This is a genomic window from Corynebacterium pyruviciproducens ATCC BAA-1742 (assembly GCF_000411375.1).
GTDB classification, from domain to species: domain Bacteria; phylum Actinomycetota; class Actinomycetes; order Mycobacteriales; family Mycobacteriaceae; genus Corynebacterium; species Corynebacterium pyruviciproducens.
The window spans coordinates 1131744-1246313 of record NZ_KE150446.1 but is presented as its reverse complement, the minus strand read 5'-3'; the positions used below and the strand labels follow the sequence as shown (position 1 = coordinate 1246313).

99 protein-coding genes, 3 tRNA genes and 1 other RNA gene (1 of these 103 cut by a window edge) are annotated in these 114570 nt (G+C 62.8%); 52 read left to right on the top strand and 51 right to left on the bottom strand.

The genetic code is table 11. The features are described from left to right. Together HMPREF1219_RS05345 and HMPREF1219_RS05340 are read right to left on the bottom strand one after the other, a co-directional pair. Nucleotides 1–593, bottom strand: partial view of an ABC transporter permease gene (locus HMPREF1219_RS05345; protein ID WP_016457872.1) — the 5' portion only. 358 nt of this gene lie to the left of the window's left edge; the window shows 593 of its 951 coding nt (coding positions 1–593); the start codon lies at nt 591–593; its stop codon lies off the left edge, out of view. Beyond that, entirely contained in the window at nt 590–2107 is a 1518-nt protein-coding gene (locus HMPREF1219_RS05340; RefSeq protein WP_040427307.1) for an ABC transporter substrate-binding protein, read from the bottom strand. Before HMPREF1219_RS05340 ends, HMPREF1219_RS05345 begins: the two co-directional genes overlap by 4 nt. Nucleotides 2108–2174: 67 nt before the next feature. On the opposite strand from HMPREF1219_RS05340, the gene HMPREF1219_RS05335 reads away from it, so the two are divergent. Next, nucleotides 2175–3083: an AEC family transporter gene (locus HMPREF1219_RS05335; RefSeq protein ID WP_016457870.1), complete on the top strand. Its 909-nt coding sequence runs from the start codon at nt 2175–2177 to the stop codon at nt 3081–3083. Between the two features lie 152 nt (nt 3084–3235). On the opposite strand, the gene brnQ is transcribed toward HMPREF1219_RS05335, so the two are convergent. From brnQ to HMPREF1219_RS05320, 3 genes are all read right to left on the bottom strand, one after another. Then, nucleotides 3236–4642 carry a branched-chain amino acid transport system II carrier protein gene (gene brnQ, locus HMPREF1219_RS05330; RefSeq protein ID WP_040426937.1) on the bottom strand — a complete coding sequence of 469 codons (1407 nt, stop codon included), beginning with the start codon at nt 4640–4642 and terminating at the stop codon, nt 3236–3238. Between the two features lie 196 nt (nt 4643–4838). Continuing rightward, entirely contained in the window at nt 4839–5966 is a 1128-nt protein-coding gene (locus tag HMPREF1219_RS05325; RefSeq protein WP_016457868.1) for a MalY/PatB family protein, read from the bottom strand. A 17-nt stretch (nt 5967–5983) separates the two neighbouring features. Next, nucleotides 5984–7828 (bottom strand): ABC transporter ATP-binding protein, encoded by a 1845-nt coding sequence (locus tag HMPREF1219_RS05320; RefSeq protein ID WP_016457867.1) that lies wholly within the window; start codon nt 7826–7828, stop codon nt 5984–5986. Nucleotides 7829–7978: 150 nt separating this feature from the next. On the opposite strand from HMPREF1219_RS05320, the gene HMPREF1219_RS05315 reads away from it, so the two are divergent. The 3 genes from HMPREF1219_RS05315 (at nt 7979) to HMPREF1219_RS05305 (ending at nt 11253) form a co-directional block, all read left to right on the top strand. Further along, entirely contained in the window at nt 7979–8530 is a 552-nt protein-coding gene (locus tag HMPREF1219_RS05315) for a hypothetical protein (RefSeq protein WP_051120483.1), read from the top strand. A 607-nt stretch (nt 8531–9137) separates the two neighbouring features. Beyond that, nucleotides 9138–9683 (top strand): DUF3558 family protein, encoded by a 546-nt coding sequence (locus HMPREF1219_RS05310; protein WP_245554397.1) that lies wholly within the window; start codon nt 9138–9140, stop codon nt 9681–9683. Between the two features lie 109 nt (nt 9684–9792). Continuing rightward, the gene (locus tag HMPREF1219_RS05305) at nt 9793–11253 is read left to right on the top strand and encodes a hypothetical protein (RefSeq protein ID WP_245554396.1); all 1461 of its coding nucleotides are present in this window, start codon (nt 9793–9795) and stop codon (nt 11251–11253) included. Here the strand turns inward: HMPREF1219_RS05305 and crtI are convergent. Both crtI and HMPREF1219_RS05295 read right to left on the bottom strand, forming a co-directional pair. After that, a complete protein-coding gene (crtI, locus tag HMPREF1219_RS05300) occupies nt 11204–12754 on the bottom strand; it encodes a phytoene desaturase family protein (protein ID WP_016457863.1) in 1551 nt (516 codons plus the stop codon). The two genes, HMPREF1219_RS05305 and crtI, sit on opposite strands and share 50 nt — an antisense overlap. Nucleotides 12755–12778: 24 nt before the next feature. Then, nucleotides 12779–13840 carry a polyprenyl synthetase family protein gene (locus HMPREF1219_RS05295; RefSeq protein WP_016457862.1) on the bottom strand — a complete coding sequence of 354 codons (1062 nt, stop codon included), beginning with the start codon at nt 13838–13840 and terminating at the stop codon, nt 12779–12781. Nucleotides 13841–13903: 63 nt separating this feature from the next. Here HMPREF1219_RS05295 and idi point away from each other — a divergent pair, with 63 nt between their 5' ends. Continuing rightward, nucleotides 13904–14470 (top strand): isopentenyl-diphosphate Delta-isomerase, encoded by a 567-nt coding sequence (idi, locus tag HMPREF1219_RS05290; RefSeq protein ID WP_016457861.1) that lies wholly within the window; start codon nt 13904–13906, stop codon nt 14468–14470. On the opposite strand, the gene HMPREF1219_RS05285 is transcribed toward idi, so the two are convergent. Then, nucleotides 14471–15631, bottom strand: coding sequence for a phosphotransferase (locus HMPREF1219_RS05285; RefSeq protein WP_016457860.1), 1161 nt, complete (start codon nt 15629–15631; stop codon nt 14471–14473). After that, complete coding sequence (treS, locus tag HMPREF1219_RS05280) at nt 15628–17364, bottom strand: maltose alpha-D-glucosyltransferase (protein WP_016457859.1); 1737 nt, start codon at nt 17362–17364, stop codon at nt 15628–15630. The genes HMPREF1219_RS05285 and treS overlap by 4 nt, the downstream gene beginning before the upstream one ends. A 283-nt stretch (nt 17365–17647) precedes the next feature. Between treS and HMPREF1219_RS05275 the strand changes: the two genes are divergently transcribed. Beyond that, entirely contained in the window at nt 17648–17947 is a 300-nt protein-coding gene (locus tag HMPREF1219_RS05275; RefSeq protein ID WP_016457858.1) for a hypothetical protein, read from the top strand. A gap of 48 nt (nt 17948–17995) precedes the next feature. Here HMPREF1219_RS05275 and HMPREF1219_RS05270 read toward each other — a convergent pair whose 3' ends face one another. Next, nucleotides 17996–19339, bottom strand: coding sequence for a carboxylesterase family protein (locus tag HMPREF1219_RS05270; RefSeq protein ID WP_245554422.1), 1344 nt, complete (start codon nt 19337–19339; stop codon nt 17996–17998). 33 nt (nt 19340–19372) lie between these two features. On the opposite strand from HMPREF1219_RS05270, the gene HMPREF1219_RS05265 reads away from it, so the two are divergent. Both HMPREF1219_RS05265 and HMPREF1219_RS05260 read left to right on the top strand, forming a co-directional pair. Continuing rightward, a complete protein-coding gene (locus HMPREF1219_RS05265; RefSeq protein ID WP_016457856.1) occupies nt 19373–21403 on the top strand; it encodes a M3 family metallopeptidase in 2031 nt (676 codons plus the stop codon). Next, nucleotides 21404–21592 carry a hypothetical protein gene (locus HMPREF1219_RS05260; protein WP_016457855.1) on the top strand — a complete coding sequence of 63 codons (189 nt, stop codon included), beginning with the start codon at nt 21404–21406 and terminating at the stop codon, nt 21590–21592. Nucleotides 21593–21686: 94 nt separating this feature from the next. Here HMPREF1219_RS05260 and malQ read toward each other — a convergent pair whose 3' ends face one another. Further along, entirely contained in the window at nt 21687–23789 is a 2103-nt protein-coding gene (gene malQ / locus HMPREF1219_RS05255) for a 4-alpha-glucanotransferase (RefSeq protein ID WP_016457853.1), read from the bottom strand. Nucleotides 23790–23891: 102 nt separating this feature from the next. On the opposite strand from malQ, the gene HMPREF1219_RS05250 reads away from it, so the two are divergent. The 3 genes from HMPREF1219_RS05250 to hemW all read left to right on the top strand — a co-directional run bounded on the left by HMPREF1219_RS05250 (nt 23892) and on the right by hemW (nt 27668). Continuing rightward, complete coding sequence (locus HMPREF1219_RS05250) at nt 23892–25730, top strand: AMP-dependent synthetase/ligase (RefSeq protein ID WP_040427301.1); 1839 nt, start codon at nt 23892–23894, stop codon at nt 25728–25730. 124 nt (nt 25731–25854) lie between these two features. Further along, on the top strand, nt 25855–26532 hold the full coding sequence (locus tag HMPREF1219_RS05245) for a hypothetical protein (RefSeq protein WP_016457851.1): 678 nt from the start codon (nt 25855–25857) through the stop codon (nt 26530–26532). After that, a complete protein-coding gene (hemW, locus tag HMPREF1219_RS05240) occupies nt 26532–27668 on the top strand; it encodes a radical SAM family heme chaperone HemW (RefSeq protein WP_016457850.1) in 1137 nt (378 codons plus the stop codon). The genes HMPREF1219_RS05245 and hemW overlap by 1 nt, the downstream gene beginning before the upstream one ends. Here hemW and HMPREF1219_RS05235 read toward each other — a convergent pair. Continuing rightward, on the bottom strand, nt 27665–28903 hold the full coding sequence (locus tag HMPREF1219_RS05235) for a hypothetical protein (protein ID WP_016457849.1): 1239 nt from the start codon (nt 28901–28903) through the stop codon (nt 27665–27667). The genes hemW and HMPREF1219_RS05235 overlap by 4 nt on opposite strands. A 176-nt stretch (nt 28904–29079) precedes the next feature. On the opposite strand from HMPREF1219_RS05235, the gene hrcA reads away from it, so the two are divergent. The 10 genes from hrcA to HMPREF1219_RS05185 all read left to right on the top strand — a co-directional run bounded on the left by hrcA (nt 29080) and on the right by HMPREF1219_RS05185 (nt 38466). Then, nucleotides 29080–30108, top strand: coding sequence for a heat-inducible transcriptional repressor HrcA (gene hrcA / locus HMPREF1219_RS05230; protein WP_084594662.1), 1029 nt, complete (start codon nt 29080–29082; stop codon nt 30106–30108). 31 nt (nt 30109–30139) lie between these two features. After that, nucleotides 30140–31273, top strand: a complete 1134-nt coding sequence (gene dnaJ, locus HMPREF1219_RS05225) for a molecular chaperone DnaJ (RefSeq protein WP_016457847.1) — start codon at nt 30140–30142, stop codon at nt 31271–31273. Then, nucleotides 31274–31996 (top strand): 16S rRNA (uracil(1498)-N(3))-methyltransferase, encoded by a 723-nt coding sequence (locus HMPREF1219_RS05220; protein WP_016457846.1) that lies wholly within the window; start codon nt 31274–31276, stop codon nt 31994–31996. Between the two features lie 48 nt (nt 31997–32044). Next, entirely contained in the window at nt 32045–33025 is a 981-nt protein-coding gene (locus HMPREF1219_RS05215) for a PhoH family protein (RefSeq protein ID WP_040427297.1), read from the top strand. Nucleotides 33026–33028: 3 nt separating this feature from the next. Continuing rightward, the gene (gene ybeY, locus HMPREF1219_RS05210; protein ID WP_016457844.1) at nt 33029–33553 is read left to right on the top strand and encodes an rRNA maturation RNase YbeY; all 525 of its coding nucleotides are present in this window, start codon (nt 33029–33031) and stop codon (nt 33551–33553) included. Nucleotides 33554–33564: 11 nt separating this feature from the next. Next, complete coding sequence (locus tag HMPREF1219_RS05205; RefSeq protein ID WP_084594700.1) at nt 33565–34914, top strand: hemolysin family protein; 1350 nt, start codon at nt 33565–33567, stop codon at nt 34912–34914. Between the two features lie 14 nt (nt 34915–34928). Then, nucleotides 34929–35837, top strand: a complete 909-nt coding sequence (gene era / locus HMPREF1219_RS05200; RefSeq protein WP_016457842.1) for a GTPase Era — start codon at nt 34929–34931, stop codon at nt 35835–35837. 3 nt (nt 35838–35840) lie between these two features. After that, nucleotides 35841–36566 carry a DNA repair protein RecO gene (gene recO / locus HMPREF1219_RS05195; RefSeq protein WP_016457841.1) on the top strand — a complete coding sequence of 242 codons (726 nt, stop codon included), beginning with the start codon at nt 35841–35843 and terminating at the stop codon, nt 36564–36566. 68 nt (nt 36567–36634) lie between these two features. Next, complete coding sequence (locus HMPREF1219_RS05190; RefSeq protein ID WP_016457840.1) at nt 36635–37366, top strand: isoprenyl transferase; 732 nt, start codon at nt 36635–36637, stop codon at nt 37364–37366. Beyond that, the gene (locus HMPREF1219_RS05185; protein WP_016457839.1) at nt 37366–38466 is read left to right on the top strand and encodes a VIT1/CCC1 transporter family protein; all 1101 of its coding nucleotides are present in this window, start codon (nt 37366–37368) and stop codon (nt 38464–38466) included. The genes HMPREF1219_RS05190 and HMPREF1219_RS05185 overlap by 1 nt, the downstream gene beginning before the upstream one ends. Here the strand turns inward: HMPREF1219_RS05185 and HMPREF1219_RS05180 are convergent. Together HMPREF1219_RS05180 and HMPREF1219_RS05175 are read right to left on the bottom strand one after the other, a co-directional pair. Next, nucleotides 38450–38890 carry a Fur family transcriptional regulator gene (locus HMPREF1219_RS05180; protein WP_016457838.1) on the bottom strand — a complete coding sequence of 147 codons (441 nt, stop codon included), beginning with the start codon at nt 38888–38890 and terminating at the stop codon, nt 38450–38452. The two genes, HMPREF1219_RS05185 and HMPREF1219_RS05180, sit on opposite strands and share 17 nt — an antisense overlap. A gap of 50 nt (nt 38891–38940) precedes the next feature. Further along, on the bottom strand, nt 38941–39321 hold the full coding sequence (locus HMPREF1219_RS05175) for an ArsR/SmtB family transcription factor (protein WP_016457837.1): 381 nt from the start codon (nt 39319–39321) through the stop codon (nt 38941–38943). Between the two features lie 391 nt (nt 39322–39712). On the opposite strand from HMPREF1219_RS05175, the gene HMPREF1219_RS05170 reads away from it, so the two are divergent. From HMPREF1219_RS05170 to HMPREF1219_RS05160, 3 genes are read left to right on the top strand one after another with little or no spacing between them, the layout of a single operon-like run. Next, a complete protein-coding gene (locus HMPREF1219_RS05170; RefSeq protein WP_016457836.1) occupies nt 39713–41098 on the top strand; it encodes a glycine--tRNA ligase in 1386 nt (461 codons plus the stop codon). Nucleotides 41099–41111: 13 nt separating this feature from the next. Further along, nucleotides 41112–41606 carry a hypothetical protein gene (locus HMPREF1219_RS05165; protein WP_016457835.1) on the top strand — a complete coding sequence of 165 codons (495 nt, stop codon included), beginning with the start codon at nt 41112–41114 and terminating at the stop codon, nt 41604–41606. 5 nt (nt 41607–41611) lie between these two features. After that, nucleotides 41612–42064, top strand: a complete 453-nt coding sequence (locus HMPREF1219_RS05160; RefSeq protein WP_016457834.1) for a hypothetical protein — start codon at nt 41612–41614, stop codon at nt 42062–42064. 107 nt (nt 42065–42171) lie between these two features. Here HMPREF1219_RS05160 and HMPREF1219_RS05155 read toward each other — a convergent pair whose 3' ends face one another. Continuing rightward, entirely contained in the window at nt 42172–44103 is a 1932-nt protein-coding gene (locus HMPREF1219_RS05155; protein ID WP_016457833.1) for a TPM domain-containing protein, read from the bottom strand. Between the two features lie 42 nt (nt 44104–44145). Between HMPREF1219_RS05155 and HMPREF1219_RS05150 the strand changes: the two genes are divergently transcribed. Continuing rightward, nucleotides 44146–45390, top strand: coding sequence for a deoxyguanosinetriphosphate triphosphohydrolase (locus HMPREF1219_RS05150; protein WP_016457832.1), 1245 nt, complete (start codon nt 44146–44148; stop codon nt 45388–45390). Here HMPREF1219_RS05150 and HMPREF1219_RS05145 read toward each other — a convergent pair. Together HMPREF1219_RS05145 and HMPREF1219_RS05140 are read right to left on the bottom strand one after the other, a co-directional pair. Next, complete coding sequence (locus HMPREF1219_RS05145; RefSeq protein WP_016457831.1) at nt 45383–45712, bottom strand: hypothetical protein; 330 nt, start codon at nt 45710–45712, stop codon at nt 45383–45385. The genes HMPREF1219_RS05150 and HMPREF1219_RS05145 overlap by 8 nt on opposite strands. 18 nt (nt 45713–45730) lie before the next feature. Continuing rightward, complete coding sequence (locus HMPREF1219_RS05140; protein ID WP_016457830.1) at nt 45731–46249, bottom strand: guanyl-specific ribonuclease; 519 nt, start codon at nt 46247–46249, stop codon at nt 45731–45733. 10 nt (nt 46250–46259) lie between these two features. On the opposite strand from HMPREF1219_RS05140, the gene dnaG reads away from it, so the two are divergent. Continuing rightward, the gene (gene dnaG, locus HMPREF1219_RS05135) at nt 46260–48128 is read left to right on the top strand and encodes a DNA primase (RefSeq protein ID WP_016457829.1); all 1869 of its coding nucleotides are present in this window, start codon (nt 46260–46262) and stop codon (nt 48126–48128) included. 4 nt (nt 48129–48132) lie between these two features. After that, nucleotides 48133–49374 (top strand): glutaminase, encoded by a 1242-nt coding sequence (locus HMPREF1219_RS05130; protein ID WP_016457828.1) that lies wholly within the window; start codon nt 48133–48135, stop codon nt 49372–49374. Here the strand turns inward: HMPREF1219_RS05130 and HMPREF1219_RS05125 are convergent. Together HMPREF1219_RS05125 and HMPREF1219_RS05120 are read right to left on the bottom strand one after the other, a co-directional pair. Further along, nucleotides 49371–49613, bottom strand: a complete 243-nt coding sequence (locus HMPREF1219_RS05125; protein WP_016457827.1) for a hypothetical protein — start codon at nt 49611–49613, stop codon at nt 49371–49373. The two genes, HMPREF1219_RS05130 and HMPREF1219_RS05125, sit on opposite strands and share 4 nt — an antisense overlap. 66 nt (nt 49614–49679) lie before the next feature. Continuing rightward, a tRNA-Ile gene (locus HMPREF1219_RS05120) sits at nt 49680–49753 on the bottom strand. A gap of 114 nt (nt 49754–49867) precedes the next feature. Here HMPREF1219_RS05120 and HMPREF1219_RS05115 point away from each other — a divergent pair. The 5 genes from HMPREF1219_RS05115 to HMPREF1219_RS12450 all read left to right on the top strand — a co-directional run bounded on the left by HMPREF1219_RS05115 (nt 49868) and on the right by HMPREF1219_RS12450 (nt 53485). Then, nucleotides 49868–49940, top strand: a tRNA-Asn gene (locus HMPREF1219_RS05115). Between the two features lie 74 nt (nt 49941–50014). Further along, entirely contained in the window at nt 50015–50767 is a 753-nt protein-coding gene (locus HMPREF1219_RS05110) for a trimeric intracellular cation channel family protein (RefSeq protein ID WP_016457826.1), read from the top strand. Nucleotides 50768–50867: 100 nt separating this feature from the next. Then, the gene (locus HMPREF1219_RS05105; RefSeq protein ID WP_016457825.1) at nt 50868–52187 is read left to right on the top strand and encodes a dicarboxylate/amino acid:cation symporter; all 1320 of its coding nucleotides are present in this window, start codon (nt 50868–50870) and stop codon (nt 52185–52187) included. Between the two features lie 2 nt (nt 52188–52189). Continuing rightward, entirely contained in the window at nt 52190–52978 is a 789-nt protein-coding gene (locus HMPREF1219_RS05100) for a serine hydrolase domain-containing protein (RefSeq protein WP_016457824.1), read from the top strand. Nucleotides 52979–53152: 174 nt separating this feature from the next. Then, nucleotides 53153–53485: a hypothetical protein gene (locus tag HMPREF1219_RS12450; RefSeq protein ID WP_016457823.1), complete on the top strand. Its 333-nt coding sequence runs from the start codon at nt 53153–53155 to the stop codon at nt 53483–53485. Between the two features lie 48 nt (nt 53486–53533). Here HMPREF1219_RS12450 and HMPREF1219_RS12185 read toward each other — a convergent pair whose 3' ends face one another. Both HMPREF1219_RS12185 and HMPREF1219_RS05090 read right to left on the bottom strand, forming a co-directional pair. Beyond that, nucleotides 53534–54664, bottom strand: a complete 1131-nt coding sequence (locus HMPREF1219_RS12185) for an HNH endonuclease signature motif containing protein (RefSeq protein ID WP_156823205.1) — start codon at nt 54662–54664, stop codon at nt 53534–53536. Nucleotides 54665–54763: 99 nt separating this feature from the next. After that, a complete protein-coding gene (locus HMPREF1219_RS05090; protein ID WP_016457821.1) occupies nt 54764–54994 on the bottom strand; it encodes an acyl carrier protein in 231 nt (76 codons plus the stop codon). A gap of 61 nt (nt 54995–55055) precedes the next feature. Here HMPREF1219_RS05090 and HMPREF1219_RS05085 point away from each other — a divergent pair, with 61 nt between their 5' ends. Continuing rightward, the gene (locus HMPREF1219_RS05085; RefSeq protein ID WP_016457820.1) at nt 55056–56036 is read left to right on the top strand and encodes an alpha/beta fold hydrolase; all 981 of its coding nucleotides are present in this window, start codon (nt 55056–55058) and stop codon (nt 56034–56036) included. On the opposite strand, the gene aceE is transcribed toward HMPREF1219_RS05085, so the two are convergent. Beyond that, nucleotides 56033–58783, bottom strand: a complete 2751-nt coding sequence (gene aceE / locus HMPREF1219_RS05080; protein WP_016457819.1) for a pyruvate dehydrogenase (acetyl-transferring), homodimeric type — start codon at nt 58781–58783, stop codon at nt 56033–56035. The genes HMPREF1219_RS05085 and aceE overlap by 4 nt on opposite strands. A 32-nt stretch (nt 58784–58815) precedes the next feature. Continuing rightward, nucleotides 58816–60276: an amino acid permease gene (locus HMPREF1219_RS05075; protein ID WP_016457818.1), complete on the bottom strand. Its 1461-nt coding sequence runs from the start codon at nt 60274–60276 to the stop codon at nt 58816–58818. 193 nt (nt 60277–60469) lie between these two features. Here HMPREF1219_RS05075 and HMPREF1219_RS05070 point away from each other — a divergent pair, with 193 nt between their 5' ends. The 3 genes from HMPREF1219_RS05070 (at nt 60470) to cbiB (ending at nt 61995) form a co-directional block, all read left to right on the top strand. Beyond that, a complete protein-coding gene (locus tag HMPREF1219_RS05070; protein WP_016457817.1) occupies nt 60470–60886 on the top strand; it encodes a DUF3052 domain-containing protein in 417 nt (138 codons plus the stop codon). A 47-nt stretch (nt 60887–60933) separates the two neighbouring features. Beyond that, nucleotides 60934–61006 (top strand) — tRNA-Val (locus tag HMPREF1219_RS05065). 50 nt (nt 61007–61056) lie between these two features. Further along, nucleotides 61057–61995, top strand: a complete 939-nt coding sequence (gene cbiB / locus HMPREF1219_RS05060) for an adenosylcobinamide-phosphate synthase CbiB (RefSeq protein ID WP_245554395.1) — start codon at nt 61057–61059, stop codon at nt 61993–61995. Here cbiB and HMPREF1219_RS05055 read toward each other — a convergent pair. The 3 genes from HMPREF1219_RS05055 to HMPREF1219_RS05045 are packed head-to-tail and all read right to left on the bottom strand — an operon-like array spanning nt 61956 to nt 64107. Next, nucleotides 61956–62984 carry an SURF1 family cytochrome oxidase biogenesis protein gene (locus tag HMPREF1219_RS05055; RefSeq protein ID WP_016457815.1) on the bottom strand — a complete coding sequence of 343 codons (1029 nt, stop codon included), beginning with the start codon at nt 62982–62984 and terminating at the stop codon, nt 61956–61958. The genes cbiB and HMPREF1219_RS05055 overlap by 40 nt on opposite strands. Before the next feature lie 6 nt (nt 62985–62990). Then, nucleotides 62991–63476, bottom strand: a complete 486-nt coding sequence (locus tag HMPREF1219_RS05050) for a low molecular weight protein-tyrosine-phosphatase (RefSeq protein ID WP_016457814.1) — start codon at nt 63474–63476, stop codon at nt 62991–62993. Continuing rightward, nucleotides 63454–64107, bottom strand: coding sequence for an HAD hydrolase-like protein (locus HMPREF1219_RS05045; protein ID WP_016457813.1), 654 nt, complete (start codon nt 64105–64107; stop codon nt 63454–63456). The genes HMPREF1219_RS05050 and HMPREF1219_RS05045 overlap by 23 nt, the downstream gene beginning before the upstream one ends. A gap of 29 nt (nt 64108–64136) precedes the next feature. Between HMPREF1219_RS05045 and HMPREF1219_RS05040 the strand changes: the two genes are divergently transcribed. The 4 genes from HMPREF1219_RS05040 to HMPREF1219_RS05025 are packed head-to-tail and all read left to right on the top strand — an operon-like array spanning nt 64137 to nt 68135. Beyond that, the gene (locus HMPREF1219_RS05040) at nt 64137–65138 is read left to right on the top strand and encodes an aminotransferase class I/II-fold pyridoxal phosphate-dependent enzyme (protein WP_016457812.1); all 1002 of its coding nucleotides are present in this window, start codon (nt 64137–64139) and stop codon (nt 65136–65138) included. Then, nucleotides 65126–66253, top strand: coding sequence for a Nif3-like dinuclear metal center hexameric protein (locus HMPREF1219_RS05035; protein ID WP_016457811.1), 1128 nt, complete (start codon nt 65126–65128; stop codon nt 66251–66253). Before HMPREF1219_RS05040 ends, HMPREF1219_RS05035 begins: the two co-directional genes overlap by 13 nt. Beyond that, complete coding sequence (locus tag HMPREF1219_RS05030; RefSeq protein WP_016457810.1) at nt 66253–66942, top strand: zinc ribbon domain-containing protein; 690 nt, start codon at nt 66253–66255, stop codon at nt 66940–66942. Before HMPREF1219_RS05035 ends, HMPREF1219_RS05030 begins: the two co-directional genes overlap by 1 nt. Next, a complete protein-coding gene (locus HMPREF1219_RS05025) occupies nt 66942–68135 on the top strand; it encodes a bifunctional RNase H/acid phosphatase (protein WP_016457809.1) in 1194 nt (397 codons plus the stop codon). Before HMPREF1219_RS05030 ends, HMPREF1219_RS05025 begins: the two co-directional genes overlap by 1 nt. 144 nt (nt 68136–68279) lie before the next feature. Here the strand turns inward: HMPREF1219_RS05025 and HMPREF1219_RS05020 are convergent, their stop codons facing one another. From HMPREF1219_RS05020 to HMPREF1219_RS05010, 3 genes are read right to left on the bottom strand one after another with little or no spacing between them, the layout of a single operon-like run. Next, nucleotides 68280–69560, bottom strand: coding sequence for an ABC transporter permease (locus HMPREF1219_RS05020; protein WP_016457808.1), 1281 nt, complete (start codon nt 69558–69560; stop codon nt 68280–68282). Then, nucleotides 69557–70312, bottom strand: a complete 756-nt coding sequence (locus HMPREF1219_RS05015; RefSeq protein WP_016457807.1) for an ABC transporter ATP-binding protein — start codon at nt 70310–70312, stop codon at nt 69557–69559. The genes HMPREF1219_RS05020 and HMPREF1219_RS05015 overlap by 4 nt, the downstream gene beginning before the upstream one ends. Then, the gene (locus HMPREF1219_RS05010) at nt 70313–72265 is read right to left on the bottom strand and encodes a permuted SH3 domain-containing protein (protein ID WP_016457806.1); all 1953 of its coding nucleotides are present in this window, start codon (nt 72263–72265) and stop codon (nt 70313–70315) included. Nucleotides 72266–72527: 262 nt separating this feature from the next. Here HMPREF1219_RS05010 and rnpB point away from each other — a divergent pair. The 3 genes from rnpB (at nt 72528) to HMPREF1219_RS05005 (ending at nt 74273) form a co-directional block, all read left to right on the top strand. Further along, nucleotides 72528–72930: RNase P RNA component class A (gene rnpB / locus HMPREF1219_RS12200), an RNA gene on the top strand. A 7-nt stretch (nt 72931–72937) separates the two neighbouring features. Then, on the top strand, nt 72938–73438 hold the full coding sequence (locus tag HMPREF1219_RS13390) for an RNB domain-containing ribonuclease (RefSeq protein WP_342662169.1): 501 nt from the start codon (nt 72938–72940) through the stop codon (nt 73436–73438). Then, entirely contained in the window at nt 73362–74273 is a 912-nt protein-coding gene (locus HMPREF1219_RS05005; RefSeq protein ID WP_342662168.1) for a hypothetical protein, read from the top strand. The genes HMPREF1219_RS13390 and HMPREF1219_RS05005 overlap by 77 nt, the downstream gene beginning before the upstream one ends. Here HMPREF1219_RS05005 and HMPREF1219_RS05000 read toward each other — a convergent pair. Then, the gene (locus HMPREF1219_RS05000; RefSeq protein ID WP_016457803.1) at nt 74270–75565 is read right to left on the bottom strand and encodes a GHMP family kinase ATP-binding protein; all 1296 of its coding nucleotides are present in this window, start codon (nt 75563–75565) and stop codon (nt 74270–74272) included. The genes HMPREF1219_RS05005 and HMPREF1219_RS05000 overlap by 4 nt on opposite strands. A 250-nt stretch (nt 75566–75815) precedes the next feature. Here HMPREF1219_RS05000 and HMPREF1219_RS04995 point away from each other — a divergent pair, with 250 nt between their 5' ends. Then, nucleotides 75816–76019: a hypothetical protein gene (locus tag HMPREF1219_RS04995; protein WP_016457802.1), complete on the top strand. Its 204-nt coding sequence runs from the start codon at nt 75816–75818 to the stop codon at nt 76017–76019. A gap of 56 nt (nt 76020–76075) precedes the next feature. Here HMPREF1219_RS04995 and HMPREF1219_RS04990 read toward each other — a convergent pair whose 3' ends face one another. From HMPREF1219_RS04990 to HMPREF1219_RS04980, 3 genes are read right to left on the bottom strand one after another with little or no spacing between them, the layout of a single operon-like run. Beyond that, on the bottom strand, nt 76076–77842 hold the full coding sequence (locus HMPREF1219_RS04990; RefSeq protein ID WP_016457801.1) for a CYTH and CHAD domain-containing protein: 1767 nt from the start codon (nt 77840–77842) through the stop codon (nt 76076–76078). A 42-nt stretch (nt 77843–77884) separates the two neighbouring features. After that, complete coding sequence (locus HMPREF1219_RS04985) at nt 77885–78910, bottom strand: DUF2786 domain-containing protein (RefSeq protein WP_016457800.1); 1026 nt, start codon at nt 78908–78910, stop codon at nt 77885–77887. Nucleotides 78911–78924: 14 nt separating this feature from the next. Then, a complete protein-coding gene (locus HMPREF1219_RS04980) occupies nt 78925–79158 on the bottom strand; it encodes a hypothetical protein (RefSeq protein WP_016457799.1) in 234 nt (77 codons plus the stop codon). Between the two features lie 203 nt (nt 79159–79361). Between HMPREF1219_RS04980 and HMPREF1219_RS04975 the strand changes: the two genes are divergently transcribed. Together HMPREF1219_RS04975 and HMPREF1219_RS04970 are read left to right on the top strand one after the other, a co-directional pair. Then, on the top strand, nt 79362–80702 hold the full coding sequence (locus HMPREF1219_RS04975; RefSeq protein ID WP_040426925.1) for a glutamine synthetase family protein: 1341 nt from the start codon (nt 79362–79364) through the stop codon (nt 80700–80702). Nucleotides 80703–80716: 14 nt separating this feature from the next. Beyond that, nucleotides 80717–83824, top strand: coding sequence for a bifunctional [glutamine synthetase] adenylyltransferase/[glutamine synthetase]-adenylyl-L-tyrosine phosphorylase (locus HMPREF1219_RS04970; RefSeq protein WP_084594650.1), 3108 nt, complete (start codon nt 80717–80719; stop codon nt 83822–83824). A gap of 31 nt (nt 83825–83855) precedes the next feature. Here HMPREF1219_RS04970 and HMPREF1219_RS04965 read toward each other — a convergent pair whose 3' ends face one another. Together HMPREF1219_RS04965 and HMPREF1219_RS04960 are read right to left on the bottom strand one after the other, a co-directional pair. Beyond that, nucleotides 83856–84506, bottom strand: a complete 651-nt coding sequence (locus HMPREF1219_RS04965) for an anaerobic ribonucleoside-triphosphate reductase activating protein (RefSeq protein ID WP_016457795.1) — start codon at nt 84504–84506, stop codon at nt 83856–83858. Next, nucleotides 84496–86316, bottom strand: a complete 1821-nt coding sequence (locus HMPREF1219_RS04960; protein WP_016457794.1) for a ribonucleoside triphosphate reductase — start codon at nt 86314–86316, stop codon at nt 84496–84498. Before HMPREF1219_RS04960 ends, HMPREF1219_RS04965 begins: the two co-directional genes overlap by 11 nt. Nucleotides 86317–86536: 220 nt before the next feature. Here HMPREF1219_RS04960 and HMPREF1219_RS04955 point away from each other — a divergent pair, with 220 nt between their 5' ends. Together HMPREF1219_RS04955 and HMPREF1219_RS04950 are read left to right on the top strand one after the other, a co-directional pair. Beyond that, a complete protein-coding gene (locus tag HMPREF1219_RS04955; protein WP_040427289.1) occupies nt 86537–86851 on the top strand; it encodes a hypothetical protein in 315 nt (104 codons plus the stop codon). Nucleotides 86852–86886: 35 nt separating this feature from the next. After that, a complete protein-coding gene (locus tag HMPREF1219_RS04950; RefSeq protein ID WP_016457792.1) occupies nt 86887–87618 on the top strand; it encodes an AAA family ATPase in 732 nt (243 codons plus the stop codon). Nucleotide 87619: 1 nt separating this feature from the next. Here HMPREF1219_RS04950 and HMPREF1219_RS12180 read toward each other — a convergent pair whose 3' ends face one another. The 5 genes from HMPREF1219_RS12180 to HMPREF1219_RS12175 form a co-directional block, all read right to left on the bottom strand. After that, complete coding sequence (locus tag HMPREF1219_RS12180; protein ID WP_016457791.1) at nt 87620–88189, bottom strand: PRC-barrel domain-containing protein; 570 nt, start codon at nt 88187–88189, stop codon at nt 87620–87622. Between the two features lie 63 nt (nt 88190–88252). Then, the gene (locus HMPREF1219_RS04940) at nt 88253–89011 is read right to left on the bottom strand and encodes a class F sortase (protein ID WP_245554394.1); all 759 of its coding nucleotides are present in this window, start codon (nt 89009–89011) and stop codon (nt 88253–88255) included. A gap of 100 nt (nt 89012–89111) precedes the next feature. After that, a complete protein-coding gene (locus tag HMPREF1219_RS04935; RefSeq protein WP_016457789.1) occupies nt 89112–89984 on the bottom strand; it encodes a PRC and DUF2382 domain-containing protein in 873 nt (290 codons plus the stop codon). A gap of 653 nt (nt 89985–90637) precedes the next feature. Then, nucleotides 90638–92059, bottom strand: coding sequence for a hypothetical protein (locus HMPREF1219_RS04930; protein WP_016457788.1), 1422 nt, complete (start codon nt 92057–92059; stop codon nt 90638–90640). Between the two features lie 594 nt (nt 92060–92653). After that, the gene (locus HMPREF1219_RS12175; protein WP_016457787.1) at nt 92654–94225 is read right to left on the bottom strand and encodes an MFS transporter; all 1572 of its coding nucleotides are present in this window, start codon (nt 94223–94225) and stop codon (nt 92654–92656) included. 510 nt (nt 94226–94735) lie between these two features. Between HMPREF1219_RS12175 and HMPREF1219_RS04920 the strand changes: the two genes are divergently transcribed. After that, on the top strand, nt 94736–95269 hold the full coding sequence (locus HMPREF1219_RS04920; RefSeq protein WP_016457786.1) for an NUDIX hydrolase: 534 nt from the start codon (nt 94736–94738) through the stop codon (nt 95267–95269). 145 nt (nt 95270–95414) lie between these two features. On the opposite strand, the gene HMPREF1219_RS04915 is transcribed toward HMPREF1219_RS04920, so the two are convergent. Then, nucleotides 95415–96995, bottom strand: a complete 1581-nt coding sequence (locus HMPREF1219_RS04915; RefSeq protein ID WP_016457785.1) for a catalase — start codon at nt 96993–96995, stop codon at nt 95415–95417. 270 nt (nt 96996–97265) lie between these two features. Here HMPREF1219_RS04915 and HMPREF1219_RS04910 point away from each other — a divergent pair, with 270 nt between their 5' ends. Then, entirely contained in the window at nt 97266–97931 is a 666-nt protein-coding gene (locus HMPREF1219_RS04910; protein ID WP_016457784.1) for a metal-dependent transcriptional regulator, read from the top strand. Nucleotides 97932–98105: 174 nt separating this feature from the next. Here HMPREF1219_RS04910 and HMPREF1219_RS13050 read toward each other — a convergent pair whose 3' ends face one another. Together HMPREF1219_RS13050 and glnA are read right to left on the bottom strand one after the other, a co-directional pair. Continuing rightward, on the bottom strand, nt 98106–98495 hold the full coding sequence (locus HMPREF1219_RS13050) for a chymotrypsin family serine protease (RefSeq protein WP_156823204.1): 390 nt from the start codon (nt 98493–98495) through the stop codon (nt 98106–98108). Between the two features lie 673 nt (nt 98496–99168). After that, nucleotides 99169–100605 carry a type I glutamate--ammonia ligase gene (gene glnA / locus HMPREF1219_RS04900; RefSeq protein ID WP_016457782.1) on the bottom strand — a complete coding sequence of 479 codons (1437 nt, stop codon included), beginning with the start codon at nt 100603–100605 and terminating at the stop codon, nt 99169–99171. Between the two features lie 92 nt (nt 100606–100697). Between glnA and HMPREF1219_RS04895 the strand changes: the two genes are divergently transcribed. Next, nucleotides 100698–101174: an RDD family protein gene (locus HMPREF1219_RS04895; RefSeq protein WP_016457781.1), complete on the top strand. Its 477-nt coding sequence runs from the start codon at nt 100698–100700 to the stop codon at nt 101172–101174. A gap of 57 nt (nt 101175–101231) precedes the next feature. Here HMPREF1219_RS04895 and HMPREF1219_RS04890 read toward each other — a convergent pair whose 3' ends face one another. From HMPREF1219_RS04890 to lipB, 4 genes are all read right to left on the bottom strand, one after another. Beyond that, nucleotides 101232–102833: an aspartate:alanine exchanger family transporter gene (locus HMPREF1219_RS04890; RefSeq protein WP_016457780.1), complete on the bottom strand. Its 1602-nt coding sequence runs from the start codon at nt 102831–102833 to the stop codon at nt 101232–101234. A 313-nt stretch (nt 102834–103146) separates the two neighbouring features. Beyond that, entirely contained in the window at nt 103147–103923 is a 777-nt protein-coding gene (locus tag HMPREF1219_RS04885; RefSeq protein WP_016457779.1) for a DUF4191 domain-containing protein, read from the bottom strand. Nucleotides 103924–104026: 103 nt separating this feature from the next. Beyond that, a complete protein-coding gene (lipA, locus tag HMPREF1219_RS04880; RefSeq protein WP_016457778.1) occupies nt 104027–105058 on the bottom strand; it encodes a lipoyl synthase in 1032 nt (343 codons plus the stop codon). A 26-nt stretch (nt 105059–105084) separates the two neighbouring features. Next, on the bottom strand, nt 105085–105861 hold the full coding sequence (gene lipB, locus HMPREF1219_RS04875) for a lipoyl(octanoyl) transferase LipB (RefSeq protein ID WP_040426921.1): 777 nt from the start codon (nt 105859–105861) through the stop codon (nt 105085–105087). An 804-nt stretch (nt 105862–106665) separates the two neighbouring features. Between lipB and HMPREF1219_RS04870 the strand changes: the two genes are divergently transcribed. Continuing rightward, complete coding sequence (locus tag HMPREF1219_RS04870) at nt 106666–108228, top strand: aspartate-alanine antiporter-like transporter (RefSeq protein WP_040426919.1); 1563 nt, start codon at nt 106666–106668, stop codon at nt 108226–108228. A 365-nt stretch (nt 108229–108593) separates the two neighbouring features. Here HMPREF1219_RS04870 and gcvH read toward each other — a convergent pair whose 3' ends face one another. The 4 genes from gcvH to sucB all read right to left on the bottom strand — a co-directional run. Further along, nucleotides 108594–108980 (bottom strand): glycine cleavage system protein GcvH, encoded by a 387-nt coding sequence (gene gcvH, locus HMPREF1219_RS04865; RefSeq protein WP_016457775.1) that lies wholly within the window; start codon nt 108978–108980, stop codon nt 108594–108596. Between the two features lie 73 nt (nt 108981–109053). Continuing rightward, on the bottom strand, nt 109054–110160 hold the full coding sequence (gene gcvT, locus HMPREF1219_RS04860) for a glycine cleavage system aminomethyltransferase GcvT (protein WP_016457774.1): 1107 nt from the start codon (nt 110158–110160) through the stop codon (nt 109054–109056). A gap of 99 nt (nt 110161–110259) precedes the next feature. After that, entirely contained in the window at nt 110260–113121 is a 2862-nt protein-coding gene (gene gcvP / locus HMPREF1219_RS04855; RefSeq protein ID WP_016457773.1) for an aminomethyl-transferring glycine dehydrogenase, read from the bottom strand. A gap of 357 nt (nt 113122–113478) precedes the next feature. Next, nucleotides 113479–114570 (bottom strand): 2-oxoglutarate dehydrogenase, E2 component, dihydrolipoamide succinyltransferase (gene sucB / locus HMPREF1219_RS04850; RefSeq protein WP_016457772.1); only part of this gene is annotated, 1092 nt, incomplete at its 5' end.

Sequence of the window (114570 nt, the reverse complement as noted above, 5' to 3'; positions counted from 1 at the left end):
CGGGTGATGATGGCGGCCTGGACCGCCGCGAGCGACAGGACGGGGAGGATCAACCGGGACAGGAACGATCCGAAGTCCCATCCCGGCGGGATCCACCCGTTGGCGGGCAGCCACCCCAGGTGCACGGCGAACACCGTGACCAGGAGGATTGCCGCGAGGAACGAGGGGATGGCGATGCCCACCTGGCTGCCGGCGGTGATGAGGATGCCGTCGACGTGGCGGGCGCGCAGCGCGGCCCACATGCCCAGCGGTACCGCGATGGCAACCGCCAGGATGAGCGCCGTCACCACGAGGATGAGCGAGACCTGGAAGCGGTCGGCGATGATCGGCGAGATGTTTTGCGAACTCGACATTGAAACCCCGAAATCGCCGGTGATGAGGCTGGAGAACCAGTCCCAGTACTGCACGATGAGGGGGCGGTCGGTGCCGAGCTCGGCCCGCTTCTTGGCCAGCAGCTCCGGTGTGGCGTTGACACCGAGGGCGATCTCGGCGGGGTCGCCGGGGACCACGCGCAGCGCGAGGAAGATGAGGATGGAGGACACGAACACGGTGCCCACAAACCGGGCCACGATGCGCACCAGTTGACGGATCATTTGCGGGCCTCCATGGAGTACAGCGGCAAACCTTCGGTGACCACGTTGGGGTTGATCCCGGTCACGCCGGGCGCGGTGACCACGATGTTGGGGAAGTTGAACACGGTGTCGGCGGCGGCATCGCTCATGATGGTGTCCACCGCGTCGCGCATGTACTGCACGTTCTCCTCCGGCGTCCCGGTGTCCGCCTTGGTCAGCTGATCGCGCAGCTGGGAGCTGTCGTAGCCGAGGTAGTAGTCGGGGTTGCCAAACAGATGGGGGATGTCGCGGGCCTCCACGTGGGCGATGAGCGACATTTGGTAATCGGCCTGTCCCATCACCTTGTTGAGCCACACGGCGGGGAACTCGGTGCCCACGATGTAGGCGTCGAGCCCGATGTCGCGCAGCTGGCTGACGATGATCTCGGAGGCGCTCATGGCGTAGGGGAAGCTGGGCACGTCGAACTCCACCTTGGCCCCCTCGGCGCCGGCCTCGCGGATGAGTTCGCGGGCCTTGTCCGGGTCGTAGGGGTAGTAGTTTTTGTCGGTGTACCACGGGTCGGTGGGGGGTACGGGTTGGCCGCCGGTGTCGGTGCCGTAGCCGGCCCAGGCCGTGTCGATGACGGCCTGGCGGTCGATGGCGTACATGACGGCCTGGCGCACGCGGATGTCGTCGAAGGGGGCGCGCTTGTTGTTCATGGAGAGGAGGACCTCGCCGTTGGTGGTGCCCACCTCGACGTTGTAACCGGAGTTTTGTTGCAGCCCGAGCACTACTTCCGGCTGCTGGGCGGCCCACAGGACGTCGATGTCGCCGGACATGAGGGCGTTGGTGGAGCTGGTGGCGTCGGCGAAGTAGCGGATGATGGCGTGGGCGTGGTGCGGTTTGGTGCCCCAGTAGGTGGGGTTTTCTTTCAGCGCCACGGATTGGCCCACTGCGAAGCTGTCGATGGTGTACGGCCCGGTGCCGACGGGGTCGGTGGCGAGCTTGTCCACGTGGTCGGGGTGCATCATGGCACCGATGAGGGTGCCCATGGACCACAGCCACTGGTTGGAGGGCCGGGAAAGGGTCACCTCGAGGGTAAGCGGGTCGATGACGCGCACGTGGTCGACCACGTCCATGCCTTTCTTCATGCCGTTGGTCCACGCGTCTTTGACGCGGGTGATGGAGAAGGCGGCGGTGTCGGCGGTGAAGGGTTCGCCGGTGGAGAAGGTCACCCCGTCGCGCAGGTGGAAGGTGTACACGGTGCCGTCGGGGGAGACGTCCCAGCTGGTGGCGAGCCCGGGTGTGATGTCACCGTTGTTGTCAATGCTGATGAGCGTTTCGTACACGTTGCGCATGAGCACGGAGGGGATGGCGGCCCCGCCGGTGGTGGTGAAGTCGAGGCTCGCGGGCGGCCCGGAGGTTCCCACAACGATGGAGTCTACCTGCTGGTTCGTGGCTGTTGGTGTGGCTGTGTAGCCCGCGCTGCACGCGGTTGCCGCAGTCGCGATCGTGAGCCCTGTGAGGACGCTCGCGGTCGCCCTGAGTGAAAACATAATGAACATCGTATGGCTTAGGCCCTCAAATACATAGCCGACCCCCCTGATGGGATAATCGGGCAGTGTGGGAGACGTTATTCACGGGTTTACGGTGGTCGCCCTCATCATCGCTGCGGGCTTTGGTGTGGGGCGCGCGGGTATCCTCGGCCCGCACGCCGAGAAGGTTCTGTCCGCGCTCGTCTTCAATGTGACAACCCCGGCCCTCATCATCACGCACACGGCCACAACCCGGCCCGGCGAGTTGTTCTCGCCGCTTCTTGTGGTCATCGTCGCCGCGGAGATGACGATGCTGGTGTGCGTCGCCGTGGTGTACCTGCTGGTGTTGCGCCGGGGCGTGGCCCGCGCGGTGTTTGCCGGCATGGCCGCCTCCTACGTCAACGCCGCCAACCTGGGGATCCCGTTCGCGGTCTACATCCTCGGCGATCCGTTCCCCGCTGTCCTGGCCATCGTGTTCCAAACCTCCGTCTACGCGCCCCTGGCTCTGTTGCTTGTCGACGCCTCCCGCTCGGCGTCCCACGAAATCTTGCGGCCCCTGAAAAATCCCATCGTCATCGCCGCCGCCATCGGCGTGACGCTCAGCGTGACCGGGTGGACGCTGCCATCGGTGGTGTTCGAGCCGCTGACCATTCTTTCCGACGCCGCCGTGGGGCTCGCCCTCGTCTTCTTCGGCGTCTCGCTCTACTCCACGCGCTTCCTCGAGGCGGGCACCGTCTCGCGCCGGGAGGCTGCCGGCCTTGCCGCCGCCAAGTCCGTCCTGCACCCCGCGGTGGCGATTGGCATCGCCGTGGCGCTGGGGCTCGACTCGCCGTCGGTGGTGGCGGCCGGGATCATGGGTGCGCTGCCTACGGCGCAGAACGTGTTCATCTACTCCTCGCAGTACGGCACCGCCTCGCACCTTGCCCGCGACGTCTCTGTCATCACCACGCTGGCGGCGCTGCCGACGATGCTCGTCATTTCGCTTCTTCTCATGTAGTGCGAGAGTGTGGGGCTCGTGGCCTGACGCGGTGTTCCCCCTGCTTTTCAATGCATCATGGTTACACAGGATTGAGCCTTTTACGTTTGGGCTAGGTATGAGTGATAAAAAAGCCCACTGGGCACAGCCAGTGGGCGAGTGGTGCGGTTGCACTAGGCGTTGACGGGGACCTCGTCCTCGTGGACGGTGGCTACGCCAACCTCAATGGTTTCCTTCTTGCGGGTGGTGAAGTCGAGGATCACGCCGACGACGGTGGCGGTCAGTACCGGCAGCCACCAGCCGAGGTCGTTCTCGTAGCCCGGGGCCCAGCTGATGAGCGGCTCGATGAAGGAGGAGCCCCAGCCCAGGGAGTTAAGGCTCATGAGGCCGGCCCAGATGATGGCCACGTACAGGGCGATGCGGTACGTCCAGAACAGTTTCCGGCGGAACAACGGCTCAACCAGCGTGATGAGCACGAGGGTCATGGCGGCGGGGTAGAGGAACCCGATGATCGGGGCGGCCACGGACAGCACGGCCGTCAGCCCCAGGGAGGAAATGCCCAGCGCCACGACGGAGAAGATGATGACCCACGCGTGGTAGGAGACGCCGGGGGCGATCTCGTGGAAGAACTCGGAGGTCGAACCGATGAGGCCGACGGAGGTGGTCAGGCAGGCCAGGAACACGATGGCGCCGAGGGCGTACATGCCGGGGGTGCCCATGATCTCGTGCGCGGAGGCCGACAGGAGGGCGGCGCCGTCCTTGAAGGAGCGGCCGTCGACCATGCTCTTGCCGATGATGCCCAGTCCCACGTACACGAGGGCGAGCAGGATGCCAGCGCCGATGGCGGCGCCGGAGACGGAACGAACCAGACGCGGGCCCTCGCCGACGCGCTTGTAGCGCAGGGAGGTCACAACGAGGATGCCGAAGGCCAACGCGGCCAGCGAGTCCATCGTGGCGTAGCCCTGGATCAGACCGGCGGACATCGGTGCGGAGTAATCCTCGGCAGGCGGCAGGGCCTGCGAGTCGAGCCTAAAGAAGCTCATGATGATCATGAGTGCCAGCAGGAACAGCAACGCAGGGGTGAGGAATTTACCCAGGTTATCGATGATCGAGTTCGAGTTCCACGCCAGAGCCGCGGAAATGACGAAGAAGGTGACACAGTAGATGACAAGACTTGTCTTGTTGTCCACGCCAGCAATCGGAACGAACCCGGAACCGTAGCTCACCACGGCGGTACGCGGAACGGCGTACAGAGCGCCGATGGACAGGTACACGAGGATGGGGAAGACGATGCCAAACACTTTGCCACCGCGGTTAGACATGTCGGTGATGGAATCACCGGTCACGGCGACGGCGATGACGGAAATCACGGGCAGAAGCACGCCTGCGGCGAGGAAGCCGAGGATGGCGGGCGTGAACGCCTCGCCGGAATGTGCGCCGAGCATCGGCGGGAAGATAAGGTTGCCGGCGCCGAAGTACATGGAAAACAGCATCATGGACGCCACGATGAGCGTCATGTAGTACTTTCCACCTCGGATCGTCGGCTGTTGTGCGTCGGCTGACGCTTTCGTTGCAGTCATGGTAGGAACTCCAGTCCTCTCAAAAATCTCACTCTGACGGATTACCTACCGGCCCTCTGCCGTTGTTTGTGTGGGTCGATTCGGTAGTGGCTTACCGGCGCGTCCGCCTAAGGGTGGGGCGGGCCCCGGTTCGCCATGTCCAATATTTCACTGTATGGGACGGTATCCTACACAGTGGGAGTTGTTTTGTGAAATTTTATCCCGAAAAGGTAGTCCTAATCCTCCGAATTGCCTCCTCCAGGGTGTCCCGCGAGCACCCAAAATTGAGCCGCGCGAAACCGGTGTGAGCTGTGCCAAAGCCGGCGCACGCGTTGAGGCCCACGCGGGCGGAGGCAAGGAGTGTTTGTTGGGAATCAGACCGCAACTCCTCGCGTTCACACTGTGAGAAATCAAGCCACATGAGGTAGGTGGCATCCGGGCGGGAGAGCCGGATCCCCGGCAGCGCCTTAGGCAGCGCGGCAAGGAGATAGTCGCGGTTTTCTTGCAGGTAGGCCACCTCCTGGTCGAGGAAGTCGGACTCGTCGGTGTAGCAGGCGATGGCCGCCACGTTCCCCAGGATTGATGGTGGCGGGACGGCGCTGGGCGTCAGCGCCAGCCATGTGTCGCGGTCGTGCGGGTTGGTGAAGATGATCTGGGCGCACCGCAGGCCCGCCACGTTCCATCCCTTGGACGTGGACATGAAGGTGATGGTGCGCTCGGCGGCTTCCTCGGACACGCTGGCGGTGGGGACGTGGTGGTGGCCGGGGTACACCAGGGGCGCGTGGATTTCGTCGGAGAGGATCCGCACGCCGTATTTCGCCGCGAGCCCGGCGAGACCCACGAGGTATGAGCGCTCATGGACGATGCCGAGCGGGTTGTGCGGGGAGCAGAGGATGAACGCGGCCGGGTGCTCGGTGGCGAACACCTCCTCCACCGCCTCCAGCGACAGCCCGTCGATGGTCACCACTTTTCTCCCCGCCGCCTGGCAGGCAAAGAAGAACGGCGGGTAGCTGGGCGTGGGGATCGCCACCGGCCCTGCAGGCACCACGTAGCGCAGCGCGGCGACGATCGACTGGATGACGTCGGTGGCGAGGAACACCTGGGAGGCGTCAAACTCCCAGCCGTAGCGCCGGGCGCAAAAGCCCTGCAGCGCACGGGCTACGTCGTCGCCGGCGGGCGGGTAGCCAAACTGTTCCCTATCCACCGCCTCGTGCAGCGCCTGGGGGATGCGGGGGTTGGTGAGAAAATCCGATTCGGCGATCCACAGCGGGAGTACGTCGGGGTCGAAGGCCGTCCACTTCATCGTGCGACGGTCGCGCAGAGTACTAAGGTCAGGGCATTCCATACCCCTCATTGTAGGTGCTAGTTGATGAGCCCGAACTCTTTGAGACGCTGGCGGCTTTCCTCCGTCGCCGCCGAGGTGAGGGCGAGCAGCTGCGCGTAAATACCACCGGAGGCGGCGAGCTCCGCCGGCGCACCAATCTCGTCCACGTGGCCCTTGTCTAGCGTGACGATCATGTCCACGCTGGCGATGGTGGAGAGCCGGTGGGCGATGATGAGGGTGGAGCGGTTGTGCATGAGCGCCTCGAGCCCGGCCTGGACCTGCTGCTCGGCCTTGGTGTCGAGCGCGCTGGTCGCCTCGTCGAGGACGAGGATGGGGGCGTCCTTGAGCATCGCGCGGGCGATGGCCACGCGCTGCTTCTGCCCGCCGGACAGGCGCAGGCCACGCTCGCCGATGACGGTGTCGTAGCCGTCGGGGAACTCCTCGATGAAGTCGTGGGCGAAGGCGGCCTTGGCGGCCGAAACAACTTCCTCGTCGGTGGCGTCGGGCTTGCCGTAGGCGATGTTTTCCCGCACGGTGCCGGAAAAGAGGGACGAATCTTGGAACACCACTCCCACGGACTTGCGCAGGTCTTCGGCTTGCACGGCGGTGACATCGTGCCCGTTGATGGTGAGCGCGCCCTCGGTGGGCCGGTATAGCCCGAGGATGAGGTTGACCAGCGTCGACTTGCCGCCGCCGGATTCGCCCACGAGCGCGACCTTTTCGCCGGGGTGGACGGTGAAGCTGACGTTGTGGATGACCTCGTCGCCCTCGTCGTAGCCGAAGCTGACATCGTCGAAGTCGATGGTGGTGGACCCCACGGCGGGTAGCGTGTGGGCGTCCTGGGCCTGCTCGGGCAGCGTGTGCGAGGAGCTGGTGGCCTCCACCACGACCTCGTTGGCGGTAGGCTCCGGGGCGACGTTCATGACCTCGAAGTAGTCCTTCGAGCCCGCGACGGCGCGCTGGGTGGTGTCCACGAGGTAGCTCATCATCATGACGGGCTGGCGGGCCATGGTGACCAGCTGGATGAGCATGACCATGTCGCCGAGGCTGAAGAACCCGTGCAGCGTGCGGTAGAACAGCACGCCGTAGATGAACAGGAAGATGAGGTCCATTGCCGCCCCGCGGGCGATGTCCATGACGTGCCAGTAGCGGGATTGCTCCCGGGTCAGCGAGACGGTCTTTCCGTAGCGCTTGGAAAACCCGACGAGCTCGGCCACCTCGGTGACGAAGGACTTGACCACCTTGACCTGGCCGATGACCTCGGCGAACCGGCCGCCGGCGAGGTCGATTTGCTTGTTCTTGGCCCCCTCGAGGCGCTGCCACTTCTTGCTCGTCAGGGCCGTAAGCCACATGTAGATGGGGAAGATGATGGCGAGCAGCACCGTCAGTGGCCAGTAGTACACGGCGGTGATGACGAGCACGGCCGCCACGGTGAGCAGCATGGGGAAGAAGTTGTTGGAAAATGCCTGCAGGAACTGCGTGATCGAGGCGATGGAGCGGTCGAGCCGGGCGATGATTGTGCCGGTGACTTGGGTATCAAAGTAGCGCTGCGGCAGGGAGAGGAGCTGCGCGTAGTAGCGCGTGGAGAGGATCTGCCGCATCCTGGCCGCCATCACGTCGCCGATGTAGCCGCCGATGTTGCGCACGGCGGTGTTGAGGAGTCCCACGGCGAGGATGGCGACGGTCAGCCAGATGATGCGCGTGTTGGCCTGCGCCAGCGCCTGGTTGCCGGAGACCACGGAGACGATGGTGTCTGTGGCGTCGCGCATGATGAACGGGTTGACCAGGTTCAGCGCGGCCGTGACGAGCGAGGCGATGATGACCCCCACGTAGAAGGGCCACAGGGCCGTCACGTTGCGTATGATTCCGATGACGCTTTTCACAGATTCTCCCACTTCGACTTTGTTGCCGTATCTACGAACACGCACACTACCTCAGATATTCCCATGTCGTTGGGCCGGTAGAATAAACTGGTGTGCGCGCGGTGTTGAACTGCGTGTTGGACCAACGACTTCTAGGATGGACATTTCGTGATGATGAACCGCTCCCGTTTCGCCCCCGCTGTTGCCGTGCTTGTGTCTGTTGCGCTGTGCGGCGCGGGGTGTGCAGGGGAGAAAAACAGTGCCCAGGAGTCGTCGGTAAGTGAGAAGGTGTCCACCTCCGTCCAGGAGACGGAGACCTTTACTCCCAAGGACGTTGCCCCCAAGACCGTCGAAAAGTTCTCGGAGCCGGTCGAGGACGAGGGGCTGGGGCTGACGTACAAGTTGCAGAGCGTCACCTCGGGCAACTTCGGTGGGACGACGGTCGTGGTGACCGTGGAGAACAACAATGACCAGCCGTTCCCGCCGAGCGCGCTGACGGCGAGCCTGCGGTACGAGGATTACAACGGCGACAACAAGCTCGAGGATGCCGAGCCACTGCAGATTTCGGACCCGTCCTACATCGTGGGGCTGGATCTGCCGCTGGGGGTGGGCGCGCGGGCGAACCTCAACTTCCCGTACAACGTTTCCCCGAGTGTGGCCTACGATGCCGAGTTCACCATCGGCAACGTGACGTTCAAGGGGAATCTCGCCGCGGTGAATTAACCGTTTTTCGCTTGTCGACGCCCCCTTCTCACCGTTTTCTCGAACGTCGCCCGGGGCTATGAGCCCACGCTGCCTGGGGGTTTGGACCACCCTCGAAAATAGGTACAAAATTACATTTTTCAAATTCTCGAACAAGCTTTAATGTTTGCTTCACCCCTCCGATGGGGGTAATGCACAATGTGTTGTGCGCACTAACCACTGCATGGTCAGTTTATGCACGGTAAAAAATTACTAGTGCAATGCAGAGTTGCTACCCGATAGTTGGGTTGTTCATTGTCTCTACCGTACGGACCAGGGTGCAGGCATGAGGGATTCTGCTCCTTGCCGGCAAGCCTTCCACGTTCTTCCATCTGGCTTCGCCGCGAGGGCGCCGGATCCCACAGCACCTGTTCGCACTGGCTGACAGGAGGGAAAGCGCTTCGCTTCTTTCATCTCAAAGGGCGCCACACTGTGACACATTGAGGGGCCTGAAAGAAGCCACGTCGGGGCCCCGCGTCCAGCCGCGATTGCTGTGAAGCGACCGTTGAAAGTGAGCTCCGTGTGGGAAACAATGGGGCCCCGCACGGAGCTCACAAAAGCTTTCACCGGCATGAGAAAGGACAATGACGTGAGCGGACTGCGGATGCTTTTCCCCGTGCTCGCCCTCATCGGCACGTGCAGCCTGGCCGGCTGTTCCACCTCGGGGCTTGCCGCGGAGGACGAGCCCTACCTGTTCGATACCTCCGACCCGTCCTTTCACCTCGCCACGCCGTGCGAGGACATCACGGAGGAACGTCTCGAGGAACTCGGGCTCACGCATTTGGACGAAGGCGGAGAAATCTACCGGAAACAGGGGCTGGAATCGTGCGCGTTCTGGACAGAAGACGGCGCTGCGATTGTGGTCAACGCTGCCGCGTACAAAATAGCTCGAGTAGCGGAATCCCGGGTTCCTCTTCCCTATGAGCCTTCCAGCGAGAAACAGCCTGCGTTAGCATTCTCTCCCGAAGGTAACGAGGCATGCGTAATCGGGGCAGAAACGCAGCGGGGAACAGTGGAAGTGAATTATTCTTCATCCAATTCCTACGAAGTGGAACCCGTTGATGAGTGTCCACAAGCTGAAAAATATTTTGATCTATTAATCGGGGAGAAGCTAAGTGAGTATCGTTCGCATTGACATTGACCAGCTGTTCAGAGCATCACAGATGCTCCAGCACATACGAAAAGCGCCAGATACTGGGCACTGGCGGCAGATAGCGTCTAGTGATCTGAGGGCGTTTACGCACGTGTCAGGACTCGATCAGGTGGGAGCTGAGCACGCGGCTGCTCTAGATTCTGGTCCGGCATCCGCGAGTGCCGTGACCCGAGGGCTGCTGGATGTCATCGGCGGTTTAGCCCACGGAATGGAAGAGACCGCGAAGGGATTTTCCGCCCAGGAAGAACTGTTCGCGCGCGGGCTCGACGGCCTGGGCACTGTCGGCGGTGGGGGACGGGTGTCGCTGCCGGAGGCCGTGGTACCTGTTCCCGTTGTGGTGACACCGAAGACGGTGGTGACTCCGCACAGCGTCAGTGGGCTGCTGGGGAGCTACATCACCACCCACACCTCGGCCATCGGGGAGGCGGTGGATTCCTGGCAAGACGTGTCCTCCTCCATGCGGGAGGTGACCGACCAGCTCAGGGCCGTGGCAAACGACATCATGGCCGCCAATCACGGCGAGGTGATCGATGCCATCGTGGACAAGATCCGCAAGACGAGCGAGGCCACGGAATCCTTCGCCACCAACGCGCAGGCAATGTCGCACTGGGCCGGGCGAATCTCACTGACCCACAAGCTCGGGATCGCAGAGGTGGTGCTTATTAACACCACGATCATGGCCAACCCCGTGCCCGGCGCGCGTCAGTTGCACGAACAGCTGGCGCTCCTGGCGTACGCGAAGTACGGCTTGCCACCGCTGCTGTTACTTGCCGAGCCACGGGTGGGCTCCCTGCTCGATACGGCGGTTCCGCCCTCCGAAGGCGGCGCGCTGGAAGCGGAGTTGCACGACATCGCCACCACCGCGAGAAACGATCTAGAGCACCACATTGAGGCGATCCGCTCCGGAAAGCCCGACCAAGCGCTTGTGAGGGAACTGCAGCGTGTCGACGCGCAGGCAAGCGGGCCGGGGGCGATACAGCGCGGCGGGGCGTCACCCACGGGGACGCAAAGCGTGGATCCAGTTGCCTCACCAACAGGCACAGCGCCTATGAGTGGTGTCACAGGCGCAGCCGCGGGGGCTCGCCCGAGTGCAGGTTCCTATCAGCCTGGGCCCATGGTGGCGCCGGGGCCGGGGGCCGCCGGGAGAAGGTCCTCGCGAGGCCGTTCCGCCCTACGGTCCCGCGCCACCGCACCGTCGAGCGTTGTCGCCGGTGGGCGGAGGATTGCGCGAGGCAAACAAGCGATGCGAGCCGTAACCGGAGGATCCGCCGTGACGGGACGCGGCGGTGGTAGCGTGGCTCCCGGCGGTGCGAGACCCGCGCCCGGGGCACGCGGTGCCGCAGCCGGACGCGGGTTCCTGCCCATGGGAATGGCACCTGGCCGGCGCGACACGAAATCACGCACGGTGAAGACGGTGACCACCGAGCTGGAACTAGAGGCCAACGCCCGGGCGATCGTGGGGGAGGCACCCCCCATGGTGCCCGGGACCATCGGGGCGTGGGCTAGAGACTCGTCAGCGGGGCCGACGTTGAATCCCCGCGCAGGCGCTTGATCACGTTCTCCGCGGAGATGAGGCACAGCGGCACGCCCACGCCCGGCACCGTGGTGCCGCCAGCGCACAGCAGGCCCTTGACCTTGCTTGATTCATTCTTCCCGCGGAGGAAGGCGGACTGCCATAGAGTGTGCGCCAGGCCGATGGACGAGGCCTGCCACGAGTTGTACCGGGAGGCGAAATCCGCTGGGCCGATGGTGAACCGTTTCTCCACCTTCGACGCCAGCGCCGGGGCATCGGCGCGGGTGGCAACGAGCTCAATGATCTCGTCCACAATGGCCTCCACCGTAGGGGAGGGCGTGTCGTTGTAGGCGGATCCGCAGCCAATCGAGGGGTCCGCCCTTGTGGGGATGAGGATGAAAATGTTCGAGCAACCCTGCGGCGCCAAAGTCGGGTCGGTGGCGCTCGCCTTGCACACGTACACACTGCGGGAATGCTCCCTACCCGGAAGCTCCCCGGAGATGGCAGCAAAGTCCGGCGACCAATCGTCGGAAAGCGACAACGTGTGGTGGAGGAGCGAGGGGAGAGGGTCGGCGACGCCGAGGAGCGCGACGATCGAACTGATGCCCGGGTCCTTGCGGCGCCACGAGCGGACCGAGCGCAGGCGCGGGGGCAGGAGCGCCGTCTCCGTGTGGTGGAGGTCGGCGGTGGAGACAACGATGTCGGCGGGGATCGTCTCCTCACCCGCCTCGGTGAGCACCTGCACGCCCGTGACGCGGTCGGCGGCGGTGACGATGCGGGTGACCACCGTGCCCGTGCGCAGCGTCGCCCCGTTGTCCTCGGCCAACGCGGCCATTCGCCTGATGAGCTGGTAGTAGCCACCCTGCGGGTACTTCACCCCGGCGATGAGGTCCGTGTGGCTGAGCAGCTTGTACATGCTCGGCGCGCGGTCCGGGCGGGTGGCCACAAACACCGCCGGGTACTCCAGGAGCATCCTAAGGACTGGGTGGGCAACATTTATTTCCACATCGTCTTTGAGCGAGCGGGTGAGCAGGCGAATAAGCAGTGGGATGCGGGTGGTGATCTCCTTATCCAAAAACGGCTTCACCGAGGTGAACGTGGTGTAGAGGAACGTGGACAGCGCCACCCGGTAGGTAAGTGATGCCTCGTCGAGGTAGGCGCGCAGCTTGTCGCCCGCGCCGGGCTCCAGCGAATCCGCGAGTGCCGCCACGTGATCCATGCCCGTGCGCACGTCGACGGGCGGGTAGGAATCGGTGACCACGCGGTAGGCCGGATCGAGGTCAATGAGGTCCAGCTCCCGGGCGGTCGAGGTCCCCATGAGCTCGAAGAAGTGGTCGTACGCCTCGGGCATGAGCCACCAGGACGGGCCCGTATCCCACCGGTAACCGTCGCCGGTCAGCGTCCCCACCCGGCCACCCAGCTCCGGGAGCTTTTCTACCAGAGTGACGTGGTACCCGGCGCGGGCGGCCAACCCGGCGGTGGCAAGGCCTGTTACTCCACCACCGATAACGACAACGGCTGAAGCGGAGGAATACGACATGGTGGGTGGGGATCCTTTCGGGTGTTAGTTGGCGGAGGTGGTCATGATCTCCTCAAAGCGGAAGAACAGGTAGTCAAAGGTGGCCTCCGCGGCAGCGGAGAAAATGTGGGAGCCGTGCACCTTGTCGGTGGCGGCCCGGAGCTGGGCGTGGCCAATCTCGCGGGCCTCCTCGAGGATCCCGGAATCCTCCAGGAGCGCCCGGGCCGTATCCATCTCCATGGAGCTCAGCGCCAGGTGGATCGCGGGCCAGGTGGGGTAGCTTTCGGCCAGCACCATAAGCGGGGTGGTGCGGTGGTTGCGGATGTCGCCCACGACGGCGTTGCTGGTGAGCGCCCGCAGGTCATCGGCCATGCGGAACGCCGCCCCCACGTGGCGGGCGATCACCCGCAGGGTGTCAATATCGTGTGCCGGGCGCCCGGCGAGGAGGCCGCCGCACACGAGGGGGGCTTCGAAGCTGTAGGGCGAGGTTTTCAGAACCGCCGCGTTGTCCACCTGGCGCGGGGTAGGCGTGTGGCCGGGGATGGAGTGCTCCACGTCCATGAACTCGCCGATCACCGCATCGTCGACGGCGCCGGCGAGGATGCTGGTGATGGTGCGGGCGGTGTCCGGGTCGATGGGGGCCTGGGCGATGAGGGCGGTGGCATCGTTGACGGCGTTCATGCCGATGAGGATGGCGATGGAGTTGCCGTAATGGATGGCGGCGTGGGTGCCGATCGTGGGCGAGGCGATGCCCGCCGCGGTGGCGTGGATGGTTTTCAGCCCGCGCCGGGAGTGATCCGCGTCGATGACGTCGTCGATGATGCACAGCCCCGTGTGCACGAGGTCGAACGCGGCACCGACGATGGCGTCGCCGACGGCAGCGTCGGCGGCTGTGTCCTCCGGCCGGTCTGCCCCCAGGTGCACGAGGAGGGAGCGCAGGTGGGTGCCCGTGTTGGCGATCTCCGCGGTGCGCCCGCCGTAGTCCGAGTTATCCGAGTTGTACTCGTCGAGGCGGACGGAGAAGGACGAGGCTTCGCGGGCGACGATGCGCGCGGACTCGTCGGTGCGGGCGCGGAAAAGCGGGTGTGCGTCAAGCGGGGCAGGCATGGTTTCATTGTTCCACAGCACCGCAACGAATCGTGGGATGACCGGCCAAGTAGTGTAGATACCATGACGACTGACCAGACAGCTTCCGAGCAGGTTGTGCTTCTCGACGAAACCAAGGCCCCCAGTGGCGTCGCCGATAAGGCCACGGTGCACACGAACTACACCCCCCTGCACCTCGCTTTCAGCTGCTACGTCATCGATTCTGACGGCCGCGTGCTGGTCACCCGGCGGGCGCTGACCAAGCTCACCTTCCCCGGCGTGTGGACGAACTCCATGTGCGGCCACCCGGGCCCGGGGGAGACCCCCGAGGAGGCGCTCGTGCGCCGCGGCACCGAGGAGCTGGGCATGAGCGCCACAGATTTCGTGAGCGTCGAGTGCATCCTCCCCGATTTCGAGTACCGTGCGGCGGATTCCGCCGGTGTGGTCGAGTGGGAGGTTTGCCCCGTGTTCGTCGCCCGGGTCGCGCCCGGCGCGCGCATCGAGTTCGCCCCCGACGAGGTGGATGCCTTTGAGTGGGTGTCCGCCCGCGCGCTCATCGAGGGCGTGCAGGCAACACCGTTCGCGTTCAGCCCGTGGATCGGCGAGCAGCTGTCCCACGCGCCGCTGCGCGAGGCGCTGCTTGGCTTTTAGCTACACAAGGCTCGCCAGCGCGTCGAGGGGAACGTGCACCATGTGCGGGCGGTTTTCCAGCTCGTAGACGACCTCGTAGGCGCACTTATCGGCGATGTAGGCGCGGAGAATTGCCTCGTCCGCCTCGCCGTAGCCGGCGATGAGCTCGGCGGTGCGGGCGTCGGCCCAGCTTTGGTCCTGTCCGCTGGCAGCCGCGGCGTAGCCAAAGGAGCGGATCATGCCGGCCACGTCGCGCAGCGGGGAGTCCGGCCGGCGCCGTTCTTCCAGGCTGGCCGCGGGTTCGCCCTCGAAATCGATGAGCGCCCACGAATCGCCGTCCACGAGGGTTTGCCCCAGGTGGAGGTCGCCGTGGATGCGTTGGGTGGGCACGCTCGTCTCCGCGAGCGTGGAGTAGAGGGCGCGGATCTTCTCCTCGTACTCCTTGAGCTGTGGTGCGCGCCCGACAAGCCCGGTGAGCCTGCGGTCGAGGTTTGTGGCCAGCGCGCCGGGGGCGAGCGTGCCGGTCTCACAGGTGGAGGCGAGGACGGTGTGGACGTCGCGGATCGCCTCGCCGAGGGCGGTCGCGTCGAACGCGTCGGGGGTGCCGGTGACGTAGTCGTAGCCGTCGGTTCCGGGCACGAGGTCCTGCAGCATGGCGGTGACGTACGTGTGCCCCTCGATGTCGACGGAGGTCCAGCCGCGCAGTGGCGCCGAGTGGGTGCAGCCGGCGGCGGTGAGCTCTTCTAAGAGCTCAATTTCCGGGTTGGGGGTGGGGGTGAGGCGACGGAAGTACTTGACTATGACGCGGTCGTTGTAAATCCACGAGGTGTTCGATTGCTCGCCCACGGCCCGCACGGTCTCCACCGGCGGCAGCGCCGGGTCGGTGAGCTTGTGCAGCACTCCGCTGCCCACGGCGTACCCGTTGGACAGCTGCTTTCCCGCCGCCCTCGCTGTTTCCTCCTCGCCGAGGATGTCTCTTCCTTGCTTGTCGACGACCAGTTGGTACAGGTCGCTTCCTCCCTCGCGGTGGACGCGCGCGAACGTGAGGATGCCGGGTGCGTCCTTGCCCTTGATGAGCTCGGGCCGCTCGAGTGGTGCCTCGGCGACGATGTCGACGTCGGTGATCGGCTCGGTCTTGGTGGCGTAGAAGCGGGCGTTTTTCAGTGAGTCAGTGTCAATCATGAGATATCAAACCAGAAAAATCCGTAGGGGGGCAGGGTCAGTGTCCAGGAATCCGTCAGCGGCGGGAAGTCCTCGCCGCCGGTGAGCTCCCTCCCCGTGCCGCCGGCAAACTCGGACAGATCAAGGACTGCGGGCTGCGGGCGGGCGGAGAGGTTGTTCACGCAGAGGATGGTCTCGTCCTCGTAGGTGAGGACAAAACTGAACACTGTTATATTATCGCACGTGAGTTCCCGGAACTCGCCCTTGCCAAAAGCGTCGTACTGCTTGCGGATGTGAATGAGGGAGCGGGTCCAGTTGAGGAGGGACGTGTCGCGCTTGCGCTGCGTCTCCACGTTGACGGAGCTGTACCCGTACTCGGCGTTGATGATCGCCGGGGCGTAGAGCTGCTCCGGTTCGGCGGAGGAGAACCCGCCGTTGCGGTCGGGCGACCACTGCATGGGGGTGCGCACGCCGTCGCGGTCGCCGAGCCAAATGTTGTCCCCCATGCCGATCTCATCGCCGTAATACAGCACGGGGGAGCCGGGCAGGGAGAGAAGCAGCGCGGTAAACAGTTCCTGCTGGTTGCGGTCGCCCTCCAAGAGTGGGGCGAGGCGGCGCCGGATCCCCACGTTCGATTTCATCCGCGGGTCGTAGGCGTACTGCTGGTACATGTAGGCCCGCTCATCCTCGGAGACCATCTCCAAGGTGAGCTCGTCGTGGTTGCGCAGGAAGATCCCCCACTGGGCGGAATCGGGGATGACCGGCGTGGAGCGCAGGATGGAGGAGATGGGGTCGCGCGACTGCATCCTTGAGGCCATGAAGATGCGGGGCATGACGGGGAAGTGGAAGCACATGTGGCACTCGTCGCCCTTGTCCGGCTCGCCAAAGTACTCCACCACGTCCACGGGCCACTGGTTGGCCTCCGCCAGGAGAATCCGGCCGGGGTACTCCTTGTCTATCATGGCCCGGCACCGCTTGAGAAACGCGTGCGTTTCCGGCAGGTTTTCGCAGTTGGTGCCCTCGCGCTCGAAGAGGTACGGCACGGCGTCGAGGCGGAAGCCGTCGAGCCCCAGGTCGAGCCAGAACCGCATGGCGTCGAGGATGGCCTCCTGTACCTCGGAGTTATCAAAGTTGAGATCGGGCTGGTGGTGGAAGAACCGGTGCCAGTAGTACTGGCCGCGCTGTTCGTTGTACGTCCAGTTGGAGGTCTCCGTATCCACAAAGATGATGCGGGCATCGGAGTACTTCTCGTCCGTGTCGCTCCACACGTAGAAATCCCCGTACGGCCCCTCGGGGTCCTCCACCGATTGCTTAAACCACGGGTGCTCGTCGCTTGTGTGGTTGACCACCATGTCGGTGATGACGCGCAGTCCCAGCTGGTGGGCCTTATCAACCAGCGCGACGAAATCGTCGACGGAGCCGAACTCCGGCAGGATCTTGCGGAAGTCGCGGATATCGTAGCCGCCGTCGCGAAGCGGGGAATCGTAGAACGGTGGCAGCCAGATGCAGTCGACGCCGAGCCACTTAATATAGGGAAGCTTCTCTGTGAGCCCCCTGAGATCGCCTGTGCCGTCGCCGTTGGAATCGTAGAACGCGCGCACGAGCACCTCGTAGAAGACGGCGCTCTTGTACCACTGGGGATCCGACTTCTCCCACGGCTGATCGCCGGGGGCCGGCGCCGCCTGAGGGTAGTTGAGTGCGCTGTTTTCCTTTAGAAGTCCGTCCGGGGTGAGGGCGTAGTCGTTTTCGGCCATACTCCCCACACTAAAACATTTCCGGTGGTGCCGTCGCCGGTCAGCGCAAAGCTAAGGGGCAACCCCAAGAAAATTTAGGTTTCCTCAGCCAGATACGCATTGTAACTTAGGGCTTTTAGGGAAAACTGGGGCAAAAGCGCCGCAAAAGCCCTGTTCAGGGGTAGCAGATAGGGCACTATAAAAAAAGCTTGCGTCTGTGTTTAGTCACGTCTAAGCTAGGACTTAAGAAAGTTACAGAGTAACAGTGTCGCAAGGACCAGGACACAGACTTTAAGGAGTAATCATGAAACGAGCAGCTGTAGCAATCGCAACGTCTTCGGCAGTCGCGTTCGCCTCTCTCGTCACCCCCGCCATGGCGGACGAGATCACTCCTGCAGTGCTCGGTGGCGACACCGTGACCACCGCCGATCCCGCGGATACCGGCACCCGTGCCATTGCTGATGAGACTGGTGCTGTGAACTTCGCTAACAAGTCCGGGCTCTCCCAGGAGCTTGAGGGTGTCATCGCCACTATCGCCGCCATCATGGGTCTGGTCGCCATCGCCGGCGTAGCCACCGGCCCGATCGCCGGCTTCCACTTCTAAGCTTTTAGCCTTTCACCCGCAGCGTTAGCTGCGGGTTTTTTGTTTGCCTCAGCCTGCAAACGCCGTCCTGATATGCGCGAACGGATCGGTGACAACCTCCGTCGCGCCGGTGAAGAGCCCCACGCTTAAGACTTTCTTATCCTCCCCGTACGCAGGCCAGCTGACCTTACCCGCCCGCGCAAACGAGATCACCTCTGGGTGAATGGCCTCCACCGTGGCAGAGACGTCGGCGCCGACGCGCTGGGCCTCCTCCTGCGGATTATCGCCAAACGAGTCGAAGAAAATAGGCAGGTCCGCGCAGTGCTTGGCCGCCCGGGCCGAGCCGCCCGTGCCGTGGCCGTGGAAGGAAAGGAGCCACGTGGTCGCCGGGGCATGCTCCGCCGTGGCCAGGGCGTGCTGGCGGATGGCGAAATCGCCCATGAGCTGCTGCATGCGCCTGTTTTTCGGCTCGTAGGAGAGGTAGTACTCGGGGTGGGTAAGCCCCAGCTTAGGTGAGATGGTCTCGATCGCTTTCCTGGTAAACGGTAGCCGGTCGAACGACGGCGCGGGTGGCATGTCGTAGCTTTCGTTTTCCAAGGTATCGATGACGATGGGCAGATCGACGAGCTCGCGCGGGCTGAAGGGGGCGGGGCCAAACGTGAGGTCGAGCCGACTGGAGCGGTGGAGCTTCCGTGTCAGACGGGCGATGTCGGCGTGGCTCAGTCCGTCGAAGTGGTTGGCCGTGAGCGATCCGCCGACGGCGTGGCGGATCTTCTCGTCGAGAAGCGAAATGGGGTGCCGGGGGAAAGCGGGGGACAGTGCCCACATGCGTCGGAAAGCCCCACGGTAGTGGTCGCGGCGGGCGAGCCACAGGGCGATGGCACCGCCGGCGGACTGACCGGCGAGGGTGACGTTGGTGGGGTCACCCCCGAAGCTCTCGATGGCGTCCTGCACCCACTCGAGGGCGGTGGAAACGTCGTCGATGCCGCGGTAGTGGTTTGGTTGGTCCGATTCGAAGGGGACGAACCCCTCGACGCCGAGGCGATAGTCCACCGAGACCGTGATCACCCCGTCGCGGGCGGCCGAGCTGGCGCCGTACCACGGGCCGATGTGCGTGCCCTCCTCGAAGCCGCCCCCGTGGACGAAGACGATGACGGGGAGGTGAACCGTCGTGGGCGTCGGGGCGTCGAAAGCGTCGCGAGCCGTCGTGGGCGTTGGGGCCGTGACGGAGAGGAAGAGCTCGACCGGCGGGGACTCGGGGTCAGGCTGGGGGACAGGGCCCTCGGTGGGGACGATGGTGGACGGCGAAAACGGGGTGGGGCTTGCGCCAAACCGCACCGACTCAAAAAACGCCACCTGCCCGTCGCTTTCACCAAACGCCGGGCCATGCGGGGTGGTGACCTCAATCTCCATAGTTGCCACGTGTCCTCCTTCGACTCGTCTACCATGAATCTTATGACGAATCCGCTTCTTAGCCCATCACCGCTGGAATACCACCTGCTGCCGTTTGCTACGATCACCGACGAGCACGTCATGCCTGCCTTTGAGGAGGGCCTCGCCGCTCATGATAAGGAGATCGAGGCGATCCTCGCCGAGGACACCCCCACGTGGGAAAACACAGTCGAGGCGTTCGAGCGATCCGGGGCGATCCTCGACAGGGCGTGCAATTACATCTACAACATCGTCGGCACGGATTCCACCGACAAGCGCGAGGCCATCGTCGCGGAAATCGGGCCCGCACTGTCAGCGCACGAGAACGCGATCTACCAAAACCAGGCCCTCTACGAGCGCATCCAGGCCGTCACCCCGCCGGAGGACGAGGGCGAACGGCTGAAAACGGAACTGCTGCGCCGGTTCACCCGCGCCGGCATCGAGCTTGACCAGGCCGGCAAAGCGCGCCTCGCCGAGATCGACTGGGAGCTCGCTCAGCTCGACGACCGCTTTTCTAAGACATTGAACGCCACCACCCGCGATCTCGCCGTCGAGTTCACCCGGGAGGAGCTCGAGGGGCTTTCCGACACCCAGGTGGACTCCTACCGCACCGAGGAGGGCACGTACCGTATTCCCCTCGAACTGCCCACCGTCCAGTCCCTCCAACGCGAGCTCGCCCGGCACTCCTCCCGCGAAAAGCTGTACGCGGCCTCCCAACAACGTGGCGGTGAAGACAACCTGGTAACGGCCCTCACGATGGTGAAGCTGCGTGCCGAGCGGGCCCACATGCTGGGGTATAAAACCCACGCCGACTACGTCATCGAGGTGGAAACCGCCGATGACGCAGCCGCCGCCCGCAAGCTGCTCGCCGACCTTGCCCCCAGCGCGTCGGCCAACGCCGCCGGCGAATACAAACTCCTCGTCGATACCGCCGACGAGCCCGTCACCGGCGCCGACTGGCCCTACTGGGAATCGAAGGTAAAGATGCGCGACTATGCCCTCGACGAGGCGGAGCTCAAGCAGTACTTCCCCCTCGACCGGGTGCTTCGCGACGGCGTCTTCTACGCCGCCAACAGGCTCTACGGCATCACCGTCACCCACCGCGATGACCTCCACGGCAACAACCCGGACACCGACGTGTGGGAGGTGAAAGAGGAAGATGGCACCGGCATCGGGCTCATCATCACCGATTACTTCGCCCGCCCCGAAAAACGCGGCGGCGCGTGGATGAGCAGCTTCAACGATCAGGCGCGCCTGACCGGCGAGAAGCCCGTGGTGGTCAACGTGCTGAGCATCACCAAGCCTTCCGACGGCTCCATGCCCTTGCTCACGCTCGACGAGGTCACCACCTTGTTCCACGAGTTCGGCCACGCCCTCCACGGGCTGCTCTCGGATGTCAAGTACCCGAGCTTCTCCGGCACCAACGTGCCGCGCGATTGGGTGGAGTTCCCCTCCCAGATCAACGAGAACTGGGCCCTCGACCCGGCCGTCCTGCCCCACTACGCCCGGCACGTTGAAACCGGCGAGGTCATCCCCGACAGGCTTGTCCGGGCCATCGCCGACGCTCGCCTATTCGGTCAGGGTTTTGCCACCGCCGAGTACCTCGGCGCCGCCATCATCGACCTGGCCTGGCACTCGCTCACCCCCGCCGAGGTGGAGTCGTTGTCCGCCACGCCACAGGCCGTCGAGGAGTTTGAGCACGCGGCCCTCGGGAGCTACGGGCTGTCGGTGGACAACCTCGCGCCCCGCTACCGCACCGGCTACTTCCAGCACATTTTCGCCGGCGGCTACTCCGCGGGCTACTACTCTTACCTGTGGGCCGAGGCCCTCGACGCCGACGGCTTCAGTTGGTTCACTGACACCGGTGCTGCGGGCCTTTTCGACGCATCGCCCGAGACGGTGCGCCAGGCCGGGCAGAAATTCCGCGACCTCATCCTGTCCCGCGGCGCCTCCAAGGATTACACCGCCCAGTTCCGCGCGCTGCGGGGCCGCGATAAGGATGTCACCCCGCTGCTCAAGCGCCGGGGACTCATGGGTGCCGTGTAGATGGTAGATTGGCTGACCCAAACGCTCACCACCTCCAGCATGTGGATTCAGGTTCCTATCGTGCTGGGGGTGGCGGTGCCGCTGTGTGCCGTCCTTGCAGAGTACATGCAGCGCATCCTCAACTATGTGGGCGTGAAAACGTTCCGGTGGTTTAATGGTGACGGGCTAAGGAGGAAGAAGCATGACTAAAGAGGAACACTTCAAAAAGGACAAGGGCAACCGTGGCCCCACGGTGATCACGTGGGCGCTCGTGGGGCTCCTCGCCTTTGTGGTGATCGCCTGGCTAGTGACCTCGCTCTAGCACCAGCGCTTTGTAGTAGCGCTGGTCACGCAGCGTCTCCAAGGTGACGGCCTCGCCCTTGTCGTTGGTCAGGGGCACGCACCAGTTGGGGTACTGGCTGCGCACGGTGCCCGGCTGGTTTTGGGCCCGCCGGTCACCGGTGAGGTCGACGAGCGCCGTGCACGTGAGCAGCGACGGGGTGCCGCGCACGAAACTCGCGAGCTGGCGGACGATCTCGAGGGTGTCATCGCCGGAGGGGCGGTGGCTCAAATCGAGGGAGGCGTAAAACTCGGGGTCGAGCGCAACGTTGTAAATCTGCTTCTGCCACTCGAAATCGGAGGCATCTTCCTCCTCGAAGCTGTTCTTCAACAGTCCCAGGCGGTCGCGCAGCCGGATGTGCTCACCCTCGATCATGCCCGCCGTCGGCGGCAGATCGTGGGTGGTGCCGCTCGTGAGCGCGAGCATCCGGTACTCGTCTTGGCGCCGGGGTCCTTCATGGTATGGGGAGCTTTCAAACCACAAAATCGAGGTTCCCATGAGGCCGCGCTCGGCGAGGTAATCCTGCACCCACGGCTCGAAGGTGCCCATGTCCTCGCCGATGACGACGGCACCGGCGCGGGTGGCCTCGAGTGCGAGGATCCCCACGAGGGCGTTGTAATCGTAGTTCATGTACGTGCCCGTGGCGGGCGAACTTCCGCGCGGGATCCAGAACAGCCGGAACAGGCCGAGGATGTGGTCGATGCGCAGCGCGCCGGAGTGGCGCAGCACGGTGCGGACCATGTCCCTAAACGGGGCGTAGCCGGAATCCGCAAGGGCAAACGGGTTCCACGGCGGCTGGGACCAGTCCTGCCCGAACACGTTGTAGGGGTCCGGCGGCGCGCCGACGGATACCTCGGGGGTGAGGATGTCACGCAGCGTCTCCGCGTCCGCGCCATCGGGGTGGACACCCACGGCGAGATCGTTCATGATGCCGATTTCCATGCCGGCATCTTTCACCGCCTGCTGGGCGGCGGCAAGTTGCTCGTCGCAGACGAACTGGAGCCACCGGTAGAATTCGGCATCTTCCGATAATTCACCAGGGTCGGTATGGTTGCCGGTCTCCGTGGAATCCGTGTCGCCGGTGCGCTCGCCGCACCAGCGGGCGAACTCGTCGAGCCCGTCGCCCTCCTCCTCGCAGTAACCCACGTACATATCATGACGGGGTCCCTCCTGCTCACGGTGGAAGAAAAGCTCACGCAGTGCCTGCAGTTTAATGGCGAAGATGGGGTCGCGGTCGATCGCGGCGGGGGAGGTGTTGAGTTCTCGCAGTGGCGCGGCAAGGGCGTCGATTTCGGCGCGGGTCGCGTCGTCGACAAGCGAATACTCAGGGACATCCTCGACACAGATGTACAGCGGATTGACAAACCTGCGGGAGGTAGGAAGATACGGGGAGTCCTCCACCGGGGGCACCGGCTGGGCGGCGTGCAGAGGGTTGATGAGGAGGAAATCGATCCCCGCATCCTCGGCGAGCATCGTTCCCAGGGCGGCGAGATCACGGAAATCGCCGATCCCCCACGAGCGCTCCGAACGCACCGAATACAACTGGGCCATGACACCGTGACGTTGCTTCGTCGGCTGCGGAACCTCGGTCGGAACCACGACGAGAGTCGTCTCAGCCTCGACACTTTCAGAATCCAGACGGACCGTGTGCCACCCTAGAGGTAGGTCGCGGGGCGTGGAAAACGTCGCCTCGCCCCACACCACGCCGCCGATCGTGCGCGGATCCGTCCAATTCTCTTCCTGCACGGCCTCCACCGTTTCGCCTTGCTCCGTCGCGATGGTGACGTGGGCGAATGCTCCGTGGTGGACGTGAACAGTAAAGAAGTGCGAATCCCCCTGGCGGGCCACAATGCAACGGGGCAGTGGGCGGGAGAACTCCTCTTCCTGATATGCGATGCGCTGCCTTGACAACTCCTCGACAGTATCCCCAGCTGCTACACCGACGGCGTGAAGCAAGGCCCGGAGCGTCTCAGGTGACGCCTGGACCACCTCACCGGAAGCGTCCGTGTACTGCGTCGAGATTGAGTACGCCTGGGCCAACGTGGAAAGTTCGTCGATGTAACTCACCCCTCCAATTTTGCCAGACTAGGGCCGCAACTTGGGATTTGGGGGGCGCGTCGGGTCACACAAAATGGTATGAACTTTGGGCTGCGTACTAACCTGGTGGTCATGCAGGAATACAGTACCCCCGCGAAATACGACATCGGGCCCAACGATACCGTGCTCACGGCCCTTCTCGGGCTCGTGAAAGCCCGCCCCTACGGCGTCAGCTTCACCAAGCCGCAGAACTTCGAATGGGTCAACGTCACCACGCGCGACTTCGTCGATGAGGTCTTCGAGGTAGCCAAGGGACTGATAGCCAACGGCGTGCAGCAGGGCGACAGGATCGCCCTCCTTTCCGAGACACGCTACGAATGGTCACTGCTCGACTTTGCCATCTGGGCAGCCGGTGCGGCATCCGTCCCCATCTACGGATCCTCCTCCCTCTCCCAAATCCGGTGGGCCATCGAGGACTCCGGGGCCGTCCTTGCCGTCACCGAAACCCGCGACCACACCGAGCTCATGAAACACCTCGTGCTCGGTGACGACGGCACCCCCGCCCTATCCGGCTCGCCGTCCAAGCTGCGCCGCATTTTTGAAATCACGAGCTCCGGCGTGGACACCCTAAAATTTGAGGGACGCGACGTCTCCGACGAGAAGGTGTGGGAGAGAATCCACGCGACCAAATCCGCTGACCTTGCCTCCATCGTTTACACATCAGGAACAACCGGCCGCCCCAAGGGCTGCATGCTCACCCACCACAACTGGCTCGCCCAGGTGCAGGGCTTGCTCACCCACCCGATCGGTCAGATCGCCCGGCCCGGCAACTCCATGGTCACGTTCCTGCCGCTCGCCCACGTGCTGGCGCGCGCCGTGTCGCTTGCCTTCGTCATCTCCGGGGCGACCCAGTCGCACTGGTCCAACTTCAAAACCATCTCTGTCGAGCTGCAGCGCAACCGCCCCAACCTCATCCTCGGCGTGCCACGCGTATTTGAGAAAGTACGCAACGCGGCCGCCAACAACGCCATGGATCGGGGGCCCATCCTGGCCGCGTCCTTTGCCAAAGCGGAGCAGGTGGCGATCGACTACTCCAAGGCCCTCGACGAGCCCGCCGGCCCGTCGCGCAGCCTGGAGATCCAGCATGCGCTGTTTGACAAGCTGGTGTACAAGAAGATCCGGGCCGCCATCGGTGGCGCGTGCAACTACGCCATATCAGGAGGCTCCGCGATGAGCCATGACCTGCTGCACTTCTTCCGCGGCGTGGGTGTGCCGGTGTACGAGGGCTACGGGCTGACGGAGGTAGCCGCCGCCGCGGCGGTCAACTTTGGCAAGGACAACGTCATCGGCACCGTCGGCCAGCCGGTCGGTGGCATGGCCGTGAAAATCAACGACGACGGCGAGATCTGCCTGCGTGGCGAGCAGCTGTTTGTAGGCTACTGGAACAACGAGATCGCCACCGCCGATGCCTTTGACAAGGAGGGCTACTTCAACACGGGTGACCTCGGCGAGCTGCTCGATACGGGCCACATTGTCATCACCGGCCGCAAGAAGGACCTCATTGTCACCGCCGGCGGCAAGAACGTGTCGCCCGGCCCGCTGGAGGACAAGTTGCGCGCGCACCCGCTCATCTCGCAGGCGCTTGTTGTCGGCGACGGCAAGCCGTTCGTCGCCGTGCTCATTGCCCTCGACGAGGATGCCATGCTGCGCTGGAAGCTGGCGCACAACTATTCCGAAAACAAACCCATCAAGGATTTGGTCACCGAGCCGATGCTGCGCGCCGAAATCCAGGATGCCGTCAACGCCGCCAACTCGAGTGTCTCGCACGCCGAGGCCATCAAGAAGTTCTACATCCTCGACCGCGATCTCACGGAGGAAGAAAACGAGCTCACCCCCACCATGAAGGTGAAGCGCAACGTGGTGGTCCACCGGTTCGCAGACGAAATCGACTGGATTTACAGAAAGAAATAAGGCGCACGGCCACGCCTCCAATGCGTCCGCGGATGGGAACCGTAGAGTAGAAAGCGTTACGGTCGAGCAGTCGTGCTCGGCCGTTCGCACCCGTGACACGCGACAAAAGGGAGGTATCGCAACCGTGGCTGACGCCAAGCTTTTCGACGCCAAGTTGCGGCTGCGCGAACTCACCCAAACCCTTTATGATGTGGGCGACGAAATCGCCGAGTACGTCGACCACGTCGCCCAGGCCGTCGCCGACTGGGACGAATTGCTCGTCAACGACTGCCTCAGCGAACTTGAGGAGATCATTCAGGAGGGGCGTACCGATTCCCGACGCGCCTCCGCTGAACTTTCCGGGATGAGGCACGCCATGGTGTCAGGCCTGCGCGCCGGGACCCTCAGCGGTCGTACCCGCGAGCCCCTCCGGGCGTCGAAAAGCCGTCCGGACGTCCTCACCACAGCGGACCTCGCCCTCATCACAACCCCCCTCGAGCGCACGCGCACGGTGGTGACCTACCTGCGGGAGGTCGCGGACTGGGCGGTGGAGCAGACAGCTCTCGCCGTCGATGACCTCGACTCGGTGTCCATCCCGCTCACCGCCACCAAAGTGTGGCAGCTCGTCAACCTCGCTGTCGGCGCGTGGATGTCCGTCGTCGTCATCCCCGACCCCCAAATCACGAAGAGCCTGCGCGGCATGAACCCGCCAGAATTTCTCCACGAACGCGCACGCGTCGAGGCCATCGTCGCCCGCGTCGCGCGCAAACAACACCACGCCACCGGCGGCTACCCGCCGGTCCACCCCTCGAAAGGCCTGTAGTGGCATTCGGACTCTACATCCACGTCCCATACTGCACGGTGCGCTGCGGATACTGCGACTTCAACACGTACGTGCTGGGGTCCTCCGACGCGCTTGCTACATACCAGGAAGCTTTGGAGCGAGAGTTGGAACTCGCGACCGCGCGATTGGAGGCGCAAGGCCTGCTACCCGACGACGGTGTTTCCACGATCTTCGTCGGCGGAGGGACGCCGTCGATACTGGGAGGGGAAGGGCTGGCCCAAATCCTCGCCGCCGTTCGCCATACCATGAAGATTGCCCCAGGTGCTGAGGTGACCACGGAGGCGAACCCGGAGACCACATCCCCGGAATTCTTCTCGACGATCCGTGCTCATGGTTTCACCCGTGTTTCCCTTGGCATGCAGTCGGTTGCGCCTCACGTGCTGAGGGTCCTGGATCGTCGCCACACACCAGGAAGGTCCCTGGATGCCGCGCGAGAGGCCCTCGAGGCGGGTTTCGAGCACGTCAACCTCGACCTCATTTACGCCACGCCGGGCGAAACGGATGATGATGTGCGTCGCTCCGTCGAGTGCGCGTTGGAGACGGGGATCGATCACCTGTCGGCTTATTCCCTCATCGTCGAAGAGGGCGCGGCTCTCAATCGGAAGATTGCTCATGGTGAGTTGCCCCGGCCGAGCGAAGAAGTCATGGCGGATCGGTACGAGATCGTTTCCGACTTAGCGGAGCAGGCCGGATTGCACTGGTACGAGGTGTCCAACTTTGCCAAGCCTGGGGGCGAGTGTCTTCATAATATGGGGTACTGGCGTAGTGAGCCGTGGTGGGGCGCGGGGCCGGGCGCGCATTCCTTCGTCGGAAAGCGAAGGTGGATGAATGAGAAACTACCTGTGCGGTACGCAGCGAGGGTGAGTGCCGGCGAGCTGCCGGTGAAGAGCGATGAAGTCCTTAGTGATGAGGACAGGTACGTCGAAGAGGTGATGCTGCGTCTGCGGCTTGCTGAGGGAATCCGTCGTGATGTGGTGAAGGAAAGCGGCCAGGCCCAGATCGATCGCTACGTGGATGCCGGCCTGCTCGAGGTCGAGGGCGATCGCGTGCACGTGAGCATGGAAGGTCGGCTGCACGCCGATGGCATTGCAGCTGACATTCTGTTCATCGATTAGAGGATCGTCGCTTTTCGACGCGCCTTTCGTCGCCTTTTCTTGCGGTGGTTTCCGCGGCGCAGGAGGTCCTTCGGTTGGTGGGCCGGCCGGTTTTTCTTTCTGCTGCGGTGCCTGAGGTAGAGGCCCCGGCCCGAGTACTCGCGGCAGTGGTTCTTGTGCCGTTTTGTGGGCGAGCCGTCGGGGGGAAGAAATACCGCTTCTTTTGTTTCGGGGTCGCGCACGTGGCGGCCGTATTTGGGTGGCTTGGTGGGGTCGTCGTCGTTGTGGAGGTTGTGGAACTTGCATGCTGAGATGATGACCTCGGCTGTTGTCTCGCCTCCTTGTGACCATGCGATCGAGTGATGGCCTTGCGAGTATTGGGCGAGGTTGTAGCACCCGGGGTGGGAGCAGAAGATTTGGTCGCAGGCGATGGCGGAGAGGAGTTGTTTGGATGCCAACCGCTGGTTTTTGAGTTGGTAGTGGCAGCCGATGTTGCCGTCCTCGTCGTAGATGGTGACGAGGCCGAAGGGTGCGAGTTTGATGTTGGCTAGCTCTTCGCCGTTGATGAGGGTGCCGTCGGTGGTGGCGAACATGCCGTCGCCGACGTATTTGCCGTCGTCCACGGTGAGCATGAACGCCGGCGTCATGGTGCGGTCCCAGGGGTCGACTTCGTCGGTGTCGCGGGGACTTGTGTGTTTGAGCAGCAGTGTGCGCAGTCCTTCGGCGTAGCGGTAGGAGCTGGGCAGGGCGGTCCATTTTTCCCCGAGGTCTTTGAGCGTGGCGCGGAATGTGGCCATGAGTTCTGGGTTGAGGCGAATGTGGGCGTGTTGCATGCCCGTGATGTCGGTGGTTTTGGAAAAGGTTACCGAGTTGGATACTTTCCGCGCTTGTTTTGTGCCGGCGATCTTTTTGATGTGGGCTTTGACGTCTTTCCAACTGGTTGCGCCGTGATCGGCGAAGTCGAGGATGGTGTTGCGGAATTCTTCTTTGTCCTCGTCTGCGTGGAGGAGGTTCATGGCCTGGGAGATGAGGATGAGGACGGGGATGGACACGCCGCGGGCGAGGCCCTTGGAATCGTCATAGGCAGCCCAGTTCTTGCTTGCCGTGACTAGTTTGGTGGCGGTGGGCCTGGAGAATCCGTAGTGTTCTGAGATGAAATCAGCAGCATCACTGTGGGCCTCGGCGATCTGCGCTACTTCGGCGAAGATCGTCGGCCCGGTGAGGAGACTACGGAAGGCATCGAGAACGTTGGTCATGGTATGGACGGTAGTTGCTGGTGGCGGCGGCCTCGAGGCTTCTCGCCCTCGTTTTCCACAGTTCAGACAAATTTCGTTGGCGCAATGTGCTATTGCGGTGTGCCCCTGTGGATGAGGGGGAGCTGCCGGGGGCGGGATATACAATTAAACGGTGACGTTAGGGACGCTAAGGAGGCATGGTGTCGAATTCAGCGAGTGAAAGGCGCGAGCGCGTGTTGCGTGCGATTGTGAGCGACTACATTGCGCAGCAGGAGCCGGTGGGGTCGAAGGCGTTGGTGGAGCGTCATGGTTTGACGGTGTCGTCGGCGACGATCCGTAATGATATGGCGGTGTTGGAGGCGGAGGGCCTGATCGCGCAGACGCATGCGTCGTCGGGGCGGATTCCGACGGAGAAGGGCTACCGGGAGTTTGTGGATTCGATTCAGTCGGTGAAGCCTCTGAGTAAGGCGGAGCGGGCGGCGATCCTCAAGTTTTTGGATCAGGGCGTGGACTTGGAGGATGTGTTGCGTCGTGGGGTGCAGTTGCTGAGCCAGTTGACGCGTCAGGTGGCGATGGTGCAGGTGCCCACGTTGCAGGTGTCGCGGGTGAAGCATGTGGAGGTTGTGGGGTTGACGGCGACGCGTGTGTTGCTCGTCCTCATCACGGACACGGGGCGGGTGGATCAGCGCAATGTGGAGTTGGAGTCTGCGGTGTCGGAGGAGGTGATTGCCGAGGCGCGTCGGGTGCTCAATGATCATTTGGTGGGGAAGTCGATGCGGGAAGCTCGCGGTGCGTTGGAGCATGCGGTGGCTGAGGCTCGTCCGTCCGCTCATGATATGGTGGAGGCGATGTCGCGCACCCTCCTCGACACGCTTGTCGACGCCCCCTCGGACCGGCTTATCCTCGCCGGTACCCCGTTCCTCACCGAGTTGCGCGGCGAGTTGCCCGCCGGCCTCCCCGCCGTGCTGGAGGCGCTGGAGGAGCAGGTGATCATGCTCAAGCTGATGAGCGCCGTGCACGAGTTGGGGCAGGTGAAGGTGTCCATCGGGGAGGAAAACGAGGACCAGAAGTTGCATGGTGCCTCGGTGGTGGCCACGGCTTATGGTAAGGCGCAGGCCCCGCTGGGGGCGCTCGGCACGGTGGGGCCGACGTATATGGATTATTCTGGGACTATTTCGAAGGTTACCGCTGTTGCTCATTATGTGAGTAAGGTGCTCGGAAGTTAGAACCAATTTTTGTAGGAGATTTTGAGAAACTGTGGCTCGAGATTATTACGGCATTTTAGGTGTGGATAAGTCCGCGACGGATGCGGAGATTAAGAAGGCGTACCGCAAGTTGGCGCGCAAGTACCACCCTGATGTGAACCCTAGTGATGAGGCTGCGGAGAAGTTCCGGGAGATTTCTGTCGCTCATGATGTGTTGAGCGACCCGGAGAAGCGGCGCATCGTCGACATGGGCGGCGACCCGATGGAGCAGCCCCAGGGCGGCGCCGGCGGCTTCGGCGGGTTTTCGTCCTCCGGCTTCGGGGACATTTTCAGCGCGTTCTTCGGCGGCCAGGGGGCGGGTGCCCAGCGCAGGTCGCGGGTGCAACCGGGGGCGGACGCACTGCTGCGCACGTCGATTAGCTTGGAGGATGCCTTCAAGGGCGTGAAGAAGCAGGTGACGGTGGACACGGCGGTGGTGTGTACCGCGTGCCACGGGTCGGGCTCGGAATCGGGCGCGAAGCCGGTGACGTGCCCCACGTGCCACGGCCAGGGTATGGTGCAGGAGGTGCAGCGGTCGTTTTTGGGCGATGTCATGACCACTCGGCCGTGCGCGGATTGCGACGGCACCGGCGAGATCATTGAGGATCCGTGCAAGGAGTGCGCGGGCGACGGGCGTGTGCGGGCGCGTCGTGATTTGACGGTGGCGATCCCCAAGGGCATCGTCGACGGGATGCGCATCCGCATGGCGAGCCAGGGCGAGGTGGGCCACGGCGGTGGCCCCGCCGGTGACCTGTACGTGGAGGTGCGGGTGGATCGTCACCCTGTGTTCACCCGCGAGGGCGATGATCTGCACGTGGCGCTGACGGTGCCGATGGTGGATGCGGCGCTCGGCGCGTCGACAACGCTGACGGACCTCGGCGGCGACGAGGTGACGCTCACCGTCGGGCCGGGCACGCAGCCCGGCGACGAGGTGACCGTCGCCGGCAAGGGGATGCCGAAGTTGCGCACCGACGGGCACGGCGACCTCATCGCCCACGTCATGGTGACCGTCCCCACCCACCTCGACCGCAAGACGAAGGAGCAGTTGAAGAAGCTGCGCCGCGTCTCGCAGGAGAAGGTGGAAGTGGTGACCCGCGAGGGGTCGAACGGGTTCTTCTCCAACCTCCGCTCGAAGCTGGGGCTGTAGATGACGGCGGCGACGTTCGTCGTGGACGGGGCCCCCGCGCCGGGCCCATTTGTGCTCACCGGCCCGGAGGGCCGCCACGCCGTCACCGTGAAAAGGATGGCTATCGGCGAGACGGTGTGGCTTGTCGACGGCCACGGCTCGCGCTCCACTGCAACCGTCACCCGTGCCGAGGGGAAGGACAACCTCCACGTGGAAGTCACCGACCGTGTGGAGCTCCCTCCCGCCACGCCGACGGTGACGGTCATCCAGGCGCTTCCCAAATCGGACCGGCAGGAGCTCACCGTCGACCTCCTCACCCAGGGCGGGGCGGATGTCATTGTGCCGTGGGAGGCAGAGCGCTGCATTGCCAAGTGGCAGCCGAAGAAGGCCGCCAAGTGGGAGAATGCGGCGGTGGCGGCGGCGAAGCAGTCGCGCCGCGCCCGCTTTCCTCATATCATGAAGCCAAACGCCCTGGACGAGGCGTTGGACGGTGCAGATCTCGTGCTCGTGCTGCACGAGGAGGCCGCCCGGCCGCTGAGTGCCGTGGATTTTTCCGGCGTGAAGTCGGTGGTGCTCATCGTCGGCCCGGAGGGCGGGCTATCGCCGGCGGAGGTGGAACGCTTCACCGAGGCAGGGGCGCACCCGGTGCTGCTGGGCCCCGAGGTGCTGCGCACGGCGACGGCAGGGTTTGCGGCTCTGGCTGCGATCGGCGTGAAAACCAGCAGGTGGCTGGTAGAGTCTTAACGGTTATTGCAGGAAAAATTATTTAGCAGGGATTGATACAGCACTGTGGTGGAAGTGAAAAAGCCGATTGTGACCAAGGTCATCGAGCTCGACCCGGCCCATGTTCAAGCCATTTTGGGAATCGAGGATAACAACCTCAAGGCACTCGAGGAACATGTGCGGGCGGAGATCGTTGCCCGTGGCACGAAGCTGACGATCACAGGGCCCGATGTCGAGGTTGTCCGCGCCTCGCGGGTGCTGTACGAGATGTCCGCGGCCGCCAAGGCCGGGCGTTCCATCACGCCGGAGTCGGTCCGTCACACGGTGGGACTCGTCCGCCAGGAGGCCCCGGAGACGGTCGCGCAGGCCAAGCGCCGGGACATCGTTTCTCGGCGGGGAAAAACCGTGCGGGCCGTGACGCGAGGGCAGCAGGAGTACGTGGACGCTATCGACAACAACACCATCGTCTTCGGTATCGGCCCGGCGGGCACCGGCAAGACGTACCTGGCGATGGCCAAGGCGGTGCAGTACCTGCAAGCGAAGAAGGTCCAACGGATCATCCTCACCCGCCCTGCCGTGGAGGCGGGGGAGAAGCTCGGGTTCCTGCCAGGCACCCTCGGCGAGAAGATCGACCCGTACCTGCGCCCGCTATACGACGCCCTGCGTGACATGGTGGACCAGGAGGCCATTGGCAAGCTGCTCGAATCCGGGATCGTCGAGGTGGCCCCCTTGGCCTACATGCGCGGGCGGACGCTCAACGACGCGTTCGTCATCCTCGATGAGGCGCAGAACACCACCGCCGCGCAGATGAAGATGTTCCTCACCCGCCTGGGGTTCGGCTCCACCATGGTCGTCACCGGCGACATCACGCAGGTGGATCTGCCCGGCGGCCAGCGCTCCGGGCTGCGGGTGATTCGGGATATTCTGGAGGGGATCGACGGCATCCACTTCAGCGATCTGACGAGCTCCGACGTTGTTCGCCACCAGCTGGTGGGGCGGATTGTCGCCGCCTACGACAGGTACGAGCAGGAACATTCGACAAAGAGGTAGCACATGTCAATTGAGGTTCTCAACGAGTCAGGCAACACCGACGTGGACGAGAAGCAGCTGTCCACCGTGGCGGAGTTCGCGCTTCGCACCATGGACGTGCACCCGTCGGTGGAGGTCACCATCACGTGCGTGGACCTCGACACGATCGAGGACCTGCACGTGCGATGGCTCGATCTCGAGGGGCCGACGGATGTCATGAGCTTTCCCATGGATGACATCAGCGCCACCGGCGGCCGGCCCGACGCGGCCGACCCGGGGCCCGCCTACCTGGGGGATATCATCCTGTGCCCGGACTTCGCGCAAAAGCAGGCGGACAAGGCCGGTCACAGCTTGAACCACGAGCTGGATCTTCTGACCGTTCATGGTTGCCTTCACCTGCTCGGCTACGACCACGCCAAGCCGGATGAGGAGCAGCACATGTTCGCTCTGCAAAATGACATTTTGAGCAGGTGGTACGACGCGACGGGGCGGGACAAGCCGACATCGGCTAAGGCGTTTCCCACCGCAGCCGAGAAGGAGAATCTGTAACAGCCACCATGATCGAGTCGTACCTCTATAGCCTCGTCGCCATCGTCGCCCTCATCCTGTCCGGCCTGTGCCGGACGGCGGATTCCGCGCTCTCCGGGATCTCCATCGCCCGCGTGGAGGAGATGGAAAAAGACGATGTGCGGGGTGCCGCACGGCTCAAGCGGGTGGCCGAAAACCGGGCCCGCTATATCAACCTCCTGGTGTTGGGGCAGACCGTGCTCGATGTCACCGCCGCGGTGTTCGCGTGCGCCGTGGCCTTTGAGATCATCGACCGCCTGAGCGTCGCCATGGTTGTGACGATCGTTGTGATGAGCCTCGTCAGCTACGTGTTCGTGGGCGTGCTCCCGCGTTCCATCGGCAAACAGTCGCCGTATTCCACGGCCCTCAAAGCGGCACCTCTCCTCACCATTGTGGGAACGATCTTAGGGCCGGTAGCCACATTCCTCATTTGGCTTGGTAACAAGGTGACCCCAGGTGGCGGTTTCCGCGAGGGACCGTACTCCACGGAGGTGGAGTTGCGGGAGATGGTGGATATCGCCCAGGAAAAGGGTGTTGTGGAGGTGGACGAGCGCCGGATGATCCAGTCCGTGTTCGACCTCGCGCAGACCACTGCACGCTCCGTCATGGTGCCTCGCACGGACATGATCTGGATCGAGGAGGAGAAGACGGCCGGGCAGGCGACCACCCTGTGTGTGCGCTCCGGTCACTCCCGCATCCCCGTGGTGGGAGAGAACGTGGACGATATCGTGGGAATCGTCTACCTCAAAGATCTCGTGGCCGAGACCTACTCCCATGCCGACGGCGGAAAATCCGTCACGGTGAAAGACATCATGCGGGAGGCGACGTTCGTCCCGGACTCGAAGAACCTCGACGATCTTCTTCATGATATGCAAAAGCGCCGCAACCACATCGCCGTGCTCGTGGACGAGTACGGCGCCATCGCGGGCCTCATTTCCATTGAGGACATCCTCGAGGAGATCGTGGGCGAGATCGCCGACGAATACGACGACGAAGAGGTCGCCCCCATCGTGGCGCTCGGGGATGACACGTACCGGGTGGTGTCCAGGCTCAGTCTGGAAGACCTGTCGGACATGGTCAAGGAGTCTTACGGCGAGGAGCTGGAATTCACCGAGGACATCAACGACACGGTGGATACCGTCGGCGGGCTCATCGCCTACGAGTTGGGGCGCGTGCCGCTGCCCGGCTCGACGGTGCACACCAGTGGCCTGGCGCTCACGGCCGAAGGCAAGAAGGACCGGCGCGGCCGGATGCGGGTGACAAGCGTGGTGGTCACGGTTGATACCGAGGCGCTGAGGCCGGGGTATGATCAAAGCGATACCTCAGACCCGACCGACGATTAGCGAAGGATCCGCACTTGTTCACCGACACCCCCGAAGGCTTCCGTTCCGGATTCGTCAGCTTTGTTGGCCGGCCGAACACCGGCAAGTCCACCCTCACCAATGCGCTGGTGGGACAGAAGATCGCCATCACGGCGAACCAGCCGGAAACCACCCGCCACCCCATCCGCGGCATCGTGCACAGGGATAACGCGCAGGTCATCGTCGTGGATACCCCCGGGCTGCACAGGCCCCGGACGCTGCTTGGCGAGCGCCTCAACGAGCAGGTGAAGGAGACGTACGCGGACGTGGACGTCATCGCCCTCACCATCCCCGCCGACGAGAAGATCGGCCCTGGGGATCGGTGGATCCTCGACGCCGTGCGCAAGGTGGCACCCAAGACCACCCTCATCGGCGTGGTGACAAAGATTGACAAGGTGTCCAAGGACGAGGTGCTCGTCCAGCTGCAGGCGCTGCACGATCTGCTCGGCGGCGACTGCGAGGTGGTCCCCGTCTCGGCCGTGAAGGCCGAGCAGCTCGACGTACTCGTCGACGTCATCGTGGACAAGCTTCCGGAGGGGCCGAAGTTCTACCCCGATACCCACCTCACCGATGATGACACGGAGACGCGCATGGCGGAGCTCATCCGCGAGGCGGCGCTGACCGGCCTCAAGGACGAGCTGCCGCACTCTGTGGCCGTGCAGATCGACGAGGTGCTCGACGAGCCGACGGAGAAAGACCCCGGCAAGCAGGCCATCCACGCCATCATCTACGTCGAACGCCCCGGCCAGCGCGGCATCCTGCAAAAGCGGATGGGGCGCATCATCACGGATGCCCGGCGCTCCCTCATCGAGCTCACCGGCCACAACGTGTTCCTTGACCTGCGCATCAAGGTGCTGAAGAACTGGCAGTCCGACCCCAAGGCCCTGGGTAAGCTGGGCTTCTAGGCAGTGCGGCGCGGCTCGTATCGGGAGCGGGCACTCATCGTCCGCACCTACGATTTCGGCGAGGCGGACCGCATTTTTGTGCTCCTCACCCGCACCCGGGGCATCGTGCGGGGCGTGGCCAAGGGGGTGCGCCGCACCCGCAGCAGGTTCGGCTCGCGGCTGCAGCCGTTTGTGGAGCTCGACGTGCAGCTGTACAAGGGGCGCAACCTGGAGTCCATCACCGGCGCGGATACGGTCATGTTCTTCGGCCGGCTGATCGACGATTACGTCCGCTACACCGCAGGCGCCACCGTGCTTGAGACGGCGGAGAAAATAAGCCTCGGCGCCGACCCGGAGGGGATCTACGACCGCGTCGTTACGGCCCTGACTGAGCTCAACCAGACGGAGAACGTCACCCCCACCCTGGACACGTTCCTCCTCCATATCATGAGCGATGTGGGCTGGCCGCCCTCGCTGTTTGACTGCGCCCAATGCGGGAAACCGGGCCCACACCACGTGTTCCATGCCGGCGCAGGCGGCGCCCTGTGCGAGCGGTGCCGGCTGCCGGGGTCGGCCACCCCCGACCCGGAGACCCTGCACCTCATGTGGCTGTACATCCACGCCGGGCCGCAGGCGGCCGCCGACACCTCGCCCGCCCGCATCGCCGAGGCGCACAACCTGACAACCTCGTTTGTCACCTTCCACCTCGAGCGCCGCGTGGCGGCGCTGCAAAAATTCAACGAAGCGTAAGCCCTGCGCGTGCCGGTGACCGGGCGCGGTGACGGGGCGTCGATAAGCGGAGGACCGGTCGTGGCAGAATGGGTGGGGTGAAACCAGATATCCCGAAAGAGTTCCTCCCCACGCACATCGCCCTCGTCATGGACGGCAACGGCCGGTGGGCGCAGGAGCGGGGGATGGTGCGCACCGAGGGCCACAAGCGGGGCGAAGCCGTCCTCATGGACATCATCGACGCCTGCCTCGAGCTCGGCATCCCGTACCTGTCCGCCTACGCCTTCTCCACCGAGAACTGGCGCCGCTCCGCAGACGAGGTGCGGTTCCTCATGGGATTCAACCGCGACGTCCTCCACCGGCAGCGCGACATCCTCCACGAGAAGGGCGTGCGCGTGCGGTGGGCCGGGAGGCGCCCGCGGCTGTGGCGGTCCGTCATCCGCGAGCTGGAGAAGGCCGAGGAGCTGACCAAGGACAACACGAACATGACGTTCTACATGTGCGTCAACTACGGGGGGCGGGCGGAGATCGTCGACGCCGCCCGCGAGATCGCCCGCCGGGCCCGCGCGGGGGAGCTGCGCCCCGAGCAGATCACGGAGAAGACGTTTGCCCGGTTCCTCGACGAGCCGGACATGCCCGATGTGGACCTGTTCCTGCGGCCGTCGGGGGAGAAGCGGACAAGCAACTTCCTCTTGTGGCAGTCCGCCTACGCCGAGATGGTGTACCAAAACACGCTGTTCCCGGACTTCACCAAGGAGAACCTGTACGAGGCGTGCCTTGAGTACGCGAAGCGCGACCGCCGTTTCGGGGGCGTGAAGTAGTGCCTTCCCAAAAGCGGATCCGCAGGTGGAGAAAGTACCTCGCCAACGAGCGGGAGGAAGCGCGGACGTACCGGGCGCTCGCCGCCCAGGCGACGGGCGAGCAGAAGGAGATCCTGGAGAAAGTGGCGCAGGCGGAGGCCCGGCACGAGCGCTACTGGGAGGACATGCTCGGCCCCTACGCCAACAAGACGGTGCGCCCGAGCTTTGAGACGCGGGTGGTGGGCACCCTTGCCCGCCGCTTCGGTTCCGTGTTCACCCTGGCGCTCTTGCAGGCTGCGGAGCAGCGCCGCCCCTACGAGTCCGATGCCGATGCCACCGATCGGCTGACCGCTGACGAGAAAATTCACGCCGAGATCGTGCGTGGCCTGGCAGCGACGGGCCGCGAGAAGCTCTCCGGTAACTTCCGTGCTGCCGTGTTCGGCGCCAACGACGGGCTGGTGAGCAACCTGGCGCTCGTCATCGGCATGGTGGGCAGTGGCGTGAGCAATCAGGTGGTCCTCCTCACCGGCGTCTCTGGCCTGCTCGCCGGCGCTTTATCCATGGCCGCCGGTGAGTTCGTCTCCGTCAGCTCTCAAAAGGAGCTTCTCGACGCCTCGACGCTCGATTCGCGGACGGCTTCCTCGGCCCTTCCGGCCCTTGATTTGAAGGAAAACGAGCTGGCGCTCGTTTTCCGCGCCCGTGGGATGGGGGCCGACGAGGCGACGGCGCTCGCCCACGAGGCGATTACCAATTCGAAAGCGGCTCCGGACGACGCCACGCGTGAGGCCGCCGGCGACGTATTCTCCGGTGTCGGTGGGCTGTTTGAGGCCCGCAGCTCGCAGGTGGTGGGCAGCGGTGCCGCGGCGGCGCTGGCCAGTTTCTGCTTCTTCGCGATGGGGGCGTTTGTGCCGATCGTCGCGTTCCTCTTCCCCGTGAGCATCGCCGTGGCCACGTGCGTGTCGCTCGTGCTTGTCGGCTGTGCCCTCATGGTGACCGGCGGTTTCGTCGGCGTGATGAGCGGTGCGAGCCCGATGAAGAGGGCGCTGCGGCAGCTGGGCCTGGGGTTTGGGGCGGCGGCCGTGACCTACGTGCTTGGCCTCGGCTTTAGCTTCTTGCTGTAGCCGCGCAGGCGGGGCACAGCCCGAACACCTCGGCGGTGTGGCTCGTCAGCGTGAATCCGCGGCGCGATGCCTGGGCGCGCGCCCATTCCTCCACGGGCCCGCCCTCGATTTCTACCGTGGACCCGCACCGTTCGCACACGAGGTGATGGTGGTGGCCCTCGTGCGAGCAGTGGCGATAGAGCGCCTCACCGGAGTTGGTGTGCAGCACGTCCACCTCGCCGAGATCAACAAGCGACTGGAGCGTGCGGTACACAGTGGTCAGCCCCACGGACAGTTTCCTGGAGGTGAGCTCCTCATGGATCGCCTTGGCGGAGGAAAAGTGGTCGAGGGATCGCAGCACACTGACCACCGCGGCCTTTTGCCGCGTCCGTCGCTGCCCAATCTTTGGTACCGCTCCGCGGGATGAAGCAGATGACGAATTCACAGTAGCCACTCCTTTTCACACGTGATTGTGGCAAGTATAGACCAGGAAGGTTAAAGGTCCTGCTGGAGGCACGCGAGGATGATGATCGACGGCTTATCGGAGCTGAGCGAATATACCTTCTCGCGCCCGACACGGTGGCTTGTCACTAGCCCGGATTCCTTGAGCACTTTGAGGTGCTGGCTCACGAGCGGCTGGCTGGCCCCCGTCTCTTTGACCAGCTCGTGCACCCGCTTTTCACCCTGGGTGAGCAGCAGCACGATGGTGAGGCGCAGCGGTGAGTCGAGGGCGCGCACGGTGGACAGGACGGACGACTGTTGGGCCTCGGTGATCGGAGTGTGGGAGAGCACGGTGGTGGCGTCGACGAGCTCGAAACGCCCGGAAGAATCGGGCATCACGTTGTGGACACGAGGAGCGGAGTGATCATTACTCATGACGGTTATCCCTCTTTTCCCGTACGCACGTACGACATCTATGTGATGCTAAATTGCTCCGTCGGATCACGAATGGTCGGCAGCCCAATCCAGTTTTTATTAAACATCAGAATATATGGGTCATATGTTTAATTGCTAGGGCGACTGAACTCGCGCACCCAATCAGGGTAAATATGCGTTTCCGCTTATTTTAATATGGCCTGATGGGGTGATCCAGTAACCGGGGGCGATGAACGTAGGAAGCAACGTTACACCGCTTTCCAATCTCAGTGTCGCACATTTTGGCCAACTCTGCACGAGCAGATAATGGCATGGTCTCGCCAGATGTACGGGCGATGGCGGGCACCAGGTAGGATGTGACTACACGTCAATTTTTGTGGAAGGGAAAACGATGGCTCAAGGGTCAGTGTTGGATAGCGTAGTAAATCTGTGCAAGCGTCGTGGGTTTGTGTACCCCTGTGGTGAGATCTACGGTGGCACGCGCTCCGCGTGGGACTACGGCCCGTACGGTGTGGAGATGAAGGAAAACGTCAAGCGCCAGTGGTGGCGCACGATGATCACCTCCCGGCCGGACACCGTCGCCATCGATTCGTCGGTGATCCTGCCGCGCCAGACGTGGGTCGCCTCCGGGCACCTGGAGGTGTTCCACGATCCGCTGGTTGAGTCCCTCTACACGCACAAGCGCTACCGTGCCGATCACCTGCTGGAGGCCTACGAGGAGAAGCATGGCCACCCGGCCCCCAACGGCCTGGCCGATGTCAACGACCCGGAGACCGGCCAGCCCGGCAACTGGACCGAGCCGCGCGACTTCTCCGGCATGCTCAAGACGTTCCTCGGGCCTGTCGACGACGAAGAGGGCCTGCACTACCTGCGCCCCGAGACCGCGCAGGGCATCTTTGTGAACTTCAAGAACGTCCTCACCACCTCGCGGTCCAAGATCCCGTTCGGCATTGGCAACATTGGTAAGAGCTTCAGGAACGAGATCACCCCCGGTAACTTCATCTTCCGCACCCGCGAGTTCGAGCAGATGGAGATGGAGTTCTTTGTCAAGCCCGGCGAGGACGAGAAGTGGCACCAGTACTGGATCGATCTGCGCCACAAGTGGTACACCGACCTCGGTATTAACCCCGATCACCTGCGCCTGTACGAGCACCCGAAGGAGAAGCTCTCCCACTACTCCAAGCGCACCGTGGACATCGAGTACGCGTTCCACTTCCAGGGCTCCACGTGGGGTGAGCTGGAGGGCATTGCTAACCGCACGGACTTTGACCTCGGCACCCACATGAAGCATTCCGGCGAGGACCTGCGTTACTTCGACCAGGCCACCGGCGAGCGCTACCTGCCGTACGTTATTGAGCCCGCCGCCGGCCTCGGCCGCGCCATGATGGCCTTCCTCGTGGATGCGTACGAGGAAGAAGAAGTGCCAAACGCGAAGGGTGGCACCGATAAGCGCACCGTGCTGCACCTCGACCCGCGCCTCGCGCCCGTCAAGGTGGCCGTCCTGCCACTGTCCAAGAAGGACACGCTCACGCCCGTGGCGGAGGAGATCGCCCAGACGCTGCGCCAGCACTGGAACGTCGATTACGATACCTCCGGCGCGATCGGTCGCCGCTACCGTCGCCAGGACGAGATCGGAACGCCGTACTGCGTTACCGTCGACTTCGACTCGCTCGAGGATCACGCCGTCACGGTTCGTGACCGTGACTCCATGGCGCAAGAGCGCGTGAAGATTGATGAGCTCGAGTCCTACCTGGCGGGTAAGCTCATTGGCTGCTAACGAGAATGTAGGGATGAAGCTGGAATTCAAGCCGCCCAAGGACGGCGTGTTGCCCCTGTATCACGACGGCGCACAGGTTGCCACGTTTACGGAGGAATCCGCCACGGTGGGCGGCAAAGAGTGGACACTTGCTAAGGACAAGACCGGCCTGCGTCGCACGGATGCGCCCGATTGGGTGGTCACCACCAAGGATGAGGAGCCCCTGGCCAAGGCCGACCGCGTCGAGGTGCATGCCGGTAGCACGGATTTCGTGCTCGATAACGAGGTGAAATCCGACTGGGTCATCCTCGACCCCGCCGGCGACTACGTGGGCCAGTTCACCGGCGCGAGCCACGGTGTGCGCCAGCCTGTCATCACCTTTGACAAGGAGTTGCCCGAGGAGCAAGCGGTGTTCCTTGCATGGACGGCACGGGAGCTCCTCATGGCTTCCATGGTGCGCAACACGGGGATCACCACGATGGCCCTCATCGGGTTGAGCGTCCTCGGGTTGCTGGTCGTACTACTGTAGGCCCCATGGATTTTCATGAGCCGAGCTGGGTGTGGAGGGACAATAATCTCATTGACTCCCTCGGCACCCAGATGGCTTCGGTGCGCGCTGACATCATTCATGTAGCCGATCAGAACATCCTCATCGAGGCGCTCGCCACCAATTTTCATTTCAAGTGCCGCGCGACCACGAGTGATGGCGATATTTTCACGGTTTCCCAGCGCGGTTTTACCGTCGCCAACCTCGACGCGACGTGTGGGGATCGTCGCTATACTCTCGCCCGCACGTCGACGTGGCGGAAGGTGCGGGGCATCACCACCCTCGACGGTGGGGTGTACGCCTACGTCCGCCCCCGCGCGAACGGTCAGGTTGAGGTTCACGACGGTCCGCTCGTGGAGGACATTCCTCTCCTCGATGCGGTTTTCCTCACCTGGGTGTGTGTGCTTGTCGACGCCCCGGTGCGGCGTCCCCGGATCTAAAGACGTACCAAACAGGCCCCCAGCTAAAGCTGGGGGCCTGCGGAAGCTGGGGGCCTGCGGAAGCTGGGGGCCTGCGTTAGCTGGGGCCCCGCTTTCGCGGGGCCGTTTTAGAAGCGGCCGCCCCAGGAGCCGCCTCCGCCGCCACCGCCGAAGCTGCCGCCTCCGCCGCCACCGAAGCCGCCGAATCCACCGCCGTTGAGCATGGAGCCGAGCAACAGGCCGGTGAAGAGGTCGCCGCCACCCCCGCCGCGGCGGGTCTGCATCGAGTCTTGGTAATCGCTAAAGTCGCGCTTGGCCGCCTGCAAAGACCTCTGAGCAAGCTGGCCCGCCTCACTGGCCAGAGGCAACGCCTTCTGCGGATCCGTTCGCCCCGCCGACATCGCCTTGGCCAGCGTCTGCTGCGCCTGCGCCAGCAACGTGCGGGCACGCGAACCGATCGCCCGGCCACGGGTGGCGATGAAGTCCTCCGCCGATTGGATGGTGGCCTGGGAGCTCTGCAGCGTCTGGTTGAGCAGCTGCACGTTGCGCTCGTGGGTGGCCTTCACCTCACGGAGCGTATCGATAAGCGCATCCAACTCCGCGTCGATCGCCGTCAACGAGGCGTAGGCGGCCAGCGGATCGGTGGGGTAGGTCTCCTTCGCCTCGGCGAGCACGCCGGTGGCCTTGTCCACCAGGCCGGCTGCCTCGGCGCTGGAGCTCAGCCCCTTGAGCTCCTCGATCTCGCCGGCCACCTCGTCCCGGATGGACTCGAAATTGTCGGTGGCGAGCTTGAGGTTATCCTCACCGTGCTCAACAGCGGTGAGGAGCTCGTCTGCCTTGGCCAGTGCCTCCTCGGAGCGTCGAATAGCGGAAATGAGACCTCCCTGCGAGCCCGCGGGCTGACCGGCAAGCGTGCGGGCCTCGTCGGTGGCCTTCTCCGCCTCGGCGAGCGCTGCCTCCGCAAACTCGGGGTTCTCACGGATGGAATCCACCGCCTGCGCACCGTGGGTGGACTCCATGGTGGACAGCGTCTCCCGGGCCGCAGGCAGACGCCTGTGGAGGTTCACCACCTTGGAGGACAAGTCCTGGACTACAGTGTCGGCGTTAAGGATGGTATCGCGCATGGAGCGGAACTCATCCTCCTTCTCCTTCAAGGCATCATTCGACGTGCCACACGAGCTGACAATATCGACGAGCATGGCGCGCCGCTCCGCCTCCGACTCGGGGATGGAATCCGTGAGACGCTTCTGCAGCTCGAACGCGTGCTGCAACGTCGAGGTCGCGTGGTTCATCGCCTTGGTGAACGGGCGCGTGCGCTCCGCACCAAATTCCTGCTGGGCGAGCTCCAGCTCCTTCTTCGACTGGCGGACCGCCTCGTCGGTGCGCACGAGCACATCGGAGGCAAGGTCGGTGAGCACGGGGGTGGGGAGACTTGACAACCGGCTGACATCGGAAGGCGAAATCTCACGCGCGTCCCGGGCCATGGCCTCCGTCTGCTTGCGGCGGTTCTTCCGGCCACGGGAGGCCGCAACAGCGCCACCACCGGCGACCACGGCACCGCCGCCGAGCAGCCACCACCAGCCCGACCCATCGGAGTCACCGCCGGCAAGCGTGCGGCCCGCCGCGGCCCAATCCGAGCTTGAGAGCGCCCCCGTGGCGTTCTTCTGGATGGCCTCCACACGGGACTGTGACCAATCGGCGCCGTACTGCATGCCCACCTGGCGGTCATTCACGCCCACGACGAACACGAGGACGTTATCGCCCCCGCTTGCGGAAAACAGTTGCTTAGCTACCTGCTCGCCGGTGCTACTGCCCAAGTCCGGGAACAAGACGAAAAAGGGGACGAGACCGGTGGACTGCGTGAACTCGGTGTACTTGGACTCTAAGTCGGCCTTCTCCTCCTCGGAGAGGACGCCCGCCCGATCAGTGACGCGGTCTGTGAGCTGGACCTTCGTCGTCTGTGCGAGTGCCGGGGGCACTGCCTGTGGCGTGAGCGGTACCAGCGGTGCCGAGAAAACAAGGGTGGCTGCGGCCAGTGCGGTTCCTACTAAGCGTTTCATAGCACCCAGAGTACAGCGTCACAGGTAGGATGGTATGCCATCATGTACCACTACGACGCATTCGATATGGAGCGGTTCGCCCCCGAAAAGCCCAAGCGCAGTGGCCTGCCCGGCGACGAGCCGGACCACCGGTCCGTCTTCGCCCGCGACCGCGCCCGCGTCCTCCACTCCGCTGCACTGCGCCGGCTGGCGGATAAAACCCAGGTGGTCGGCCCCCGCGACGGGGACACCCCGCGCACCCGCCTTACCCACTCGCTGGAAGTGGCGCAGATTTCCCGGGGCATCGGGGAGGGGCTCGGCGTCGACGGGTCGCTGGCGGAGCTCGCGGGCCTGTGCCACGACATTGGCCACCCTCCCTACGGCCACAACGGCGAGGTCGCACTCAACGAGCTGGCCCGCGACTGTGGCGGGTTCGAGGGCAACGCGCAGACGTTGCGTATTTTGACGCGCCTGGAACCCAAGGTGGTGGGGTACGGGTTGAACCTCTCCCGCGCCGCCCTCGACGCTGCCATCAAGTACCCGTGGACTGCCCAGGGGCGCAAGAAGTACGGGGTGTACGAGGATGACCTGCCCGTGTTCCAGTGGGTGCGGCAGGGGATCGAGACGGAGGAGAAATCGATCGAGGCGCAGATTATGGATGCCTCCGATGACATTGCCTACTCCGTCCACGATGTGGAGGACGGGATCCTCGCCGGCCGCATTGACCTCCGGGTCCTCGGTGACCTGGTGGAGCTCGCCGCCCTGGCGGAGAAGGGGGCGAAGGCTTTCGGTGGCGAACCCGAGGCCCTCGTTGAGGCCGCCGCGACCCTCCGGGGTCTCCCGGCCGTTGCGGAGGCGACGCTTTTCGACGGCTCGTTCACCTCCCTCATCGCCCTCAAGACGATGACGAGCGAGCTCGTTGGCCGTTTCGTGGGCGCGGTGACAACAGCCACCAAACACGCCAACGGGGATGCACCACTCGGACGCCATCATGGCACCCTCATCGTGCCCCCGGGGATCGACGCCGAAATCAAGCTGCTCAAAACCCTCGCGGTGCTCTACGTCATGGAATCCACGGCGCACCTCAAGCGCCAGGACCGGCAGCGCGACCGCGTGGCAACCGTGTACGAATACCTCCTTGGGGGAGCACCGGGCACCCTCGACCCCGCGTTTGCCGCCTGGTTTGAGCGCGCCGACGAGGATCCGGCCCGACACCGCGTCATCATCGATCAGATCGCCTCCATGACGGAGTCCCGCCTCGAGCGCATCGCCCGCGAAGGTGCGGAGTTCAACTCCTTCTTCAGCTAGCAGGCGAGTTGTTGCTCGGAGCGAGCGCTGCGAGCCCGAGGATGACAAGGGGAGGAGTAACCCGCCACAGGAATCCGGAATTAAGCGGCGGCGTGTGGCCGATGAAGGCCAAGTACACGTAGTTCCACACGACTACAAGCACGAAGCCGCACAGGAGAACGGTTGTGAGGCGGAAACGGGCAAGCATCCAGTAAAGCGCCGGTGCCCCGAGCCCGATCCCCGTCACTACACCCAGCACCTGGGCGAGCCACCCCGCGTCGCTTCCCAGAACCGCGGCAAGAACATAGAGAATAAGGCCTAAAAACACAACCACGTGTCGCATGTGGGCCTCCCTCGTTGATTAGTCCTCGGCGTCTGGGATTTCGCAGAACGTGTCGTAGTGGTCGCCAGTGTAATACCACGTATCCGGGTCCGTCCTGGTCCCGCCGCCGACGACGATGCGCCGCTCACCGCGGTGGCCCGTCCCCGGCGTGGGAACGGTGAACTCACGGTAGTACTGCGAATTCTCCTTGGGCAACCGGTTTTGGTAATTGCCAAAGTGGGTATTGTCATCGCCGGGGAAGGCGTAGGGGCCGCCGGATTCGATGGAATCGGTCACCTGCCTGGCCTCCTTGGGGAGCGAATCGATGGGGCAGATCGCACCTGAAGGTGCGGTCTGCGATGAGGAAGCTGTCTGCTCAGATGGCGTTGTCTGCGCAGATGGTGCGGTCTGTGATGAGGAAGCGGTGGGGGTTTGTCCACCGTCGGCAGACATGTCGATGCCGAGGTATGCTGCCACTACGGCGAGGATGAAACCGAGAATCCAGGGACCTTTCTTCACCACGCCTATTGTAATGTGGGGATAGCACAAGGTTTTCATCGGAGGTTTCATGGCACGCGGACGAATCCCGGAAGAAGATATCGACTACATCCGGGAAAACACCCCCATCGAGGACATCGTCGGGGAATACGTGCAACTCAAACCCGCCGGCGCGGACTCTCTCAAGGGGTTATCGCCGTTCAAAGACGAAAATACCCCCTCCTTCCACGTCCGCCCCAACCACGGCTACTTCCACGATTTCTCCTCCGGCGAAGGCGGCGACGTATTCAGCTTCCTCATGAAGCTCGAACACCTCACTTTCCCCGAGGCAGTGGAGTACTGCGCCGACAAAATCGGCTACCACATCAATTACCAGGGTGGTGGTACGGGGACGCGCGAAAAATCGGGCACCCGCCAACGGCTCGTGCAGATCAACGCCGAGGCCCATAAATTCTTCGTCGACAAGCTAAAAGAACCGGAAGCAGAGCGGGCGCGGGAGTTTTTGACCGGCCGCGGGTTCACCGCCGAGCATGCCGCCCACTTCGGTTGCGGGTACGCGCCGGGAGGCTGGGACACACTCACAAAACACCTGCTCAAGATGGGATTCTCCGCCGAGGAACTGGAGGCCGCGGGGGTCACGTCCATGGGCAGGCGGGGGCCCATCGACCGGTTCCATCGCCGGCTCATCTGGCCCATCAAGAACCTCGCCGGCGATGTCATCGGGTTCGGTGCGCGCAAACTCTTCGACGACGACAAGCTGGGAAAATACTTGAACACCCCGGAGACGCTGCTGTACAAGAAATCGAAGGTGCTCTTTGGAATCGACCTGGCTAAACGCTCCATCGCCCAGGGGCACCAGGCCGTGGTTGTGGAGGGGTACACCGACGTCATGGCCATGCACGCAGCCGGCATTACCACCGCCGTCGCCAGCTGTGGCACCGCCTTCGGCGCCGATCACCTCCAGCTTATCCGCAGGCTCATGCTCGACGATCGCACCTTCCGCGGCGAGATCATCTACACCTTCGACGGCGACGAGGCAGGCCAGAAGGCTGCCATGCGGGCCTTTGAGGGCTCCCAGGAGTTCTCCGGTTCATCGTTCGTCGCCGTCGCCCCCGGCGGGATGGACCCCTGTGAGCTGCGGCAAGACAAGGGGGATGCCGCCGTGCGCGACCTCATCGCCCGCCGCATGCCGATGCTCGAGTTCGTCGTGAAAACGGTGCTCAACCAGTACGACGTCAACACCATCGAGGGGCGTCTCCAGGCCGTCCGCCGTGTCGTGCCCATGCTTGGCGCCATCAAGGACCCTGCCCTTCGCTCCCAGTACGCCCTCCAGCTGTCCGGGTGGGTTGGCTGGCTCAACGAGGACGAGCTCGCCCGCATGGTGGAGGACGCTTCTCGACGCCCAACCGCCACCCCCCGCACCCGCGAGCCGGTCTCACCCGACCCCGTCACCGCGCTTCCCGACCCCCGCGACCCGGCCCTGTGGCCCCAGCGCGAAAGCCTGAAGATCGCTCTTCAAGCCCCTGAGCTCGCCGGCAGCTCCTTCGACGAACTCGACCCCGACGGCTTCTTCCACCCCGTCTACCGGGCGATTCGTGACGGCATCGCCGCCGCCGGCGGGGCCGCCCACGGTGACGGGAAAGCCGGCTGGATCAGCCACATCATGGACGCCATCCCAGACCCTGCGGTGAAGAACCTCGTCTCCGGGCTCGCCGTGGAGGACATCCGCACCGACCGCGACCACTTCGAGGCGTACATGGACGCGGCGTTTGCCCGCCTGGAAGAGGGCGTGGTGGCCAACCAGATTTCCAACCTCAAGGCGACGCTGTCCCGCACCCGCCCCTCCGATGACCCCGAGGCCTACAACGCCATGTTCAGTGACCTCCTCGTCCTCGAGCAGGTGCGCCAGGAGCTCGTCAACCGCGCAATGGGAAGATAAATACATGTGTTCACCGATTCCGCACTACCTCACCCGCATTCTTGACGCCGTCAAGGACGAGGACGAGGGAGACGTTGCCGATTACATCCCCGCCCTAGCGGAGACCGACCCCGCCCGGTTGGGCCTTGCCGTGTGCACCACGACTGGCCGCTGCTACGCGGTGGGGGATAGCGACCCGTTTTCGCTGCAATCCATCTCCAAGCCGTTCACCTACGCCCTCGCGCTGGACGAGTGGGGCTTTGACGCCGTCAGCGCCGCAGTGGGCGTGGAGCCCAGCGGAGACGCGTTTAACGAGCTATCGCTGGAGGAAGACGGCCGGCCCATGAACCCCATGATCAACGCCGGCGCGATCGCCATCAACCAGCTCATCAATGGCGCGGGCTCATCCGTGGAGGAGCGGATAGACAAGATTGTTACGTTCTTCTCCCGCCTGGCGGGGCGTGCGTTGCGCGTTAATAAGGACATCGCGGGCAGCGAGCTGGACACCGCGGACCGCAACTTCGCCCTCGCCCACATGCTCCACTCCTTCGGGATTGTCGAGGACGATCCGCACGACGCCGTGGTCACCTACGTGCACCAGTGCGCCGTCGAGGTCACGGTCGTAGACCTTGCCGTCATGGCAGCGACGCTCGCCTCCGGCGGGATCCAGCCGGTGACCGGCGAGCGGGTAATTGGCCGGGATGCGGCCCGGATCGCCTTGTCCGTCATGGCCACCGCCGGCATGTACGACTTTGCCGGCCGATGGATGACACAGGTGGGAATCCCCGCCAAATCGGGTGTGTCCGGGGGACTCATAGGCACGCTGCCGGGCAGGCTCGGCATCGCCTCGTTTTCCCCACGGCTCGACCCCACGGGAACCTCCGTGCGCGGCCGGAAAGCGTTTGCCACGATGAGCAAGCAGTTCGATCTCCACCTGCTCACCGGCACCAACTATCGGGTGCCCGGCGTGCGTTCCATTGTCGAGCGCGACGGCCAGACCATCATCACTCTTCAGGGCTGGGTCAACTTCACCGTGGCGGAAGAAATTTCCTCCACTTTGCTGCGCTACACGCCCACGCCCTCCCGTGTCGTCCTCGACGTGTCCAGGGTCACCGGTTTCAACACCATCGGCAGGCAGGTAGTGAAGGAACAACTGCGCCGCATTCGGGAGGAGGGCGCCACCGTGTCGCTGTACGACCCGGAGGATCGCATCACCGACATGGAGTACTCCGACGGCACCCACATGGATGAGGTGGACGAGCTCTAGTCGTCGTCCTGTTCCAAGATTTGGTTGCCATCCTCTGTGCGGAGGTTTTTCACCTCGCGCATCCTCGGGTTGGGGTCGAGCCGGTTGGCCAGCGCTGTGCGACCAGCCTTGACGGCGTTGTGCGCGACGGGGGAGTTTACGGCGGCGGTGTAGGCGCGCTTGATCTGGTCGAAGCGTTTCCGGCCCGCCTTGGTGCCGAGGACGTAGCCTGCGGCAGCACCAACAACAAACTGAATCATGCCACCTACCTTACAGATGTCGACAAGCCAAAGGCACCGAGTGGGGAGCCCACCCGGTGCCACAAGTGGGGCTACTCGGGCTCGAACCGAGGACCAACGGATTATGAGTCTGCTGCTCTAACCGACTGAGCTATAGCCCCGCACCAAAGTATATAGGCCACCACGCGTTCCCTAGAAATTGCCCGTTGGCCAGGCGATTTGCCAGTTAAGTGGTGACCCCGTTATAGTTTATCCACGTTGCAAGGAAGCAATATTCCTCCATAGCTCAGTTGGCAGAGCATTCGACTGTTAATCGAAGGGTCACTGGTTCGAGCCCAGTTGGAGGAGCAATCAAAGCCTGGATCTTTTTACGATCCAGGCTTTTGTCGTTACCATTGGCTTTTGTGTCACACGTGGATCCAATGATAACTAGCCTCTATTCCACCCTCGACCTCATCGGTGTGCTGCTCAACGGCATCATCGGCGGGGGCATCGCCCGGCGTCTCGATCTCGACTTCATGGGGACCCTGTTCCTCGCCGTCTTCACCGGCCTCGGCGGAGGCATGATCCGCGACACCCTCATGCAAGTCGGCCCGCCCGTCGCCATCGCCGAACCCATCTACATGACAATGGCGCTCATCGGCGGCATCATCTCACTGTTCATCAACACCGACGGCCGCTGGTGGGGGCGCATCAAAAACCACGGCGATGCCCTTGTCCTCGGCGTGTGGGCCGTCGCCGGCTCCACCAAAGCCCTCACCTACGGTCTGCCGTGGCAATCCGCCATCGCCCTGGGATTCATCACCCCCATCGGTGGCGGCATGCTACGCGACATCGCCATCGGGCAAATGCCCTCCATCTTCGGTGGTCGCACCCTCTACGCCGTCCCGGCCTTCCTCTCCTCCGCGACGATGGTGGGCTTCCACTTCCTTGGCTACGACGCCCTGGGGATGATCGTCGCCGCGCTCATCGGCTGGCTGCTCACCTCCATCAGCTACTGGCGAGGCTGGATCATGCCCACGCAAATCCGCATCCCCGGCTCCCGCAGCGTCAAAGTGTGGACGAGGCGGGCAGGCGAGCGCACCGTACGCGAAGTGGATCCCCTCATGCGGCGCATCGATTGGCTGAAGGAGTCCACCGCGCACGCCATCAGGGATGCGAGAAAGCGCAGGTAGCGCTAATAGACAAAGTGGTTCATATTGACTAAACCGGGTGGTTCGGTCTAGTGTCAAGGGGTCCAAAAAAAGATGATATGACCCCAAAAGAAGGACACTCATGACTACGGCAACAAAACAGAAGGAAGAGACGGCCAAAAAGCCCTCCCCCTTCAGGGGCTTCGCAGTCCAAGTTATCTACGGCCTCATTATCGGCCTTATCCTGGGCTTTATCGCCCGCTCCTTCAGCGTTGACTGGCTTTCCACCACCTTGACGGCGGTCGGCTCGGCCTACGTCACGCTCCTGAAGGTGCTTATCCCGCCACTAGTGATCACGGCGGTTCTTACTTCCATCGCGAATTTGCGCCAGGTGACAAACGCTGCACGCCTGGCGTGGCAGACACTCTTGTGGTTCGCCATTACCTCGTTTGCTGCCGTGATTGTTGCGACCATTGTTGCTCTCGTGCTTAAGCCGGGTGTCAACACCACCGTGGATGCGGGTTCGGCTGCGGCTCCTTCCTCCCAAGGGTCGTGGCTTGGCTTCCTGCAGTCGATTGTGCCGAGCAACATCTTGGGTCTGTCCGCGAAGGCGACCGATTCGGGCGTGGCGCTGAACTTTAATATCCTGCAGATTCTGGTCCTCTCGATCGCCTTCGGCATCGCCGCGATCCAGGTGGGGAAGAAGGCGGAGCCGATCTTCGAGCTGTCCGCGAGCGTCCTTGAAGTGATTCAGAAGGTTCTGTGGTGGGTGATCCGTCTGGCTCCCATTGGCACCGCCGCTCTCATTGGTAAGGCTGTGGCGACCTACGGCTGGGAGGCGCTCACGTCGCTGGGCATGTTCGTCGTGGCGATTTACGTCGGCCTGGCCCTTGTGATGTTCGTCATCTACCCGGTGGTCCTGAAGGCGAATGGTCTCAGCGTCTCGCAGTTCTTCCGCAAGGTGTGGCCGCTGACCTCGTTGGGCTTTGTCACCCGCTCGTCGATGGGTGTCATGCCTGTGACGGAGCGCACGACGGTTGATGCGCTCGGTGTTCCGCGCGCCTATGCCGCGTTTGCTGTGCCGTTGGGTGCGACGAGCAAGATGGATGGTTGCGCCGCGGTGTACCCGACGATTTCGGCGATTTTCGTCAGCCAGTTCTACGGCATCCCCTTGTCGATTACCGATTACCTGCTCATTGCTTTCGTGTGCGTCATCGGTTCGGCTGCGACCGCCGGCACGACGGGCGCAACGGTGATGCTCACGCTCACGCTGTCCACTCTCGGTCTTCCTCTTGAGGGCGTGGGGCTTCTCATCGCCGTCGATTCGATCATTGATATGGGGCGCACGGCGACGAACGTGACGGGTCAGGCCCTCGTCCCGCTCATCGTTTCCCGCCGTGAGAGGGTCCTTGATGAGTCCGTGTTGGCGGATGATGACAAGCGGATCAGCGCTAGCATATAGGCATGATTGATTTCGCCAGTTGGCCCTGCGACCGCGTGGCGGCTGCTTCCACGTCCGACCTCTCCTTCGGGGAGACGTCGGGCGTGTTTGAGTTAGCGAGCGTGACCAAGCTTCTGTCTGCTTACGCTGTTCTGGTCGCCGTCGAAGAGGGTGTTTTTAGCTTGTCGACGCCCCTTGGCCCGCCCGGCTCTACCGTCCGGCATCTCCTCGCCCATTCTTCAGGGCTCGGCCACGACGACCTGACGCCCCTAAAGCCCGTGGAGACTCGCCGCATCTATTCGTCTTCCGCCTACGCTCTTCTCGGCGCGGAGATAGAAAAACAAACCGACATCCCCTTCGGGGCCTATGTCCGCGAAGCTGTTTTCGAGCCGCTCGGCATGACGCACACGGAGATCTACGGGAACCCAGGCTTCGGTGGCCGATCGACCGTGGACGATCTTTTGTTGTTCATTCGGGAGGTTCTCAATCCGCGCGTTCTTCACCCCTCCACTGTCGACGAGGCGACGACTATCCAGTTCCAGGAGCTTCGCGGCGTGGTGCCTGGCTACGGGCCGTACAAACCGTGCCCTTGGGGTTTGGGTTTCGAGATCAAAGGCGAAAAGAATCCTCACTGGACGGGCCCGTCTATGCCTGCCGATACGATCGGACACTTCGGGCAGGCGGGTACGTACCTGTGGGTGCACCGTCCCTCTGGTCGTGGAATGGTGGTCCTCACCGACCGCGCATTCGGCGAATGGGCGAAGCCCCTGTGGATGAACACGAATGAAGAAATCTGGGTCAACAACCTTTAAGTTCGTGTTGAAAGTTTGGGGGGTGAAGTGGTTATTGAGGGTTGCGTGCCCAAAGTTATTCGCGTGACAATTGTCTCATATCGAGGCCGTTGGGGAAGACGAACCTCGTCTTAGGCGCATCTCTTCAGGACGCAGAATGTGCTTTCTTTTCGACGAACAACCAGAGGTTTCCCCATGACTAACGCACTTCGGCTCCCCACCCACTCAGCAATCACCCATTGCACTTTCACCATGCACCTTGACGGCGTCACCCCGAAGGGGAGGCGAAGCGTCGAACAAGCCCTGGTGGAGTGTCTTCCGTCTCCGTCCCAGCTGACGGATTTCGCAACCAGCCCCCTGTTCTCCGAATGGTTTACTCAGTGGCGCCGAACGCCGGGCCGAAGGGGGACAGTCGAATGCAACCAACTTTTGACGGGCAGCCCTGAAGAGGTGGAGTGTCTCCGCGAGCGCCTCGACGAGTTGTCCCGAAGTTACGGGTTCACTGTTGCTCTCACGCGCGTGGATTAAAAATGGCATGCCAATGAGGGCCCGAAGGCCCTGTTGTGGCTGCGCCCGCTAGAGCCCGAGCTGCTTCATCGCGATGGCGTGCCCGGAGTATTGGACGCCATCGTTTTGGTTTGGTCGGACGAGTTCTTCCCCGGGAAGTTTGCGTCCGGCTTGGCCGTGTTCGTCGCGTGCGAGGTAGCCGTTTTTCTCTTTGCCTGTGGTGTAGCGGTCGTCGTCGTTGTGGACGTTGTGGGGCATGCAGGCGAGGAGGATGTTGTTGGCGTTGGTTTCGCCGCCGTATTTGGCGGCTTTGATGTGGTGGGCTTGGGAGTAGATGGCGAGTTCGTGGCAGCCGTCGGCGGCGCAGAAGATTTGGTCGATGGCGAGCGCGGAGCGTAGCTCTTTGCTGGCGAGTCTTTCCTTTTCGAGGAGGTAGTGGCAGCCGATGTTGCCACGCTCGTCGTACACGGTGACGTACCCGAAGTCCCGAAGGTGGGCGTTGGCGATGTCTTCACCTGTGATGATGGCCCCTGAAGTAGTGACGAAGTTTCCGTCTCCCACGTAGTTGGTGCCGGGTGCCGCAATGACGAATGCGGGGACGAGCGAGAGGTCCCATCTGCCGTCGGTTTCTTTGCTGTGGTCGGCGTTGATGAGTCGCCACAGTCCGATGGCGTTTTTCAGTGCGGGTGCTTTGTTGCGTTCCTTGTCGCCGGGCCACCATTTGTGCACGAGCGCTTCGAGTCTATCCATTTGGTCGCTGGGGAGGGCGAGCTGCGCGTAGCGGGTGCCGGTGGGGTCTGCGGTGCGGCTGAAGAGGAGGCTGCAGCGCGGTCTCTTCGGTTTGGTGGTGGCGACGATGGTGTTGGCGTGCCGCTTGAGTTCGTCGGCGGTGGGTGGCCGCCCGGCGGCGGTGGTGGTCGTTGCGTAGGTGATGAGTGCGTTCCGCACTTCTTCGGGGTCTGTCGACTTGTTCATCGCCTGGGAGATGATGCGGAGTTTTTCTATCGATAGCTTGTCGACGCTCCGCTCCACCTCTGCACTCACCTTCCGCCAGTTCTTGGCTGCGGTGAGTAGACTTCCCGCCGTTGTGGTCAGGATCCCGAGCTCGTCGGCCAGCGCCCGCGCGGGGTCTCCAGCGCCGTCGACAAGCGTGTCGATGGCCCTGAAGAAGGAGAGGCCGGTGGGGAAAAGATCGTTCATGGTGCCGACGGTAGGGCGCAGGTGGCGGGCGCGCCAGGCCACAGCCCGAAACTGTGGAGAACTCGGCGGAAAATCGCGAATTCCACAGGCGAAAAGTGGTTAATCGGTGGAAGTATGCTCCGCGACGTGGGCGAGGACATCCCCAACCGTCGACAAGCTGGAAAAAGCGAAGGTGTCGGAGCGCACGCCGGTGGCGTCCTCCACACGGACCGCAAGCTCAATGAGGGCGAGGGTGTCGAGCCCCAGGCCGTCGCGAAGCGTGTCGGTGGGGGAGACCTCCCGGCCAGCGACGTGGGCGATGATGTCAAGGACAGTGTTCGTGTCGGCCATGATCCTCTTCTATACTCTTGTGGCGACTAGACTTTTTAGGCTATTAACAAAAGGATAGACGGTGAACATCATGGACACGGTGGAGACGGTGTGGAAACGTCTCACCCACGGTAGGCAACAGCAAGCCCAGAAGCTTTCCAACACGGAGCGCCCGGGCCTTGTGGGCGTCACCTTCGAGGGCACCCTCGAGCGCGACGGCCACCGCATCGTGTACAAGGAGATCGGGCCCGCCGACGCCCCCGTCACCGTCGTGTTCATCCACGGCTTCACCCTCGCCGCCGACAGCTTCTTCATGGAGACCGACTTTCTTCGGGACAACTACCCCCAGGTGAAGAGCCTGCTCATGGATCTGCGGGGCCACGGCGAGACCGGCGAGATGCCCGCCGATACGCTCACCATCGAGGACTGCGGCGACGACATCCTCGAACTCATCCGCAAGCGCAGCCCCCACTCGCGGATCATCCTCGTCGGCCACTCCATGGGGGGCCTCATCGCGCTCAACGCGATCCGCAAGGGGCTCGAGGACGTGGCGGGCCTCGTGCTCATCGCCACGTCCATCGAGTCGCTGTCCTCCCAGGGCATTCCGCAGGTGCTCGCCTCGCCGCTGGCCGACAAGGCGCAGGAGGCCGTGGAGATGGCACCCGGCGACGCCCAGAAACTCAGAGACGTGATTTCCACGGTGCTCGCCCCGGCGCTCGCCGCCACCGTGTTCAAGCGCAACGGCACCGACTACAACCTCGTGGAATTCCACGCCTCCATGATCGACAACACGCCGCTGGAGACGTTCGTCGGCTTTTTCGACGACCTTCAGGACCACGACGAGCTCGACGCCGCGCCTCTTCTTCAAGGCATCCCCGGCTACGTGCTCGTGGGCAAGAAAGACGACGTCACACCCGAATCCCAGGCCGACCGCATCCACAGCGTGTGGCCCAAGGCCAAGCTGGTGCGCCTGGACAACGCCGGCCACATGCTCATACTAGAAACCCCCGATGCCGTGAATAAGGCGATCGGGGATCTCGTCGAGGGTGCGCTGAAAGATTAACGATCCTGGGTGGCTCCCTGGTAGGTGGCCGTCGGGTCGGTGATCTTCAGGTCCTTCGCCGCCTTCACCGCCACCTCGCGGTCGAGCTTGCCGGCCCGAGCCAACGAGGAGAGGGTGGCCACGGCGATGGATTCGCCGTCGATGTTGAAGTAGCGGCGCGCCCCTTCACGGGTATCGGAGAAGCCGAAGCCATCCGCGCCAAGCACCGTGTAATCGCCGGGCACCCACTTGCGGATGGAATCCTGCACGGCGCACTCGAAGTCGGACACACCGATGTACGGGCCGTCGACCTTCTCCAGCACCTCCGTCACGTACGCCTTCTCCGCATCCTTGGACGGGTCGCGCAGCGCCTCGCGGTCCTTCGCCCGGCCGTCGCGGGCGAGCTCGCTCCACGAGGTGACGGAGAACAGGTTGACGTTCACCCCGTAATCGTCGCGGAGGATGTCGCGCGCCTTGAGGGCCGACTGCATGCCCACGCCGGAGGCCAGGATATTGGCCGTGGGGCCGGAATCATGGCCCTCGTCGTACAGGTAAATGCCCTTGTGCAGGCCCTCCACGTCGAGGTCATCCGGTGCGGCGGGCTGGTGGATCGGCTGGTTGTAGATCGTGATGTAGTACATCACGTTCTCGCCGTCGGCGGAGCCGTACATCCGCTCGATGCCACGGGGGATGAGGTAGGCCAGCTCGTAGGCGAATGCCGGGTCATAGCTCACCACGGCCGGGTTCGTCGCCGCGATGGTCAGCGAGTGCCCGTCGAGGTGCTGTAGCCCCTCGCCGGTCAGCGTCGTGCGGCCGGCGGTGGCCCCGAAGAGGAAGCCACGGGCCATCTGGTCACCGGCGGCCCAGATGGAGTCGGCGGTGCGCTGGAACCCGAACATAGAGTAGAAGATGTACGTCGGGATCATCGCTACACCGTGGGTGGCGTAGGCCGTGCCGGCGGCGATGAATTCGGCCATGGAGCCCGCCTCGCTGATGCCCTCGTGCATGATCTGGCCGTCGGTGGACTCGCGGTAGGAGAGCATGAGGTCATCGTCGACAGGCGTGTACTGCTGGCCGAGCGGGTTGTAGATCTTCAGGGTGGGAAACCAAGAGTCCATGCCGAAAGTGCGGGCCTCATCGGGGATGATGGGGACGAACCTGTCGGCGATGTTCTTGTCCTTCATGAGGTCCTTGAAGATCCGGACGACGGCCATGGTGGTGGCCACCTTCTGCTTGCCGGAATCCTTGAGATGCCTCTTCAGGGTCTCGGTGCCGGGCACCGTCAGCGGTTCGTAGCGGTTGCCGCGGCGCTCGGGCAGGAACCCGCCGAGCTCCTTGCGGCGCTCGAGCATGTACTTGATGGAGGGGTGATCGGGCCCCGGGTTGTAATACGGGGGCTCCTTCGGGTTCTTCTCCAGTTCCTCGTCGGAGATCGGGACGTGCTGCTTGGTGCGGAAGTACTTGAGGTCCTCGAGCGTCAGCTTCTTCATCTGGTGCGTGGCGTTCTTGCCCTCGAAGTTGCGGCCCAGGCCGTAGCCCTTAATGGTGTGGGCGAGGATGACGGTGGGCTGCCCCTTGGTCTCCAGCGCCTTCTTGTAAGCGGCGTAGATCTTGCGGTAATCGTGGCCACCGCGGTGGAGGTGCCAGATCTCCTCGTCGGTCATGTCCTCCACGAGCTTGGCGGTATCGGGGGTGCGCCCGAAGAAGTGCTCGCGGACGTAGGCGCCGTCGTGGCCCTTGAAAGCCTGGTAGTCGCCGTCGACGGTGTGGTTCATGAGCTTGACCAGGTTGCCGTCAGGGTCAGCCTCGAAGAGCTTGTCCCACTCGCGGCCCCAGATGACCTTGATGACATTCCATCCCGCGCCCCTGAAGAAGGCTTCCAGCTCCTGGATGATCTTCCCGTTGCCGCGCACCGGCCCGTCGAGGCGCTGCAGGTTGCAGTTGATGACGAAAGTGAGATTGTCCAGCTGGTTGGTGGCCGCGGTCTGGATGAGGCCACGTGCCTCCGGCTCGTCCATCTCGCCGTCGCCGAGGAACGCCCACACGTGTTGCTGGGAGGTGTCCTTGATGCCACGGTTGTGCAGGTACTTGTTAAAGCGGGCCTGGTAGATGGCATCCATGGGGCCGAGACCCATGGAGACGGTGGGGAATTCCCAGAACTCGGGGCGCCCGTGCGGGTGCGGGTAGGACGGCAGGCCGCCGTGCTCGCGGGAGACTTCCTGGCGGAAGCCGTCGAGGTCTTCCTCTGTGAGGCGGCCTTCAAGGAAGGCGCGGGCGTACATGCCGGGGGAGGCGTGGCCCTGGAAGAAGATGTGGTCTCCTCCGCCGGGGTGGTCCTTGCCTCGGAAGAAGTGATTGAGACCCACCTCGTAGAGGGGGGAGGCCCCCGCGTAGGTGGAGATGTGGCCGCCGACCTCGATGCCGGGGCGCTGGGCGCGGTGCACCATGATGGCGGCGTTCCAGCGGATCCAGCGGCGGTAGTCCTTCTCGATGTCCTCGTCGCCGGGGAATTCCGGTTCGAGCGAGGTCGGGATGGTGTTGACGTAGTCGGTGGAGGTGAGCGATGGAAGCGGTACGCGCTTGGCCGTAGCGCGCTCGAGGAGCCGGAGCATGAGGAAGCGGGCGCGCCCCATGTCGTTGCTTTCCAAAAGTCCGTCGAGGGATTCGAGCCACTCGCGGGTTTCTTCGGGGTCATCGTCGTGCAGGTACGAGGCGACACCGTCGCGGACGAGGATGTAGTTGCTATCGTCCATCATGTTCTCTGCCATGGTGGGTTCAATCCTCCTTGAGGTGAAAAAGATTACTTATCGGTCAATTCTACGGACTCTTCGTCCTCGTCGCCGGGAATCATCTGCTCGAGCAGGCTGCCGTCGACACGCTTGCGGATGAAGGCGAACCAGGCGATGGCCCACAGGATGGCCAGGACAACGAAGGTGGAGATGGTGATCTTGCCGGCGGTGTCCTGCACCCACATGGCGACGATGATGAGTGCCAGGAAGGCGAGGGTGAGGAAGTTGGTCACCGGCGCCCAGAACAGCTTGAAATCGGGGCGCTGGACCTCGCCGCGTGCGGCGCGGCGGACGAAGATCCAGTGGGAGACCATGATGGACATCCACGTGCCGGCGATGCCAATGCCCGCGAGGTTCATGACGATGTTGAAGGCGTCGGTGGGGTAGACGTAGTTGATGAGCACGCCGACGAGCCCGAGCCCTGCGGTGATGGCAATGCCACCGGCGGGGACGTGGTTCTTGTTCATCTTCGCCGCGAGCTTCGGTGCGGAGCCGGCCACGGCCAGGGACCGCAGCGTGCGGCCGGTGGAGTACAGGCCGGCGTTGAGGGAGCTCATGGCGGCGGTGAGGACGACGAGGTTCATGATGTCGCCGGCGTGCGGAACGCCGATGGCGGAGAAGAACGTAACGAACGGGCTCTCATTGGAGGAGTAGGCGTCGTAAGGCATGACCATGATGAGCAGGAAAACAGAGCCGATGTAGAACAAGGCGATGCGCCACATGACCGAGTTGACGGCCTTGGGCATGACCGCGCGGACGTTTTCCGCCTCACCGGCGGCAACACCAACCATCTCGGTGCCACCGAAGGCGAATACTACGCCGAGGGCGAGGGTGACCATGGGGGCGAACCCTTCGGGGAAGAGGCCCCCGTTGTCGCGGATGAGCTGGATGCCCGGTTCGTAGCCGGCGGTGGAGTTGCCGGTGACAATGAAGATGATGGCGATGATCATGAAGATGACGATGGCCGCCACCTTGATAAGGGCGAACCAGAATTCCAGCTCGCCGAACACCTTGACACTGAGCAGGTTGAGTACGAACACGATGGCCAGCGCCCCGAAGGCAAGGATCCACTGGGGGATGGAGGTGAAAATAGACCAGTAGTGCACGTACAGTGCGACGGCGGTGATGTCGGCCATGACAGTGACGGACCAGTCGAGGAAGAACAGCCAGCCCGTGGCGTAGGCGCCACCCTCGCCCTGGAACTCACGGGCGTAGGAGACGAACGCCCCTGAAGAGGGACGGTAGATGGTGAGCTCGCCGAGCGCGCGGATCATGAAGAACGCGAACAGACCGCAAAGGGCGTAGGCGAAAGCGAGCGCCGGGCCGCCCATGGAAATACGGCCGCCGGCGCCGAGGAAGAGGCCGGTGCCGATGGAGCCGCCGATGGCGATCATCTGCATGTGGCGGGGCTTGAGGGCTTTGTTGTAGCCCTTGTCTGCCTTGTCCACATGCTGTGATGACTGTGAAGTCATGATGTGTTCCTAATCATAGAGAGTGCGAATAGTGTCATATCTATTTTAATTGATGGATGTGTGACGCACGTCAATCCCTCTGGTCTCCTACTTTTGGTTGGTAATAGAGGGTTTTCCTGGTGCTCCTAGGGAATTGACAGTAAGATATGGGGCATTATTCACTTTGTTTTCTTTAGAGGAAGGTTTTTTACACGTGGCAGATAGTCGCGATCAGGATTACGCGCGGATCCTGGGGGCACGTCCCGGTCTGATTGTGCAGGAGCTGGGATGGGATGATGACGCAGATAGCGCCATCAGCGAGGCTCTGGAGGACACCATTGGTGCGGACCTCGTCGATGAAGATACGGACGAGATCTGTGACATGGTGCTGTGTTGGTGGCGCGATGAGGATGGTGATCTTGTCGACGGCCTCGTGGACGCAGTTCGAAACCTTTCGGATTCCGGTTGTATCTGGTTGCTCACCCCGGCGACGGGCACTCGGGGCACGGTTGAACCCGGTGTGATAGCCGAATCGGCGCAGCTGGCAGGCCTCGTCCAAACGGGCGCGCAGCGTCTGGGCAGCTGGCAGGGCTCCTGCCTCGTGCAGCGCGGAAACAAGCAGGCTAAGTAACTCTTTTTGCGCGGGCGTAAGCCCGTGCTACAGTTACCTGCACGTCGGCGCTTTTAGCTCAGTTGGGAGAGCATCTGGTTTACACCCAGAAGGTCACAGGTTCGAGCCCTGTAGAGCGCACACAGTAAGCCACCTGCTTCAAACGGAGAGAAGCAGGTGGCTATTTTTTTGTGAAAGGACAAACGTCGGTGCTGTGGTCACTGGTGGCGGGCTTCGCCGCGGACAAAGTATTCGGGGATCCCTCAAAGCACCACCCGGTGGCGTATTTCGGGCGGTACGCGCAGTTTTTGGAAAAACACCTGTACCGCGACTCCAAGCTCGCCGGCGCACTCTTCACGGCGGCTGCGGTCGTCCCGCCGACGCTGGCGGTTGCCGCGCTGCCCGCAAAACTAAGGAAACTCGTGCTCCCCGTGGCGGTGTGGGCATCGCTTGGCGGAACCACGCTGGAAAACGTCGGCAAGCAAGTGGAAGCAGACCTGAAGGCGGGGGACGTCGCGCACGCACGGACGTGGGTGCCGTGGCTGTGCTCGAGGGACCCACACTACCTCGACGGGGACGGGATTGCCCGGGCGGCCGTCGAGTCGCTGGCGGAAAACACCTCAGATGCCGCGGTGGCACCGCTCGTGTGGGCGGGGCTCGCGGGCGCGCCGGGGGTGGTGGCCCACCGGGCGGCAAACACCCTCGACGCGATTGTGGGCTACAAAAACGACCGGTACGGGAACTTTGGGTGGGCCTCGGCGCGCCTCGATGACGTGCTGGGCCTCATCCCGGCCCGCGTGACCACGCTCATCCACTTGGGGCTTGCGCCCAAGCAACGGGAGGTGTGGAGGCGCGTTGCGCGGGCGGCGAGGACGCACCCGAGCCCCAACGCGGGGTGGGTGGAGGCATCGGCCGCTGAGGCGCTGGGCGTCACCCTCGGCGGGCGGACCGTCTACCCGCACGGCGTGGAAAACCGGCCTGAGCTGGGGGCAGGCCCAGCTCCCAGCGTAGAGACGGTGGGCCGGGCCGTGCACCTTTCGCGGCTCACGCAAATTGTGGCTCTCGGCGTGGGACTAGTGCTCCACGAGTTTCAGAAGCGGTCCTGCCGGCGCGCCTCGAACTTGGTGTAGGGGTTGCGGCGCGAACCACCGTAGCGGGATCGCGTGGGGGCAGTCGGACGCTGAGGTTCCTCGTCCGATGCTGCAGCGGGGGCAGTCGCCGCCGTCTTCTCCGCCCCGTCCGAGGAAAGAGCATCCTGTCCTGCCGTCGCAGTAGCAGATCCGGCGCGCTCGCCCGGTGCGGGCTCGGAACCCGCCGCTGTGGAGGGGGCCGCGTAGCTCACCTCCAGCGCCTCGATTTCTTCGCGTTCGCGCTCGTCGCGGCGCCGCTCCTTGAGCTCCATGCGGATGAAGTACAGGAGAGCGAGTGGCGCGCCCACGCCCATGGCGATCCATTGCAGTCCGTAGGAAAGGTAGGGGCCGCCGTCGAGCTTGGGCAGCGGGATGGGTTGCAGCACGCCGGGCTGGTCCTTGGCAAGCTGCACGTAGCCGGAGGCGAGGTCGGTGTCGGTGAGTGAGGAGATCTGTGGCAGGTTGATATCGAGCACGTAATGGTGGTTTTCGTCGCTCGTGGGTTGGCGGCCGGAATCCGGCTCACCGGGTAGCGCGTTGCCGGTGATCGTCACGGTGTCGGTGGGGGCGGCGGGAATCTGCGGCACCCCGGAGTTTTTCTGCTGCGGGACGTATCCGCGGTTGACCAGCACGGAGTGCCCGTCGTCGGTGGTGAACACGGTGAGCACCTGGAAGACGGGGTTGCCGTTGATGGAGCGCAGGCGGAGGATGACTTCCGTCTCCGGGGCGTAGTGCCCGGTAGCGGTGACCTGCCGCCACTGCTTATCCTCCGGCAGATCACCAGCCGGGGTGAACACCTCGGTTAGCGGCACAGGATCGGTGCGCAAAGCGGTGCGGACCTGTGTGTTCTGGGCGCTTTTCACCTCGTGCTTGCCCAGCTGCCACGGCGCCAGCACGGTGATGGCGAAGTAGGAAAACAAGATGATGAGGACAGCGGTGATAACCCACCCGGGTTTGAGGAATGCCTGCCAAATCTTCTTTGTGTTCACAAGGTCCTAGTCTAAGTGATCGAGGCACCACTGAAAAAGACCAGGTAGAGAGTCTTCAATCTGGGTCCTTGTGGTGGTGAACCCGCTCCTGCCGCCGTAGTACGGGTCATCGATCGACGCGCCACGCGGTGCCTTGGGGTCAAAGGAGCGCAGCAGCCGGATTTTTGCCGGGTCTGCTCCAAGCGCGGCGAGGCTGCGGACGTGGTTAGCGGCCAGCGCGACGATGAGGTCGGCGGCGAGGTGTTCCTCACCGACTTGCTCGGCGCGCAGGTAGCTGCCGTCGATGCCGGCCTTCTTGAGCTCGACGAGGGCCCGCATGTCCGCATGCTGGCCCACGTGCCAATCGCCGATGCCGCAGCTTGTCACCCGCACGCGGGTTTCGTCCTGGTGCTCGAGGTAGTCGTTGAACAGGGCTTCAGCCATGGGGGAGCGGCAGATGTTGCCTGTGCACACGAAGGTGACGTGGAGGCTAGCTGCTGTGGATCCAGTCATGCACGTACTCCTTCAATGCCTGCGGGCTTGCCACTACGTCGTGGGCGAGCGCCTGTTCCTGCGGGGTTCCGTACCCCCACTGTACAAGGACTGCGGGAATAGTAAAGGCCTGCGCGCCCTCGATGTCATGGATGCGGTCGCCGATGAGAAGCATCTGAGAGGGGTCGCTGGGGTGGGGGAGGTTGTCCAGGGCGTAGCGGATGACCTTTTCCTTGGTGCGCCGTGGACCGTCCTCTTGGGCTGCTGCGAGGAAGTCGAAGTATTCGAGCATGTGGTAGCGCTCGAGGGTGGCGCGGGCAAACCCCTCGCCCTTGCTCGTCGCGGTGGCAAGTTGTAGGCCCGCCTCTTTGGCCCAGGCGAGGAAGTCGACCATCCCCTCGAAGGGCGCCGAGTTCACCCATCCGGTGTCGCCGTAGTGGTCGAGGTAGAGGGACAAGCCGCGCTGGGCGTCCGCGCGGTCGAGCCCCAGGCGCATCATTGTGTCTTCCATGGGTGGGCCGGCAATGGTGGAGACAAACTCCTCGGAGGGGCGCTCCACGCCCATGTCATCCAGCGCCCGCAGGAAGCTGTCCCGGATGCCGGGGAAAGAATCGATGAGTGTTCCGTCGACGTCAATAAGCAGCGTTTTCATAATGTCCCCCATTTTGCCATACTGGTGAGGTGCACTCTGCGAGCGTAGACCTGGGTTTTCATGGTGATCAAGAAGAGGCGGCGCGGCTGAATTTCGCCGTCAACGTCCGCGGGCTCACCCCTCCCGCAGGCCTTCGGGCAGCGTTGGAGGAGGAGCTTACCACCCTCGGTGCGTACCCGTCTGCGGCCCGGAAGGAGGCGATCGCCGCGGAGCTTGCTCGCCGCAACGGGGTATCCGTCGAGAGGATCGTCCTGCTCTCCGGCGCCGCCGAGGGGTTCACCATCATTGCCCACCTGGGCTGGCGCGACGCGCTGGTCCTGCACCCCGGTTTCACCGAGCCCGAGCAGGCCCTGCGCCAAGCCGGCGTTCCCGTCACCCGGGTTGTGATGGAGCCGCCTTTTAGCGCCCTCCCCGCGCGCACCGCGGACTTCGAGCGCCCCGCGCACTTCGGCGTTGTTGGGTGCCCGATCAATCCGACGGGTACGGTTGTCTCCCCCTCACTGTCCGCTGAGTTTTTGCTTGTCGACGAAGCGTTCGCCGACGTTGCGGACATCGGGGTAAACAACGTGGCCCGGCCGAACACCTTTGTCACCCGCTCGCTGACAAAGACGTGGAACCTTGCGGGGCTGCGCTGCGGCTACATGATCATCCCCGAGGGGTTCAAAGACAAGGTGGAGGCTTTTCGGCCCCACTGGGCGCTGGGGTCGCTGCAGTTGGCGGCCTTCGAGTGGGTCCTGGAAAGCGGAGACACCGAGGCCATCAAGCGCGAGATCGCCGCTGAGCGGGCCGAGATGGTGGAATTGCTCGCCACCGCCGGATTCACCATTGCGACGAAGTCGGTGGCACCGTACCTGTTGGTGAAGCCGCCGGGAGATGCCGAACCTCTGCGCCGGCATCTTGCGGAGCAGGGGATCGCGGTGCGCCGCTGCGACACGTTCCCCGGGCTAGACTTGAGCTATTGGCGCCTGGCCGTACGGCCGGCAGACGATGTACGAGAACTGATGCGAGAGGTGAAAGCATGCCAACGGTAGGAGATATCGTCCGCGTGATGGACTCCCACTACCCGCCCCGGCTGGCCGAAGAGTGGGACAAGGTAGGACTCTCGGTGGGGGATCCCGCTGACACAGTGACAAAGGTTGCATTCGCCCTCGACCCCACCTACGAAGTGGTGAAAGCGGCCATCGACTCGGGTGCACAGATGCTCATCACGCACCATCCGCTCCTGCTTAAGGGCGTGAATTACGTCAACGCCGCAACCCCCAAGGGGCGCATCATCCACACGGCGATTCGCGGCAACCTTGCCGTTTTCTCCGCCCACACCAACGCGGACGCGGCCCGGCCCGGTGTCAACGACGAGCTGGCGCGCCTGGTGGGCATCGTGGGGGACACCGTCGCCCTGGACAAGCAGGAGGAGAGCCTGGATAAGTGGGGGGTACAGTTCCCCGCGCACGGCCCCGTTGACGAGTTCCTCGCCGAGCTCTTCGCGGCGGGTGCCGGCAACGTGGGGGAGTACTCCGACTGCGCGTTCCGGATCCCCGGAGTGGGCCAGTTTCGGCCCGGGGAGCACTCGGCACCGGCGATTGGCAACCACGGTGAGCTAGAAACTTTGGACGAGGTGCGCATTGAGTTCGTCGGCAAGCGAAAGGACCGGGAGGCCATCCGGGCGGCGATCTACAGGGCGCACCCGTACGAACAACCCGGCTATGACTGCGCGGCGCTGGCTCCCGAACCCACCAGGACGGGAATCGGGCGAGTGGGCAAGCTGAAAGAGCCTACGCGGTTTGAGGACTTCGTGCGACAGGTGGCTCACGCTCTGCCGGAAACCGCGTGGGGTATCCGCGCCGCCGGCGACCCCGACGCCACCATCGAGACGGTGGCGGTGGCCAGCGGCTCCGGCGGATCGTTCCTGCCCGTTGCCGCCCGCGCCGGGGCGGACGTGCTCGTGACGAGCGACCTGAAGCACCACGTGGTGGATGATCACATGGCGGCAAGTACCATGTGCGTCATTGACACGGCCCACTGGGCAAGCGAATTCCCGTGGGTACACCAGGTGGAAAGGGTCATCGCCGTCGAGCTTGACGTGGAGACTACAATAATCTCGCTCGTGACAGACCCGTGGACCATAGGCATGCGAAAGGACTCATAGTGCTCACACTCAAAGCTGACAAGCAGCACCTGCTCGTGGAGCTGGCAACCGCAGAACTCGGTGGCAAAAGTGGGCCCACCCCGGAGGATCAGGAGGTGGAGCGCCTCGCCGGTCAACTTGCCGGGGAAAAGGAGGCGTTGAACCGCGCCATCCTCGCCGCTAGCGACACGGACCTGGAGATTCGCCGTATCCAGCAGGACCTGGTCAAGCTGCAACGCCGTGAGCAGGCCGACCGCAAGGAGTTGGGGGCTGCCACCGATCGGGAGACCCGCAAGGATCTGCAGCACGACCTGGCCTCTGCCGCCCGGCGTGCCGATGATCTCACCGGTGAGCTGAAGGAAAGCCACGATGCTATCGCCGCCCACCGCGCCAATAAGGACCTGCACGAGCAGCGTGTGAAGGAGTTGGAGGAGCAGCTTGCCGCCGCGCAGCGTGCCGCTGAGGCGGCCCATACTCCGTCCGACGATTCCGCGCGTGCGGAGGAGATTCGGGCGCAGCTACCTGCCGATGTTGTTGCTGCCTATGACAAGCAGAAGGAGATTTCCGGTTTCGGCGCCTCGGAGTTCACCGGGCGTGCCTGTGGTGGCTGTAACCTCATCCTGCCTGCTGCTGATATTCAGGAGATTCGTTCCGCCCCTGCGGATTCCGTCCCGCAGTGCCCGGAGTGTGGCACGTACCTGGTGCGGTAATGCTCGGCGTCACCGTTTTTGCTGACGGCGGCTCGCGGGGTAACCCTGGTGTCGCAGGCTCGGGCAGCGTCGTTATGGATTCGAAGGGACATGAGCTGCGCGCACTTTCGTTCTTCGTGGGAAAAACGACGAACAATGTGGCCGAGTACCAGGCCCTCATCAATGGTTTGACCGCGGCCCGCGAGCTGGGTGCCACGCACTGCCAGGTGTACATGGACTCCAAGCTTGTAGTGGAGCAGATGTCTGGCCGGTGGAAGATCAAGCATCCGGATATGCAGAAAAAGGCGGCGGTGGCCCACAGGCTCATCGGTGAGTTTGATGAGTTTTCCATCCAGTGGGTTCCCCGCAAGAAGAATGCCCGCGCCGATGAGCTGGCGAACATCGCCATGGATGCGGGGCAAAAGGGTGCCAAGCCGGGCTTCGTCGGTGACGAGGTAGCCCCGCAGCCTGCAGGGACCAGTGCCGCCACACCCCCGGCCCCAGAACCCGCACAGAAGTCTGAGCCTTCCGAATCCGCAGGGCAGTCTGAGCTTGCGAAGACTGCCCTCGCTCCGCGCAACAATGAGTGGGTTGGTGCGACGGGGGAGGCATTGACGATCATCCTCGTGCGGCACGGCCAGACGCAGATGAGCGTGGATAAGCAGTACTCGGGGCTGACGGACGCACCGTTGACCGAGTTGGGCAGGAAGCAGGCCCAGCGGGCCGCCTCCTACTTCGAGGGCAAGCACATCGATGCGGTTATCTCCTCGCCGCTTGCGCGAGCCCAGCAGACCGCCGATGCCATCGCACGCGCCGCTGGTGTCGCGGTGCACACCGACGACGCGCTGAGGGAAGTGGACTTCGGTGCCTGGGAGGGGTTGACCTTCGCACAGGCACACGAGAAGGATCCTGAGCTGCACTCTGCGTGGCTTGGTGATCCGAAGGTGGCGCCCCCGCAGGGCGAGTCACTGGAGCAGGTGTGCAAGCGGGCGAAGTCCTTTGTTACCAAGGCGAAGAAGACGTGGGCCGGCAAGACGATCGTCGTGGTCAGCCACGTTAACCCCATTAAGGCCATTGTCCGCACGGCATTGGGAGCCCCGTCGAAATCCCTGGCGCGAATGCACCTGGATCTCGCCTCCGTAAGCGAGGTGCAGTTTTACGGCGACGGGCCGAGCCTCATGCGGCTGTTTAACAGCACAGCGCACCTGGGCTAGGGACGATAAACGAGGCCCGGCCACGCTGGTGGGACCGTATCGGCCCGCATCCGCGTGCGGGCCGCGAAAAGAAAATCACCGCTGTGACGATCAGCGGTGATTTTTTGGTTTTATCCCCGGTTTTTGGGGCGGTGGGCTGGGAAACTACTCGTATCGCAGCGCCTCGATGGGGTTGAGGCGGGCTGCCTTGCCGGCGGGGTAGTAGCCAAAGAACAGGCCGATTGCCAGCGAGAAGCCGACGGCGAAGATCGCGCCCCCGAGGGGTGGGAACACGAACTGGCCCATCAGCTTGGACCCAATCATCCCCAAGCCACCGCCGATAATGAGGCCGATGATGCCACCGATGACGCAGACGATCATGGACTCGATAACAAACTGGGTGCGGATGTCCTTGCGGGTAGCACCGAGGGCCATGCGCACGCCGATCTCACGGGTGCGTTCCGTGACGGAGACAAGCATGATGTTCATCACGCCGATGCCACCCACGAGGAGTGAAATGCCGGCGATGGTGGACAAGATGGCGGAAATCGCGGTGAAGAACGTTCCGATCGATTCCAGGATGGCCTTGTTGTCCGATACTTTCACCTTGTAATCGTTGGAGGCATCAAAGAAGTTCTCGATCTTTGCTTTGAGCTCCTCCATGTTGGTGCCCTCCGCCGGGCGGACGCTGAAGCTGGTGATGCCGGCAACCGACTTGTCCAGTTGTTTGGCCACAGGGTAGGGCACCCACACGGAGGCGGGACCCGTGGAGAGCATTCCGCCCTGTTCCGTGTTGTACACGCCCACGACGATGAAGGACTGCAGTTCTCCCCGGTACTCGATTGTGATTTCGGACCCGAGGGAGGAGTCGAGATCACCCTTGAACAGTTCGTCGACAAGCTTGTCGGGAATGACGGCGACGTTGCGGTGGTTGGACACGTCCTCGGCGGAAAACAGGTGCCCAGCGACCAGTTTGAGGTCCTGCACGCGCAGTGCGTCGGCGTTGGCGCCACTGACGTAGCCCTGCTCCTTCTTCTTATCGTGTGAGATGGAGGCGTTCCACAGGTCACCGGCGGTGATGGAAATAGCGTTGACGGAGTCCCCCAGTCGGGCGCGCAGCTGGTCGATGGTGTCCTCGCTGATACGTTCGGACTCGGTGGACGGGTCCGCCGGGCCGTACATGGACATGTCGTCGTTGCCCTCGGCATCGGGATTATCCTCGTCCTCGGACTCCTCAGGGTTCTTCTGCTGCAGCATGACGTTGATGTCGGTCGAGCCGATGCTGGAGAATGTTTGCTGCGACTGTGCCGTGAGCGAGTGCCCGAGTGTCATGATGGCGACCACCGAGGCGATGCCGATGACCACGCCCAGCAATGTGAGCGCGGAGCGCATCTTGTTGGCGCGCAGGCTGGTAAAGGCCAGCCGGATAGCTTCGCGGAGGTTCATCGCGTGACCTCCTCCCCGGCGTGCCTGGAGCCGCCGTGGGACTGGGGCGATCGCCCCAGCCCCCGCTCGCCGTGTGGGTTGTCGATACGACCGTCGGTGAGGGTGACGATCCGGTCGGTTTCCTGCGCCAACTCGGGGTTGTGGGTAATAAACACGATGGTTTTCCCCTCCTCCTTGTTGAGCTTGTGGAACATGTCCATGACCATGCGGCCGGTGTGCGAATCGAGGGCACCCGTCGGCTCGTCGGCAAGGATGAGCTTTGGGGCGTTGGCAAGAGCCCGGGCGATCGCCACGCGCTGCTTCTGGCCACCGGACAACTCGTTTGGCTCATGGCCCACGCGATCTCCCATGCCCACTAGTTCGAGGAGCTCACGGGCACGGCGCGCACGCTCCTTGGGAGCAACGCCGGCGTACATCATCGGCATCTCCACGTTCTTCTGCGCATCCATGCGACCGATGAGGTTGAAGTTCTGAAACACGAAACCAATGGACTCGCTGCGGTAGCGGGCCAACTCGTCGGCACGGGAGTTGAGCACGTTGACCCCACCGAAGACATACTGCCCGCTGGTGGGGGCGTCGAGAAGCCCAATGATGTTCATGAGCGTCGACTTGCCGGAGCCGGACTGCCCCACAACGGAAACGAACTCGCCCTCGCGGACGTAAAAGTTGCACCGGTGCAGGACGGTGAGCTCACCCGGCTGGCCGACGTTAAACGTCTTGACGATGTTTTTCATCTTGATGAGGAGACTCATCTACGCACCCTTCGGCGTGAGTTCAATCTTCGCGGTGGAGCCCACTTTCTCGCGGTACTTCTGCGGGTTCGAGATGACGCGGTCGCCGTCCTCCAGCCCGGAGGTGACGGAGATATCGAAGTCATTGGCGGTGCCGGTTGCTACCTCTCGTTCCTCAATCGTGCCGGAGCCGCCGGTGCCGGAAAGTACAAGCACCACGGATTTCCCCTGGTCGTTCTTAAACACAGCGTCGCGGGGCACAGCGATCACGTCGTGGGCCTCGGAGCGGATGATCTGGGCCTTGGCGGAGGCACCGAGGAGAAGCTCGTTGCCGCCGGTGATCTCAATCTCCACGGGGAACGTAACATCCGTGGCACCGGCAGCCGCGCCGCTGGCGGACGAATCCGCGCCGGAGGAGCTGCTCATCCCGGCAAGCGGATCATTGGCCACGGGGGAGACCTTAACCACCCGGCCGGTGAACTCCTTGTCACCGGTGGAGGGCGTGGTGAACTTCACCTTGGAATCCTTCTCCACCTTGGGCAGGTCCACTTCCTTCACCTGGACCACGATCTTCTTGCGTGAATCGTCGGCAACAGTGACGATCGGGCCTGTGGCCGGCGCGCCCTCCTGGGCGGGAACGGCGGTGATGATGCCATCGAAGGGGGCCTTCACATCAGCCGAGTTGATGTCGATCATGAGCTTGTTGCTGGCCAAATCGCTGGCGGCGTTGGCCGAGGCGGCCGAGTTGATGGCCTGGTCGAGGGCTGACGCGGAGGATTCGATCCCCTGCTTCGCACCCAGTCGGGCGGCCTCCACGCCGACGGTGGCATCAGAGACGGCGTTCTCTGCCGCGTTCACCTTCCGCTGCAGCTGACCGAGCTCCTGATCGGCGGCGGTCAGCGCATCGGCGTAGCGTTCCTCAGCCTTGGTACGAGCTTCCTTGGCATCCTGCACATGGTTTTCTGCCTGGCGCAGGGCTGTGGTGGCATCGGCGATGGATTGCTCGCGCTGGGCCTTGCTGCCCTGCTCGGTCACGGCCCCGTTCTCCAGGTCACGGATCTGCTTGTCCAGGGCCTCCTTCTCGGCGGGCGACATGCCTGTGGTGTTTTGCCCCTTGAGCTCGCGGAGCAGCTTGTCGTTGGCCTCCGCCTGGTGTTCGGCCACACCGTTGGTGCGCTGGACGGTGGCGAGACCAAAGTTCGCCTGTGCCCGCGCCAAATCCGCGTCCCGGGCGGCCTTGCGGGCCTCGTCGAGCGCATCTTTTTGTTGCTGAAGCTCGGGGGCCTTGTCCTTTTGTACCTGCTGCGCGCGGGTATCAAAGTCCTTGCGGGCAGCGTCGAGCTCGAGGTTCGCATCGCGCAACGCGGAGTTAGCGGCGTTGACTTCCTGGTTCAGGCCTTTTTCCAGCCTTTCCCGCTGCTGCTGCAGCTGCTGCTGGGCCTGGGCAATGGCGTTTTGGGACTCGGAGCTCGATGCCGATTGCTGCAGTTTCTGGCTGTCCAACTCCTGCTGGATGGACGAGGTATCCATGCGTGCGAGCAATTGATTGGCCTGCACCCTGTCGCCCACTCGCACGGGGAGCTCCTGCACGGGGGTGGTCAGCCGAGTGGTCAGTGTCGCGGTGCGGTAGGGCTCAATGGTGCCCTTGACGTTCACCCTATCTATGACATCGCGTTTAGATACGGTGCGGTAGTCGGTGGAGGCCACGGTCTCCTTGGGGCTGAACGCCATGTAGATGGTGCTACCGATGCCCAGCGTGGCGGCAAGGAGGACAAGAACGATGAGGGGGATGATGATCTTCTTGTGCCGCGAGAAGAACGTGCCCTGCTCGCCGGAGTCGTACTTCTCGCTGAGAGAAATTGCCTCGCCATCGTCGGTTGCGAATTCGTCGTCATCCCAAAACGCGTCCTCCGCCGGGGTGATGTTATCTCCGGACTCGGGTGTCTGTGGGAATTTCTCGGTGTGTTCTGCCATGGCCTTCCGCAGTCGTCGTGTTGTCTTGTTGAAAAATCTGTTTATGATGGTACACCTATTTAATTACTGTGTATACACCTTGCAATGTGCGCTCGGGTACAGGCATGACACCGTAGGAGTGCCGCCACGCGTGCCTTTACACAAAGTCATTTTCCAATTTACCGCAGCACGGGTGCAGAGAAATTACTCATACAAAAAAATCTATGAGATACGCGTGAATTGTCCCCTGTGGGCCATTCCCACTATGATTTTCTTCCGCGAGTGAGTTGGCCATGGCGATCGCGTCGGCGTGAACGAGGAAGCACTGTTTTCCCACGCACGCTGCCGAGGAAAGTCTGGACTCCGCAGAGCACGGTGGTTGTTAACGGCAACCCGGGGTGACCCGAGGGATAAGTGCCACAGAAACGAGACCGCCCGCGTTGTACGCGAGTAAGGGTGAAAAGGTGCGGTAAGAGCGCACCAGCACAGCAGGTGACTGTTGTGGCTTGGTAAACCCCACCGGGAGCAAGGCAAAAGGCCACACCTCCATGGTGTGGCTGCGCAGGCGTACGAGGGCTGCTCGTCCGAGCCTGCGGGTAGCTGCTACATAGAAGGCCGTCAGCAATGGCGGTAGCGAGATGGATGGTCGCCACACGACAGAATCCGGCTTACGGTCAACTCACTCGCCCATACGTGGCCCAACACGGGCACAATGGGGGGCAGCTCTACGCCGCCGATCTCAATTTTGACTCCGTCGCCGAGGAATTTGGTATCAACCGTGGATTTCCCCCGGAGCTAGTCGCCGAGGCGCGTGAAGCTCGGGATGTCTACGCCCAGGACCGCGTCGATGCCCGGGAGATTTCACTGGTCACGGTCGATCCGCAGGGCTCCAAGGACCTTGATCAGGCGGTCTACATCGCCACACGTGGCGAGGGCTTCGAGGTGTTCTACGCCATCGCCGATGTCGGTGCCTTCGTCCGCCCCGGTTCGGGCCTCTATGCCGAGGCACTGCGTTGCGGGCAAACGGTGTATCTTCCCGATTGCCCGGCGCGGCTCTACCCGCCCGAGCTTCCGGAGGGCAGCGCCTCGCTTCTTTCCCGGAGTCGATCCTCCCGCGGTGCTGTGGCATGTCACCGTCGACTCGTCGGGCGATGTCCGCTCCGCCGAGGCGCGCCGGGCCAGTTCGCTGCGTAGGCAGGCGGTCAACCTGTCCCTCCCGGACACTCGGGTTACTAGGCTTGTCGACGGAAAATTCGAGCTTGAACTCGAGCCCCGGAACCGCCGCATGGACGATAACTCCGAGATCTCGCTCATGACGGGCCTCATCGCGGGGCACATGATGGCGGAGGCGGGCTGCGGTTACCTGCGCACGCTGCAGCCGGCACCACCGGAGGCCCTCGACGCGTTCGCCACGGAGATGAGTCACCTTGGGTTCAGCTTCACTCCTAACAAGGAGCTTCCCGCAGAGTTCTCCGGTGGGGTGGGGCCGTTTCTCGCCTCGGTGGATGCCACCACGCCACGGGGGACGGTGGCGCACAAGGAGGCGGCCAAGTTGCTGCGCGGTGCGGATTACCGGTTCCTTGAACATGATGCCCCCGTGGTCCACGCGGGCGTGGGCGGGATGTACTCCCACGTGACGGCCCCGCTGCACAGACTCGTTGATCGTTACGCCAGCGAGTACTGCCTGGCCCTGTGCGCCGGAAGGGAGCCGGAGAGCTGGGCGCACGACGATGCCGAGCAGGTGGTGGACACGATGCGCCGCACCTCCCAGCTCGCGGGAACGGTGGACAACGCGTGCGTGAGGCTTACGGAGGCGACGGTTCTCGCACCGTGGGTGGGCACAACGTTTACGGCGCTCGTTCTCTCCACCAACGAGGAGAAGAATAAGGCCAAAATCTCGCTCAAGGATCCGCCGATCATTTCCACGGACCTCCTCGGCTCACCAGCCGAGGGCGAGGAGACGCTCGTGAGCCTCGTCACAGCGAAGCCGGAGACACGCACCATCGACTTCGCCTGGCCCGCGGATTAGTGCGCGCGTTGTCCCGGACTGAGCCGGATGAGGAGCGTGTCCGGTGTGGGGAGCTCCGGAACATCGAACGGATCGACGACGGTGAGGAGTGCCTCGGACAGCCCGGCTTCCGCCGGACGTGCGGGGACCTCGGGAACAGCAATGGCGGGTGCGGTAGCCTGCGCATACTGGAGTGAAGGCCCAGCGGAGAGGGCAAAGACGTCGCACGCCTCGTCTACCTTGCGGGCGCGAAGTAACTGCACAAAGTGGCGCGCCCGGTCTGCCTCGTCGTGGAGGAACGTTATCCACTGTGTGGCCTCGTCCACGCGGGGATAGCCCTCGGGACCCTTCACCGAAATCACCGCGCTCAACCAGTCGCCGATGCGTGCTGCTGCGCCCGGTAGCTGTTGCAGCGTTGTGACACCGAAATTCGACAGCGCCGCGCAGATGAACTCGCGCTGGCGCAGGAGACGGTCACTGGCCTCGCTCCTGTGGGGCGAAGCCTCCAGTGTGGAAGCGACGACAGCGAGCTCGTAACCAGGCGTGTTCACTAGCCCGGGGGCGACAGTCAACGAGCCGTCAGCGAAGTCGATGACGTTGACACCCTCGCCGGTGCCCCGCAGCGCGGTGATGAATCGTCCACGCGGGTGGATGCTTCCGGCGAAGACCTCGGCGGCCAGGTGGCACACGGCTGCAAGCTTTGCTCTCGTGGGTGCGTCATCGCGCTCGTCGGGCTCGCCGTTGAGCGCCAAAGCCAGTGCAGTTGTGGTGGCTGCTACCCGGCCGAGCCCCGCGTGCGGCGGGATCTCGCACGCAACGGTGATATCCAGGCCAGGCGTGTCGCGGGTGAGCATCTGCCGGTGAATCATGGAGATGACAACTCCGCCGAGCCGCACCGCCCAGTTATCGGTGGGCAGGGTGCCTGACACCGAGTGCCGTTGTGGTTCATTAGAATCGGCGAGGTGTCCTTTGGCCGGTGGGTCGAGGATGCCCGCCGCTGCTTCCTCCAGCTCGTCCAGGGTGGCTTCCCAGCTGTGGTCTACATTCCTAATCGGCTCGCCGGCACCCGCCTGGGTGGCTTGGGTGAAGTGCACGCGGACCTTACGATCAGCGCGGAAGCTGAAGCTCACAGCGGATTCGAGGGAGTGGAGGGCAAACGCCGCGTACCCGCCGGTGAAGTCCGTCCATTCCCCGATGAGGCAGCTGGTGGCGGGTGCAGCCGCGACCCCATCGGGATCGGTGCCCCATACGGACTGGTGACGAGTGGTTACAAGATCAGTAAGCGACCCATGGGGTTCCGGCCACACTACCATCTGCGTCAACGCTCCTGTTCTTCCATCTCACAGCTTGGGTCACGGCCGGGGTACGGCCGTGCTCACCGTATTAGGGTACACGTCTACCGCAGAGCGTTGAGGCGGAGTTGCTCCACAGTAGCAGGGAATAGGGTGAGCAAAGGGAAGCAGGGCAAACGGCACTTTCGGGCAATGTCGCAGGAGGAAGAAGCAGGTATCGTGGAGAGTAAAGCTAGTAGCATGTGGCGCTACCAGTAAGAAGGAGTTTTGCATGAGCGAGAAGTGGTATTTCAACGTCGAAACCGGCGAGGTCCAACAGGGAAAGCAGTCCGGGTGGGATAACCGCATGGGCCCCTACGATACGGAGGCTGAGGCTCGCCAGGCGCTGGACACCGCAGCCAAGCGCACGGAAGCAGCCGATGCTAAAGAGGCCGAAGAAGAGGACTGGGGCAAACCCCCGGCCTGGGAGAAGTAAAGCGCAGTAATAGCGCAGCAATAATGCCCGTGCCGATGTGCACGGGCATCGTTGTTTTACCAGGTTGATGTATCGGGTGCCGCCTCGGCGGAAGCTATCTCCTCTCGGCGCAGCCTCTCTTCCCGCCGGCGTTCGGCCTTCCTTACTTGCTTGTCCAGCTTTCGGTAGGCCTTGCGGATATCCTTTTCCACCTCCCGGTACTTAGACAGCGCCTGGAGCCCGAGCGACATTTCGAGGTGGTAGAGGACACCGTAACCAAAGGTGTCCCTCCCGTGATCCCGTGCCTCTTGGGCTTTTTCCGCGATGACCTCGCGGGAGGTGACGGAATCCTGGAAATCACCGAGCACTGTCTGCATTGCCTTGCAGGCATCGTAGAGCTTCTTGGTCTTGAGATCCGTGGCCTTGCCCACGGCTTCCGCCGAGTAGCGAAGCTTCTTGGCCGCCTTGCGCATGTTGTGGAAGTTAGCTTCCCGGTGGGCGAGGGGCAGGGTGTCATCTTCCCACTCGTCTACTGCCTTGACATGCCTGCGATGCAGTTTGTCATACGCCCTGGCCAGGTGTGCTGCCAGGACACCTTCCGGGGTGGACTCATCAAAATCATTCGATTCGGATTCGCCCGTTTCGTGATCCTCGTCTGCCTCAGGCACCGAGTTATCGGCCGGGGCGGCGCTGGCTTCCTCATCCGCGGCCTTCTCTGGTTCAACCGTGGCCGGCGTTGGTGGGTCCTTGATGATCTCGTCGAGATTGCGCAGGAGCGTGAAGTAGCGGTCGGAATCGAGGTATTCCACAATCCGATCGTGCGCCGTGCGGTACGTCTCAGACATCGAGGAAACCAGGTGAGCGCGGGTGTCTCGCCCGATGATCTCGATGGGCACCTGATCCACGAGGTCGCTGAACCGGGCCTCCACAACCTCTGCGTCGCGTGCGACGCCCAAGAGCCCCGCGAGGTGCTTGAGTTCTTTCTCCAACTCCTTTACCCGCGGTCCGACGATGATTCCCTCGAAGGTCTGCATGTGGCTGCGCAGTTCCCTCGTGGCAACACGCATCTGGTGTACAGAATCCCACTCATCGCGGCGAACCTGCGGGTCCATCTCGATGATTCGGTCGCGTCCATCAGCCAAAGCATTGACAACTGCGTGGAGGGGCGAATCCTCGTCAATCTCTGCCACGGGAGTGGAGGATTGGACGTTGTTGATCGAATCTCCTAGAGCCATGACGAGCTTTGACGGGCTGTGGGAAACCGAAGCCCCGTGGACGATGAGGAGACGGGTGGCGGAGGTGAGCACCTCCTGGCCCACCTCTGACCGGGAGACATCGTTACCGAGTTCTACTTCCCATTCCCGCCATGATTGGCGGCTGCCGCCGGGTAGCAGCGACCACGCTGTGACGTGGTCATCGCAAAACTCCGCCATCTCTGTGCCGGTGCGCGAGCGCAAAACCGTTTCGTGGCGGTCATTATCCACCTGGGCGATGGGCACAAGGTCCCGGTTACGCGTGAGCACTTTCACGGGGCGAAGAACTTCCTCCGGCGGGGTCAACGGGCCCGACTGGTCAGGGTCGAAATCAGCGTGGACCTCCACTCGGCCAAGCTCAGAGGGGAGCTTGAGATGCCACCCCGAATCCTTACCCCCGGTGCGGCGGCGCAATGTCACTTTTGCCCGGGTGAGTGCGAGATCATCCGTGTCGTAGTAGATGGCCGAGAGGTGGTAGACATTCGTGTCATCCACCTCGTCGACGTGGGCAATCTGCCGGAAATCTGGAACCGGCAGAGTGTCCGAAACCGCAAACTTGGCTTCAACCTCAAGGAAATTCTGTGTACCCATACCACTTTTCTAGCAGGTTTAAGCCCACGAGGTGAGATGAGCCTATAACGAGCCGATCGCTCGCAGCCCTCGTATCCCCGCCGAATCACCGCCAAAGTGCGATGCTTGCGCGGACCGGGTTCCTTCGTTGAAGCCACTTGCGTTGTGGGGCTGCACGCGGTGGGTGAACACGTGTGGGAAGATGGTGCGGAAAATCCTATTGACCGAGCTTTCCGCGATAGCGACGGCCTTTTCCTGAGCCTTGGTGAGATCGGGCGATGACTCCTCCTCGGCTTGTCGGAGGATCTCGCCGATTCTCAGCGCGTAGGCAATGATGAAACTGCGCCGGAAAGAGGCGGTCTCGGCGCTATTGCCCGTCAGGTGGGCTTTGGGCGAATTGTGCATGTAATAGAGGCACTGCCGTTCCAAGCTCGCGAACATGTCCTTTACATAGGCAATATCGTCAAGAAAACCCACGAGGCACATGATCCCCGACGAGGTGAGCGCAATGGTTTGAACATTGCAATGGGAAGCGATGGCGTTGAGGAGGACACCTTTTTCCCTCGCGTACGGGGCCGAAATGTACAGCCTGTCGGCCTTCACCTTGGACTTCTGATCGAGGTCAGCCGAAACGTGGGTGATGTTGTACTTGTGCTGAAGTTCTGCTGCCTTGTGGATATAGGTGCTTGCTTCTTCCTCGTACGGAGTTGACTCGGCTTTGCGCAACAGTGCCGCGATCTTTTCCCTGTTTTTGGCTTGCTCATCGGAGGGATCGGTCTTTTTCGGCATGTACAGCAGCGAGTCGACTGAGAGGCTGGGGAGGTTCTTAATGTCCTGCCATAGTTTGCGATAGTCCTCGGAAACGAAGTTGCGCTGTGATACGAAGTGGGTGTCCACTGCCCAGGCATAGCGGATCGACGGGTTGACGCTTTCACTGAGCTGTTGAGCCGCGAGGTACATGGCGTATTCGAGGAGGTTGTTTTCTTTGGTGCAGCGGAGGTGGTGGCGCAGGTCTGCGGGCGTCCACCCGCGTGCGGCGGCATTAGTGAGGAAGGTGGCGGTGTAGGAATCGAACGATTCAATGGACATGTGGGTGCTCCTTTTTAAGCGTGGTGGGTGGTTGGGCGAGTGGCGGATGAGGTACGGGTGGATGAGCAGTGGTCGGATGAGGTGCGGGTGGATGAGCCGTCGCCGGCGGGAGTGCGGGTGAACGGGCGCGCGGGCGCGCCCGGGTTCTCGTGCGAGGCCTGGGGCGTGTACGGAGGGAAGTCGTAGGTGGCTATCTCCTCATCGCAGGCTGTGGCCTGGGGTGCTGTGGGGTGTGGTGAGAGCATCATGGGATGCGTCCTTTCTTTTTCAAACCATCGAACGTTTGCTCGGTGTGATGAGATTTCACCACGCAGTAGTTACGCGAATTACCCCCATTCTTTCGAACACGTATGTTAACCAGGTAAATAACGGGAATGAAGCTACCCCCGCGAGTGTGGAAAGCGAGTGCAGGGCGAGGTGCGTGAACCCGGCAAAAGCTAGATTGGTAACCATGACAAGCTCGCAGGAATTCGTGCTCCGCACGCTGGAAGAACAAGACATCCGCTACATCAGACTGTGGTTCACGGACATGTGGGGAATGCTGAAATCCGTCGTCGTGGTGCCGGCGGAGATCGAGAGCGCCTTCGCAGAGGGGATCGGCTTTGACGGGTCTGCGATCGAGGGGTACTCCCGCGTCGCCGAGGCAGATACCCTCGCCCGCCCGGACCCATCCACGTTCCAGCTTCTGCCGTTCGAGGGGGACGATGGAGCTGGGCTCACCGCCAGAATGTTCTGCGACATCACCACCCCCGACGGGCAGCCGAGCTGGATCGATCCACGGCAAATTCTTCGATTCCAAACGAAAAAGGCCGAGGAACAGGGCTTCACTTTCCACGTCCACCCCGAGGTGGAGTTCTACCTCCTCAAAACCATCTACACTCAGGGGCAACGGCCAGAAGCCACGGACCTCGGCGGGTTCTTCGACCAGGCGCAAAACGACATGGCCCCCAACTTCCGCCGAGAGGCCATGAGCGCGCTGGAATCGATGGGGATTTCCGTCGAGTTCTCCCACCACGAGACCGCGCCGGGGCAGCAGGAAATCGACCTTCGCCACACCGATGCGCTCACCATGAGCGACAACATCATGACGCTGCGCTACCTGGTTAAACAGGTGGCGCTTCGCAATGGTGTCCACGCCTCGTTCATGCCCAAGCCGTTCGTGGAATATGCAGGCAGCGGGTTGCACTCGCACCTGTCGCTTTTTGAGGGCGAATACAACGCGTTCCACGACCCGGACGACGAGTACTACCTCTCAGAAACGGCGAAGCGTTTCATTGCCGGCATCCTCCACCACGCGCCAGAAATCTCCGCCGTGACAAACCAGTGGGTGAACTCCTACAAGCGCGTCATGTTTGGTGCTGAGGCACCAACGGCAGCAACGTGGGGTATGTCCAACCGTTCTGCGCTCATCCGCGTGCCGGGTTATTCCCCACAGAAGGCGAAGACGAGGAGAATCGAGGTGCGCTCGTTGGATTCGGCATGTAACCCCTACCTCGCCTACGCCGTCCTCCTCGCAGCCGGGCTCAAGGGCATTGAGGAGGGCTACGAGCTGGGGGAGCCGGCGGAAGAAGATATCGCCGCCCTGACGCGCAGGGAGCGCCACGCACTCGGCTATGCAGACCTTCCGCAAACACTCGATCAGGCACTGAGAAAGATGGAAAAATCCGAGCTTGTAGCAAACACGCTTGGAGAAAAGGTGTTTGAGTTCTTCCTCCGCACGAAGTGGGCGGAGATGCGTGATTATCAGGCACAAATCACGCCATGGGAACTGGAAACAAACCTGCCACTGTAGGTAGATGAGTCACGTTGACTGAATCCAGAGCAACCACGAACAAACAGAACTCGCCGCGCACAACCAGGAACGCGGTGCCCACCCCGGCGGCGCTCGGCTTTGAAAGGCCTGCTGCGGAGCGTGAACTGGAGGAGCTCGGCTGGTACCAAGCAGAACACATCGACCTGCTGCGTGACATGTCCGGTGCAGCCGATCCTGATCAGGTGCTTCTAGGCTTGTTGCGGTTCAAGGATGCCGTGGCAGAAGAGGAATGGCAGCTGTTCAACCACAGCCTGCACATCAACCCGGAACTGCGGTTGCGCGTCTTTGGCCTGTTGGGGGCATCGACGGTCCTCGGTGATCACCTCATTGCCCATCCGGAGCTATGGCAGGAGATCGGCAAACCCGCCCCCACGCCCGGGGAGATGATGCACTTCATGCTCTCTGCGGTGGACGCACGACCGGACTGCGCGGTCCAAGGGTGTGGCGCCTCCGAGAACCTGGATACGCCGGGAATGTACCGCTCGGCGCTTCAAGGAAGGGACACGATCCGAACCATCAAACACGCGTATCGCACCCTGCTCATGCGCATCGCGGCGGTTGACCTGGCCGGCACGTTCCTCGTGCGCTCCAACTCCGGGGCGGTGGCCATACCGCTGACGTATTCGCACGTCACATCCATGCTCTCCACCCTCGCCGACGCGGCGCTCACCGCCACCCTCGCGTGCGCCCAGGGGACAGTGTGGGGCGAGGACCCGGCCGACGCCCGGCTTGCCGTCATCGCACTGGGTAAGTGTGGCGCGCGGGAGCTCAACTACATCTCCGACGTGGACGTGGTGTTCGTGGCGGAACCCGCAACCCCCAAGGCGACGCGTGTGGCGAGCGAATTCATCCGCATCGGTTCCCAAGCGCTGTTTGACGTCGATGCCGCGCTTCGGCCCGAGGGCAAAAACGGGGCGCTTGTTCGCACGCTCGAATCGCACAAGGCCTACTACGCACGTTGGGCGGAAACGTGGGAATTTCAGGCGCTGCTCAAGTCGCGCCCCCAAACCGGCGACATGGCTTTGGGTAACGATTACATCGTCGCGCTTCACCCGCTGGTGTGGGAGGCGTCCCGGCGAGACTCCTTTGTTCAGGACGTGCAAGCCATGCGCAGCCGGGTGATCCGCAACGTTCCCGAGGACCTCAAATCCCGTGAGCTCAAGCTGGGCAGGGGCGGGCTGCGCGACGTGGAATTCGCCGTCCAGCTGCTCCAGATGGTGCACGGGAGGGTGGATGAGTCGCTGCGCGTCGCATCCACGGTGGACGCGCTCCAGGCGCTTATCCAGGGCGGCTACGTGGGCCGGGAGGACGGCCACGCGCTCATTGCCAACTACGAGTTCATGCGGCTTTTGGAGCACCGGCTGCAGCTCCAGCGTCTACGTCGCACGCACACCATGCCCAAGCACCAGGACGTGGACGCGCTGCGCAGGATTGCCAGGGCCGCGGGGATCACAGGTACCGGCGGGCACAGCTCCGCCACCGAACTGTTGGAGCAGTATCGAAAAACTCAGCACTCCATCGCTGATATTCACACCAAGCTGTTCTACCGTCCGCTGCTCAACTCCGTGGTTAACCTCGACGACGGCACGCTCGCGCTGTCGCCGGAGGCCGCCAAGCTGCAGTTGGCGGCCCTCAACTACAACTTCCCCGACCGTGCCTACCAGCACCTTCAGGTGCTAGCCTCGGGGACCTCCCGCAAGCACAAGCTTCAGCAGCTATTACTCCCCAGCCTCATGACGTGGCTTGGGTCCACCTCCGATCCCGACGCAGGGCTCCTCAACTACCGCAAGCTCTCCGAAACGATGGAGGACCGCAGCTGGTTCCTCCGCTTGCTTCGCGACGAAGGCGTGGTCGGCCAACGCCTCATGCACATCCTCGGCACCTCTCCCTACGTGTCCGACTTGCTGCTGTCCTCACCCGACACCGTCAAGTTGCTTGGCGACGGGGCCAACCAGCCCAAACTCATCGCCGCCAACCCCCGCACCGTGAGCACAGCCTTGGTGGCGGCAGCCGGGCGGCAGTCCACGCCCGAACAGGCCATCAACGTGGCGCGCTCACTGCGACGCGCCGAGCTTGCCCGCATCGGTGCCGCCGATCTGCTCGGCATGATGGGCGTACGCGATGTGTGCCGGTCGCTGTCCATCGTGTGGGATGCGGTACTCCACGCTGCACTTGAGGCGGAGATCCGCGGCGACGAGTCAGGAGAGCCGAAGGCCCGCATCGCGGTCATCGGGATGGGACGCCTCGGCGGCGCGGAGCTCGGCTACGGGTCGGACGCGGATGTCCTATTCGTGTGCGATCCGCTCCCCGGCGTTTCCGATACCGAGGCGGTGACGTGGTCGATCGCCGTGTGCGACCGGATGCGGCGCAGGCTGGCGAAACCGTCTGGAGACCCGCCACTCGACGTCGACCTGGGGCTACGCCCCGAGGGCCGCTCCGGGCCCGTTGTGCGCACCCTGGCGAGCTACGCCACGTATTACGAAAAGTGGGGCGAGACGTGGGAAATGCAGTCACTTCTTCGGGCCACTTACATCGCCGGTGACGAGGAGGTCGGCCGCGCCTTCATCGAGCTCATCGATCCGATCCGCTATCCCTCCGGAGGCATCGATGATGCGACGATCAGGGAGGTGCGACGGATGAAGGCGCGCGTGGATAAGGAACGCCTGCCACGCGGCGCGGATAAGACCACTCACACCAAACTGGGGCGGGGCGCGCTCACGGACATCGAGTGGACGGTGCAGCTTCTCACCATGATGCACGCCCACGAATACCAAGAGCTGCATACCGCCTCCGCTTTGGAGGGCCTCGAGGCCATTGAAAAGTGCGGGATTTTGGATGAAAAGAGCGTCACCAGGCTCCGCGACGCCTGGCTTACGGCGACCAACGCCCGCAACGCGCTCGTTCTCGTGCGCGGTAAGCGCACCGATCAGCTGCCCCCGCCGGGGCCCGCGTTGGCGCACGTCGCCGGCGCTGCCGGGTGGGACCCGGACGATTCGCGCGGGTTCCTGGAGAACTACCTCAAAAAGACGCGTCGAGCCCGCAGGGTGGTGGACAACGTGTTCTGGGGCGAGTCAGAATCGGAGTTTGCCATCGAGCCGTAAATAGTGGTGCCTCGGGTGCCTGCCCGGGGCGTTATACGCCCACGTAGTGGCCGTCGGAATCGACGTCGTGCGCCCACTGGATCACCAGGTCCAGGCCTCGTGAGGCGACCTCTTCTTGGAGGCGAGGCAGCTGCTCCTCAAGGATCCCGCCGTGCCACACGGTGGTGCGCACCTGGAGCTCAAGGAGCCCGGCCGCTGATGCCTCTGCGAGGAAGTTGAGGCTTTCCCACGCGTTGCGTGCGCCGGCCGGCGTGCACCCGACCACGCCCGGCAGGGTCTCCGGCAGAGCCTTGACGTCCAATCCCACCCAGTCCGGACGCGACGTCGGGTCGTCGACAAGCTCATGGATGCGCGAGGGGAGGTAACCGCACGTGTGGAGGCCTACCCCGAGAGCCGGGAACCGCCTGCGCACCTCGCGGATCACCACCGGCAGCCCCCGGTGCATGGTGGGCTCGCCACCGGAAAACACTACGGCATCGAGGAGCCCCTCGCGGCTGGCAAGGAGCTCCATCAGCTCATCAACGGTCGCGGTGGTCTCACCGTACGGATCCTGGAGCGCCGGGTTGTGGCAGTACACGCACGCCCACGGGCAGCCCGTAGTGAACACCGAGGCGGTGAGCTTGCCGGGCCAGTCCGTAGCGGAAAACGGCATGATCCCGGCGATGGGGAAGTTAGCCTGCATGGGCCGCGGCAGCCTTCTCCGTGAAGTACTCGCGCTCGTGGAACTCGCCCTTCTTGCCCGTGTTGAAGGAGCTCACCGGGCGGAAGTAGCCCATGACGCGCGTCCACACCTCGGTGGTCTCGCCGCAATCCGGGCACTGCGGGTGCTCGCCGGAGATGTAGCCGTGGGTGGGGCAGATGGAGAACGTGGGTGTGATGGTGATGTACGGCAGGCGGAAGTTCGTCAGCGCCCGTCGCACGAGGGTGGCGCAGGCCTCGCCGCTGGACATCGCCGCCCCCATGTACAGGTGGAGCACGGTGCCGCCGGTGTACTTTGTCTGCAGGTCCTCCTGCTCCGCCAGGGCCGCGAACGGGTCCGGGGTGTGGGCGACGGGCAGCTGCGAGGAGTTGGTGTAGTACGGCTCCTCGGGCGTGCCGGCCTGGATGATATCCGGGTAGCGGGAGCGGTCCTCGCGGGCGAACCGGTACGTGGCCCCCTCGGCGGGCGTGGCCTCGAGGTTGAACAGGTGGCCGGTGGATTCCTGCGCCTCGACGAGGAGCTCGTTGAGGTGGTTCAGCACCCGCAGGACAAGCTCGTGGCCGTTGGGGTCCGTGAGGTCGTAGGCACCACCGACAAAGTTGCGCACCATCTCGTTCATGCCGTTGACGCCGATGGTGGAGAAGTGGTTATCAAGACTCGGCATCCACCGCTTGGTGTACGGGAACAGGCCCTTATCCAGGAGCTTCTCAATGGTGGCGCGGCGGCGCTCGAGGGTATCCACACCGATGGCGACGAGCTTGTCCAGCTCATCAAGGAGCCCCTGCTCGTCGCCGGCGTGCAGGTAGCCGAGGCGGGCGCAGTTGACGGTGACCACGCCGATAGAACCGGTGAGCTCGGCGGAGCCGAACAGGCCGTTGCCGCGCTTGAGCAGTTCGCGCAGGTCGAGTTGGAGGCGGCAGCACATGGAGCGGATCATGCCGGGGTCCAGCTCGGAGTTGATGAAGTTTTGGAAGTACGGCAGCCCGTAGCGGGCGGTCATCTCAAAGAGGAGCTTCGCGTTTTCTGCTTCCCACGGGAAATCCTTGGTGATGTTGTACGTGGGAATGGGGAAAGTGAACGGGCGACCGTCGGCATCGCCGTTCATCATAACGGTGATGAACGCGCGGTTCAGCATGTCCATTTCTTCCTGCAGCTCACCGTAGGTGAAATCGCACACCTCCTCGCCGATGTAGGGGTAGTTATCGGCGATATCGGCCGGGCACACCCAATCGAAGGTGAGGTTGGTAAACGGCGTCTGCGTGCCCCAGCGGCTGGGGACGTTTAAGTTGAACACGAACTCCTGCACTGCCTGCTCAACCTGGTCGTAGGTGAGGTTATCGAGGCGCACGAACGGGGCGAGGTAGGTGTCGAAGCTGGAGAAGGCCTGGGCGCCTGCCCACTCGTTTTGTAGAGTGCCGAGGAAGTTGACCATCTGGCCGAGCGCGCTGGACAGGTGCTTCGGCGGAAGCGAACTGATGGCGCCGGACACGCCGCCAAAGCCCTGCTCGAGGAGTTGGCGCAGCGACCAGCCGGCGCAGTAGCCGGAGAGCATGTCCAGATCGTGGATGTGGATGGCGCCCTCGCGGTGGGCCCTGTTTGCCTCCTCGGAGAAGATCTCGGTGAGCCAGTAGTTGGCCACTACCTTGCCGGAGGTGTTGAGCATCATGCCGCCGAGGGAGAAGTCCTGGTTGGCGTTGGCGTTGACGCGCCAATCCGAGCGGTCGAGATACTCGTTGATGGTGGAGATGGCGTCGATATCGACGCGGCTGGGGGCGTGGGTTTCAGTGAGCATCGAGGTCATACCTAGGAATTCTAAGCGAATAATTACACCGGCGTAACTCGAACTAACGGTTGATAAGACACCAAATATGGATAAGTGGAAAGTAAGAAACACAACATGTAGTGCCTACCGCACGATGCGTCCTGCTGTTTTCAGCAACATATTGATATATAAGTGTTAGCTACGTCGCACTCATGGCAACCCCTTTTCGGGGGCGGTTACAATGGGGCTCATGGCACTCACGTTTTCTATCAACCTTGATGACGCGGACTTTTCTGATCTTTCCACGCTTGTCGACGCCGCCCGCTCGTCCGGGGTCACCGCCGACGCGCGCGTACGGCTCCAAGGATCCACGCTCACAGTGACCGTGGAGCCCAGCAAGGCCGTGACCCGCGGGACGCACACGGCACGGGCCACGAGCCCGGAAGGGGAAGCCCCACGGGACGGGCACGTTGCCCCGCCACTGCCGTTTGATGCGGGCCCGTTGAAGGATGCCGTGCGCCAGGTGATCACCGACACGCTCCTCAACAACCCGCCCAAGAAGTAGCTCCGGGCCACGCGGCGGGAGGATGGTGACGCAGCGTGTTTATCCGAAAAGTTGAGGTGGACGAGTCGGCTCTCCACGGTGACCACCCGGTAGAGCTAGGCTACGTCTTACAGCTGCCGGTTTTCGCGGCGCTGACTTCCTCCCCGCTGGAGTTTCGCGCGCCGGTCACCTACGTCCTCGGCGATAATGGCGCCGGTAAGTCGACACTGCTTGAGGCCATCGCCGTGGCCATGCACTTCAACCCGGACGGCGGCTTTTTGGGCCGGAGGAACTTCACTACGACGGGGGAGAGCACCCACTCCGGCCTCCATTCCGCGCTGCGGGTGAGCCGTCCGGAAAACCCCACGGCGGGCTATTTCTTGCGTGCAGAAACTCACTACGAGCAGGTGACAAAGCTTGACCACTCGATGTTCTACGCGGGGGCGCACGCCCATTCGCACGGGGAAACAGTGATGAATGTGCTTGCCGATGCCCTGGGGGACCGCGGCCTGTTCATTTTTGACGAGCCTGAGGCGGGGCTGTCGCCGGTAAGCCAGATGGCGGTGCTGGGGCACATGGCTCTGGCGGCCAGGAGGGGAAGTCAGTTCATCGTGGCTACCCACTCGCCGATCATCGCCGGCGTCCCGGGTGCCGATATTGTCGTCATTGAGGAGGACGGGATCCGCAGGACGGACTACGAGGATACGGACATGGTTCGCGCCATGCGCGAGTTCCTCGATGACCCCGTGGCTTCCGCCAACTACATCATTGGCGATTTGGCGGACTAGCCTACTTCACAAACTTGTGTGAGCCACCCGCTTGTGCAGGAGTAGATTCATCGTCTGCAGCTCCCTCGACGGGGGCAGGTACCTCCGAATCAGCCTCGGATCCTGCTGCAGCTGCGGAGCCCTCCGACGATTCGCCGTTGGCCTGTTCACTGTCGGTGGCGCTGGTGCTGTCTTCGCTTTCAGGCGATGCCGGTGCGGGGGAGGGTTGCTCAGTTTCTGCAGGCGTTTCCCCCTCCGCTGCCTGGCCCGAATTCGCCGCATCAATCACCTTGTAGTGGGCGTAGAGGCTGTTCTGAAAGTCCACCGTCATCCCCCTGCCGAGCGTTTCAAATGGGGCCGAATCGATATCCTCAAGGGAATAGTTCACCGTCAGCTTCTTGCCATCGAGGCGGTATCCAAGAAGCGGGATAAAAGCAGACTTCATCTGCAGGAAACCGCGGAAGGCCTCGACAAAGCTCGGCTCCTTGGTTTCATCGTCAACGAACACTTCGCGGACCCTGCCCACCTTCTTTCCTTGGCTATCGACCACGGTGGCGCGCAGCAGTTCCTGCAGGACATCCGGTTTCCCCACGAAGCATCCTTTCGCTAGACGTAATTACACTCATTCTAGAAGTTCCAGCAGCACCTCGCACCGTCAGGGTTGAATGAGCTGACCGATGAGCACCACGTTATAGTGCAGGTCCCTGTCTGCCGTGATAGCGCAGGTGATAAGTACCAGGCGGCCAGGCTCGTGAGGATCAAACAGACCCGAGTCACTGTGCGCCTCGTCCTTGGGGACGAGGTAGCTGGAATGAATCCGCCAGCGCCGGGATACGCGGTTGGCATCCTCAAGGGTGAGCGTTGCCCCCTCGATACCGGAGGACACCAGGCGAGACCCCTGGCCTGGCGAGAAATCCGTCCGAGTAGTGACGAATCGGGAGACCGGGTTGAGGGCGTAGGAACCCGCAGACCAGGAATGCCCGATGAGAAAGACAGTTCCCTGCTCCGCGTCGCTGGGCGAAACGCCGAGCCCTTCCACCCACTGCACCGCGTTGGGATCTGGGTCGATTGGTTCAAGAGGATCGGTGACGGGAGTAGGCGAGTAGCGTGCAGTGGATACCGGCACCGGTCCGTCGAGGTACAACCGGCCCGTCGAGCGAAGGGGGCCCCGGGCGGATAGCGTTATCTCGGCGGATGTCGGTGTGGGAGACGGCGTGGGCGAGTCGGCTGCTTGCACCTCGTGGTGGCCCTTCACCTGCGTGCTCCCAATGGTGCTGAGTGGAGCATGAAGAGCCTCCTGCGGGTGGCTCACCGCAAGCAGGCCGTAGGTGATCGCCATTGCGACGACAGCCAGGCCTGCGTCTTTCTTCGAATTGAGGATCCCCCGTGTGGATCGATATTTCCCCCTGTGCACGCCAGCTATCTTAGTGCGAGTTGCTTGTGCTCGCAGGGCAAGAAGGGAACAAAAAAGCACCCGCACGGTGTGCGGGTGCTGACGGTTGAAAAAGCTAAGACTACTTGTCCCCAGCGTTCGGGTCGACGAAGCCCTTGATTCCGTCGGTGTCGAGCTCATCGTGCTTGACAGTCTCAGACACGGTGCGGGTCTCCTGAATCTGCTCGGTGCCGAGCGAGACCTTCTCCACCGGGATGGACTCCTTGCTGATGTTCACCTTGTCCTCGTGGAGGGTAACCGTGGCCTCAGCGGTGTCGGAACCGACGTAATTCTTGGCCTCCTCAGGAGAAATCGGGGTGCGCTCGATGCGGACCTCTTCGCGGGTGACCGGAACCTCGACGGTCTCGGTCTCCTCTACCTGGTACTTGCGGAGGCGAGCCTCGCCGGTAGCGACACGCTCGGTACCAACATTGAGGCGCTCCTTCTCCAGGATGATGTCGTTGGAAGCACCAGCAGCCGGGGCGTGCAGATCGCGCTCAGCGTGGTCGACCTCGTGCTCCTCGTGACGTGCGTGATCTGCAGTGCCTGCAGCACCTGCAGCGGCACCGGCACCAGCGAAGCCAGCGGCCTGGTGATCCTGGGTGGAGGGCTGATCCGTCACGTAGGTCTCAACGTCCTGGACGTCGGTGAGGCGGTAGTGCTCGTAGATGCGGTCCTGGTCGGCAGCGGTGAGCTGGTTTTCGAAGTCGATCTCCGGGGCATCCTTGATAAGGTCCTTGTCAAAAGCGAGCTTGAGCTCGTCACCCTCGAGGTGGTGGCCGCGAAGCGGAACCAAGCTGGAGCCCAGGCCAAACAGGCCATGGTCGACCTCGATGAAGGTGGGCTGACCAGTCTTATCATCAACGAACAGGTTGTTGATCTTGCCCAGCTTCTCCCCCTTGGCATCGAAAGCGGTGGCGTTGAGCAGATCCTGGATGTTCCTCTTGTCGGCCATGTACGAATTCCTTTCTGAGGCGAGCTTGTCAGCGTCTCCTAATGTTGGACGCGAGGTAGCTGCCGGCTAAATGTAAATCTCTTCAAAAAGCCGACCACTGTTGGAGCCGGAAATTTTGACTGTGCCTTGCATGGACCGTCAGGGAAAAAGCTCTGTGTCTATGTCATGTTTATGGCATCCATGCGTTTGTGGCACTGAAACCGAGTGTAAGGAACTCTCAGCAGCGATGACGTGCTCAAGCCGAAAAGGTGCTACGCGGAGGTCAGGCAAAACTGGAAAGTTAACCTATTTGTAATATTCAATCCCATTCCGTGGGAAGAGTCCAGCCTATAAAAAATTGACTACATGTACCACATGTGATGTACGTGAAAAGCTATTGATAAAAGGGAAGTTCAGAGAATTAGTGAATGGTATGACCGTTGCGTATGCGGGCTACGGTGAGACACGTTGTAGGTGAAAACTTCTTTAAAAATAACGATTTGGTAAAGTCGCTCCAACGGGCGTGAAATTCGGTGACTTTCACCGTAATGGGTGAGGTCTGATGTCGTTTTTGGCGTGTGGGGCGGAAAAATAAGAAGAGGGAAGCAACAGATATTTCTGTTGCTTCCCTCTATTGGGGGTCCGCAGCGAGTTAAGCGCGGATGAAAAGGAACTTAGAAGATGCCCTTCACCTTGTTGCCAAAGTCATCGGTGGTGATGTCCGTGGACTTGAACTCGGTGTGGTTTGCGACGTTAGCATCGCCCCTGTGGCCACCAGTCTGGGTTACCGTGATGGTGTTGTGCATACGGTGCCCGCGCATGAGGCCGTCACCGAAGTGGAGGTTAGCAATGAGGACTTCCTCGCCAACCTCGATCGGGTTGGAAAGGGTGACCTCGAAGGTACGGGTGGAGGTTTCGCGGTCGAAGCCGAGGTCGCGGGTGTAAGCACCGTTGTACCAGCCAGGAGTCATGAAACGATCAACGCCGTAGAGGTAGTCACCCGGCTGAGCCGTGGTCTTCACCTCAATGCGGAAGGTGGTGTACGGGAAGTCAGGCTCGTAGCGCTTCGTGCCCGTGTTCTTCAGACGCAGAGCAACAGCACCGGAGAAGCCATCGGCCTTAGCGGTGGTGAGGCTCGGGGTGAGCTCGTACTCACCTGCAACAACATCGGTGGAGTCCTTGGCTTCTTCAGCCTTGGAAGCCTCGTCGGCGAGCTTGCCCTCGGCCTCAGCGCCGGAGACGGTCTCGTCCTTCTCGACAACCTCGACAACCTTGTCCTTGTCCACTGCGGAATCGTCGCCCACGACGTCACCGGCATCGACGGAGGTTTCCTTCTCTACGGAAGGAGTGGTGGTATCGGGAACAACCTTGTTGTCCTCGCGGCCGGAGATCTTGTTGTCGATCACAGCATCGTGGGAGCCACCAGCGGTGTCGTAGGTCTTGACAACGATCGAGTTCTTAATCGGGGTGAGGGCGGACCACAGGGTCGGGGTGGACCAGGTGCCGTTCGGCTTGCAGTACTGCTGAGTGCCGTCCATGGTGATGATGCGGAAGCCGTAGGTGGCCTCACCTGTCTGGCCGGGGGCGATCGTGTACGGTCCAATGTTCTGGCCAATGTTCCAGCTCAGCGAGTAGGAAGCGTTGACGCCGAGGGACTGAGCAAGGCTGACAGCGATGCCCGTGGAGCCCTGGCCACCGTCCTTGCTGTAGGAACCGCCGAGGTTCATGCTGGCGGTCATCGTGCGGTCGCCCTTGACGTTGAGGGAGATCGACTGAGACTTGCTCGTCGTCTGCTGCAGCGGGATGGGCTTGTCGGTTTTGTTCGTGGTGGACACGGTGCCCACGGGGAGGAACGTATCGTGAGCCTTGTACAGAACGGTGCGGTAATCTTCCCACGGGTTGCACACCGGGTGCGGGTTGAGGATATTGGCCTTGATGTGGTCAGATCCATGCGTGGTGTTGATGATGGGGAAGACCGGGTTGATCTTGTCGGTCTCATCGTAGTTGTCGTAGATGGTTGCGGCGCTTGCCACGGTGGACAGGCCAGCGACCATAGCTGCGGTGGAAATGGTAGCCGCGAGCTTGGTGAACTTCATAGCGTCTCCTATTGAGATGTGCGGATCGGAAAGGAAAGAATGGTCAAGCCAAACCGAGGATCTGTACGGCAATGACGGCACTGCCTGACGGTCGGCTGGCAACGAGGCTAAATTTAGACCACCCGCCTAGTTCGGGCAAGGGTTGGTCTCGGGAAAATTAAATGTTGGTTATATGACCAGGGGTTTTCACACCCGGTGCAAACCTTAAAAACCCTTATCTATTATTGGGAATTCCCAAGGTTGGGCGGGGTTAGAGCGATGTGAGTTCACCTGTGTTTAGGTTGGTAAAACAATTAAACGTCGGATGAAAGAGGGGTAATTGGCGGGGGTAGCTGAAGTGTCCGACTAACAACACCTGTGAGTTCCTACTCATGGCCACAACCAGGAATGTTGATGGTCTTAACTGTCTGTAGAATCGTTAAACTCGCGGTACAACTTTTGAACCATTGCGTACTTTCATTCCATTACATAAGTGACTGGTGATGAGAGAGGGGCCAGTGGGGAAATTGGTTTAGGGTGCATCTTCTTACGAGGAAGTAAGATGTTCAACAATTAGCACGTTGTTGGGTGCGTGGACACCGCCCCAAGGGACGATTACTCGGAAGATGAACCGTCAGACGCGGCCGAGGTGTCGTCGCTGTGCGTGGAAGGGGCCGCTTGCGCGGTGGGCGCTGAGTCCTTCTGCCCCGTGGATCGATCCGTGTTGACAACCCTGACGTGGCGGCGGCGTACGTGCTTGCGCGAATCGAGGAACATGTGGGTGCGTAGCACTGCTACAAGAACGAGTCCCACGAGCCACGTGGCGGTCACGGCGTGCCAGCCGAACCGGAAGTCCGCCCAGGTGTACGTGGTGGAACCCGTGGAAACATCGAGGAGAATGCCCATGCCCTGCGAGGCAACCATCGCGAAGATGAAGCCACCCATGTTGGCAAAACCGGTGCCCGTCGCAACCACGTTGTGGGGGAGATCCTCGCGGACATAGTCGAAGCCGTAGTTGGAGGCAGGCGCGAGCACCGAGGTGAAGACCAGCGCAACGATGACCGCGACGATGCCACGGGGCTCGTCGGGAAGAAAGAAAATCACCCAGGTGAGCCCCAAGATGAAGGCAAAAATCACGGCGGCGATGTCACGCCTGCGCCTAAGCCGCGAGGAAACAAATCCGTGGAAGGGGCCGATGACAAAGCTCACCAGGGTGTTTACCGTGAGGACGAGTCCTGCGACCGCGGGCGAGAGGCCCATGCCCTGGGTCATCATCGGCATGCCCCACAGCAGCGTAAACGTGATGAGGATGTTCATGCACAGCGCGTGGATGAGGAACGCGAGCCACACGATGGGCTGCCTAGCTACCTTGCCGACAAGGGTGAGCGTGTTGTGGAGGCGAAGCCCACGGGCGCCTTTCTCCTCGTCGGCTTGGAGGCGAGAGAGCGCCCTTTCGTCGCGGGAGCTCGAACGCCTGCGGAGCCGTCCGCCGGTGTGTCGGATGGTGGAACGCATGCGATCGGTACGTCTTGCGTCATGGGACTGCTTGGCGCGGGACTTCTCATCCTTCCGCGCGCGCCGTAGCTCCTTCAGTGCGGCATCGGCCTCGGGGCTATCGGATACGGCCACTCCCGCGCTGAGCGCGACGAGGATGCCCACAGCGCCGAGGGTGACGAAGGCCGGCGTCCACCCCGTCCAGTGCAGGAGGGCGAGGAACGGCACGGCGCTTAGGAACTGACCCACCTGGCCCAGTGACGAGGTGAGCTGGGTAAACATCGGCGACCTGTGGAGTGGGATCCAGTAGGGAAGAATCCTCATGACGGACAGGAATGCCGTGGCATCTCCCATGCCGATGAGGACGCGGGCACCGATGGCGACGCCGTAAGAGGTGGTCAGGCCGAGGGCAAGCTGTCCCACTGCCATGATGAACGCGCCGCACACGAGCAGCCTGCGCGGGCCGAATCGATCGATGAGGAGCCCCGCGGGGATCTGGGATAGGGCGTAGACGCCCACCTGGACGGCCGTGAACACAGCGATGTGGGAGGCGTCAACTTCGAACCGGTCGATGGCCTCCATGCCTGCCACGCCAAAGCTGGTGCGGCCGGTGATCGCGATGATGTAAACGAAGATGGCTGCAAGCCACACCGTGAGTGCGCGACGGGTGACTACTTCATGAGGGTTCGGCATATGATGTGACCTTATACCTATTGGATGCGAGTGCGAAGTGCAGCGTACAACGCAGGGGCAGGCTCGTACACTCGGAAACGCATCGCGGACGGATTCGGCACAGCGGCACCCCTCGCACTTACTTCACAGTCCCTCATCCCTCTTTGGTTTTGCTTAACCCCCATTAACCATTACCTCACCACGGACATAATGCGAGCGTATCGGCAGTATATGCGCGCTATACGGTGGGCTAATCCCGCTCACACGGTGGGTTCAGCTCGAAGCAACACGTTCTCAGGTTAGGGGTGAATTGAGTTCTCGCGCACGCTTGAGGGAGGCATCCAAGTGGGGGAGCAGCGACCCTGGCGGGGTCTCGTCACACAGCGCAATCGATGCCAGGTTGTGCACATTTTTGGGGTCGAACCCATCCTTGTGTCACACCGATCCTCGTGCCACACCCATCCTCGTCCCGTGCGCCTTGCCGGCCCGCGCGGTCGAGCGCTAGGGCTTCCGGCGGGTAGGGTGGAGGGCATGCCAACGCCTGAATTCATTACGACGCTGAGGAAGAAAATCGGCCACGACCCGCTGTTTCTGCCCGGCGTGACCGCGATCGTGCTCAAGCCCGTGCCCGAGGGGGCCGCCGTGTGGGAGGTGCCGCAGGTGCTCCTGGTCAAGCGTGCGGATAACGGGGCGTGGACCCCCGTCACCGGGATCGCCGAGCCGGGTGAGAACCCCCACGTCACGGCGGCACGCGAGGTGAAAGAGGAGACTGGGGTGGACGCCGAGGCGGTGGCCATCATCGGCACCGGCACGTCCGGGCCGACGACGTACCCCAACGGGGACGTCACCAGTTACATAGACATCTGCTACCGGATGGAACTTACCGGCAACGAGAACCCGTTCGTCGGTGACGAGGAGTCGACGGAGGTGCGCTGGTGCTCCGTCGCGCAGCTGCCGCAGATGAGTCAGCGTTTCCGCCTGCTCATCGCCGACGCTGTGGTGAACCTGCGCCACCCCACCAAGTTCCGCCCGCGGCTGGGGTATGAAAAGCGGGTGCGCGGCTAAGACGCGTCGCCTACGTGCTGCTCCATTAGACAGAAAAGCACCTGATAAAGCTAGAAATCCGCCCCGGAACCGGTGGCTCCGGGGCGGATTTTTTGGGTGCCCTAGTGTGCGCGCGGGCGCGCAGTCACAGTGCTACGAGCGACGGTTATTCGGGCTTGGCAAACTTGCCGTCCTTGACGCCCTCGGTGAATTCCTTTTCCAGGGCGACTGCCAGGTCCTTGTCCACGTTGGCCCAGTACTCGTACACGCGCTTCTCGGTGGCGGCGCTCACGCCATCCATGGCACCCGCGATGTTGGACACAAAGCGCTTCTTGGCGGCGTCGTCGTACACGTTGAGGTACAGGTCGCGGGCCTGAACAAAATCGTCGTCCTCGGCGTGCTTGCTGTTGGCGTAGCGGGCAAAATCGCCGTCCTCCGGGTAGGGGTTGACGTAGAAGCCCTCGGAGCCCTCGAAGGATTCCACGGAGCTGGAGGTCTCACCGTCGTCGAGAAGCCCGGCGAGCACATCCGACTTGTTGGGGGAGTACGGGGGCTGCGAGGGGTCGGAGAACTCGTACGCCATGGCACCGTTGTGCGTGTAGGTGACAACCTGGTTGAGGGGCTTGTTCACCGGGATCTGGCGGTAGTTCGGCCCGATGCGGTAGCGCTGCTCGTCGGCGTAGGCAAACACGCGGCCCTGGAGCATCTTGTCGGGGGAGAGCCCCACGCCGGGGACGAGGTTGGACGGGTCGAGAGCGAGCTGCTCGATCTGGGCGTGGAAGTTCTTCGGGTTCCGGTTGAGCACGAAGTAGCCGATCGTCTTGCGCGGGTAATCCTTGAGCGACCACACCTTGGTCAGGTCGAAGGGGTTGAAGCGGTACGTCTTGGCGTCCTCGAACGGCATGATCTGCACCGCGACGTCCCAGATGGGGTAGTCACCGCGCTCAATCGCCTCGAACAGGTCCTTGCGGTGGCAGTCCGGGTTCTTGCCGGCCATCTCGGTGGCTTCCTCGTCGGTGAAGTTCTCCACGCCCTGGCGGGAAAGGAAATGGTAGCGCACCCACACGGGCTCGCCCTTCTCGTTGATCCACTGGAAGGTGTGGGAGCCGTAGCCGTTCTGGCTGCGGGTGGACTTCGGGGTGCCACGGTCGCCCATGAGGTAGGTCACCTGGTGGGTGGTCTCCGGGGTACGGGTCCAGAAGTCCCAGCGCATGTCGGCGCTTTGCAGGCCGGAGTCCGGGGTGCGCTTCTGCGAGTGGATGAAGTCGGGGAACTTCATCGGGTCGCGGAGGAAGAACACGGGGGTGTTGTTGCCAACGATATCGTAGTTGCCGTCCTCGGTGTAGAAGCGGAGGGCAAACCCGTGCACGTCACGGGCGGTATCGGCGGAGCCGGATTCGCCGGCGACGGTGGAAAAGCGGCCGACCATGGGTGTGACGGTGCCTTTTTGGAAGAGCTTGGCCTTGGTGTACTGCGACACGTCCTCGGTGATGTGCAGCTCGCCAAAGGCGCCGTGGCCCTTGGCGTGTGGGATGCGGTCCGGCACCATCTCGCGGTCGAAGGCGGCGAGCTTCTCAATCAGGTGAATATCGTTGAGAACGATGGCACCGTCCTCGCCGGTGGACAGCGACTTGTTCTCGCTCATCACCGGCTGTCCGCCACGGAGGGTGGTGTGGGCGCCGGGGGTGGCGGGGTATTTCCCGCGGTCGACTACCTTATCGGCTGCAGATTTGTCCTGTTGGGGCATCGCATTCCTTCCAGTTTGTTGTCCGACTTCACAGATGTGATGTTCCGTTCCCAGCGTACCAACAATATAGTCCTATTAGCTACAAAAAATTGATAGGTTTCCAAACTGCTCGCCATTCGGTCCCGTACGCTGGCCTTGTAAGGGTGTCCTCACAATTTTGCTTGTCGACGCCCCATCGTCCGGCCTCCCCTCGCACGTCGCCGTCCGGTCGAAAATCGAGTACGCTTTCTAAGAACTCCTGCTTTTTTGACTCGGAAGGACGTGACCTCCATGCACCCACTAGACCTCACCGACAAAAGCCAGGATTACCTCAAAGCCATCTACGATCACGAGGAGCGCTCGGGCACTCCCGCAACGCTGACAAAGATCGCCGAGGTGGTGGGGCAGAAGCCGTCCACCGCGTCGGAGGCGATTAAGAGGCTAAGCTCGCAAAACCTTGTCAATCACGAGCGCTACCAGGGGATCTCCCTCACCGAGGACGGGCGCCGCATCGCTCTCGCCATGGCGCGCCGCCACCGCGTGCTGGAGACCTTCCTCGTGGAGACCCTCGGCTACAGCTGGGACGAGGTGTACGAGGAGGCCGACGTGCTCGAGCACGCTGTCACCGATCGCTTCCTTGAGCGTCTCGACGCCCACCTTGGCCACCCCACCCACGACCCGCACGGGGACCCGATCCCCGCGGCCGACGGCACCATTGCCAAGGCTGCGACGGTCCCGCTCTCCGAGGTGGAGCCCGGCACGAGCATCCATATCGCACGAATCGGTGATTCCGATCCGGAGCTCCTGCGCTACCTCGCGGATAACAACATTCGCCCCGGCCAGCACATCGACATGCCGGCGCGCCCCGTGGCCGGCATCGCCCACCTCACTGTGAATGGAAAAGACGTGCCGGTGTCAGAGGCTTCCCTCAATGACATCTTCGTCTCCCCGCGCTAGGCGGCGCGCCACGACCGCAGAAACTGCCCCTACTGACGGCGACGCACCGCGGCGGAGGGATGGACGAGCGGGGGAGCGTCGACAAGCCACACACGGTTCTGAGAAATCCGGAGACGAAAAGCCCGGCACGACCCCGAGGCTTCAAGAAGGGACCGTGAGGGGCCGGGCAGGAAGCTAAGGAGCCAGGTGGAAGCGCTGGTTAACCTGGCCATCGGGGATGCCGTAGGCGTCTTGAAGGGTGGCATCGGCTGCCTGCGTGTTGTCAACGGGGCCCCAACTGCCGCTGACCGTCCCCAGAACCTGACCAGATAGCGGATCGTAAACCGCACCGCCCGAATCTCCGGGGATTGTTATTGGAGTGTGGAAGATGTTATCCCGTGTCCGGGCGATCTGGATCCCACACAGCCTGCCTGAGCGCGACCCATCCTTGCAGATGAGCTGGCCGGCGTTGTCCGTGGAAATTTGGCCCGGAGCAAGGTCACCGTAGTCACGGATTCCCGTCAGCGCCCGTGGAAAGCTGTTGATGGGACCATTAGATCCTGCAGACTGGGCGTTACGTGTCATACCGATGTGAGGGTACAGGCGGGCGATAGCCCAGTCTGATGAATGCGGGATGCCGAAGAAAATGCCATTTAGTCCGTATTGATAACTAACAAAAGGACGGATAAATCCCTGTGCGATCGTGTCGCCGACCTCAACTAAGCCCCCGCGGAAGCCAACCACGGCCTTTTGCCCCTGATCCAGGCAGTGGCCGGCTGTCACCATGATGTTTTCTGCTGCGCCATCGTCTTTAATGACGGTCCCAGCAAACCCCTGACTGCAATTAAGGTTTCCATTGTGAAGTGGTCCGCCGGGGACTACCTGTGCCGTGGCCGGCGAGGCCAATCCGGCGGACACCGCAAGTCCCGCAGATATGCACACTGCTGCGATAGCTTTTCTCATCGACATGAGTTGTTGACGCTCTCGATCCGTGATTGTCGTGAATTCGGTCCCTGTAATTGCAACAGTAAAACGCTCGAAAAGTCCTGTGAAATAGGTGGGCCGAATCTGAAGGCGGTGCACCACGTGTGCTAACAGGAGCGGTATATTACCGCGGTGACGGGTGTGCGGGGAGGAGGAGGGCGCAGAAAAGTGCGGTCACCGGGGCACGCAAAAAACCTCTGCCCACGGCACCGGGAGGGCGACCGTGGGCAGAGGCTGCGATAACAGGCTCAAGCGAGGGCGTTCGAGCACTCAACTAGCAGTTGTAGTACATCTCGTACTCGAGCGGGGTGGGGCGCAGGCGAGCCGGGGTGATCTCGTTATCCACCTTGAACTTCACGTACGTATCGATGAGGTCCTCGGTGAACACGTCACCCTCGGTGAGGAACTCGGAATCCTCTGCGAGTGCCTTGAGGGCCTCGTCGAGGGAGGCCGGGGCCTGCGGGATCGACAGCGCCTCCTCCGGGGGAAGCTCGTAGAGGTCCTTATCCACCGGGGCGTGCGGCTCAATGCGGTTCTTGATGCCGTCAATGCCTGCCATCATCATGGCGGCAAAACCGAGGTACGGGTTGCCCGAGGGATCCGGAGCACGGAACTCAATGCGCTTGGCCTTCGGGTTCGAGCCTGTGATCGGGATGCGGATCGCCGCGGAGCGGTTACGCTGCGAGTACACGAGGTTAATCGGGGCCTCAAACCCCGGCACCAGGCGGTGGTAGGAGTTGAGGGTCGGGTTGGTAAAGGCGAGCACCGCGGAGGCGTGGTGAAGAATGCCACCGATATAGTAACGGGCCATATCCGAAAGTCCGCCGTAACCGGACTCGTCGTAGAAGAGCGGCTCCCCGTCCTTCCATAGCGATTGGTGGGCGTGCATGCCGGAACCGTTATCGCCCGCCAGCGGCTTCGGCATAAACGTCACGGACTTGCCGGCCTGGATCGCGGTGTTCTTGATCACGTACTTGAAAGTCTGCAGGTCATCGGCCGCGTGGAGGAGCGTGTTGAACCGGTAGTTGATCTCGTGCTGAGAACCGGTACCCACCTCGTGGTGGAAACGCTCAATGTGGAAGCCCACCTTCTGCAGGTTGCGGGTCATATCGTCGCGCAGATTCTGGAGCGTATCCGCCGGTGCGACCGGGAAATAACCACCCTTGATCGGGGTCTTATTGCCCAGGTTGTGGGAGCCATCGAGGTCGAACTCCTTGTCGCGGTTCCACCAACCCTCATCGGAATCGACGTGGAAAAACGCCTGGTTCGTGTCGGTGGAGTAGCGGACGGAATCGAAAATGTAGAACTCCGCCTCCGCACCAAATTGGCACACATCGGCGATGCCGGTAGAGGCCAGGTACTCCTCGGCCTTGCGCGCGACGTTGCGGGGATCGCGGCTGAACGGCTCCTGGGTAAAGGGATCGTGCACAAAGAACTTGATGTTGAGCGTCTTCGCCTTGCGGAACGGATCAACAACAGCCGTGGACAGGTCCGGCAACAACGTCATGTCAGACTCATCGATGGTGGTGAAGCCGCGGATGGAGGAGCCGTCGAACGCGAGGCCCTCCTCTACCGCTCCCTCATCAAATTCCGAGGACGGGATGGAGAAATGGTGCTCCGTGCCGGGGACATCTGTGAAGCGAATATCAATGAACTCCACTTCCTCGTCCGCGATAAATTTCTGAATATCCTCCACTGTTTTGAAGGTCATGTGGTCTCCTCGAGCGTGTCGCTTACAGATGTTTCGAGTCTACTTCATACCGTGTGCCAAATTGGAAAGCGGTGCCGGGTAAGGTTGACCTCATGCGTGACAAGAGTTCGAGCTGGCTCAACGGGCCGATGCTCCCCGCCCAAAACGAGGACCCGTCCAGTCCCAACAGGTGGCCTGGAGAAAAAATCGGCCTCACCCAATCCGGGGAGGGGTCGCTGGCAACCATGATGCGACGCATCGGCGGCCTGTTCATCGATTGGGTTATCGCCGCGCTCATCGCGCTCATCATCACCAGTTTCACCCACGCTCTCGGCGGCCAAGCAACCGTCCAGCTCCTCGTGTGGGCTGTCATCTCCGTTGTCAGCGTCTTCTTCTTCGCTCGCACCCCTGGCCAAGCCCTCCTCGGGATGGGCGTGGCGTGCGTTGATACCCCCGGCAAGCGCGTCGGTTTCCTCCGCTGCCTCGCACGCACGGTACTCACCATCTTCATTCTTCCCCCCATTCTTACCGACGCCGACGGCCGTGGCCTCCACGACCGCGCCACCGGGACCGCCGTTATCCGCGGCTAGGCAGCGCGGTTGGGACCGCGTGCGTGGTCCTCTGGGGCGGCAGCTGACGCTTCCGGTTTAGATCAGCAGGAAGAAGAGCGTCTGCGCGCAGACAATCTTGGTGATCATCGCCATCGGGTACACCATGGAGTAACCCACGCCGGGCATATCGTTGCGCGCCTGATCGGACGCGTAGCTGAGGAGCGCCGGGTGGGTGTGGAGCGCGGCGATGAAACCTGACAAGGTGCCGTAGGGGATCTTCAGTACCTTGTAGCCCACCACCACGGCCGTGGCAGCCAAACCGATCGTGATCACCGCGCCGAACCCGATCACCTTGAGGGAGGCCGAGTCCTGGAGTGCCGCAGAGAAACCGGCGCCCGCCGTTGTGCCGATTCCCGCGAGGAAGAGAGTCAAACCGAACTCCTTGAGAATGCGACCGGCAGCGTACGGCAGGTGCCACACCATCCGCCCCGTGCGCGACACCGCACCCAGGATGAGGCCGACAACCAAGGGCCCGCCCGCCGAGCCCAACTTGAGGGTGACACCACCCGGCAGCGGAATGCCGATCATGCCCACGAGGAGCCCGAGGATGAGACCTGCGAGTAGCGGCAGCATCTCCAGCGTGGCGGCCTGGCTGTAGGAATCGCCGAAGAACCGGCGTGCCTTCTCCGCGTTTGCGCGGGTGGAGACGATCCGGATACGGTCGCCCAGGTGGAGCACCATGTCCGGCCGGGCCACCTGGTCATCGTCGCCGTGCTTGACGCGGGAGATGAGCACGCCGGGAAGCTTGGGCTTGAGCTCCGCCAGCGGGTAGCCCACGGCGGACTCGTCGGTGACAACCAGCCTGTCGTAATCGAGCCCCTTGTTCCGATCGGGGCGGGCGCTGACAAACGAGCCGATGAGCTTTTCCGCTTTCGTCAGCTCGTCGGGCGCCCCGGCGATGGTGAGCACGTCGTTGATCTTCGGCCTGTCGCCGGTGTCGGCAAGAATCTCCTTCTTCCCGCGCCTAATGCGGGTGACAATGATAGCAAGATCGAACACCTCCGGGATATCATCCACCGGCGGCAGGTTGGCCACCTCCACCTTGATCTGCCAGTGCTCGAGGTGGTGGGTGCCAAGCCCCGCCTGCTCCGCCTCCTTGGCGTAGTCGATGCGGAACACCCGCTGGAACACGGCTAATACCACGATGACCCCAAGCACGCCGATGGGGTAGGTGAGGGAGTACGCAACCACGGGCACCTGCGGGTCCCCGATCCCGGAGCTCACGACGGACTCCACCACCGCCGCGAGCGACGGAGTGTTGACCAGCGCACCGGTGAAGATGCCGCCAGCGGTGTCGGGCGCGAACCCGAGAAGCGTCGCGCCGCCGAAGGCCACGAGGGTGATGAAGACCAGGAGGATGACGAGGAACACGTTGAGCTTCCACCCGGTCTTGCGCAGGTTGTGGAAGAAATCGGGGCCAAATTCTAGGCCGATGGTGTACACGAACAGGGTGAGCCCCATGTTGTACAGAAGCGGTGGCAGTTCGATCTCGGGGGCGGCGGTTGCAAGCCCCAGTCCCACGAAGAGGACCGCGGCGACTCCGAGCCGGATGCCAAAGAAATTGATCTTCCCAATTAGCAGGCCAACAGCCATGATCACAACGAGGGTGAACAGGGGGTTGTCAACGAAAAACTCCATAAGTTCCACACCACCAAAGTTTCTCCCTTTTAGCCATCTACACCCCCTAAGGGGGGTATCTTTGACAGCTTGTCGGGGCTGCGCTGACAACGCTGGGGCTGAAAGGGCGGGATGGCAGCGCGAGAGGTCGGTGACCATGGGCTGATTCCGTGCAACTTAAAGCCGTGGCTCAGGCCTCAGTGTGGCTGTCGGTGAGTCGATCGGGCAGAACAGGGGAAGAAATGGGAGCGGGGTGGCTGTTCCTGCATAAAAAGAACCCCCACGAGGGGGGTTCACGCACGCGCATGGGCGTGCGATGCGAAGAGGCGTGGCGTTACTTCGACCGGTTGGCGTGCCGGCGGGCGCGCCGGTTCATGCCGGACATCTTGTTCGCGCCTTTGGGCAGTGGCCCCTTGGGCAGACCCGCGCCGGGGCCGAACTGCGAATCCATGGACTCCACGCGGGCAGCCATGGCCGGAACCGCGTTCTTCTTGTAGTTGCGGGGGAGCTTCATAATCTCACGCTGCAGCTTCTTCACCGGCACCAGGCCCTCGCCCTCGCCCACGATGAACTCGTACACGGGGTACTGCTTGGCAATCCGGTTGAGGCGCTTCTTCTGCTGCTCCATGAGCGGCTTGAGACGGTGTGGGGCACCCTCACCAACGAGGATGATCCCCGGTGCGCCCACGACGCGGTGGACAACGTCCATGTGTGCGTTGGCGGCGACGGCCGTCTTCGTGCGCCACTGCATGCCGGGGCCGTCCTTGAGATTCTCTACCACCCAGGCGGCGGCGCCGGGCTCGTCCTTGGTCCGCTCGTAGAAGCTATTCTCCATGCGCTTGGGGAAGATGTACATGGCCAGCATGGCGCCGAACATGAGGCCGATGATGAGGCCAAACCACTGGGCGTGGAAGATGAGGCCGAGGAGGAAGCCAACAAGCCCCAGCCCCAAGAACGCCAGGAGCATGAGTGGGATGAGCCACTTGTCCTGCTTGCGCTGCATGTTGAAGGCCTGCCACACCTGCTTGCGGGTCTCCTTGCGCTTGGCGCGCTTGGCGGCCTTCGCTTCCTTTTCCTGAGCCTTTACTTTTTCTCTCTTCGCATCTGCCATGGGTACCACCTTAAATCGTCTGGTTTTTGTTGCGCTTTACCGGTGCCGTTGTAGTTTACATGAGGCGCCTGGCGTGACCTGTGTAGCTGGTGGCGGTCACGCCTTACTTCACGCCTACGGGAGTGTCCTTGCTGGGTCCGTACTTCTTCAAGAGCGTGGAGGCCTCCTGCGCGGTTGAGCCCTGGGACGTCTCCGCCAGGTGGGCAAGGTTTGCCGGAAGCTCCTCGCCACGCGCCTTGATGGTCTGGGCGTAGAGGCGCCCCGCACGGTAGGAGGAGCGCACGAGTGGGCCGGACATGACGCCGGTGAACCCGATCTCCTTGGCGTAGTTGGCATGCTCCACAAACTCCTCGGGCTTCACCCACCGGTCGATGGGGTGGTAACGCAGGCCGGGGCGGAGGTACTGCGTGATGGTGATGATGTCGCAGTGCGCGGAACGCAGGTCATCGAGCGCCTCCCGGATCTCCTCGGGCGTCTCACCCATTCCGAGGATGAGGTTGGATTTGGTGATGAGCCCAAAATCGTGTGCCTGGCGGATCACATCGAGGGAGCGATCGTAGCGGAACGCCGGGCGGATGCGCTTGAAAATGCGGGGGACGGTCTCGAGATTGTGGGCGAACACCTCGGGGCGTGCCTCGAACACGATGCGCAGAAGCTCGGGGTTGCCGGAGAAGTCCGGGGTGAGGTTCTCCACGCCGGTGTTGGGGTTGAGCTCGTGGATCTTGCGCACCACCTCGGCGTACAGCCAGGCACCCTCGTCGTCAAGGTCGTCGCGGGTGACACCGGTGATGGTGGCGTAGTTGAGCCCCATCTCGCGCACGGACTCCGCAACGCGCCGGGGCTCGTCGCGGTCGAGGGGATCGGGTTTGCCGGAGTCGATCTGGCAGAAATCGCAGCGCCTGGAGCATTGGGAGCCTCCGATGAGGAACGTCGCCTCGCGGGATTCCCAGCACTCGTGGAGGTTGGGACACCCGGCCTCCTGGCACACGGTGTGGAGGGAGGCACCGGCGACGCGTTCGCGCATGTCTTTCAGCTCGGGGCCGGTGGACACCTGGGTGCGGATCCAGCGGGGTTTGCTTTCAATGGGAGTGGTCGAGTTCCGACGCTCCACGCGTAGCATTCTCTTCTCTGCCATGGGTCTTCCTTCCCTTTCGGTTGGTTCTACTTCTGGTTTCTCGCTTGTCGACGGTGGGGAAGCCCCTTCGTCGGATCCGGTGCCGAACCAAATGTGTGGTCGGCCACCTGGAGGCACCCCTCGAACGCCTCGATGAGGTTGTGCGTCAACGGCCTGGCCACCTCGTCTATCGTCACGTCCCGGCCGAGCTCGGCGCTCATTGTGGTAACTCCCGCGTCGGAGATGCCGCAGGGAACGATGTAATCGTAGTATTCGAGCGTGTTATCGCAGTTCACGGCGATGCCGTGCATGGTCACGCCACGGGTGATACGGATGCCAATGGCCGCCAGCTTTCGATCCGGCTTCCCGTCGGAGGCAGGAACCCACACGCCCGAGCGGCCATCGATTCTGCCTGCGGTGTGAATCCCCATGTGGCGCACCGTCTGAATGATCGCTTCTTCGAGGCGACGCACGTAATCCACCACGTCCACCGGGTCATCGAGCTTGATAATGGGGTAACACACCAGCTGCCCGGGGCCGTGCCACGTGATTCGGCCACCGCGGTCGATGTCTACCGTTTCAACATCAGAGATGGTGGGGTAGTCCTCCGGCTGGGTCCGCTTGCCCGCGGTGTACACGCTCGGGTGTTCCAAAAGCAGGATCGTATCGGGGATCTTCTCCTCGTAACGCTCCTTAGCCAGCTCGGCCTGCTGCTCCCACATCGGCTTGTACGGCTGAACCCCGAGATTTTCCACGCTGATCGGGTCAGATGATTTCCGAATCGGCTTATCGGATGGTGTGAAGGGGGGACGTGGCGCTGTCATACTACCTTTCAACGTTTGCGGGCACCGAAAACTTCCGTACGGCTTCCACATCCACATTGTCCCTGTTCGGTGGGCAACGTGGTGCCACGGAACGGGGTGCTTGCGAGTCGTGGTGGCCGCCACCTGCCAGCTTTCCGCGGTGGCAACTAAGGCTCGCTTCACCGTGTGGTCAGGGACTGAAAAGTACAACCTCACGCTGGGTGCCAGATCTTATGGACTTATTAATTATGTGTGTTATCTTACCGCACCCCGAAGTGTTACCCTCCTGCCGGGTTGCCTGCTTCCCCCGCTTCAGAAAAGAGTGAATGAGCTGCATGAACCGTGAAGCTTCGAAAGCAGAGGGGTCCGTCGCGCAACGCGGGGAGGCGCTGTGCGTACAAGAGTGGTCATCGCCGTGCGGCGGGAGAGTCCTTATCTACCCGCGCGGCAGTGGCCGCGCGCGATTGCGACCGCGCGACGGGTGTGGCCGCGCACGGCAGCAACCACCGGCGATGCGGTTGTGACCGCGCGCGGGGGTCACACAAGCACTGGTCGCGCGGTCAGTCTCCGGCACCTGGAACGCACCGCCACCCGCCTCAGGGGAGGACTGTATATGCGCCGGTGGGAAAACACACGATGAGGTGCCATGAGTGCGGTGGCGCAAGCGGACACGGGATTGTGCTGGCAGTTTAGCAGTGGTGCTGCGGATATCTCGGTTGGAATGTGGCGCGGCGGGGACACGCCCTGCGCTAGGGAAGAAGCTAAATGGCCTGCCGTGGAGGTTGACATGTGTACATAAGCGCTTTGTTAGGTAGTTTAGAAAGTATGGTTGAATTGCTCAGTACTAATACGCTAATTGCGATATTCCTGGTCATCGCACTCGGGGCGTGGTTTGGGACCGTGAAATTCGGTCCCATTCGGTTCGGCGCGGCAGGTGCGCTATTCCTCGGGCTCCTGGTCGGTGCTTTCGTCATGCCGGAGTCCGCAGAACTCACGTTGCTGCAGAACCTGGGACTCGGGCTTTTCGTGTACCTCATCGGCCTCGAAGCCGGCGAGGAGTTCTTCAAAGATATCAAGGCCCAGTTCGGGCTCATGGCCGCGTCAGTGGTGGCCGTGACGGTGGGTGCCGTCGTCGCCGTGTTCGGCGGAATGGCCCTCGGGCTCACCCGCGAGTTCAGCGTCGGTGCTTTTGCCGGCTCACTGACCTCCACACCGTCCCTGTCGCTCGCGCAAGCGCAGACGGGTTCCGCAGACCCGGCCGTCGGTTACTCACTCGGCTACCCCACGGGCATCATCGTCGCCATCGTCCTGGTCCTTCTCACCATCAATAAGCAGTGGAAAGCAAAGAAGGACCAGGTGGAGAAGGGTATCGATGACCTTCGTGGCGTGCTCATCCGCGTGCACAACCCCATGACGAGGGAAGAACTCGAGGATAAGGTCGACGGTGATTTCATCCTCGCCTCCATCCGCAGGCGCGGCAAACTGCACTTCGCACGCGTCGATTACGCCCTTGAAAGGGGCGACGAGGCCTACTTCATGACCAACAAGGCCACCCACGCCGACCTTGTCGGCGTTCTCGGTGATCGCCTTCCCCTGCAGAGGCTGCGCAGCCCTCACGTGACGGTGCAGCGTTACACGGTCTCCAACTCCGATATCACCGGCAAGGAGATCGGGGAGCTTGGCATTTACAAGAACGGCAAGGCACAGATTCTGCGCATTATCCGCGGCGACGATACAATTCTCGCCACCCCGGACACCGCCTTGGATCCCGGCGACCAGGTGGAGGTCACGCACGAGACCATCGACCGCGACAGCATCGAGTCCTTCTTTGGTAACTCCGCCCAGATCTCCGCAGAGCTGGACTGGGTGCCCACCGCGTTGGGTCTCTTCGCGGGCTATGCCCTGGCGATTGTTCCCATCCCGCTGCCTGGCGGCAACGAGTTTGAGATGGGTGCCGCCGGCGGCCCGCTCATCGTGGGCCTCATCCTCGGCGCGCTGCGTCGCACGGGCAAGCTTTCGTGGAAACTGCCTGCCACAGCCAACTTCACCCTGCGCCAGTACGGCCTCATGCTGTTCCTCGCGGCCGTCGGTCTCGCCTCGGGTGACGCATTTGCCTCCGCCGTGTTCAGCCTCACCGGGCTCAAGCTCGTAGCGCTGTCTGCCATCGTGTGCCTGGCGGCCTGTGGCACCATGCTTGCCGCCGGCTACTTCATGGGTCGCGCGGAATCGCGCTCCAACGGTGCTGTCGCCGGTCTCCTTGGCCAGCCAGCTGTCCTCCAGTACGCGATGCAGAATACGACGGATTCGCGTGTTATGTCTGGTTATTCAGCCACGTTCGCCATCGCCCTCATCTACAAGATCCTCGTGATCCCGTTCATGCTCATGTAGGTGCGGCTCCGAAGAAACTACTGCCTGGGTTCTCCCGGGCAGTATTTTTTGGCTTGGAGGGGAATGGATTCTCAAGGCTCAAGGCGAATTCTCGCGCGCCGGGTGTGGCGTGAGCTGTCGAGTGCTTCTACTCCTGCAAACGGGCCAACAGGTGCAGTGATAAGGGCGTGGAGCGCGGCACGTAGGGGGTAATCCGTCGAATGTAGTCCGCGGTACATGCGGTGGTCGGTCCGTGCACTCCGTCTTTTGCACCGCGAGAAAAAACTGGCCGCTAGCCTCGGCCCCTGTGGGGCTTTGCGCTAGCAGCCAGTAAGGAATGTGGATACGCCACGCGTCACGCGCGTCCTACCACGCGTGTGGTGGGTTTAGGCGTTGTCGGCCTCGTAGCCGGCCTTGTCCTTCATCGGGCCAACCTCGGAAACCTGAACCTCGAAGATCCAGCCTTCGCCGTACGGGTCATTGTTGATGATCGCCGGATCGTCTTCCAGGGCCTCGTTAACGGCGGTGATGGTGCCGGAAACGGGGGAGAAGATGTCAGAGACGGACTTGGTGGACTCAACCTCGCCACACGGCTCGGAGTGAGTGACCTCGTCGCCTACGGACGGGAGATCAACGTAGACAATCTCGCCGAGGGCATCGGTTGCGACCTCGGTGATGCCAACCTTCACGGTCTTGCCCTCAGCCTCGGCTGCGGGGGCGTCGATCCACTCGTGCTCTGCGGAGTAAGAGTAGTTCTCAGGCAAATTAGCCATGTTTCAAACCTTTCGTATGAGTAGTTGCCGGGCGTGAGGACACGACCTCGTCCTCACTCATTATGCCCTATGTTTATTTATCGCGCTTGTAAAACGCGCCCTTGACCACAGTGTAGGGGTAGCGCTTGCCACGGATGTCGGCCTCCAGCTTGGCTCCCTCCTGAGCAGCCTCGCGCTTCACGTAGCCCATAGCGATGGGGTAGCCCAGCGTGGGGGAGAGCTGGCCGGAGGTGACGGTACCAACCTCGTTGCCGTCGGCGTCGAAAAGCTTCGCACCCTCGCGAGCAGCGCGGCGACCTTCACCCACCATGTTGGTGAGCTTGTTGGGGGAAACCGGAAGATCAAGGAGAACCTTGCCGTAGAAGTCGCCCTCCTTCTCCTTTCCAGCGATACCGCGCATGCCAGCGTCGACGGTGGTGAGATCGTGGGTGAGCTCGTGCCCGTACAGAGGCATGCCAGCCTCCAAGCGCAGCGAATCGCGAGCGGCGAGGCCACACGGAAGCAGCCCGTGATCCTTACCGGCCTCGAGCAGGGCATCCCAGAGGGCGGGAGCGTGCTCGTTGTCGGTGTACAGCTCGAAGCCGTCCTCGCCGGTGTAGCCGGTGCGGGCAACAAGAACCTTCAAGCCGGCAACCGTGTGGTACTCGGCGGCGTAGTACTTGAGATTTTCAAGCTTCTCGTGCTCGTCCTCGGGGATGATCTCCTTGAGCACTGCCTCAGAATTGGGGCCCTGGCAGGCGATGTTGGAGATCTCGCGGTTCTTGTTCTCGAGCGTGACATCGAAGTCACCCTTGCGCTCGACCATGTTCTCCCACACGGTCTCGGCGTTGGAAGCATTGGGGACAACCCAGTAGATTCGCTCATCCACGTGGTAGATGATGAGATCGTCGATGATCCGACCGTCCTTCTCCACCATGTGGTTGTACTTTGCGCGGCCCACTGCCAGCTTGGAGTAGTCGGCGATGAAGGCGTAGTTGAGGTAGTCGGTTGCCTGCGGGCCAGAAACGATGATCTCTCCCATGTGAGAGAGGTCGAACAGACCGGCAGCCTCGCGCACGGCGCGGTGCTCATCGAGCTCGTTGCCGTACTTCAGTGGCATTTTCCAATCGCCGAACATGGTGAAGGAAGCGCCGAGTTCCTCGTGCTTGGAGTGAAGTGGGCTGTACAGAATTTCAGTCACAAAAGTCTCCTTTATGTAAAAAGTGAATGGAGTGAGGTATGTGTGGGGTGCCGTGGGGCCCGGGACCAGCCTCGGGGCTCACGGCACGGGCAGAGGGGATTACTCGAACGAGAAGCTCTCCGGTGACGGGCACTCGCAGAACAGGTGCCTATCGCCGTAGGCCTCATCGATGCGACGAACCGACGGGAAGTACTTATCCTGCAGCAGGCCGTCGACGGGGAAGACAGCTTCCTTGCGAGTGAACTTGTAGTCCCACTCGTCGGACATCGCGGAGGCCGCGGTGAACGGGCTGTGCTTCAACACGGAATCCTCGAGAGCGATCTTCTCGTCGATGATGTCCTGGATCTCCGCGCGGATGGTGCGCATGGCCTCGATGAAGCGGTCCAGCTCCTCCTTGGACTCGGACTCGGTGGGCTCAAACATGAGCGTGCCGGGAACCGGGAAGGCCAGGGTAGGCGCGTGGATGCCGAAGTCCATGAGGCGCTTGGCAATGTCGGTGGCGGAGACGCCGGACAGCTTCTCCACAGGACGGATGTCGAAGATCGTCTCGTGCCCGACGAGGCCGTTGGGGCCGTGGTAGAGCACAGGGAAGGTCTCGTCGAGTTCCTTGGCCACGTAGTTGGCGTTGAGCACTGCACACGCGGTGGCGCGCTGGAGACCTTCGGATCCCATCATCGCGAGGTACATCCATGTAATCGGGGTGACACCGGCGGAGCCGTAGAGGGTGCCAACCATCGGGATGCCCTGGCCCTCAGGCACAGGCGAGTGGGGATCTGTGGCCAACGGATCGGCGGGCAGGAACGGGATGAGGTGCTTGCGCACACCGATCGGGCCAACGCCCGGGCCGCCGCCACCGTGCGGAATGGCGAACGTCTTGTGCAGGTTGAGGTGGCTGACGTCGCCGCCGTACTGGCCGGGGCGCGACCAGCCACACTGGGCGTTCATGTTCGCGCCATCGATGTACACCTGGCCGCCCACTTCGTGCACCTTCTTGCACACCTCGCGAACCGTGGGCTCGTAGATACCGTGCGTGGAGGGGTAGGTGATCATGATGGCCGCCACGTGGTCGGCGTACTTGGCCAGCTTCTCGTCCAGATCGTCGACCGAGATGGAGCCGTCGTCGTTAGAGGCGATCACCACCACTCGCAGGCCGGCGAGGGCCGCGGACGCGGCGTTCGTGCCGTGGGCCGAGGCAGGAATGAGGCAGATGTCGCGCTCATGGTCGCCGTTGGCCACGTGGTAGCGGCGGATGGTGAGGAGGCCGGAGAGCTCGCCCATAGCGCCGGAGTTCGGCTGCAGGGAGACCTTGTCATAGCCGGTGATATCCTCCAGCCAGCCTTCTAGCTGCTCAAGCATGGCCCGCCAGCCCTTCGTCTGCTCCTCGGGAGCATAGGGGTGCAGGCCAGCGAACTTCGGCCACGTGATGGGCTCCATGGCGGCCGCTGGGTTGAGCTTCATGGTGCAGGAGCCCAGCGGAATCATGGCGCGGTCGAGAGCGAGGTCGCGATCCGAGAGCTTGCGGGTGTACCGCATCATCTGGGTCTCGGAGTGGACCGAACTGAAGATCGGGTGCGGAACCGGATCGTCGCTGCGCTGCAGAGACTCCGGGTATTCCGCGTACTCCGACTCCACCTCGCGGGAGACACCGAAGGCTTCCAGAAGGGCGGTGATGTCTTCGTCCCTGGCGGACTCGCCGAAGGCAACGGATACCTTGTCATCGCCGATCTTGCGGATGAGGTAGCCGGCATCGGCAGCGGCATCGACGATCTGCTGGGCGCGACCGGAAACCCCAACCGTGACGGTGTCGAAGAAGACATCGTGGAGGACGGAGAGATCGCCACCAGCCTTGCGGATGTTCGCGGCGAAGGTGGAAGCGTACGTGTGGATCCTGTCCGCAATGCGACGCAGGCCAGCCGGGCCGTGCCACACGGCGTACATGGAGGCCATGGTGGCAAGCAGCGCCTGGGCGGTGCAGATGTTACTGGTTGCACGCTCACGGCGTATGTGCTGCTCGCGGGTCTGCAAGGTGAGGCGGTAGGCAACGTTGCCATCGGCATCCTTGGACACACCTACGATGCGGCCCGGCATCTTGCGCACGAGCTTGTCGTGCACAGCCATGTAGGCGGCGTGCGGGCCACCGAAGAACAGCGGAACGCCGAACCTCTGGGTGGAACCGACGGCGATGTCGGCGCCGAGGGCACCCGGGGATTCGAGGTGCATGAGGGCCAGTGGGTCCGCCACAACGGTGACGTAGCCACCGACGGAGTGAACCTGCTCAATGACGGAGCGAAGGTCGGTGACATCGCCTTCCGTGCCCGGGTAGGCGAGGATGACGCCGGCCAAGCCCTCTTCGGCGATACCGGAGGTCACATCGGCGATCTCCACGTCGAAATCGAGGACGCGTGCGCGCTCCATCGCGACGGTGAGATCCTGCTGGTGCAGGCGCTCGTCAAAGACAACCTTGTTGGCCTTGCGAGCTGCGCGGACCATAAGCGCTGCAGCTTCCGCGACGGCGGTGGCTTCGTCCAGCAGCGATGCGTTTGCCAAGTCGAGGCCACTCAGGTCCTTAAACAAGGTCTGGAAGTTGAGCAGTGCTTCGAGTCGGCCCTGGGAGATCTCAGCTTGGTATGGCGTGTAGGCCGTGTACCAGGCCGGATTTTCAACTACGTTGCGGCGGATCACCGGAGGCGTGATCGTGTCGTTGAAGCCCTGTCCGTAGAAGGGCTTCAGGACGGTGTTTTGGCGAGCGTAGGTGCGAAGCAGCTCTTGCGCCCCGTGCTCACTCATGGGGGCGAGGAGTTTGGTGACAGCGTTGTCCTCGATGATCTCTTCAGGGATCGCTGCTCGGATGAGCTCTTCGAGGCTGGAAAAGCCCAGATCTTCGAGCATTTTCTTCTGATCGTCGGCATCTGGCCCAATGTGCCTGTTATAGAAAGGCAGGGGTGTGATGGGGTTCGTCATTAGTGGGTATTCCTCCTAATGGTTACAGGGTCCCGATTTGTTATTACCTATCTGATTTTACGTGGAGAAGTGCGAGAAGGGCCGGTAAAACGAACCGCTGTGATTCCTGTCACTGGGTAATTATGCACGAGTATGAAACGTGCTACTTTGGGCTGGGTATGACCACCAGTAACCACAGTATTCACGCATAAAACGTTTTGTGACCACCCCCAAAAGGAGGTGGTTTCGGCTGCTGGAGGGGGAGGGGGACTACAAAACGTGCCAGGCAATGAAAAAGTGGTTCCTCTCTTTGTTGGGAGAGGAACCACTAGGTAACGAGAAATTATTCGTTCGCTACCCCGAGGGGTGCTGGGCTAGTTACAGTCCGAGATCGGGGGCGAAGTCAATGTTCTCAAGACGGTCACGCACGGTGGTCATGAAGCGACCGGCATCGGCGCCGTCGACGACCTGGTGATCGTAGGTCATGGGCAGATACACCATCTGGCGAACGGCAATCGCGTCGACACCGTTTTCGGTGACAACCACCGGGCGCTTAGTGATAGCACCGGTGCCCACCATCGCTGCCTGCGGAGGAACCACGATGGGCGTATCAGAGAGAGCGCCCTCGGAACCAATGTTGGTGATGGTGAAGGTGGCTCCCGCCAGATCGTTGGGCTTCAGCTTACTGTTGCGTGCACGATCGGCGATATCCACGATGGCCTGGGCCAACTCGGGGAGGCTGAGATCCTGCGCGTCGTGGATAACCGGGGTCAAGAGGCCCTGCTTGGTGTCCACAGCGATGGCGAGATTGACGGAATCATGGTACGTCATGTCGGCGGTCTCCGCGTTGTAGGACGCGTTGACGTTCGGGTGGGAGACGAGCGCCTCCACAATGGCCTTAGCAAAGAACGGCAGGTACGTCAGCTTCACGCCGTACTTGTCCTGGAACGCCTGCTTGTTGGCCTTACGCAGCTCAGCAACGCGTGTCATATCGACCTCATGCAGCTGGGTGAGCTGTGCAGCGGTCTGGAGCGCCTCGAGGGTCTTCTTCGCCGTGATCTGGCGAATGCGGTTGACCTTCTTGGTGGTGCCACGAAGTTCCGCCTTCTCAGGATCGACCGACTTCGAGGAGGTGCGGGGTGCCGCAGACGAGCCCTGCTCCGCCGTACCCTTGGTATCCTCCCCGTTCACAATGGCGAGGATGTCCTGCTTGCGCACGCGTCCGCCGATGCCAGAACCTTCAACCTTGTTGAGGTCAACGTTGTGCTTCTTGGCGAGCTTGCGCACCAGAGGCGTGACATACGGAACGTGATCATCGCCGGAGGCGGAAGCGTCAGCCTTCTCAGCCTTGTCTTCCTTCGGCTCGGGCTTATCAGCCGGCTCGGCCTTCTTCTCCTCTTGCTTAGGCTCCGGCTTGTCGGCCTTCTTCTCTTCCTTAGGCTCGGCCTTGTCGGCCTTTTCTTCTTCCTT

Bases quoted from the DNA above. Each gene is read 5' to 3' on its own strand.
- HMPREF1219_RS05340 (WP_040427307.1), bottom strand. From the start codon at position 2,107: ATGTTTTCACTCAGGGCGACCGCGAGCGTCCTCACAGGGCTCACGATC.
- brnQ (WP_040426937.1), bottom strand. From the start codon at position 4,642: ATGACTGCAACGAAAGCGTCAGCCGACGCACAACAGCCGACGATCCGA.
- HMPREF1219_RS05325 (WP_016457868.1), bottom strand. From the start codon at position 5,966: ATGGAATGCCCTGACCTTAGTACTCTGCGCGACCGTCGCACGATGAAG.
- HMPREF1219_RS05315 (WP_051120483.1), top strand. From the start codon at position 7,979: ATGATGAACCGCTCCCGTTTCGCCCCCGCTGTTGCCGTGCTTGTGTCT.
- crtI (WP_016457863.1), bottom strand. From the start codon at position 12,754: ATGTCGTATTCCTCCGCTTCAGCCGTTGTCGTTATCGGTGGTGGAGTA.
- HMPREF1219_RS05295 (WP_016457862.1), bottom strand. From the start codon at position 13,840: ATGCCTGCCCCGCTTGACGCACACCCGCTTTTCCGCGCCCGCACCGAC.
- idi (WP_016457861.1), top strand. From the start codon at position 13,904: ATGACGACTGACCAGACAGCTTCCGAGCAGGTTGTGCTTCTCGACGAA.
- HMPREF1219_RS05285 (WP_016457860.1), bottom strand. From the start codon at position 15,631: ATGATTGACACTGACTCACTGAAAAACGCCCGCTTCTACGCCACCAAG.
- treS (WP_016457859.1), bottom strand. From the start codon at position 17,364: ATGGCCGAAAACGACTACGCCCTCACCCCGGACGGACTTCTAAAGGAA.
- HMPREF1219_RS05275 (WP_016457858.1), top strand. From the start codon at position 17,648: ATGAAACGAGCAGCTGTAGCAATCGCAACGTCTTCGGCAGTCGCGTTC.
- HMPREF1219_RS05270 (WP_245554422.1), bottom strand. From the start codon at position 19,339: ATGGAGATTGAGGTCACCACCCCGCATGGCCCGGCGTTTGGTGAAAGC.
- HMPREF1219_RS05265 (WP_016457856.1), top strand. From the start codon at position 19,373: ATGAATCTTATGACGAATCCGCTTCTTAGCCCATCACCGCTGGAATAC.
- HMPREF1219_RS05260 (WP_016457855.1), top strand. From the start codon at position 21,404: ATGGTAGATTGGCTGACCCAAACGCTCACCACCTCCAGCATGTGGATT.
- HMPREF1219_RS05250 (WP_040427301.1), top strand. From the start codon at position 23,892: ATGCAGGAATACAGTACCCCCGCGAAATACGACATCGGGCCCAACGAT.
- HMPREF1219_RS05235 (WP_016457849.1), bottom strand. From the start codon at position 28,903: ATGACCAACGTTCTCGATGCCTTCCGTAGTCTCCTCACCGGGCCGACG.
- hrcA (WP_084594662.1), top strand. From the start codon at position 29,080: ATGGTGTCGAATTCAGCGAGTGAAAGGCGCGAGCGCGTGTTGCGTGCG.
- HMPREF1219_RS05220 (WP_016457846.1), top strand. From the start codon at position 31,274: ATGACGGCGGCGACGTTCGTCGTGGACGGGGCCCCCGCGCCGGGCCCA.
- ybeY (WP_016457844.1), top strand. From the start codon at position 33,029: ATGTCAATTGAGGTTCTCAACGAGTCAGGCAACACCGACGTGGACGAG.
- HMPREF1219_RS05190 (WP_016457840.1), top strand. From the start codon at position 36,635: ATGGGTGGGGTGAAACCAGATATCCCGAAAGAGTTCCTCCCCACGCAC.
- HMPREF1219_RS05175 (WP_016457837.1), bottom strand. From the start codon at position 39,321: ATGAGTAATGATCACTCCGCTCCTCGTGTCCACAACGTGATGCCCGAT.
- HMPREF1219_RS05170 (WP_016457836.1), top strand. From the start codon at position 39,713: ATGGCTCAAGGGTCAGTGTTGGATAGCGTAGTAAATCTGTGCAAGCGT.
- HMPREF1219_RS05165 (WP_016457835.1), top strand. From the start codon at position 41,112: ATGAAGCTGGAATTCAAGCCGCCCAAGGACGGCGTGTTGCCCCTGTAT.
- HMPREF1219_RS05160 (WP_016457834.1), top strand. From the start codon at position 41,612: ATGGATTTTCATGAGCCGAGCTGGGTGTGGAGGGACAATAATCTCATT.
- HMPREF1219_RS05155 (WP_016457833.1), bottom strand. From the start codon at position 44,103: ATGAAACGCTTAGTAGGAACCGCACTGGCCGCAGCCACCCTTGTTTTC.
- HMPREF1219_RS05150 (WP_016457832.1), top strand. From the start codon at position 44,146: ATGTACCACTACGACGCATTCGATATGGAGCGGTTCGCCCCCGAAAAG.
- HMPREF1219_RS05145 (WP_016457831.1), bottom strand. From the start codon at position 45,712: ATGCGACACGTGGTTGTGTTTTTAGGCCTTATTCTCTATGTTCTTGCC.
- HMPREF1219_RS05140 (WP_016457830.1), bottom strand. From the start codon at position 46,249: ATGAAAACCTTGTGCTATCCCCACATTACAATAGGCGTGGTGAAGAAA.
- dnaG (WP_016457829.1), top strand. From the start codon at position 46,260: ATGGCACGCGGACGAATCCCGGAAGAAGATATCGACTACATCCGGGAA.
- HMPREF1219_RS05130 (WP_016457828.1), top strand. From the start codon at position 48,133: ATGTGTTCACCGATTCCGCACTACCTCACCCGCATTCTTGACGCCGTC.
- HMPREF1219_RS05125 (WP_016457827.1), bottom strand. From the start codon at position 49,613: ATGATTCAGTTTGTTGTTGGTGCTGCCGCAGGCTACGTCCTCGGCACC.
- HMPREF1219_RS05110 (WP_016457826.1), top strand. From the start codon at position 50,015: ATGATAACTAGCCTCTATTCCACCCTCGACCTCATCGGTGTGCTGCTC.
- HMPREF1219_RS05105 (WP_016457825.1), top strand. From the start codon at position 50,868: ATGACTACGGCAACAAAACAGAAGGAAGAGACGGCCAAAAAGCCCTCC.
- HMPREF1219_RS05100 (WP_016457824.1), top strand. From the start codon at position 52,190: ATGATTGATTTCGCCAGTTGGCCCTGCGACCGCGTGGCGGCTGCTTCC.
- HMPREF1219_RS12450 (WP_016457823.1), top strand. From the start codon at position 53,153: ATGACTAACGCACTTCGGCTCCCCACCCACTCAGCAATCACCCATTGC.
- HMPREF1219_RS12185 (WP_156823205.1), bottom strand. From the start codon at position 54,664: ATGAACGATCTTTTCCCCACCGGCCTCTCCTTCTTCAGGGCCATCGAC.
- HMPREF1219_RS05090 (WP_016457821.1), bottom strand. From the start codon at position 54,994: ATGGCCGACACGAACACTGTCCTTGACATCATCGCCCACGTCGCTGGC.
- aceE (WP_016457819.1), bottom strand. From the start codon at position 58,783: ATGGCAGAGAACATGATGGACGATAGCAACTACATCCTCGTCCGCGAC.
- HMPREF1219_RS05075 (WP_016457818.1), bottom strand. From the start codon at position 60,276: ATGACTTCACAGTCATCACAGCATGTGGACAAGGCAGACAAGGGCTAC.
- HMPREF1219_RS05050 (WP_016457814.1), bottom strand. From the start codon at position 63,476: ATGACTGGATCCACAGCAGCTAGCCTCCACGTCACCTTCGTGTGCACA.
- HMPREF1219_RS05045 (WP_016457813.1), bottom strand. From the start codon at position 64,107: ATGAAAACGCTGCTTATTGACGTCGACGGAACACTCATCGATTCTTTC.
- HMPREF1219_RS05035 (WP_016457811.1), top strand. From the start codon at position 65,126: ATGCCAACGGTAGGAGATATCGTCCGCGTGATGGACTCCCACTACCCG.
- HMPREF1219_RS05025 (WP_016457809.1), top strand. From the start codon at position 66,942: ATGCTCGGCGTCACCGTTTTTGCTGACGGCGGCTCGCGGGGTAACCCT.
- HMPREF1219_RS05020 (WP_016457808.1), bottom strand. From the start codon at position 69,560: ATGAACCTCCGCGAAGCTATCCGGCTGGCCTTTACCAGCCTGCGCGCC.
- HMPREF1219_RS05015 (WP_016457807.1), bottom strand. From the start codon at position 70,312: ATGAGTCTCCTCATCAAGATGAAAAACATCGTCAAGACGTTTAACGTC.
- HMPREF1219_RS05010 (WP_016457806.1), bottom strand. From the start codon at position 72,265: ATGGCAGAACACACCGAGAAATTCCCACAGACACCCGAGTCCGGAGAT.
- HMPREF1219_RS05000 (WP_016457803.1), bottom strand. From the start codon at position 75,565: ATGGTAGTGTGGCCGGAACCCCATGGGTCGCTTACTGATCTTGTAACC.
- HMPREF1219_RS04995 (WP_016457802.1), top strand. From the start codon at position 75,816: ATGAGCGAGAAGTGGTATTTCAACGTCGAAACCGGCGAGGTCCAACAG.
- HMPREF1219_RS04990 (WP_016457801.1), bottom strand. From the start codon at position 77,842: ATGGGTACACAGAATTTCCTTGAGGTTGAAGCCAAGTTTGCGGTTTCG.
- HMPREF1219_RS04985 (WP_016457800.1), bottom strand. From the start codon at position 78,910: ATGTCCATTGAATCGTTCGATTCCTACACCGCCACCTTCCTCACTAAT.
- HMPREF1219_RS04980 (WP_016457799.1), bottom strand. From the start codon at position 79,158: ATGATGCTCTCACCACACCCCACAGCACCCCAGGCCACAGCCTGCGAT.
- HMPREF1219_RS04975 (WP_040426925.1), top strand. From the start codon at position 79,362: ATGACAAGCTCGCAGGAATTCGTGCTCCGCACGCTGGAAGAACAAGAC.
- HMPREF1219_RS04965 (WP_016457795.1), bottom strand. From the start codon at position 84,506: ATGCAGGCTAACTTCCCCATCGCCGGGATCATGCCGTTTTCCGCTACG.
- HMPREF1219_RS04960 (WP_016457794.1), bottom strand. From the start codon at position 86,316: ATGCTCACTGAAACCCACGCCCCCAGCCGCGTCGATATCGACGCCATC.
- HMPREF1219_RS04955 (WP_040427289.1), top strand. From the start codon at position 86,537: ATGGCACTCACGTTTTCTATCAACCTTGATGACGCGGACTTTTCTGAT.
- HMPREF1219_RS04935 (WP_016457789.1), bottom strand. From the start codon at position 89,984: ATGGCCGACAAGAGGAACATCCAGGATCTGCTCAACGCCACCGCTTTC.
- HMPREF1219_RS04930 (WP_016457788.1), bottom strand. From the start codon at position 92,059: ATGAAGTTCACCAAGCTCGCGGCTACCATTTCCACCGCAGCTATGGTC.
- HMPREF1219_RS12175 (WP_016457787.1), bottom strand. From the start codon at position 94,225: ATGCCGAACCCTCATGAAGTAGTCACCCGTCGCGCACTCACGGTGTGG.
- HMPREF1219_RS04920 (WP_016457786.1), top strand. From the start codon at position 94,736: ATGCCAACGCCTGAATTCATTACGACGCTGAGGAAGAAAATCGGCCAC.
- HMPREF1219_RS04915 (WP_016457785.1), bottom strand. From the start codon at position 96,995: ATGCCCCAACAGGACAAATCTGCAGCCGATAAGGTAGTCGACCGCGGG.
- HMPREF1219_RS04910 (WP_016457784.1), top strand. From the start codon at position 97,266: ATGCACCCACTAGACCTCACCGACAAAAGCCAGGATTACCTCAAAGCC.
- HMPREF1219_RS13050 (WP_156823204.1), bottom strand. From the start codon at position 98,495: ATGACACGTAACGCCCAGTCTGCAGGATCTAATGGTCCCATCAACAGC.
- glnA (WP_016457782.1), bottom strand. From the start codon at position 100,605: ATGACCTTCAAAACAGTGGAGGATATTCAGAAATTTATCGCGGACGAG.
- HMPREF1219_RS04895 (WP_016457781.1), top strand. From the start codon at position 100,698: ATGCGTGACAAGAGTTCGAGCTGGCTCAACGGGCCGATGCTCCCCGCC.
- HMPREF1219_RS04890 (WP_016457780.1), bottom strand. From the start codon at position 102,833: ATGGAGTTTTTCGTTGACAACCCCCTGTTCACCCTCGTTGTGATCATG.
- HMPREF1219_RS04885 (WP_016457779.1), bottom strand. From the start codon at position 103,923: ATGGCAGATGCGAAGAGAGAAAAAGTAAAGGCTCAGGAAAAGGAAGCG.
- lipA (WP_016457778.1), bottom strand. From the start codon at position 105,058: ATGGCAGAGAAGAGAATGCTACGCGTGGAGCGTCGGAACTCGACCACT.
- lipB (WP_040426921.1), bottom strand. From the start codon at position 105,861: ATGACAGCGCCACGTCCCCCCTTCACACCATCCGATAAGCCGATTCGG.
- HMPREF1219_RS04870 (WP_040426919.1), top strand. From the start codon at position 106,666: ATGGTTGAATTGCTCAGTACTAATACGCTAATTGCGATATTCCTGGTC.
- gcvH (WP_016457775.1), bottom strand. From the start codon at position 108,980: ATGGCTAATTTGCCTGAGAACTACTCTTACTCCGCAGAGCACGAGTGG.
- gcvP (WP_016457773.1), bottom strand. From the start codon at position 113,121: ATGACGAACCCCATCACACCCCTGCCTTTCTATAACAGGCACATTGGG.